The 115,343-nt window shown below is 45.0% G+C and carries 88 protein-coding genes, 4 tRNA genes, 1 other RNA gene and 1 pseudogene (2 of these 94 cut by a window edge); 35 read left to right on the top strand and 59 right to left on the bottom strand.

Going from position 1 to position 115,343, the window contains the following annotated elements; all coding sequences use genetic code 11:
• The 9 genes in view from EXU30_RS20495 to EXU30_RS04115 are tightly spaced (at most 15 nt apart) and all read right to left on the bottom strand, a layout consistent with a single transcriptional unit that may run on beyond the window.
• Positions 1-353, bottom strand: the 5' end (the start) of a protein-coding gene (locus EXU30_RS20495) for an LpxL/LpxP family acyltransferase (protein ID WP_165398958.1). 673 nt of this gene lie to the left of the window's left edge; the window shows 353 of its 1,026 coding nt (coding positions 1-353); it begins with the start codon at positions 351-353; its stop codon lies beyond the left edge, outside the window.
• Positions 343-1,086: a glycosyltransferase family 2 protein gene (locus EXU30_RS20490; RefSeq protein ID WP_165398957.1), complete on the bottom strand. Its 744-nt coding sequence runs from the start codon at positions 1,084-1,086 to the stop codon at positions 343-345. Before EXU30_RS20490 ends, EXU30_RS20495 begins: the two co-directional genes overlap by 11 nt.
• Entirely contained in the window at positions 1,076-1,435 is a 360-nt protein-coding gene (locus EXU30_RS04145; RefSeq protein WP_130597952.1) for an ApeI family dehydratase, read from the bottom strand. Before EXU30_RS04145 ends, EXU30_RS20490 begins: the two co-directional genes overlap by 11 nt.
• On the bottom strand, positions 1,432-2,892 hold the full coding sequence (locus EXU30_RS04140; protein ID WP_130597951.1) for an AMP-binding protein: 1,461 nt from the start codon (positions 2,890-2,892) through the stop codon (positions 1,432-1,434). The genes EXU30_RS04145 and EXU30_RS04140 overlap by 4 nt, the downstream gene beginning before the upstream one ends.
• Entirely contained in the window at positions 2,882-3,436 is a 555-nt protein-coding gene (locus tag EXU30_RS04135) for a COG4648 family protein (protein ID WP_130597950.1), read from the bottom strand. Before EXU30_RS04135 ends, EXU30_RS04140 begins: the two co-directional genes overlap by 11 nt.
• Positions 3,433-3,693 (bottom strand): acyl carrier protein, encoded by a 261-nt coding sequence (locus EXU30_RS04130; protein ID WP_207234099.1) that lies wholly within the window; start codon positions 3,691-3,693, stop codon positions 3,433-3,435. The genes EXU30_RS04135 and EXU30_RS04130 overlap by 4 nt, the downstream gene beginning before the upstream one ends.
• Before the next feature lies 1 nt (position 3,694).
• Positions 3,695-3,967, bottom strand: coding sequence for a phosphopantetheine-binding protein (locus tag EXU30_RS04125; protein WP_130597949.1), 273 nt, complete (start codon positions 3,965-3,967; stop codon positions 3,695-3,697).
• A gap of 15 nt (positions 3,968-3,982) precedes the next feature.
• Entirely contained in the window at positions 3,983-4,762 is a 780-nt protein-coding gene (locus EXU30_RS04120; protein WP_130597948.1) for a lysophospholipid acyltransferase family protein, read from the bottom strand.
• Positions 4,747-5,445 (bottom strand): beta-ketoacyl synthase chain length factor, encoded by a 699-nt coding sequence (locus EXU30_RS04115; protein WP_130597947.1) that lies wholly within the window; start codon positions 5,443-5,445, stop codon positions 4,747-4,749. The genes EXU30_RS04120 and EXU30_RS04115 overlap by 16 nt, the downstream gene beginning before the upstream one ends.
• A gap of 160 nt (positions 5,446-5,605) precedes the next feature.
• Between EXU30_RS04115 and EXU30_RS04110 the strand changes: the two genes are divergently transcribed.
• Together EXU30_RS04110 and EXU30_RS04105 are read left to right on the top strand one after the other, a co-directional pair.
• On the top strand, positions 5,606-5,983 hold the full coding sequence (locus EXU30_RS04110; RefSeq protein ID WP_130597946.1) for a hypothetical protein: 378 nt from the start codon (positions 5,606-5,608) through the stop codon (positions 5,981-5,983).
• Between the two features lie 24 nt (positions 5,984-6,007).
• On the top strand, positions 6,008-7,072 hold the full coding sequence (locus EXU30_RS04105) for a methyltransferase (RefSeq protein ID WP_130597945.1): 1,065 nt from the start codon (positions 6,008-6,010) through the stop codon (positions 7,070-7,072).
• 130 nt (positions 7,073-7,202) lie between these two features.
• On the opposite strand, the gene EXU30_RS04100 is transcribed toward EXU30_RS04105, so the two are convergent.
• The 19 genes from EXU30_RS04100 to smpB form a co-directional block, all read right to left on the bottom strand.
• Positions 7,203-12,356, bottom strand: coding sequence for a VCBS domain-containing protein (locus EXU30_RS04100; RefSeq protein ID WP_242620384.1), 5,154 nt, complete (start codon positions 12,354-12,356; stop codon positions 7,203-7,205).
• A 122-nt stretch (positions 12,357-12,478) separates the two neighbouring features.
• Positions 12,479-21,751: a VCBS domain-containing protein gene (locus EXU30_RS04095; RefSeq protein ID WP_130597943.1), complete on the bottom strand. Its 9,273-nt coding sequence runs from the start codon at positions 21,749-21,751 to the stop codon at positions 12,479-12,481.
• Between the two features lie 109 nt (positions 21,752-21,860).
• Positions 21,861-22,799, bottom strand: coding sequence for a hypothetical protein (locus EXU30_RS20355; RefSeq protein ID WP_207234097.1), 939 nt, complete (start codon positions 22,797-22,799; stop codon positions 21,861-21,863).
• A 12-nt stretch (positions 22,800-22,811) separates the two neighbouring features.
• Positions 22,812-23,534 carry an HlyD family type I secretion periplasmic adaptor subunit gene (locus tag EXU30_RS20485; RefSeq protein WP_242620317.1) on the bottom strand — a complete coding sequence of 241 codons (723 nt, stop codon included), beginning with the start codon at positions 23,532-23,534 and terminating at the stop codon, positions 22,812-22,814.
• Between the two features lie 35 nt (positions 23,535-23,569).
• On the bottom strand, positions 23,570-24,136 hold the full coding sequence (locus EXU30_RS20480) for a putative HlyD family type I secretion protein (protein WP_242620316.1): 567 nt from the start codon (positions 24,134-24,136) through the stop codon (positions 23,570-23,572).
• Positions 24,129-26,222, bottom strand: coding sequence for a peptidase domain-containing ABC transporter (locus EXU30_RS04080; RefSeq protein ID WP_242620315.1), 2,094 nt, complete (start codon positions 26,220-26,222; stop codon positions 24,129-24,131). Before EXU30_RS04080 ends, EXU30_RS20480 begins: the two co-directional genes overlap by 8 nt.
• Positions 26,219-27,871, bottom strand: a complete 1,653-nt coding sequence (locus EXU30_RS04075; RefSeq protein WP_130597942.1) for an ABC transporter transmembrane domain-containing protein — start codon at positions 27,869-27,871, stop codon at positions 26,219-26,221. The genes EXU30_RS04080 and EXU30_RS04075 overlap by 4 nt, the downstream gene beginning before the upstream one ends.
• A gap of 611 nt (positions 27,872-28,482) precedes the next feature.
• Positions 28,483-29,301 carry a hypothetical protein gene (locus EXU30_RS04070; RefSeq protein WP_130597941.1) on the bottom strand — a complete coding sequence of 273 codons (819 nt, stop codon included), beginning with the start codon at positions 29,299-29,301 and terminating at the stop codon, positions 28,483-28,485.
• Positions 29,298-29,492: a hypothetical protein gene (locus EXU30_RS04065; protein WP_130597940.1), complete on the bottom strand. Its 195-nt coding sequence runs from the start codon at positions 29,490-29,492 to the stop codon at positions 29,298-29,300. Before EXU30_RS04065 ends, EXU30_RS04070 begins: the two co-directional genes overlap by 4 nt.
• Positions 29,493-30,347: 855 nt before the next feature.
• Complete coding sequence (locus tag EXU30_RS04060) at positions 30,348-30,890, bottom strand: recombinase family protein (RefSeq protein WP_130597939.1); 543 nt, start codon at positions 30,888-30,890, stop codon at positions 30,348-30,350.
• Positions 30,891-31,035: 145 nt separating this feature from the next.
• Complete coding sequence (locus tag EXU30_RS04055; RefSeq protein ID WP_130597938.1) at positions 31,036-31,257, bottom strand: hypothetical protein; 222 nt, start codon at positions 31,255-31,257, stop codon at positions 31,036-31,038.
• A gap of 94 nt (positions 31,258-31,351) precedes the next feature.
• Positions 31,352-34,186, bottom strand: coding sequence for a DUF927 domain-containing protein (locus EXU30_RS04050; protein ID WP_130597937.1), 2,835 nt, complete (start codon positions 34,184-34,186; stop codon positions 31,352-31,354).
• Positions 34,187-34,231: 45 nt separating this feature from the next.
• Positions 34,232-34,558 carry a hypothetical protein gene (locus tag EXU30_RS04045; protein ID WP_130597936.1) on the bottom strand — a complete coding sequence of 109 codons (327 nt, stop codon included), beginning with the start codon at positions 34,556-34,558 and terminating at the stop codon, positions 34,232-34,234.
• 9 nt (positions 34,559-34,567) lie between these two features.
• On the bottom strand, positions 34,568-34,825 hold the full coding sequence (locus EXU30_RS04040) for a helix-turn-helix transcriptional regulator (protein WP_130597935.1): 258 nt from the start codon (positions 34,823-34,825) through the stop codon (positions 34,568-34,570).
• Between the two features lie 96 nt (positions 34,826-34,921).
• On the bottom strand, positions 34,922-35,635 hold the full coding sequence (locus EXU30_RS04035; RefSeq protein WP_130597934.1) for a hypothetical protein: 714 nt from the start codon (positions 35,633-35,635) through the stop codon (positions 34,922-34,924).
• A gap of 111 nt (positions 35,636-35,746) precedes the next feature.
• The gene (locus EXU30_RS04030; protein WP_130597933.1) at positions 35,747-36,166 is read right to left on the bottom strand and encodes a hypothetical protein; all 420 of its coding nucleotides are present in this window, start codon (positions 36,164-36,166) and stop codon (positions 35,747-35,749) included.
• 12 nt (positions 36,167-36,178) lie between these two features.
• Positions 36,179-37,429, bottom strand: coding sequence for an integrase domain-containing protein (locus EXU30_RS04025; protein ID WP_130597932.1), 1,251 nt, complete (start codon positions 37,427-37,429; stop codon positions 36,179-36,181).
• A gap of 166 nt (positions 37,430-37,595) precedes the next feature.
• Positions 37,596-37,951: a transfer-messenger RNA gene (gene ssrA, locus EXU30_RS04020) on the bottom strand.
• Positions 37,952-38,028: 77 nt separating this feature from the next.
• A complete protein-coding gene (smpB, locus tag EXU30_RS04015) occupies positions 38,029-38,523 on the bottom strand; it encodes an SsrA-binding protein SmpB (protein ID WP_130597931.1) in 495 nt (164 codons plus the stop codon).
• Between the two features lie 249 nt (positions 38,524-38,772).
• Between smpB and EXU30_RS04010 the strand changes: the two genes are divergently transcribed.
• Positions 38,773-39,207 carry an SRPBCC family protein gene (locus EXU30_RS04010; RefSeq protein ID WP_130597930.1) on the top strand — a complete coding sequence of 145 codons (435 nt, stop codon included), beginning with the start codon at positions 38,773-38,775 and terminating at the stop codon, positions 39,205-39,207.
• Positions 39,200-39,538, top strand: a complete 339-nt coding sequence (locus tag EXU30_RS04005; protein WP_130597929.1) for an RnfH family protein — start codon at positions 39,200-39,202, stop codon at positions 39,536-39,538. The genes EXU30_RS04010 and EXU30_RS04005 overlap by 8 nt, the downstream gene beginning before the upstream one ends.
• 110 nt (positions 39,539-39,648) lie before the next feature.
• On the opposite strand, the gene EXU30_RS04000 is transcribed toward EXU30_RS04005, so the two are convergent.
• Positions 39,649-40,158 carry an outer membrane protein assembly factor BamE gene (locus EXU30_RS04000; protein WP_130597928.1) on the bottom strand — a complete coding sequence of 170 codons (510 nt, stop codon included), beginning with the start codon at positions 40,156-40,158 and terminating at the stop codon, positions 39,649-39,651.
• Positions 40,159-40,449: 291 nt separating this feature from the next.
• Between EXU30_RS04000 and EXU30_RS03995 the strand changes: the two genes are divergently transcribed.
• The 6 genes from EXU30_RS03995 (at position 40,450) to EXU30_RS03970 (ending at position 50,094) form a co-directional block, all read left to right on the top strand.
• On the top strand, positions 40,450-41,241 hold the full coding sequence (locus tag EXU30_RS03995; RefSeq protein WP_207234114.1) for an SAM-dependent methyltransferase: 792 nt from the start codon (positions 40,450-40,452) through the stop codon (positions 41,239-41,241).
• Between the two features lie 55 nt (positions 41,242-41,296).
• Positions 41,297-41,509, top strand: coding sequence for a hypothetical protein (locus EXU30_RS03990; protein WP_130597926.1), 213 nt, complete (start codon positions 41,297-41,299; stop codon positions 41,507-41,509).
• Positions 41,510-41,513: 4 nt separating this feature from the next.
• Positions 41,514-43,292: a tetratricopeptide repeat-containing diguanylate cyclase gene (locus tag EXU30_RS03985; RefSeq protein ID WP_130597925.1), complete on the top strand. Its 1,779-nt coding sequence runs from the start codon at positions 41,514-41,516 to the stop codon at positions 43,290-43,292.
• Positions 43,293-45,005: 1,713 nt separating this feature from the next.
• On the top strand, positions 45,006-46,649 hold the full coding sequence (gene aceB, locus EXU30_RS03980) for a malate synthase A (protein WP_130597924.1): 1,644 nt from the start codon (positions 45,006-45,008) through the stop codon (positions 46,647-46,649).
• Positions 46,650-46,783: 134 nt separating this feature from the next.
• A complete protein-coding gene (gene aceA / locus EXU30_RS03975; protein ID WP_130597923.1) occupies positions 46,784-48,103 on the top strand; it encodes an isocitrate lyase in 1,320 nt (439 codons plus the stop codon).
• A 503-nt stretch (positions 48,104-48,606) separates the two neighbouring features.
• On the top strand, positions 48,607-50,094 hold the full coding sequence (locus EXU30_RS03970) for an HDOD domain-containing protein (RefSeq protein WP_423213357.1): 1,488 nt from the start codon (positions 48,607-48,609) through the stop codon (positions 50,092-50,094).
• 180 nt (positions 50,095-50,274) lie between these two features.
• On the opposite strand, the gene EXU30_RS03965 is transcribed toward EXU30_RS03970, so the two are convergent.
• The 4 genes from EXU30_RS03965 to EXU30_RS03950 all read right to left on the bottom strand — a co-directional run bounded on the left by EXU30_RS03965 (position 50,275) and on the right by EXU30_RS03950 (position 53,628).
• A complete protein-coding gene (locus tag EXU30_RS03965) occupies positions 50,275-50,907 on the bottom strand; it encodes a nuclear transport factor 2 family protein (protein WP_130597921.1) in 633 nt (210 codons plus the stop codon).
• A gap of 153 nt (positions 50,908-51,060) precedes the next feature.
• Entirely contained in the window at positions 51,061-51,885 is an 825-nt protein-coding gene (locus tag EXU30_RS03960) for a M90 family metallopeptidase (protein ID WP_130597920.1), read from the bottom strand.
• A gap of 500 nt (positions 51,886-52,385) precedes the next feature.
• Positions 52,386-52,928 carry a hypothetical protein gene (locus EXU30_RS03955; protein ID WP_130597919.1) on the bottom strand — a complete coding sequence of 181 codons (543 nt, stop codon included), beginning with the start codon at positions 52,926-52,928 and terminating at the stop codon, positions 52,386-52,388.
• Positions 52,888-53,628, bottom strand: coding sequence for a division plane positioning ATPase MipZ (locus tag EXU30_RS03950; protein ID WP_130597918.1), 741 nt, complete (start codon positions 53,626-53,628; stop codon positions 52,888-52,890). The genes EXU30_RS03955 and EXU30_RS03950 overlap by 41 nt, the downstream gene beginning before the upstream one ends.
• A 563-nt stretch (positions 53,629-54,191) precedes the next feature.
• Here EXU30_RS03950 and EXU30_RS03945 point away from each other — a divergent pair.
• The gene (locus tag EXU30_RS03945; protein ID WP_130597917.1) at positions 54,192-54,404 is read left to right on the top strand and encodes a DUF3820 family protein; all 213 of its coding nucleotides are present in this window, start codon (positions 54,192-54,194) and stop codon (positions 54,402-54,404) included.
• Positions 54,405-54,416: 12 nt separating this feature from the next.
• On the opposite strand, the gene EXU30_RS03940 is transcribed toward EXU30_RS03945, so the two are convergent.
• From EXU30_RS03940 to EXU30_RS03925, 4 genes are all read right to left on the bottom strand, one after another.
• The gene (locus EXU30_RS03940) at positions 54,417-54,932 is read right to left on the bottom strand and encodes a GNAT family N-acetyltransferase (protein WP_242620314.1); all 516 of its coding nucleotides are present in this window, start codon (positions 54,930-54,932) and stop codon (positions 54,417-54,419) included.
• A 245-nt stretch (positions 54,933-55,177) separates the two neighbouring features.
• Entirely contained in the window at positions 55,178-55,480 is a 303-nt protein-coding gene (locus EXU30_RS03935) for an NrfJ (protein ID WP_130597915.1), read from the bottom strand.
• Between the two features lie 325 nt (positions 55,481-55,805).
• A complete protein-coding gene (locus EXU30_RS03930) occupies positions 55,806-57,617 on the bottom strand; it encodes a bifunctional metallophosphatase/5'-nucleotidase (RefSeq protein ID WP_130597914.1) in 1,812 nt (603 codons plus the stop codon).
• Positions 57,618-57,766: 149 nt separating this feature from the next.
• Positions 57,767-58,864: a CNNM domain-containing protein gene (locus tag EXU30_RS03925; RefSeq protein WP_130597913.1), complete on the bottom strand. Its 1,098-nt coding sequence runs from the start codon at positions 58,862-58,864 to the stop codon at positions 57,767-57,769.
• 230 nt (positions 58,865-59,094) lie between these two features.
• On the opposite strand from EXU30_RS03925, the gene rlmN reads away from it, so the two are divergent.
• The 8 genes from rlmN (at position 59,095) to der (ending at position 67,992) form a co-directional block, all read left to right on the top strand.
• Positions 59,095-60,216, top strand: a complete 1,122-nt coding sequence (gene rlmN, locus EXU30_RS03920; protein ID WP_130597912.1) for a dual-specificity RNA methyltransferase RlmN — start codon at positions 59,095-59,097, stop codon at positions 60,214-60,216.
• Positions 60,217-60,247: 31 nt separating this feature from the next.
• The gene (pilW, locus tag EXU30_RS03915) at positions 60,248-61,033 is read left to right on the top strand and encodes a type IV pilus biogenesis/stability protein PilW (protein WP_130597911.1); all 786 of its coding nucleotides are present in this window, start codon (positions 60,248-60,250) and stop codon (positions 61,031-61,033) included.
• On the top strand, positions 61,033-62,067 hold the full coding sequence (locus EXU30_RS03910; RefSeq protein ID WP_130597910.1) for a RodZ domain-containing protein: 1,035 nt from the start codon (positions 61,033-61,035) through the stop codon (positions 62,065-62,067). Before pilW ends, EXU30_RS03910 begins: the two co-directional genes overlap by 1 nt.
• Before the next feature lie 101 nt (positions 62,068-62,168).
• On the top strand, positions 62,169-63,287 hold the full coding sequence (gene ispG, locus EXU30_RS03905; protein ID WP_130597909.1) for a flavodoxin-dependent (E)-4-hydroxy-3-methylbut-2-enyl-diphosphate synthase: 1,119 nt from the start codon (positions 62,169-62,171) through the stop codon (positions 63,285-63,287).
• A 34-nt stretch (positions 63,288-63,321) separates the two neighbouring features.
• Complete coding sequence (gene hisS, locus EXU30_RS03900) at positions 63,322-64,596, top strand: histidine--tRNA ligase (protein ID WP_130597908.1); 1,275 nt, start codon at positions 63,322-63,324, stop codon at positions 64,594-64,596.
• 15 nt (positions 64,597-64,611) lie between these two features.
• Entirely contained in the window at positions 64,612-65,232 is a 621-nt protein-coding gene (locus EXU30_RS03895; RefSeq protein WP_130597907.1) for a YfgM family protein, read from the top strand.
• Positions 65,233-65,243: 11 nt separating this feature from the next.
• Positions 65,244-66,431 (top strand): outer membrane protein assembly factor BamB, encoded by a 1,188-nt coding sequence (bamB, locus tag EXU30_RS03890; protein WP_130597906.1) that lies wholly within the window; start codon positions 65,244-65,246, stop codon positions 66,429-66,431.
• An 82-nt stretch (positions 66,432-66,513) separates the two neighbouring features.
• Positions 66,514-67,992, top strand: coding sequence for a ribosome biogenesis GTPase Der (gene der / locus EXU30_RS03885; RefSeq protein ID WP_130597905.1), 1,479 nt, complete (start codon positions 66,514-66,516; stop codon positions 67,990-67,992).
• 107 nt (positions 67,993-68,099) lie between these two features.
• Here the strand turns inward: der and EXU30_RS03880 are convergent, their stop codons facing one another.
• The 4 genes from EXU30_RS03880 to EXU30_RS03865 form a co-directional block, all read right to left on the bottom strand.
• The gene (locus EXU30_RS03880; RefSeq protein ID WP_130597904.1) at positions 68,100-69,722 is read right to left on the bottom strand and encodes a DUF3300 domain-containing protein; all 1,623 of its coding nucleotides are present in this window, start codon (positions 69,720-69,722) and stop codon (positions 68,100-68,102) included.
• 273 nt (positions 69,723-69,995) lie between these two features.
• Positions 69,996-71,339: an ATP-binding protein gene (locus tag EXU30_RS03875; protein WP_130597903.1), complete on the bottom strand. Its 1,344-nt coding sequence runs from the start codon at positions 71,337-71,339 to the stop codon at positions 69,996-69,998.
• A 6-nt stretch (positions 71,340-71,345) separates the two neighbouring features.
• Positions 71,346-72,020, bottom strand: coding sequence for a response regulator transcription factor (locus EXU30_RS03870; RefSeq protein ID WP_130597902.1), 675 nt, complete (start codon positions 72,018-72,020; stop codon positions 71,346-71,348).
• 2 nt (positions 72,021-72,022) lie between these two features.
• The gene (locus tag EXU30_RS03865; RefSeq protein WP_242620313.1) at positions 72,023-72,376 is read right to left on the bottom strand and encodes a PepSY domain-containing protein; all 354 of its coding nucleotides are present in this window, start codon (positions 72,374-72,376) and stop codon (positions 72,023-72,025) included.
• Positions 72,377-72,728: 352 nt separating this feature from the next.
• On the opposite strand from EXU30_RS03865, the gene EXU30_RS20350 reads away from it, so the two are divergent.
• Positions 72,729-73,805, top strand: a complete 1,077-nt coding sequence (locus EXU30_RS20350) for a choice-of-anchor H family protein (protein WP_242620312.1) — start codon at positions 72,729-72,731, stop codon at positions 73,803-73,805.
• A 105-nt stretch (positions 73,806-73,910) separates the two neighbouring features.
• Here EXU30_RS20350 and EXU30_RS03855 read toward each other — a convergent pair whose 3' ends face one another.
• The 3 genes from EXU30_RS03855 to xseA all read right to left on the bottom strand — a co-directional run bounded on the left by EXU30_RS03855 (position 73,911) and on the right by xseA (position 76,718).
• Positions 73,911-74,456, bottom strand: coding sequence for a histidine phosphatase family protein (locus EXU30_RS03855; RefSeq protein WP_130597901.1), 546 nt, complete (start codon positions 74,454-74,456; stop codon positions 73,911-73,913).
• A 176-nt stretch (positions 74,457-74,632) separates the two neighbouring features.
• Complete coding sequence (locus tag EXU30_RS03850; protein WP_130597900.1) at positions 74,633-75,112, bottom strand: WbuC family cupin fold metalloprotein; 480 nt, start codon at positions 75,110-75,112, stop codon at positions 74,633-74,635.
• Between the two features lie 277 nt (positions 75,113-75,389).
• Positions 75,390-76,718, bottom strand: a complete 1,329-nt coding sequence (xseA, locus tag EXU30_RS03845; RefSeq protein WP_130597899.1) for an exodeoxyribonuclease VII large subunit — start codon at positions 76,716-76,718, stop codon at positions 75,390-75,392.
• 122 nt (positions 76,719-76,840) lie between these two features.
• Here xseA and guaB point away from each other — a divergent pair, with 122 nt between their 5' ends.
• The 3 genes from guaB (at position 76,841) to tadA (ending at position 80,709) form a co-directional block, all read left to right on the top strand.
• Complete coding sequence (gene guaB / locus EXU30_RS03840; protein WP_130597898.1) at positions 76,841-78,313, top strand: IMP dehydrogenase; 1,473 nt, start codon at positions 76,841-76,843, stop codon at positions 78,311-78,313.
• Between the two features lie 108 nt (positions 78,314-78,421).
• Positions 78,422-79,999 carry a glutamine-hydrolyzing GMP synthase gene (guaA, locus tag EXU30_RS03835; RefSeq protein WP_130597897.1) on the top strand — a complete coding sequence of 526 codons (1,578 nt, stop codon included), beginning with the start codon at positions 78,422-78,424 and terminating at the stop codon, positions 79,997-79,999.
• Positions 80,000-80,229: 230 nt separating this feature from the next.
• Positions 80,230-80,709 carry a tRNA adenosine(34) deaminase TadA gene (gene tadA, locus EXU30_RS03830; RefSeq protein WP_242620383.1) on the top strand — a complete coding sequence of 160 codons (480 nt, stop codon included), beginning with the start codon at positions 80,230-80,232 and terminating at the stop codon, positions 80,707-80,709.
• 406 nt (positions 80,710-81,115) lie between these two features.
• On the opposite strand, the gene mltF is transcribed toward tadA, so the two are convergent.
• Complete coding sequence (gene mltF / locus EXU30_RS03825; RefSeq protein ID WP_130597896.1) at positions 81,116-82,546, bottom strand: membrane-bound lytic murein transglycosylase MltF; 1,431 nt, start codon at positions 82,544-82,546, stop codon at positions 81,116-81,118.
• 383 nt (positions 82,547-82,929) lie between these two features.
• Here mltF and purL point away from each other — a divergent pair, with 383 nt between their 5' ends.
• Together purL and EXU30_RS03815 are read left to right on the top strand one after the other, a co-directional pair.
• A complete protein-coding gene (gene purL / locus EXU30_RS03820; RefSeq protein ID WP_130597895.1) occupies positions 82,930-86,811 on the top strand; it encodes a phosphoribosylformylglycinamidine synthase in 3,882 nt (1,293 codons plus the stop codon).
• Positions 86,812-87,162: 351 nt separating this feature from the next.
• Entirely contained in the window at positions 87,163-87,921 is a 759-nt protein-coding gene (locus EXU30_RS03815; protein WP_130597894.1) for a hypothetical protein, read from the top strand.
• Positions 87,922-87,937: 16 nt separating this feature from the next.
• Here the strand turns inward: EXU30_RS03815 and EXU30_RS03810 are convergent, their stop codons facing one another.
• The 3 genes from EXU30_RS03810 to EXU30_RS03800 form a co-directional block, all read right to left on the bottom strand.
• The gene (locus EXU30_RS03810) at positions 87,938-89,005 is read right to left on the bottom strand and encodes a sensor domain-containing diguanylate cyclase (RefSeq protein ID WP_130597893.1); all 1,068 of its coding nucleotides are present in this window, start codon (positions 89,003-89,005) and stop codon (positions 87,938-87,940) included.
• Between the two features lie 275 nt (positions 89,006-89,280).
• Positions 89,281-89,356, bottom strand: a tRNA-Thr gene (locus EXU30_RS03805).
• A gap of 7 nt (positions 89,357-89,363) precedes the next feature.
• Positions 89,364-89,439, bottom strand: a tRNA-Phe gene (locus tag EXU30_RS03800).
• 289 nt (positions 89,440-89,728) lie between these two features.
• Here EXU30_RS03800 and EXU30_RS03795 point away from each other — a divergent pair.
• Positions 89,729-90,457 (top strand): outer membrane protein, encoded by a 729-nt coding sequence (locus EXU30_RS03795; protein ID WP_130597892.1) that lies wholly within the window; start codon positions 89,729-89,731, stop codon positions 90,455-90,457.
• 121 nt (positions 90,458-90,578) lie between these two features.
• On the opposite strand, the gene iadA is transcribed toward EXU30_RS03795, so the two are convergent.
• The 3 genes from iadA to EXU30_RS03780 form a co-directional block, all read right to left on the bottom strand.
• Positions 90,579-91,709: a beta-aspartyl-peptidase gene (iadA, locus tag EXU30_RS03790; protein ID WP_130597891.1), complete on the bottom strand. Its 1,131-nt coding sequence runs from the start codon at positions 91,707-91,709 to the stop codon at positions 90,579-90,581.
• A 21-nt stretch (positions 91,710-91,730) separates the two neighbouring features.
• Positions 91,731-93,233, bottom strand: a complete 1,503-nt coding sequence (gene yfcC / locus EXU30_RS03785; RefSeq protein WP_130597890.1) for a putative basic amino acid antiporter YfcC — start codon at positions 93,231-93,233, stop codon at positions 91,731-91,733.
• Positions 93,234-93,378: 145 nt separating this feature from the next.
• Entirely contained in the window at positions 93,379-96,294 is a 2,916-nt protein-coding gene (locus EXU30_RS03780) for a TonB-dependent receptor domain-containing protein (RefSeq protein ID WP_130597889.1), read from the bottom strand.
• A 394-nt stretch (positions 96,295-96,688) separates the two neighbouring features.
• Here EXU30_RS03780 and EXU30_RS03775 point away from each other — a divergent pair, with 394 nt between their 5' ends.
• Together EXU30_RS03775 and EXU30_RS03770 are read left to right on the top strand one after the other, a co-directional pair.
• Positions 96,689-97,090 (top strand): hypothetical protein, encoded by a 402-nt coding sequence (locus EXU30_RS03775; protein WP_130597888.1) that lies wholly within the window; start codon positions 96,689-96,691, stop codon positions 97,088-97,090.
• Positions 97,024-98,508 (top strand): cyanophycinase, encoded by a 1,485-nt coding sequence (locus EXU30_RS03770; RefSeq protein WP_130597887.1) that lies wholly within the window; start codon positions 97,024-97,026, stop codon positions 98,506-98,508. The genes EXU30_RS03775 and EXU30_RS03770 overlap by 67 nt, the downstream gene beginning before the upstream one ends.
• Positions 98,509-98,757: 249 nt before the next feature.
• On the opposite strand, the gene EXU30_RS03765 is transcribed toward EXU30_RS03770, so the two are convergent.
• Both EXU30_RS03765 and EXU30_RS03760 read right to left on the bottom strand, forming a co-directional pair.
• A tRNA-Thr gene (locus tag EXU30_RS03765) sits at positions 98,758-98,833 on the bottom strand.
• 7 nt (positions 98,834-98,840) lie between these two features.
• Positions 98,841-98,916 (bottom strand) — tRNA-Phe (locus EXU30_RS03760).
• Positions 98,917-99,375: 459 nt separating this feature from the next.
• Here EXU30_RS03760 and EXU30_RS03755 point away from each other — a divergent pair.
• Together EXU30_RS03755 and EXU30_RS03750 are read left to right on the top strand one after the other, a co-directional pair.
• A complete protein-coding gene (locus EXU30_RS03755) occupies positions 99,376-99,942 on the top strand; it encodes a cytochrome b (RefSeq protein ID WP_130597886.1) in 567 nt (188 codons plus the stop codon).
• A 118-nt stretch (positions 99,943-100,060) separates the two neighbouring features.
• Complete coding sequence (locus tag EXU30_RS03750) at positions 100,061-100,597, top strand: YceI family protein (RefSeq protein ID WP_130597885.1); 537 nt, start codon at positions 100,061-100,063, stop codon at positions 100,595-100,597.
• A 152-nt stretch (positions 100,598-100,749) separates the two neighbouring features.
• Here EXU30_RS03750 and EXU30_RS03745 read toward each other — a convergent pair whose 3' ends face one another.
• The 4 genes and pseudogenes from EXU30_RS03745 to mutY all read right to left on the bottom strand — a co-directional run bounded on the left by EXU30_RS03745 (position 100,750) and on the right by mutY (position 106,400).
• The gene (locus EXU30_RS03745) at positions 100,750-103,161 is read right to left on the bottom strand and encodes a GH36-type glycosyl hydrolase domain-containing protein (RefSeq protein WP_207234096.1); all 2,412 of its coding nucleotides are present in this window, start codon (positions 103,159-103,161) and stop codon (positions 100,750-100,752) included.
• A gap of 61 nt (positions 103,162-103,222) precedes the next feature.
• A pseudogene (locus EXU30_RS03740) lies at positions 103,223-104,520 on the bottom strand (MFS transporter).
• 317 nt (positions 104,521-104,837) lie between these two features.
• Positions 104,838-105,116 carry an oxidative damage protection protein gene (locus EXU30_RS03735; protein WP_130597884.1) on the bottom strand — a complete coding sequence of 93 codons (279 nt, stop codon included), beginning with the start codon at positions 105,114-105,116 and terminating at the stop codon, positions 104,838-104,840.
• A gap of 186 nt (positions 105,117-105,302) precedes the next feature.
• The gene (gene mutY / locus EXU30_RS03730) at positions 105,303-106,400 is read right to left on the bottom strand and encodes an A/G-specific adenine glycosylase (RefSeq protein ID WP_130597883.1); all 1,098 of its coding nucleotides are present in this window, start codon (positions 106,398-106,400) and stop codon (positions 105,303-105,305) included.
• A 281-nt stretch (positions 106,401-106,681) separates the two neighbouring features.
• Here mutY and trmB point away from each other — a divergent pair, with 281 nt between their 5' ends.
• The 5 genes from trmB (at position 106,682) to EXU30_RS03705 (ending at position 111,393) form a co-directional block, all read left to right on the top strand.
• Complete coding sequence (trmB, locus tag EXU30_RS03725) at positions 106,682-107,398, top strand: tRNA (guanosine(46)-N7)-methyltransferase TrmB (protein WP_130597882.1); 717 nt, start codon at positions 106,682-106,684, stop codon at positions 107,396-107,398.
• A gap of 35 nt (positions 107,399-107,433) precedes the next feature.
• Positions 107,434-107,760, top strand: coding sequence for a 50S ribosome-binding protein YggL (locus tag EXU30_RS03720; protein WP_130597881.1), 327 nt, complete (start codon positions 107,434-107,436; stop codon positions 107,758-107,760).
• Positions 107,761-107,766: 6 nt separating this feature from the next.
• Entirely contained in the window at positions 107,767-108,681 is a 915-nt protein-coding gene (glsB, locus tag EXU30_RS03715) for a glutaminase B (protein WP_130597880.1), read from the top strand.
• A 440-nt stretch (positions 108,682-109,121) separates the two neighbouring features.
• Positions 109,122-109,943: a YggN family protein gene (locus EXU30_RS03710; RefSeq protein WP_130597879.1), complete on the top strand. Its 822-nt coding sequence runs from the start codon at positions 109,122-109,124 to the stop codon at positions 109,941-109,943.
• A 508-nt stretch (positions 109,944-110,451) separates the two neighbouring features.
• Complete coding sequence (locus tag EXU30_RS03705; protein ID WP_130597878.1) at positions 110,452-111,393, top strand: LysR family transcriptional regulator; 942 nt, start codon at positions 110,452-110,454, stop codon at positions 111,391-111,393.
• Positions 111,394-111,976: 583 nt separating this feature from the next.
• Here the strand turns inward: EXU30_RS03705 and EXU30_RS03700 are convergent.
• Both EXU30_RS03700 and hemW read right to left on the bottom strand, forming a co-directional pair.
• Complete coding sequence (locus EXU30_RS03700) at positions 111,977-113,824, bottom strand: DUF885 domain-containing protein (RefSeq protein WP_130597877.1); 1,848 nt, start codon at positions 113,822-113,824, stop codon at positions 111,977-111,979.
• Positions 113,825-114,265: 441 nt separating this feature from the next.
• A protein-coding gene (gene hemW, locus EXU30_RS03695; RefSeq protein ID WP_130597876.1) for a radical SAM family heme chaperone HemW crosses the window boundary here: on the bottom strand, positions 114,266-115,343 show its 3' portion. 59 nt of this gene lie beyond the right edge of the window; 1,078 of the gene's 1,137 nt are visible here — the last part of the coding sequence; its start codon lies beyond the right edge, outside the window — the gene reads right to left on this strand; its stop codon occupies positions 114,266-114,268.

Below are 115,343 nucleotides of genomic sequence, written 5' to 3'. Positions count from 1 at the left end.
AGAATGCTTTGACCAAAGGCATAAATGTGTTTGAAACTTGATAGCTTTTTCGGCGCTTTGCCTTGAGCAATTAGATGCTGGTCAAGCTGGTTTAAAAACTGCTTAGATGCATTGCGGCTCACTTTATCCATTAAGTAGAAGTAGCCAATAATTGGGTACAAGAATAGCGAGAACACCTTGCGACCAAACAGGCGATAGGTGATCAGCATAAACTTAATACCCAGCACGCTGCCGCGCTCTTTAGAGCTAGACCAGTGCTGCTTGCTTGATTGCGCCTCTGCTGGCTCTGGCGAAGTATCTGGCGAATTACTTGGCTTTGGCGAATTACTTGGCTTTCGCGAATTAGTCTTCATTGGCAAATTTTCGCAGTAGCAGTTTTGGAATACGCGGCAGCATGCCGCAGATTAAGCGGGTATGTAGCCAGGATATTTTGACGTTATCGCTTACGGCGTTGAAGTGACTTAAGCCATCTTCTGGGTAACTCACCGGCGTATCGACATGACGAATGCTTAAGCCCTGCCAGTACAGGCGCACCAGAATTTCGATATCAAAATCCATACGGGTACCAAGCTGCTTACGGCTTAGCAGTTGCTCGACTGGTGCTAGCGGGTAGACGCGAAAGCCGCACATGGAGTCTTGAATTTGCAGTGACAGGGTTTCAATCCACACGCTCACATGGGTCAAGTAGCGTCCGTAAAGCCTGCCTTTTGGCACATCATCACCGTAAACTGGCTTACCAGAAATCACATCTTGCGGATGGGCTTTTGCGCTATCAATTAGCTCGCTGAGTTTAGAAAGATCGTGCTGTCCGTCTGCGTCAACCTGCACCGCATGGCTATAACCTAGTTGATGTAGGTGGCGTAAACCTGCCATCACCGCGCCGCCTTTGCCTGAGTTTTGCTCAAGCTCCAATAGATGAATGCCGCGACTTGCTTTTATCGCCCGCAATGTGTCTGTGGTTGGCTGATTACTGCCGTCATTGACGATGAGTACATCTAAACCTTTGGCTTGCAAGGCAACGACCACAGCGTCAGCCGTGTTACCGTGGTTGTAACATGGAATAATCGCTGCCAGCTTAAAGCTCATGAGGTAACACCTTAATTTTACCCGAGGCGTGATTGCCAGACGCTGAGCTGTATTTAAACTCAAGCTTGCTACGCTCGCTCTTCCATACCATGGTGAGCGTGACCTGCATATTTGGCAAAATTGGCTGCTGATATTTGATCACATCACAGCCTTTAAATTGAAAGTCATTGATTAAATGCGCTTTGAAAAAGTGTAATACCCAGTCAAGCTGCACTACACCTGGTAGAAGCGGGTGTCCGTCAAAATGGCCTTTGAAGTACTCAATGTCTTCGCCAACAAACAGCTCAACGATTGCTGTGTTGTCTTGGATTTGAGCGCTGATGACCCGAGGGAGTTTATTTACTGTCATTGAAATAGTTTCTCTAATTCCACATAGTTGCGCTTGCCTTGTTGATTAACGGCAATCGCTTCAACAACGCGAACCTGCCTTGGCAGTGCAACTGGCTCAACTAACCCTTTTAGCTGAGCGCGAATATTTTTCCATAACCAAGCCTGACCATTATCAACGACTTGTTGCTGCCAGTCAGTATTCAAGGTGACGACCGCGCCAATGCGTGTTTGCTCGGCATTTTTAAGGGCTATGATGGCGCAGTGTTCAATGCCCTGACAAGAGGAGAGTGTTTTTTCTAGCTCATCAAGGGAGATACGCTTTTCTGCGATTTTCACAATACGGTCAGCGCGGCCTTTTAGGCGAAAGTGCTGCTGGTCAATCAGCTCAACTAAGTCTTGGGTTTGAAACTGTCCTTCGCCGATATAATCTGAACTAACGTGCAAGCAGCCATCATTAAGGGCAAGTTTTACCAAACTAAACTTTTGCCATGGCGTGCTTGGCTTATCTTGTCTGCGCCAGCCTATGCCGCCCGTTTCTGTGCTGCCATATACTTCAATCGGCAATGCACCAAGTTGTACCTTCGCCTGTTGTGCACTGGCAAAATCTAATGGGCCACCAGAGCTAAAACTGATTTGCTGCTCTTGTCCTCCCGACTTGGCCTGCACACCTGGCATCGCTTGCAATCGTGATAAAAACGCAGGGCTGGAGATAAAGGCTAATGGCTTTGTTAGCTTAGGTAACAGCTGCTCTTCAGTCTGGATTAGTGCGCAATCGAACATTCGTTGACTTAGTAGTGGCCAACATAAGCGAAACAGCATGCCATAGATGTGATAATGCGCCACAGTGCCAACAAATACACTGCCTTTTGTAAGCTCAGTCCCAAAATCACGCTCTAGCGTTTGCGCTTCAAGCTCAAGCTGGGCAAGGTTTTTGGCAATTGCCGCTGGCTCACCTGTGCTGCCAGATGTGTACAGGGTGAGTTTGGCTTGTTCGCTGTTAACAGCCTTGAGCAGCTCTGAATGAGTAGCCTTGAGATCAGTTGCGGCAGCTTGCTGCACCTCGGTGTTCAACACCTGCTTGATAGCTAGGGTGTTGGCGTTACCTGCAAGCGAATCTTTATCCGTAATACACAACCATTGCTGGCAATATTCAGCCGCTTGACGGTCTTGGATATTGGAAAATACCAGTGGCTGCTTACCTAATTGCTGCACAGCTAGCAATGCAACCAAGAAAGTCCACGGCTGCTGGCAAATAATCCCTATGTTTTCGGCAGCGTGAGTAGCGTCGTTGCTATTTGTCATACTGTCGTTTGCATCAGAGGTGGATAACAGCTCCAAGCGTGCACTTAAGCTTGCCATTAATGCGGCTACATCACGTTGTAAGTCAGCAATGGTGAGTTGTTGCTGGCCATTGATTGCAATAGTGCGCTCAAGCTCGTTTGAGAGTAGCAGTTGATGAAGAAGACTAGCTTTCACGGCGCATTACTCTTAGGCGGTACAGGTATTCAAGCAGCATAAATGTGCCGATTAACAAATAGCTGATAAGACCGTTATATAAGGTCCAAATATCGATAGACATTGTGGTTGTAATAGCTGCAACAACGGCGTTAAGGGCGCAAAATACTGCCCATACACACGTCAGTTTTCGGGTGTAGACTATGCCAGATTCAGGCAGATTAGGGTCACGCCACTTAGCAATCGCGGTGATAATAGGCTGCTTTAGCCACACGCTGCCGGCAAACATCAAACTTAGGCTGACGTTGATTACTACAGGGTAAAACAATAACCAGCTGGATTGCGGCATTAAGCTGCTGGCTGACACCAAAGCAAGGCCAATGGTACTGGTAACATAGGTCATCAGTTTGAGTGGCTTGTTGCTCGGCGCAAAAATAAAACGCGCAATAAACACAGCACCAAGAAGCAACAGTAAGGCTGTTGTTTGTTGGTGCTGTACTGCGAGATAAACCAGAAAGGGATACAAAGCCAGCAGAGCTGCTGGTATCAAGCTCCCTAGCTTCATGCGATTTCGCTAGATTCTGCTTCTAATTTTACTACTGCGTCGACAACATCTTGCACGGTACGCACTGACTTAAACATTTCTGCTTCAAAGTTAGTGTCAGTTTTGTTTTGCAAGAAAACCACTAGGTCAACCGCGTCTATGCTGTCTAGATCTAAGTCTTCAAACAGGTTGGCTTCTGCTGTTACTTCTTCTGGCTCAAGCTCAAATAGCTCGACCATGGCATCTTTAATAAGATCGAAAATCTGTTGGCGGGTCACTTTACACCTCAGCGGTTTGTTGCGATTCAATGAAACGAGTTAGGGTGTCAACACTAGTAAAGTGCTCACGTACGCTTGGGTCGTCGCCATTGATAAGCACATTGAATTGTTTCTTGATGGCTAAGCCAAGCTCTAGCGCATCAATTGAGTCAAGGTTTAAACCATCGCCGTCACCAAAAAGTGGCTCAGCAGACTCAATGTCATCAGTGGTTAAATCTTCTAAGTTCAATGTATCGATAATTAGTTGTTTTAGTTGTAATTCTAAGTCTTTCACTTTTGGGTCCTTAAATCATTTGTCAGCTACATTCGGCTGCAAGTGGCTATTCAAATAGCGTGTTAGTCGTCGTGCCGCGGTAGCTGGTGCCGGCGAGCCTTCAATAATTGGCATTATCGAAATCGGCTGGTCGACCTCTATGGTAAATTTCATTGGTGACGCGGGCATTTGATACCAAGCACTGCCTTTGTATAGCGCGATTGGCGAGCAATGAATTCTCACTGTTTGGATATCTGTATCGCATCGCACTGCAAGATGAGCTGCACCTCGCTGGCATTTTACACTTTCTCCAGGGACTGTGCGACTGCCTTCAGGGAAAATCAGCAATTTGCGCTTTTGTGAGAGCTTTTGCTGGCATAAGTTAATGAGATCTTCTGATTGGTTAGGAATAAAACCTGCCAAGTTAACAATATGACGCACAAAAGGATTGTGGAACAACTCACTTTTAACGATGCAATCACACTGGTCCATGTAACCCATTAAAATGACCACATCGATTAAGGTCGGGTGATTGGCCACCACAATACAACCGTGACGCTGCGATAATCTCTCCTGGTTCTTTACATCGAGATCTAAAATCCGCAACCAGTGCATAAACAAGGTAAAAAAACGAAAGCTTTTACAAATGCTCTTTTGACAGGCTAGCTCTCGTTTTTTCTTGTCGCGATGAACTACGCAAAGTAGGGGAAACCACACGTAAGATAGGATTAAGCCACCAATCCCAAAAAACGTAAATGAGATTGCCGATGCACATGCTCTAAGAGACTTACTTAGGCTATTTACAACTTTTTCCATGACCAACGCGTGTTCGTAAAATCGAAATCAAAACTGGTGTTATCAGCAAGTTTGTCTGCAAATCGTGTTCGTGCTGATGTTTCAGCAGGTTCTGCTTCACCTGCTGAGTGCTCACCGTTATTGGCAGAGTTACATTCAATTTGCCAGGATTGACCCTGGGTAAAATAAAGCGCTAACAGGTTTTGCTGGTGCTGTTCAGCACTGTGATGTTGATAAATCTCTGGTAGGGCTTCATCAGTTACTATCAATAAAATATTACTTTGTGGCTGCTGATAAAATCGCATTGCCACTTCAATTAAACCTGCTTGCAGGGTATTTTTACCGCCAGAAACCGTAGTAAATGCAATCGGTTGCTTACTAGCAATAGTTAATAAGCCGGGTGCAGTGCTGGTAACCGATTGGGCGAATGCAGTTGGTGACAACTCTTCTTCGCTGGCTAAATCCGTTAGCAAATTAAGCGTGCGATGAATTTCACCGTGTTGAGTGGCGAAAACAACATAGTCAACTGAGCGCTCCGCAATAATAGGCAAACAGGTATTGATCACAAGTTTACTTAACTGACTAGCACGGCGTTTTATACCTGCTGGTACCTTACTTTGCGTTGGCGGAAGTGGGTGTCCGGTTAGTTCTGAAACATGCTCTGGGCAAGCATGCCAGGCCTGGATGTCACAGCGAAACTGCATACGAATTTGGGGTATCTCTTTATTAACGAATGGAGTATGCTACCACCTTTCAAAGCGATAACAAAAACGCTGTAAAATAAATTTTAAAAACAAGAGTTTAATCCTGTTTTTTAGATCGATTTTGGTGAGTTAAATCAACGGAATGTTACATGGAGTAAGTATGAAGAAATTAATTGCACTTATATTCACACTTGTATTAGTTGGCTGTAAAACAATTCCTGTGCCTGAGCTTAAAAGTGAGCCCGTGGGATACAACTTGACTCAAGAGCAAGTAAAAAATGCGATTGTTGACGCTGGCTATGTTCGTAATTGGCAAATTACTCCAGTAAACGACAATTTATTGCGCGGTACGTTAAATGTTCGCTCACACATGTTGGAAGTGGATATTCCATATAGCGCTGAAGATTATTCAATTCTTTATTACGGTTCTGAAAACCTGAAATATAAAGACGGCAAAATTCATAAGAAAGTAGCGACCTGGGTTAGAAACCTTAATTTAGACATTAAGAAATCGATCCGAGAAGCAGCTGCTAAATAGTAGACCCTCGATAGAAAGAAGTTAATGAAGTTTTATAATGAAGATAATCGCACCGCATTAAGTGCGAAAGAAGAGGCGCAAAGGCTTGCTTTTGCGCCGATTGCGTTTCAGGCAAGTAAGAGCTTGCGCGACTTAGGTATTCTGGCCGCTTTAGGTAATGCACCAAAAGCAGGTGCGAGCGCAAAAGAGCTCGCAGAACACACTCAAGTTACTGAATACGGCGTAGCTGTGCTACTCGATATGGGTTTATCCGCAGGCCTTGTGACCTGGAATGACGGCAAGTACCAAATTACTAAGCTGGGCCAGTTTGTCGACTTTGATCCTATGACTATTGCTAACATGGATTTTGTCGCAGACATTTGCTACCAGGGCATGGGTGAGTTAACGGAAGCGATCAAAGATACTAAGCCTGCAGGATTAAAGCACTTAGGCGAGTGGGACACTTTATACCAAGGTTTGTCTAAGCTTACTCAACGTGAAAAAGACAGCTGGTTTGGTTTTGACCACTATTACTCCGATCGCAGCTTTCCAACGCTGTTAAAAGAAGTGTTTGCCAAACCTACTGCCACACTGTGTGATATTGGTGCCAATACCGGTAAATGGACCAAGCAATGCTGTAATCATAACAGTGATGTTCAGGTCACTATGGTTGACTTGCCGCAGCAGCTAGCCGTTGCAACGGTGAATATGGAAGAAGCTGGTTATAGCGAGCGTGTTGAAGCCTTCCCATGTGATTTGCTTGCACCTAAAAATGCTCTGCCAAAAGGTAAAGATGTTTACTGGATGAGCCAGTTCCTTGATTGCTTCTCAAAAGAAGAAATCGTTAGCATCTTGATGCGCGTGAAAGAAGCCATGCGCCCAGACTCGCGTATCTTTATTCTTGAGCTGTTTCCTGATTGTCAGGAATTTGAATCAGCAAGCTACTCACTTAACGCGACTAGCTTGTATTTCACTGCCATTGCCAACGGTAATAGCCGCTTTTACATGAGCCACGAGTTCTTACCGCTTATTGAACTTGCAGGGTTATCTATTATCAAGCAAACCGACAATATTGGTTTAGGTCACTCTTTAATCGAGGTTGGCTTGTAAGCTGAGTTAGTGATTAAACAAAAACGCCGATAGTGAAAACTAGCGGCGTTTTTTTATGGGTATAGCAAGGTTGAATATTTTGCCTATAAAAGCAAAAAGCTCACCCGAAGGTGAGCTTTTTAATGTTTGGCTACATTTGGTTGTGCATATCGTTTAATGCCTGACTCAACAGATCATCATCGCTAACAATATGATCGGTTTGGTCTCCAGGTATCCCATCTACGTCTTCTGATTGAGAATGAGGTAAAAGGTCGTCGTGATCAGCCAGCGGATTTTCAAATCCATCTGTTAGAGTCACGTCTAGCATATCTGCGTCAGCACCCGATTGAACTGTACGGGTAAACTCGGCTACCGGTTCTGTTGGTGAATTAGCGGGTGTAACCGTATCCTCTGTCGGGGTGATCCCTATCATCTGGAAGTAATGATCAACTGGTGAGCTAGGCTCAATGGTGGAACTTACCTCTTCAACAACGTTGGCCTGACTGTCCTCGATCGGCTCGTCGGCAGCAGAGGTTTGTGCGACAACCGCGACAGTTGGAAGCACATCGACACCAAGTGTCTGACGACTGCTTGCCGTTGAATTACCATCGTGGGCTGTAGCAACAACTTGAATATCAAAATGACCACTAAAGTCTGTTTCAGGCAGCAGTTTCAGGTTGGTTAACTCATTTTGTAGTAGGGTCCATACACCATTATGTTCTGTACCAGCAGATAAGCTCGCACCTGAGGGAAGGCCACTTATCTCTACAGTAAGCGTTTCATTGTTGTCAGGGCTGGAGACGTTGATGTTTAGTGCAAGCTCAGTATTTTGATTACCTTGAATAGCAAAACTATCCAATGGCGCTGATAAGTCTCCGACATGTTTAGTGAATATCATGGCGGGCGTGTCAGCATCAGGTGACACATGGATAGCCATACTATTGTCGACTGATGTGTGGCCATCTGAGACTTTGTAAGCCAGCCTTAATTCACCACTAAAATTAATGCCTGGATTGACGACCCAGTGATCACCTTTCTGGGTAATACTCCCATCACCTTCAAGGCGTAATTGGCTAATATTAAAATGATCAAGTAAATCAACGTCATGAACGTTAGCGAGTAAATCTGCTTTAGTGAGTGTAAGTAGATGATCTTCGACCACGGTACCTGAAAGCGCATGGCCGACAACGGGTATATCATTGGTGCCAATGATCACTAACTTCATGGCTTGATCAACGCTGTGACCAAGAGAGTCTGTAGCTGTCACCATGACAGTTTCTTCAAGTCGCTCACCCTGAGCTAGGGCTTGCACTCGAGCCGAATCGTTATGAGCCTGATATTGCCAACTTCCATCGCTATTTAAGGTTAGGTCACCATATTGCGGACGTGTTCCGGCTTGCAATGTCCAGGTGACTCCGCTGGCGACTTTGACATCACCGACTAATAAATCGAGTAAACCGTGCGAGCGTGTGACCTTATCTTCCGTGACTACAGACTCAGAAGCGCCGAAAATTTGCGGTCCGGTTTTACCATCACCAATATGCACGGTCAGATGCTCTTCTCGGCTCTCACCGCTGCTATCTGTTACTCTGAGAGTAACGCTTTCGGTATGAATTTTACCTGCAGCAACCTCTTGAGTGAGTTTGTCTCGCTCTGAGCCACTATGGCTAAAGGTAAAGTCCCAGCGCCCGTCTGCATCAATATTAAAGTGGCCAATACCCTGTACATCAATTTTATTACTGCTACCGGGAGTGAAATCCAATTGATGATGAGCGCCTTGTTTATCTATGTACTCGACGCTGAGGTTGTCAGTGTTATCAATATCATCGATATTGATATAGCCATATGAGTGAGTATTGGTCATTGTGCCCGTGGTAATCGAACGGGATATCTCAAAGGTGCCTGTTAGTAGTGGCGCGTCGTTGGTGCCATGAATACCTATATTAACTACGGCATGCTTGGTGTCGCCGTGGTTATTGGTGTAACTAATGAAAAAATTGTCTGCATGGCTATCGGTTTGCCCCATTTGCTGAATAGTGGCTGAGTTATTGTCCAATGTGTATTGGTAACTACCATCTGCATTCATCTGTAACGTGCCGTAGTTACCTTGTAATAAGCCCGTAGTGGTAACTGTTTCACTGGCGCCCACGGCAAATAACGTTCCCGTTGCATTAGTCTTAGTGTCTTCCTCAACACCTCTAGTTTGTACCAGTGTGCTGAGATCTGCTGAAACCACCAGTTGTCGCTGTTCATGAGCACTATCGCCAGTAGCTGTAGCGATAACTTCAGCATGGACTAGGTATGCGTTATCGCCAATATTGGCAACTTGATTTGCCGGAATGACCAGTTGCCAATGATCGTTACTTACGCTGGCGCTATAGTGTGTACCAGCCACAATCACCTCAACTGAATTACCATCAGCCACATGGGTAGTGGTGCCCGTAATCGTTAAATCTTGCTGGTGGTCATGATGATTCACCCAATCGTCGTCGGAAATTGGGTCGATAGACAAGGTTGGTTTGGCTGTATCGATAGTGACTCGATGATGTGCTTGTGCATAGCTACCGTCTGTTTTGAGTGCATATACAGCCAGCGTATAGGTGCCATCGGCTCGATCTGTTGCGCTAACATCTAATTTCCAGTGTCCATTGTCATCGACAATCGTTTTAGGGCCTGTGAGAATCCCTGTTCCCATGATTGTGGCACCCGGCTCACCAGTTCCGTATAAGATTATGCGACCGTCACTAGTAACAAAATCACTATCACTGGTACCTGTATCATGTTCTAATCGGGTGATCGCTAAAGGCGGAGTAACATCGATTATTGCATTGGCATCAACAGTATTATGACCATCGCTGATTTTGAAACTAATGGCTAAATCGTTACCAACAAAACCTGGACTTGCAGTAAAGCTATAGCTGCCATCAGGATTGGTTACTACAGTTCCATGGGGGGAGGATAGCGAGCCTGCCACAATCGATAATCCCGCTGCACTGGTATCGACATCGGTAACATTAGCAAGCAAATCTGTTGCCTGGAAGTCGTGGGAGTGGCCAGACTCAACCTTGCCTAAATCCGTGGTGACGGTGGTTGGGGCGGTATCGCTACCGATGAGTGTTACACTCAATTGTTGCTCTGTTCCATCAATGGTTTTTACGGTAACGATGTCAGTGGCGTTATGGTTTAGAGTCAAGGTTTCAGCCAATTTACTAGGGGTGAATTCCCAACTTCCGTCAGATTTTATTATAAATTGACCATGAGCACTTGGTATCACTTCAGCAATAAAGTGTGCTTGCGATGGATCTGTATCTGTAATAATTAGTTGGCCAGAAACAGTAGAGGTTTCATCTGTTACTAGGTGTTCATCTCCGGTAATAACAGCATCAGGAACCGGGGAATTAACATCTAATATTATTGGCAGTTTTGCACTATCGGTTGCACTTACTCCATCTGGCCCTGTTGTGGTAGCGATTAATTGCATTAACATGTTCTGATCGCCATGAGCAGGTAATGTTGCGGTCACTTTATCTAAATCCCAACCGGTAACATCCGCATGTTGCACCGCTGAGCCAATCGTTAAACTATGATGGCCATCGGTAAGAATCGTGCCTTTCGCAAGTCCCAATACCTCTATTTTGCTGAGAACATCGTCATGATCTATAGGAGCGGCTACTGACAGGTGCATATGTAATACATCGCCTGATGCTAAAGCCGTTGAGCCAATATTGACCATTTCACCTGTAAACGTATGTAAGTCAGCAATATCAAGCTGATGGTGACCTGTTTGGTCAGATATAACCCCATGACTGTCGGATCGAATGTCGATTAATAGGCCATTATTTTTACTAACAGACTCATAGACTGGGCCATGTTGAATTTGTTCTGGTGTAAGTGCTTGCGAGGCAAAACTAGTTGAGAGCAATCGTCCTGGAAATTTATCTTGTCCTGCAAAATGCCCTGGCACGTATTTACTGCCTACGTTAAGAAATGGGTTGGCAGCAATGTGATCGCTTCCAGCGAAACCAGAAACGGTAACTTTTAAAACGCCGTTATCGTAAAGTCTTGCGGTATCTGTTTTACCATCCCATGTCATGGTTATACGATGGTCTTGCCCATCGTTAAAATTGACTCCAGGGTTGCCGTTATCACCACTGATATGTGAACTGGTAAACTTCAAATTACCGCCAAAGGTCCACATGCCGAAATTAACGCCATCCATATCAGGCGTGCCATCAGGTTTAACCCCATGAAACATAACAAAATCCTGATAAGTACCAATGGTGATTTTTGGATCGTGGATATAAGTGAATTCAGCCGTAAAAGCGTGTAAGTCACCTCCCGAATTAATTTGATCGCCTTGTGGTTTGATATATCCATGGTCGGATGATGAGGTTAAACCAAATGCTGTACGTTGAACTTCTGCAGACAAGGAAGTCGTTGCTGCATCGGTAACTGAGCTCACACTTAAATGAGCCGTTTGGGCGTACTCGGTCGTTCCGTCACTGACTTTATAATCAATTTCAGCTGGTCCATGGTAATTTGCATTCGGGGTAAAGTCATACCCTCCTGTTGCATTCGCTGTTACTGTGCCTTGAGTTGATGTCGGCACGCCGCTTACATGTAAGACACCATCGGCATCTGATAAGTTTGCGAGTAATTGCGCGTCTGTAAAATGTGTGGTGGTATCTTCATCCGCTGTACCTAAATCACGCATACCGCTATCAACTAATGGATCATCAACAGAAGCGATATGAATTGATGTTTTAGCTGGTGCGGAATCAACGTGACCGTCATTAACTGTGAAGGTGAACTGCACATCTCCGTTAAAGTCTTTGGCCGGAATAAATTGCAGCTTGCTGATATCCGCAGTCGTAATACTTTGGCCTGCGGTAATAGTTTGTCCGTCAAAGACAAACTTACCTTGTGATGCTGGTGGTAGGTCGGTGATGGCAATAGATTGTAAGGTGTCGCCAGTATCGATATCTGTAAAGCCAAATTGACTCGCTTGCATCTGATAATGAGTATCTTCAGTGCCATTGGATAAAGTGACAATATTGGCCACCGGGGCATCATTTGTACCTTCAACTTGGATATGGAGTTCATATGCCGTGCCATCTTGGCTATGAACTCGATAAACCACTTCTTCAGTTTGGCCGGCAGCTAAATGTTGTAATTTGCTATTGTCAACGCTGTATCCCCAGTTGCCAGCACTATCTATTCGAAGCTGACCATTGAATTGATCTTTTATGGCTGTTTCACCGAATTGGCTATATCTAAATTTATTTTCGCCGCTATCAGGGTCAATAACTTGTAAACTACCTGAGGCAAGCTCTGTGATATGTCCAAGGTTCTGTCTGTTATGAGAACCATCTTCGATAACTGTTTCTGTGGTGACTTCACTAATGATAGCCGTATCCCTAACAGCGCTTAAGGTGGTAGTAGCGCCAGTATGCGTGAGCCCCCATGGGCATCTTTTACGTCATAACTGAAATGGACTTGACCGTTGTAGTCTCTGTCTGGGGTAAAGGTAAAGGTGCCATCTTGGTTATCTTTGAGTGAGCCATGATTGACGCTGATATTGGCAATGGTTAGTTTGCCGGCGTCATTGGCATCCACGTCGACGGTGTTTGCTAAAAGATCCGTAACAGAGATGGTTTGAGCTAGATCTTCTTTACCACTGGCAAGTTGCACTTCTGAAGAGCAGTATGGGCGGTCATTATCGCCATGAATGGTGATAACAATATCGTGAGATGTGCCATCTTTGGAGTATACGGTAATGGTATCAGTTAACGTTTGATGCTCACCTAATTGATCAATGGTTGTGCCAATTGTTGTTTTGCGGTTTCCTACCCAATCGACATTCCCAACGGTGACATGGTAATGCCACGTTCCATCTGGGTTTAAAAGTAAGTGTCCATATTGTCCATGGTAAGAGTTATTCCAGGCACCGCCTTTAGGATCAAAAAGGGATTCACCAGTGTCAGGGTCAATAATGTCTAACTTGCCATCAGCCGTTAATGCGGCTTGACCTAGCTTAGCCATGCCTGGCTGGGCATAGTCTGGAGACATATCTGCGTAACTGCCTTGGCCCTCATTGACATCACCTGTATCAACCCCACTTATAGTCGCGCCATTATTTATGCCCTTAATGGTGATCGTCAGGTTTTGAGTTGCGCTGGTGTTATGCTCATCAGTCACGGTAACTGGAATCGTTAGCGTTTTTGTTGCCCCTGCGACCAGTGGTTGATAACTTGCATGACTTGGGTCAAAGCTGTAGCTACCATCGGTATTTAAGGTGAATCCATCTATTTGTGGGGCTGAATAGCTCAGGATAGCACCGTGATCAATATCTTGACCTAGCATCTGTCCATGCAACAATGTGCCACCTTCGACTACCGATTGCGACTGTGCAGCAATGGTTGGCCTATCATTGGTGCCATGAACGGTAAGCTCTATGGTATGCGTTGTGCCATCAGCGGTTCTGATCACCGCGGAGTCTTTTTGAGTTTCTCCCTCAGCGAGGTTTTGAATGTTGCGATTATCTAAGGTGTAGGTATAACGGCCATCTCGCATTAATAATACATGGCCACCTAACTTGGTATCGTATCCAATGCCTTGATAGGTTTGTGGGCCGATATTGGGGTCAAAACTGCCTTCTCCTTTATCGGGGTCTTGAACGTTCAATTTGCCTTCATAATGAAGATCGTAATGGGTATCGGTATATCCTCGATCTTCGGTAACACCGCGTAAATTGATATCTGTTTGAGCATCTGTAATCACTGCTCTATCGTCTGTACCGTTAATGGTCACCGTGATCTGCTGCTCTGTGCCATCCACGGAGCGTACGATCAGAGTATCTGTTAGCGACTCGCCTGTTTTTAGGCTTTGAATCACTGTTTGTGAATTGTCAGCTGTGTAGATCCAATGGCCAGAGTTGCTGATACTCAGCTCACCATATTGCCCTTGCAGAGTTTCAGCGCTGAACTGGGCTTGGCCGTTGTCAGGATCTGTGATGTTAAGTGCACCATCGACGCGCAGTTGACCACTATGGACATCTTTGTCTTCGGTAAGAGTCGCAGTGCTCGTTCCTGCAATTACCGCTTTATCGTCCGTGCCGTTAATGGTGACAGTAATTTTCTGCTCAGTGCCATCAACCGAGTGTACCAGCAGGGTGTCGATGAGCGACTCACCTGTTTTCAGCCCTTGGATCGCGCTTTGTGCATTGTCAGCTGTGTAGATCCAATGACCCAAATTGTCGATATAAAGAGTACCGAATTGGCCTTGCAGGCTTTCAGCTGTGAACTGGGCTTGGCCGTTGTCAGCATCGGTCACACTGAGTGCACCATCGACGCGAAGCTGGCCTGAATGCACCTCTTTGTCTTCGGTAAGAGTCGCAGTGCTGGTTCCTGTTATAGCTGCCTTATCATCAGTACCGTTAATGGTGACGGTAATTTGCTGCTCAGTGCCATCTACGGTGCGAACCTTCAGTGTATCGGTGAGTGACTCACCGGTTTTGAGCCCCTGAATCGCAGCTTGTGAATTATCCGCAGTATAGGTCCAGTGACCGAGGTCATTGATACTCAGCGTACCAAATTGGCCTTGTAGGCTTTCAGCAGTGAACTGTTGCTGACCTGCATCGGGATCGGTGATGCTTAAATTGCCGTCTGCTCGAAGCAACCCTTGATGAACATCTTTATCTTCGGTGAGGCTTGCAATGCTAGTTCCGCCAATCACCGCCTTATCATCAGTACCGTTAATAGTGACGGTAATTTGCTGCTCAGTACCATCAATGGAGTGAACAACCAGCGTATCGGTCAGTGACTCACCCGTTTTCAGGCCTTGAATCACCGTTTGTGAATTGTCAGCTGTGTAGATCCAGTGGCCTAAATTATTGATAGAAAGCGTGCCGAACTGGCCTTGCAGGCTTTCAGCTGTGAACTGGGCTTGGCCGTTGTCAGCATCGGTCACACTGAGTGCACCATCGACGCGAAGCTGGCCTGAATGCACCTCTTTGTCTTCGGTAAGAGTCGCAGTGCTGGTTCCTGTTATAGCTGCCTTATCATCAGTACCGTTAATGGTGACGGTAATTTGCTTCTCAGTGCCATCTACGGTGCGAACCTTCAGTGTATCGGTGAGTGACTCACCGGTTTTGAGCCCCTGAATCGCAGCTTGTGAATTATCCGCAGTATAGGTCCAGTGACCGAGGTCATTGATACTCAGCGTACCAAGTTGGCCTTGTAGGCTTTCAGCAGTGAACTGTTGCTGACCTGCATCGGGATCGGTGATGCTTAAATTGCCGTCTGCTCTAAGCAACCCTTGATGAACATCTTTATCTTCGGTGAGGTTTGCAGTACTAGTTCCGCCAATCACGGCCTTATCATCAGTACCGTTAATGGTGACGGTAATTTTCTGCTCAGTGCCATCAACCGAGTGTACCAGCAGGGTGTCGGTGAGCGACTCACCTGTTTTCAGCCCTTGAATCACCGTTTGTGCATTGTCAGCTGTGTAGATCCAATGACCCAAATTGTCGATATAAAGGGTACCGAATTGGCCTTGCAGGCTTTCGGCTGTGAACTGGACTTGGCCGTTGTCAGGATCTGTGATGTTAAGTGCACCATCGACGCGCAGTTGACCACTATGGACATCTTTGTCTTCGGTAAGCGTCGCAGTGCTCGTTCCTGCAATTACTGCTTTATCGTCAGTGCCGTTAATGGTGATGGTGATCTTCTGCTCAGTGCCATCTACCGAGTGCACCAGCAGGATGTCGGTGAGTGAGTCGCCAGTTTTCAGCCCTTGAATTGACGTTTGCGGGTTGTCGGCGGTGTAAGTCCAGTGACCGAGATTATCGATGCTTAGCTCACCGTATTGCCCTTGTAGAGTTTCGGCAGTGAACTGGGCTTGGCCGTTGTCAGCATCGGTAACGCTAAGCGCCCCATCGACGCGCAGTTGACCACTATGGACATCTTTGTCTTCGGTAAGCGTCGCAGTGCTCGTTCCTGCAATTACTGCTTTATCGTCAGTACCGTTGATGGTGACGGTGATCTTCTGCTCGGTACCATCTACCGAGTGTACCAGCAGGGTATCGGTGAACGACTCGCCAGTTTTAAGTCCTTGAATCGCGCTTTGTGAGTTATCCGCGGTATAAATCCAGTGGCCGAGATCGTCGATGCTTAGCGTACCGAATTGGCCTTGCAGAGTTTCAGCAGTGAACTGGGCTTGGCTGTTGTCGGCATCGGTCACACTTAGCGCCCCATCGATGCGAAGTTGGCCTGAATGAACATCTTTGTCTTCGGTAAGAGTCGCAGTGCTCGTTCCTGCAATTACCGCTTTATCGTCCGTACCGTTAATGGTGACAGTAATTTTCTGCTCAGTGCCATCAACCGAGTGTACCAGCAGGGTGTCGGTGAGTGACTCACCTGTTTTCAGCCCTTGGATCGCGCTTTGTGCATTGTCAGCTGTGTAGATCCAATGACCCAAATTGTCGATATAAAGGGTACCGAATTGGCCTTGCAGGCTTTCAGCTGTGAACTGGGCTTGGCCGTTGTCAGCATCGGTCACACTGAGTGCACCATCGACGCGAAGCTGGCCTGAGTGCACACCTTTATCTTCGGTGAGGCTTGCAATGCTAGTTCCGCCAATCACCGCCTTATCATCAGTACCGTTAATAGTGACGGTAATTTTCTGCTCAGTGCCATCAATGGAGTGGACAACCAGCGTATCGGTGAGTGACTCACCCGTTTTCAGGCCTTTAATCACCGTTTGTGAATTGTCAGCTGTGTAGATCCAGTGGCCTAAATTATTGATAGAAAGCGTGCCGAACTGCCCTTGTAAGCTTTCTGCTTGGAATTGCTGTTGACCCGCATCGAGATCGGTGATGCTTAAATTGCCGTCTGCTCGAAGCAACCCTTGACGAACATCTTTATCTTCGGTGAGGTTTGCGGTGCTAGTACCGCCAATAACCGCCTTATCATCAGTACCGTTAATAGTGACGGTAATTTGCTGCTCAGTGCCATCAATGGAGTGAACAACCAGCGTATCGGTGAACGACTCGCCAGTTTTAAGTCCTTGAATCGCGCTTTGTGAGTTATCCGCGGTATAAATCCAGTGGCCGAGATCGTCGATGCTTAGCGTACCGAATTGGCCTTGCAGAGTTTCAGCAGTGAACTGGGCTTGGCTGTTGTCGGCATCGGTCACACTTAGCGCCCCATCGATGCGAAGTTGGCCTGAATGAACATCTTTGTCTTCGGTAAGAGTCGCAGTGCTCGTTCCTGCAATTACTGCTCTATCGTCCGTACCGTTGATGGTGACAGTAATTTTCTGCTCAGTGCCATCTACGGTGCGAACCTTCAGTGTATCGGTGAGTGACTCACCGGTTTTGAGCCCCTGAATCGCAGCTTGTGAATTATCCGCAGTATAGGTCCAGTGACCGAGGTCATTGATACTCAGCGTACCAAATTGGCCTTGTAGGCTTTCAGCAGTGAACTGTTGCTGACCCGCATCGGGATCGGTGATGCTTAAATTGCCGTCTGCTCGAAGCAACCCTTGATGAACATCTTTATCTTCGGTGAGGTTTGCAGTACTAGTTCCGCCAATCACGGCCTTATTATCAGTACCGTTAATGGTGACGGTAATTTTCTGCTCAGTACCATCAATGGAGTGGACAACCAGCGTATCGGTGAGTGACTCACCCGTTTTCAGGCCTTGAATCACCGTTTGTGAATTGTCAGCTGTGTAGATCCAGTGGCCTAAATTATTGATAGAAAGCGTGCCGAACTGCCCTTGTAAGCTTTCTGCTTGGAATTGCTGTTGACCCGCATCGAGATCGGTGATGCTTAAATTGCCGTCTGCTCGAAGCAACCCTTGACGAACATCTTTATCTTCGGTGAGGTTTGCGGTGCTAGTACCGCCAATAACCGCCTTATCATCAGTACCGTTAATAGTGACGGTAATTTGCTGCTCAGTGCCATCAATGGAGTGAACAACCAGCGTATCGGTGAACGACTCGCCAGTTTTAAGTCCTTGAATCGCGCTTTGTGAGTTATCCGCGGTATAAATCCAGTGGCCGAGATCGTCGATGCTTAGCGTACCGAATTGGCCTTGCAGAGTTTCAGCAGTGAACTGGGCTTGGCTGTTGTCGGCATCGGTCACACTTAGCGCCCCATCGATGCGAAGTTGGCCTGAATGAACATCTTTGTCTTCGGTAAGAGTCGCAGTGCTCGTTCCTGCAATTACTGCTCTATCGTCCGTACCGTTGATGGTGACAGTAATTTTCTGCTCAGTGCCATCTACGGTGCGAACCTTCAGTGTATCGGTGAGTGACTCACCGGTTTTGAGCCCCTGAATCGCAGCTTGTGAATTATCCGCAGTATAGGTCCAGTGACCGAGGTCATTGATACTCAGCGTACCAAATTGGCCTTGTAGGCTTTCAGCAGTGAACTGTTGCTGACCCGCATCGGGATCGGTGATGCTTAAATTGCCGTCTGCTCGAAGCAACCCTTGATGAACATCTTTATCTTCGGTGAGGTTTGCAGTACTAGTTCCGCCAATCACGGCCTTATTATCAGTACCGTTAATGGTGACGGTAATTTTCTGCTCAGTACCATCAATGGAGTGGACAACCAGCGTATCGGTGAGTGACTCACCCGTTTTCAGGCCTTGAATCACCGTTTGTGAATTGTCAGCTGTGTAGATCCAGTGGCCTAAATTATTGATAGAAAGCGTGCCGAACTGCCCTTGTAAGCTTTCTGCTTGGAATTGCTGTTGACCCGCATCGAGATCGGTGATGCTTAAATTGCCGTCTGCTCGAAGCAACCCTTGACGAACATCTTTATCTTCGGTGAGGTTTGCGGTGCTAGTACCGCCAATAACCGCCTTATCATCAGTACCGTTAATAGTGACGGTAATTTGCTGCTCAGTACCATCAATGGAGTGAACAACCAGCGTATCGGTGAACGACTCGCCAGTTTTAAGTCCTTGAATCGCGCTTTGTGAGTTATCCGCGGTATAAATCCAGTGGCCGAGATCGTCGATGCTTAGCGTACCGAATTGGCCTTGCAGAGTTTCAGCAGTGAACTGGGCTTGGCTGTTGTCGGCATCGGTCACACTTAGCGCCCCATCGATGCGAAGTTGGCCTGAATGAACATCTTTGTCTTCGGTAAGAGTCGCAGTGCTCGTTCCTGCAATTACTGCTCTATCGTCCGTACCGTTGATGGTGACAGTAATTTTCTGCTCAGTGCCATCTACGGTGCGAACCTTCAGTGTATCGGTGAGTGACTCACCGGTTTTGAGCCCCTGAATCGCAGCTTGTGAATTATCCGCAGTATAGGTCCAGTGACCGAGGTCATTGATACTCAGCGTACCAAATTGGCCTTGTAGACTTTCAGCAGTGAACTGTTGCTGACCTGCATCGGGATCGGTGATGCTTAAATTGCCGTCTGCTCGAAGCAACCCTTGATGAACATCTTTATCTTCGGTGAGGTTTGCAGTACTAGTTCCGCCAATCACGGCCTTATCATCAGTACCGTTAACGGTGACGGTAATTTTCTGCTCAGTACCATCAATGGAGTGAACAACCAGCGTATCGGTCAGTGACTCACCCGTTTTCAGGCCTTGAAACACCGTTTGTGAATTGTCAGCTGTGTAGATCCAGTGGCCTAAATTATTGATAGAAAGCGTGCCGAACTGGCCTTGCAGGCTTTCAGCAGTGAACTGGGCTTGGCCGTTATCAGCATCGGTAACACTTAGCGCCCCATCGACGCGTAGTTGGCCTGCGTGTACGTCTTTATCTTCAGTGAGGCTGGCCGTTGAAGTGCCTGCAATCACTGCTCTATCGTCAGTGCCGTTGATGGTGACAGTAATTTTCTGCTCAGTGCCATCGACTGAGTGCACCAGCAGGGTATCGGTGAGTGACTCGCCTGTTTTCAGCCCTTGAATTGCCGTTTGCGAGTTGTCGGCTGTGTAGATCCAATGACCCAAATTGTCGATAGAAAGGATACCGAATTGACCTTGCAGGCTTTCGGCAGTGAACTGGGCTTGGCCGTTATCAGCATCAGTCACACTGAGTGCTCCATCGATGCGAAGTTGGCCAGCGTGTACGTCTTTATCTTCAGTGAGGCTGGCCGTTGAAGTGCCTGCAATCACTGCTCTATCGTCAGTGCCGTTAATGGTGACGGTGATTTTCTGCTCAGTGCCATCCACTGAGTGCACCAGCAGGGTGTCGGTGAGTGACTCGCCGGTTTTCAGCCCTTGAATTGCCGTTTGCGAGTTGTCGGCTGTGTAGATCCAATGGCCCAAGTTGTCGATAGAAAGGGTACCAAATTGCCCTTGCAGACTTTCGGCAGTGAACTGGGCTTGGCCGTTATCAGCATCAGTAACGCTAAGCGCCCCATCTATGCGAAGTTGGCCAGCGTGTACGTCTTTATCTTCAGTGAGGCTGGCCGTTGAAGTGCCTGCAATCACTGCTCTATCGTCAGTGCCGTTAATGGTGACGGTGATCTTCTGCTCAGTGCCATCCACTGAGTGCACCAGCAGGGTGTCGGTGAGTGACTCGCCGGTTTTCAGCCCTTGAATTGCCGTTTGTGAATTGTCAGCTTTGTAGATCCAATGGCCACTCACGTCAATCGATAAACTGCCGAACTGACCTTGCAACGTGCTGCTGACGAAGTGGGCTTGGTTTTTATCTGCATCCGTCACCGAAAGCAGACCTTCGGCATGCAAGTTTCCTTGACTGACATTGTAATCTTCTTTGACGAAGGCGTATGTATCTCCACCAGGTGTTGGTGCGGTTAATAGAGTGGGATTACCAGTTGATGAGATGACATTGGCAATTACCGCTTTGTCATCAGTACCATGGATAGTGACAGTTATTTTTTGTTCAGTCCCATCCACGGTGCGCACTAATACGCTGTCTGTTATTGACTCGCCAGTTTTTAGCTCCTGAATCGCGGTTTGTAAATTGTCCGTGGTATAGGTCCAATGGCCATCAGTATCGATACTAAGCTGACCAAATTGTCCCTGTAGATTGCTCGCGATAAATTGACTTTCACCTAAATCAGGATCGACAACGGATAGTTGTCCCTGTGTATGCAGCATGCCATGGCTGTCGATGTGAAGATCTTCAGTGACACTGGAATGATTGATTCCTTGTATTTGCGCAATCTGGTTTTGACCATGGATGTCGACTGTTATCTGTTGGCTAACGCTATTACCCGAACTATCAGTAACCTGCACAATGAAGCGTTCGCTGGCGATGTCGCCCTGCTTTAACGCTAGGGTTTCGGCAGATTGATTATCCAAATGGTATTGCCACATTCCAGTTTGTGGGTCGATTTGTATGTGGCCAAAATGACCTTGTCTATTAACAACCGACCAAGTAGCACTATCGCCATGGTCGACATCGGTTGCAATGAGTTGGCCGATTGCGGTATCAACGCTGCCTTGCTCATTTAATGCAGCATGATGAACACCTGAAATGGTGGGAAGATCATTACTACCTTCTACGTTGACAATGACTAGGCTGTTAACTTGGTTACCTTGGTTATCTGTCGCGGTGATCACAAACTGCTCTTGATGTAACTCACCTTCATTTAAAGCATTTGTTGCGGATAGACTATTATCCAAATGGTATTGCCACTGACCTGTGGCGCTATCGATCTGTAGATGACCATATTGTCCTTGTTGTTGATTGGTCGCCCATGTCACATGTTGGCTGTTTTCACCATGAGCAGTTAAAGTGCCATGAACTGAATTAACACTGCTATCTTCCTTAACTTGTTGATTTTTATGTTGACCTTCAATTGTTAACGGCTTTTCATGGCTGCCAGTGCCAGTGCCAGTGCCAGTGCCAGTGCCAGTGCCAGTGCCAGTGCCAGTGCCAGTGCCAGTGCCAGTGCCAGTGCCAGTGCCAGTGCCAGTGCCAGTGCCAGTGCCAGTGCCAGTGCCAGTGCAGTGCCAGTGCCAGTGCCAGTGCCAGTGCCAGTGCCAGTGCCAGTGCCAGTGCCAGTGCCAGTGCAGTGCCAGTGCCAGTGCCAGTGCCAGTGCCAGTGCCAGTGCCAGTGCCAGTGCCAGTGCCAGTGCCAGTGCCAGTGCCAGTGCCAGTGCCAGTGCCAGTGCCAGTGCCAGTGCCAGTGCCAGTGCCAGTGCCAGTGGTCACTTCTGTAAATGGCACAGCAGTCACTTGGGCGGGTTTTGGGGTCACATTAAAAGCGATGGTAAAATTGGCAGGGTTTTCGCTGTTGTGGTTTGCAGACAAGGCTTGTGCAATTGTTGAAAGGCCAGGGACTTGGGCGTGTGAAATGCTGATATGCTGCTGTTCAATCCCTGTGGTCTCACTACTACCATGTTCGATTATCGGTTGAGCATGGGACGCTTTGCTTGCTGTTGTCTTTATATCGGTTGGTGTTAATTCTGATGTTGATTGACTGGCAATTTGCGCTGAAGCATCTGCATCACCATCTGTGGTTGGCGCGCTGTTGGATTTGTCAGCGAGGGGCGTCTCATCAGTGTGTTGTGGATGGGGAATGGCAGCAGTTTGACCGACTTGCCAAGGCTTATCTGCAACAAGATCTTTGTTACCTATTTGGCTGGTTTTGCCGTCACGAAGCTCTTTTGCTTTGAGCTTTTCAACATCAGCATCCACTTTTTTCGCTTTGGATTGGGCGATTTGTTCCCGTTTTAATTGCTGCTTAGATTTACTTGCTTGCTCGCCATGCTGAGTTTTGTTGTGTGGGCGATTTTCATCGTGTGACATCGTAATTGACTCCTATCGCTCACCAAAAGCTTCAGTAACATTAGTAAATACAGGCTTCCAAAGGTATTGAAATACGCTTTTCTCACCAGTAACAATATCGGCTTCACCGGTCATCCCTGGAAGCAGATCAAATTGACCCGGGTGTTCGCCAAAATAGGGTTTATCAATGCTTATCTGTACCTTATAAAAAACGCCACCTTTCTCATCTTTGTCTGTACTGGGAGAGATGCGAGTGACAGTGCCGTCGAGCGCACCGTAACGACTATAATCAAACGCATCTATCTTGATTCTGGCAGGCTGATTTTCACGAACAAAGCCAATATCTCTCGGTGATAACTTCACTTCCATCAAGCCTGTTTTTGTCATGGGTACAATGACGGCTACCGTGCCTCCGGGTTGAATAACGCTGCCGCTAGATGTAGAGGGAATTGATTGAATAATGCCATCAACAGGTGCGGTCACCGTGTTTTGCGACACTAAAGAGCCAGATGATTTTAGTTGCGCCAGAATGCCCAGTAGTTGGGCCTGAGTTTCAGTGCGTTTTTCTTCAACTTCTTTAAGTTGAGTGGCTTGTTTCTGTTTAAGTTGTTGCTCGAGATTGATCAGGTTTTTGGCCAAAACTTGCTGTTTACTTTGCATGCTTTTTAGTTCGCGCATATAGGCATCAAGCTTTTGTTGCGACTCTAAAATACGCAATTTTGATACCGCTTGCTCGGCGGTAACCGAGAGCATCATTTTTAGGGTTTGTTGGGCGGTATTAATTTGATCTTCTAAAGGGGGATTTCCGTTTCTAGCCCATCAAGTTCCGCTTGAGATTTTGCGATTTCAGACGCCGACAGTTGCTGCATGGCTTCGCGTTCTTGATTCATGCGCAGCAATGATGCCGTGTGGAGTTTGACCAGTTGTGGGTAGGTGCTATTAAACTCATCAAAGTTGGCTGAGCGTTGTTGAATAAACGCATCGTATCGTTCAATTCTCAGTAGCAGGTTAGCGCGTTTACTCTCTAATTCCTCTTCTGCAGATTGACTATCAATGGCGACAAAACTGGCTAGCACATCACCTTTTTTGACCTGATCACCTTCTTCTACCACCACAGAGGCTATGGTACCGCCGGTGAGGCTCTGAATCACTTGCCGATGTCCTAGCGGTACAACCTGGCCTTTGGATTTTGATATCTCTTCTACTTGGGTCAATATCGACCACAGTAGCATGACCAAAACGGAACTGGCGATGAGGATGATAATCCGCGTGATGAGTTTCTTCTCTGTAGGGGCTTCTATTGCTTCTGTAAACTCATGAGCAGGCCAAGTTCGATTGGCAAGCTGTCGATTATCCATGGCTGCTCTCCTGAGGTAGTTGGCTGTTTTCGCTGTTTTCGCTGTTGGGGGCGCTTGGGTCGGGGACTGGCCCTGCATAGACCACAGTGCCTTTATCTAAAATGATCACTTTGTCAGCCTGTTGAATTAAGTCGGCGTCGTGGCTGGTAAATAACACGGTTGTATTGCCCTTCAACTTAGCAAAGGTTTCGAGTAACTGCGCTTTGGCATGGGGGTTTTGATTGGCAATCGGTTCGTCAAGTAAGATCAACTGGGACTGTTTCAATAGTGCTCTTGCTAAGCTGATATAGCCACTTTCCACGGGAGACAGCAGACTATGGCCGTTTTTAAACAGTTCACAATGGATGTTATTGTCGAGTGCATCAAATAGGGCGGCACCACCGGCTGCGTATAGCGCGTTAATCAGTTCTTCATCGCTAGCACTAGGCATAGATATGCGGATATTGTCAGCTAAGGTACCTGGTAGTAAATCAGCTTGAGCTGGGCTATAAGCTGCCCATTGCCTGAGCGCTTGCGGGTCATATTGTTTTAAGTTTTTGCCGTTAATCGTGACAAAGCCCGCCTGAGATTCAACCACGCCAATCGCCGCTAACAGCAGCGAGGTTTTGCCACAAGCATTGGGGCCAATAATCGCCACATTTTCACCGGCATCTATGTCTACCGAGATGCCTGATAATGCGGGCTCAGCATCTGCACTATAACGTAAGGTCAGATGTTGGAAGCTCAGCTGCGGAGCTTGGCTAGTATCAGGTAAATCCAGCCGGAGTTCATTATGTTCAGTAGAAGCGGTCATGAAGCGGTCAAACTGCTCGGCAGCACTTTTAACCATAGTGATCTTTTGGCTCGATGAAAATGCCAGTTGTGCAGGGCCTGTGATACGCCAAATCAACATCACACAGGCGATGAGCGCCCCAGGGCTGATACTCTGATTCAGCACTAAAAAAATGCCCGTAAATACGGTGACTAACGCGGTGAATAAACTCATCGCATGGGCAACCGCGGCATTGAGCCCACTGCGTTTCGCGTAGATAAAGTTTTGTCGGCAATGTTCACGACATTGACGACAAAACTTAACGTACCACCCTTCATTGTGGCCGCTGGTTTTGACTTGAAGTAGGTTCTTGGCTAACTCGTTCAACGATTGTTGATAGTCGCTGCTAATTGTCGGCGAGGCCGATTGAGTGAATTTGTTGGTCAGCTTCATAACCCAATAAAAAAGCGCCAACATACTCAGCGGCACTACGACTAACCAGCCACTCAATAGCGCGATGGTAACCAGTGCAATTAAGGTAAAAGGAACATCGACTAAACCGGTGCCTGCGGGACCAGATAGTAGTACTCGCATTTTTTCAGCATTGCGCATTCTGGAGATATGATTAGACAGTCCGACGCGAGAGAGTACGGTCAATGGCATGCTCAGCAAACGATCGAAGGTCAAATTAGACAGATCGCGAGCAAATCGATTGCTGGTATTGGCGAGTACCTTGGCACGCACTAATCTGCTTGAGACCAAAATACTGATTGCTAACGCGGCTCCTAAAGCAATGGTTGGCAATACCGATGGGCTCTGGCCACCAATCACCCGGTCATATACCGCCATTGTAAACAGCGGTACCGCAAGGCCGGTGATACTGGCCAGAAGGCTTAACCAGAAAACCGGTCGATACCACTTGGTCTTTTTACTTAGCTCATGGGCAAAGGCTTTGGTGTTTTGCTTATCCGTCGGCAAGCTATCAACAATCAGAATGTGACCGCCTGTCTTGGCTGTAAGAGGTTGCCACTGATCGTTATTACCAAGTTGTTCAAGGTGTTCATGGCGCCGGCGGATAACCTGGGCTGGTGAGTTATCTGGAATAAACAAACACGGGTGACTCGTTTGTGCCATCATCTGCGGACTAAACTGCAACACGCGAAAGCTCAGCTTGTGTTTTTTTAACAGCTGATTTAACGATAACGTATCGAAAGGTTGTGATTGTTGATCATTGAGCAAATGGCTGGCTTGCGCGTATAACCCAAGTTGTTGTAACAGCGAAATTGTGGCCTGTTTCAGGTCATTATTTTGTGACATATGAACGACGGAATTCATGCTGACACCTCCTTCGCTTGCTGCTGGCAGTGTCCTTGGGTATCAATATGTAGATGTATGTCGCTCAATGCTCTAATACTAGTAAAATAACTGGCGAATATGATGGTCATGTCGCCGCGATAGCTAGCTAATAATTTCAGCAACCTTTGTTGTGAGTCTGCATCCAATGAGATCATCGGTTCATCAAGCAGTAAAATTGAGGGCGATTGGACTAATGCCCGCACTAAGCCAATGAGCTTAATCGCACCTTTATTCAACATTTGGCTGTCGTTATTGCCCACAAGTGTTTGATAGCCCGCAGGCAGTTGCGCGATGGTTTCTGTTAACCCTAAGGTTTCCGCTATGGCCATAGCTTGCGGTTCTTTGTCAGCAGCAAATAAGGTCATGTTTTCCATCAGCGTGCCAGCCATCAAGGTTGGCCAAGGGGATACGTGCAGTACCGACTGACGATATTCACTGCGTTTATGTTGGCTTTGCTCGACACCAGCAATCAATATTTTTCCGCTTTCTACCCGATGAAACGCGCCAATACTACTTAGTAGCAGACTAGCGTGAGTGAGCGGGTTAGAGGTCACTGTCACAAAGCTCCCTGCTGGAATTTCAATATTGACATCAACGAGCTTGGCCCCGGTTTGTTGCAAGCTAACTTGGTGCAGCTGTATTGGGCCTAGAGGAAGTTTTTGTTGGTATTGGGTTGTGCCATCAAAAACCTCCCCTGGCAGCTGGCTCAACTGCTCAACCTGTGACATAGCCGTTTTCGCCACAGCCAACCGTGAACGTAAGCTGATGATGGCACTTAATGGGGCGATTGCCCGGCCGGCCAAAATAGAGCAAGCAGCGAGTCCCCCTGTGGTTAAATCACCGTTGAGCACCGCCAAGCAACCTATGAGGACGATAAGCAAGGTGGTGGCTTGCGAAGCACCTTGAATAAGTTCCTGTAATTTGGACGACAACCAGTCGACTTGTTGCTGCTGGGCGAGTCGTTGGTAATTGATCTCGTTGTACATACCACTGAGTTTGGTTTCCATTCCCAGAGCTTTGGCGGTAGTGAGTCCCGATAGCACCTGGATAAGCAAGCGTGAGCGCTCACCCTCGGTAAGCCCTAAAGCTTGGGTGGCTTGATTGAGTTGTTTACCAATCAGGTAAACAAGTACGCCAATTACCGCCCATACCGCGATGGGGATGAGCACCAGTGGGCCGCCAATATACGCCACTAAAGCCAAGAAAATCAGCACGAAGGGAAAATCCATCAATGCAACAAGCGCTTGGCCTGAATAGATTTCTCGCATAGTGGCAATGCTGTTTAACCCGTTGGCAATCACCCCAGTGCCTAAAGACTCAATCCGCTTATAATCAGATTGCAATAACGCGCCTACGGTATGGGTAGTTGTTTGAAGTTCAAAATTTGCCGCGCTGGAAGCAAGTACCCAACTGCGTGCATAGCGCAGAACCAGTTCTAATAAAATGGCAACGGCCACGGCAGAAACCAGCACGCTGGCAGTGCCATACCCTTGATTCGGCAGAATTCGGTCGTAAATTTGCAGCATAGTGAAAGGCAGTGCCAATGACAGCAAGTTAATCAAGGTAGACGAAAGCAATAGCTCGACCCAAGCACGGTTTTTGATTAGCAGGCTAAAGTTGTCTGTCATTGCTTACTTCCTTGTTGTGGGGGAGATACGTCATTACGGAACGATTTTTGAGCGGTTACTATTACCAGATTAGTAGTAATTTTAGTGAAAAGACTATGTTTTGTGGAATTTTTGTGACTAAAACCGTATGTGTAGTCCAAATGAGTGGGTTTTAAAAATGAGGGCTTTAGATGAGCATATCATTAGACCTGAATTTAAATTCTTAGCGTCCATTTTGTTGCTGAAAACTTAGTTTACATTGAGCGGTTATTATCAAGCTTGTTTTACAGATAGCTAATGGATGCATTGTCGTGCAGTTTTTTCACCTCAATTAATTTGAGTTCAAAGGCGGAGGGGAGTACGCAATACAGTGTTAATTGTAATAAACCAACGTACAGAGATTATGCTAGATAAATCGCGTAGAACAACGTAGAAATTGCAGCTAGTTATTCTACTTGTGAAATTTTTCGTAGAAAGCAAAAAGCTCACCCGAAGGTGAGCTTTTTAATGTTTGGTGGGGCGGCGGGACTTGAATTTGTTTTTTAACTTGATGTTATATATGGAATAATAGGTTTTCATCTCTTTGTTGTGTTACCTTTGGTGTTTCTTTAGGTTTACACTCATTGGGTAGATTATTTTTCACGTAGAAGATGTTTAACTTTTTTATCAAGTTTACTCAAGCGGTCATTGTTCACAATCGTCTGTAGCGATTTTATATGTCCGAGCAACCGTAGTAAGTATGTTTCGCTCACTCTAGTTAATCTGCCTTCGGGGAGCATACTTTCTACAGTGTATTCGTCCAGCAGATGGAAAATAAACTCTAAGTTATTGATGCTTTGATGCCATATTGTTTCAATTTCACTATCAAGCTGTTGCTTTGCAATAACTTTAAACTGCATAAACTCAGGGAATGGAAACCCAAAACGCATTCCATCAATTAAAGATGATACGGTTTTATATTCTACCCATGGGTTTTGGCTTTGATCCACATAAGTGTCTAAATCAGTGCTTGGAGAATTGATTAAGGTCTCATAGACTTTGAACTGTTCGTTTAATGAGCGAGTTATTTCTCGTACTCTAAAATCTTTTTCACTCATCGCTACTTGGGCTGCAAGTGCTGAGGCACTCTTTTCGGCTTCAATTCTAGTAAGTTGGAGTTCTATTTTGCTGTTTTCTAAAGCTTCTGTAGAGGCTCGTAATTCTTTGAGCTGAATTCGAATTGACCATACCAGCAGGCCAATAGTTGCGAAGCTTAAAATTGGGTTGAGTGTGCCCCCTACGTAATCACCAAATTGTGCGAACGATTCTTGGGAGAAAATACCACTAGACCCGAATGATATGAAATAAAAGCCCAGAATAAACACTGTAATCACAATCACAGCAAATCCACCACGTATTAATGGCCTAGGGAGAAAAGAGCTTTTACCTTCAACCTTTGTTTCTTGATTCATTTTCGCCTCATGATAATGAAGAAAATTGTAATGGTGATAGCTGCTAGGGCTATATGGGTTGGTTCAAATAGATAACCGTCTACTTTCGTAACCGTTTGTGAGTTTAAAGCGATAGTTTGGGCTGCGCCCTCTTGTTCTGGAACAGGCTCTAGCTCATGTTTTTTGGGTTCTTCACCGCCGCCACCAGGCATAACAACTCCTTGTTTTGATTTACTAATATGAGTTAACCGGACGGCGATAGCATAACGTAGGTTTAAAGGCGTTTAAATCTAATTGGCGCCTTTTATGGCTTAGTTCATATAAATAGCCGTAGCTGCCACTGGTGAGTTTAGTCACTGCAGAATTCCCACTTCTTAGCTGGTGGGAACAGCGTAGCTTGTTAGTGGAAGTAGTTATTCCCCCACAAAATCAACATATAAGCAGTCTTGTTCCCAGTTTCCCACAGTTACCACAGGGTAAGTGTCACTGCTTAATCTCGGGCTCTAGATTCCGTTTAGCAAATGCGGCTCGCAGAGGGGAAAGGGCTTGTAATCGTTACCTTATATGTATTCTCCACCTAATAAATAGGGCTAAAAAAACAGTTTGAGTTTTGGCATGCATAAAAATCTGTCTGGGGCGGCGGTACACTAGCCAAAGGCCATAGAGATTCTAATACCCCCTACTATGAATATAGGTGCATATATATGCATCAAAGGGCTTTTTGTTTTCATTTTAATGCCACATAAAAATCTGTCTGGGGCGGCGGTGTACAAACTGAATAACTAGACTTTTATAACCCCCCTTGCTGGAATTAGTAGCTGTTTAAATATCGCGAGAATCGCTTCGCATACTAGGGCAAGTTCAAAGTACCTTGAGGTTATTAGGAGGGCTTTGGAGTGACGTTGAGGCTGTGTTCTGAGCGCATGACTAGGTAGGCAAGGGGAGCGGGGTGGTAACAGTGGGAAAGTGGGAATAACTAGCGTCAAAGCCTTGAGTGGTAAGCTTTCCAGTTGTTCCCGTTGTTTGGTTTTATTGTTCCCAGTGTTCTTCCAGTGGGAACAAATCAATTAGCTGGCTAGTGCTCTTTGTACTGTCGATAGAGCGCAACCACACTCATTAGCAATCTTGCGTAGTGAAAGCCCTTCAGCTTTTAAAGCTCTGATCTTGTCGTGTAGATTGTTATCGGTTGGGCGACCTTTGTACTTGCCTTGTGCTTTAGCTTGTTGAATACCTTCTAATTGGCGTTCTCTGATCATTGAGCGTTCAAACTGGTAAACGCTACCTAGCATACTTAACATAAGCTCTTGCATTGGGTTTGACTCACCAGTAAAGGTTAAGCTCTCTTTATGAAAGCAAACTGATATACCTTTATTAGTTAGGTCTTTTACTAGAGTCAGCAAATCCTCAAGGTTACGAGCTAAGCGGCTAATGTCGTGTACGTGGATTTCATCACCTTCACGAACATACTCAAGCATTGATTCAAGGCCAGGTCGATTTGTGTCTTTACCAGAGCACTTATCTTCAAATACTTTATCGAATTCAATGTTGGCCAATTGGCGGTCTAAGTTTTGCTCTACTGTGCTTACTCTAATGTATCCAACTTTTGACATAGTATTACCTGTACCGTTTTAAGTCTTAGATGTATTCATAATAATGTACCGATATATAAAATCAAGCTTATATCGGTACATATAACTAAACAATCTGTACTCGTTTGCGTTGTACTCTTTTGGGTATAATCAAAGCGGTACAGGACTATAACGGTTCAACGTATTCGAGAAAGTGTTCATTACTTTCAGCCCTTTCAACCTCTCCATCAATGTTTGAAATCATTCCTTCGATTTTTTGACTACCGTTTTCGTATTCGACAAGAGCCCAACAAGCCAAAGGCTCCAAGTCTAAACATTCGTTATATCTAACTTTCCAACCAGTGGCGGAGGAAATAGAAATAACTTTGCATTGTAATGGTTGTTCCATTGTTTAATATCCTCATTTTTGAATGTTGTAACTCGAGTAAGCTTAGCTAGCTGCATTGTTATGCCTCCTGTACTTGTTCCCTGTTGGTGGTTTGTTAAGCTGCAAATAAAACGCTGCCTTTGACCTTATATATTGGCCTAGCACTTTTACCTGAGCCTGGTAATCTTTCTTTCGTCTTTAATCGGTTCTCCTTTAGTTCACTGTCTCTTAGAATCAAAGCGCCTCTATCTCTCAACAATCTGGCAGCTCTGAGGTGGTCATTGCCTTTGCAAATTCGTGTTTCAAATGCGTTGGGATATATGTAGTAAATGACTTCTTGTGTATCTCCCTCGGTAGCATTTTTATCTTCAAGATAATATCTGAATCCCCACATCTCAGCTGGTGAGGGGACGTGGGTATCTGTAATCGTGCTTTGATGGTCAGCAAAGCCTTTGGCTTTCTTATCCCATCGTTTAAACTTGGATTCACCGTATAGCTCTAGTTGAGTTTTGATTTCTTCCAATAGCTGTTTATCTTCCATGTTGCCTTCGCCGCCTCGGGTCTTTAACCAAGATTTAAAGCACTCTCTAGCAGCTGAATAAGCCTCACCTTTATTCCAGCCTGTGATATTCCACTTTGTTGCGAGTTCACCGGCTAACCCGACTAATGCAAACTTGGCAGCAGCTCGTTGCACTTGTCCACCAGCTTCAGGAGTAAGGTTACTTGAAACAAACTTGTCGACTTCTTTTACTAGCCAAGTTGTTAGTTCTTTTAGATCTTGAGATACAAGCGTGTCGATAAAGGCGGGGAACGCTAGGCCGTGATACTGTTGCATGTTTCGCTTTAAGTGATTTGAAAGATCAGCACCACCAGCAAATTCATGGCAATGGTCAAAAACGCCTTTATGCTTTTTATCTTGTTCTGACTCTTGGAAAGTAGCCTTAATACCTAGAAAGCGCATTTCCATGCCTCCCGTCACTTTCTTGCCACCCTCAAGCAAATATTGCTCTAGTGTTTTCTCGCCATTGGTTAAGTAGGTGAGTTTCCATTTATGCTGTGACTCTCTCGCTTGGCCTCGGTCATTTGCCCGGTGCTTTCCTTGGCCGTTGCCTAACATGTAAATAATGTCGCCAATAATACGAGCATCTACTTGGTTAATTTCATCAAGTGCTAACAACATGTCGGAATGAGCGGAGGCTAGGCTTTCTAGGGCGTTGTCTGTTGCTCTAAATGTACATTTGTAGCTTTCTGGGTCGCCATATACAGAGCAAGCAACATTAAGTAACGTGGATTTACCCCAAGAGCTATCACCAAAGAAATGAAAGCCCATTGACTCATAGCCCATTAACTCGACTAATGGGGCTGAAAGTGCCGCACTCACTGAAAATAGAGCTAGGGAGTTTCCCTTGCAATAGTGGCTAACATTAGCTTTCCAATCATCAAGTGAACCAGTTTCACCAAGTTTGCATAGTGTCGGGCTCTCGCTGTAAAACATTACTTGTTCATTGGTGCCAGCTACGGATTCAGGGAATACAAATGCCTTGTTATGCCACCCCATTTTGTAAACTAAGGAAACTCGCTGCTCTGTTTCATATTCTTGAAGGTACTCAAGGATTTTGCGCTTAGCTTCACGGTGGGAGCTAATATCTAACCCACGTTCTAACAAGCCACGAATGACCTCGGAACCTCCATCAGTTGCAAAGGCTTGCATTGGTATATTCCAAACCTTTTCTTGTTGGTCGAAATCTTCAAACTTGAGCAATATTCCCCAGTTCCTGCCATCACCATGACCACTTCTTGAACGGGCTACAAACTCTAAAGGGGCGCAAAGTCGCTTGCTGTTTCCTTTGTCATCTGTGTACCAAATCCCGTTTTTATCAAGTCTGTAACCGTGAGGGATACCGTCTTGTAATGCGAGTTGTTTTACTTCGGCTTTAGTAAATAACTTATTGAGTTCAGTGGCTTTAGCTATATGTTGAGCTGTCCAACCAAGTTCTATAGCTTCATAAGCATCGGCCTTATCCGGCCAGTGACCACCAGCAATCAATTCACCGTTTTTAGAAGGGGCGTTTTGGACGAAACATTGAGTATCAATGACTCTGAAATTCTCTATACCTATGTTTTTTAGTTGTTTGTGTAATACGGCTACAGACTCTTTACCAGCTTGATCATTGTCAGGCCAAAAGATAACTTGTTTACCTTTGAGTGGGGTAAAGTCGGTTTTGCTTATTGCTTTAGATCCACCAGCCCAACACGTAACAAAGCTGTCAGGGAATAACCCTGTTGCTGCATCTGCGGCTTTTTCTCCTTCACATATAACCGCAGTTGAGTGTGTCTTTATGCGGTTAAGGCGATAAAGAGGGCGCCCAATAGGTAGTTGTCGCCAATGCCACCTTGGTTCTTGCTCTCCATAAACACCATAAGCTAACGGCCTATAGTCCTTTTTCCGTTGTCCAGCTTTGTTTGAATCAAAACGCATGATCCTCATTAGCAGCACATTGTCTTGTGAATAGTAGTCCCAAACTTGAGATGGTTTACCGTTCTTAGGGTGTCGAGTTGGGCAATTGTCTCTAACATTAGCTGGTGGCGGATAGATGGCCTCGAATACTTCCTGTTTCTTAGTTGGTGTTTTTGCCTTTGATTCATTAGTGCGAATTGAAACGATACCTAAGTATTCGCTGAGCAATTTAGCCGCATCACCTTGTTTTATCCCTTCAACATAGGCAACTAGGCTGATAAGGTCTGCCCCACCGTCATTTGTAGCAAAGTCTTTCCAAACACCTGTGTTCAGGTTGATTGAAAATGAGCCCTTGCTACTGTCATTTCTAGTTGGGTTTAGAGCAATCCATTCATGGCTTTGCTTTGAACCATCAGGCACCCAGTTTTGAACCACATTTAATGCAGAGTTTAAGGCGCTGTCGTTTATTGTTTTAAAGTCGATTTTTTGCATTGTGATCCTTGCTCATACATGTAATTGATGGGCTAGTGCAATGAGCTAGGCCGCTGGTCGGTATTCAGGTTTGTAGCTAAATTGGTGAACAAGTACCTGGTAAACTAAATCAAAGTTAGCGCAACAATTATTTAGCCAATAGCGTTGAACAATTGTGTCTTGGCCGCATTTACCAACTACTGATTCACAGTGGTTATTGAACGTAATTTGATAATTGTTACTAAGGGTAAAAACAAGTACATTTAGGTTCTCACAGTTAAAATAGCTATTCGCTTCAAGCTGATTTAATGAGCCCCCTTGGTAACAGTGGTAAAGCACTTGCGCTATCTGTGGTGGCACTGTTGCTGGTGGAGTTAGGGTAATTGTTTGCATAGCACCCCCCTATATCTCTTGCTTACGTGAGGCTACTAGTCGCTGAACAATTGCGATTATTTCATTCTCTGTTTTAGCCGCCGCTCGTGCTTTAATTACTGACGTTAGTTCATGCTCATACCAGCCTACAGCTCTGCAACCTAGACTAAACGATGGTGGGAAAGTCCCAGCTTTGATTTGGCGGTGAAGTGAGGTTTCGGAAAGCCCTAAAAGTGCTAAAACCTCTGGTTTACGAAGTATTTTTAAGTGATTTGAATAAGTGTTCATAGCCAGTCCCGAATGTTTATGGAGATTACTGGCTGTTAATTATTCACATGAGTTTATAAGTGTGGATGGGGTATTTTTAAAAATAAATTTTATGTTTTATCCCGTTTGTTCTTTAGAAGCTTGAATGTCGAGTTGATTATGCCAAGCTATGGCTTCATTGATATAGTTAGATGGGTCTTGAAGGAGTAAGCCAGCAGATTCTAAAACGAGTTTTACAAGTAGCCATAAAGATATTTCAGGGCTTTGCTTTCCTCTTTCGTGATCACGCCATGCTAAAGTTACATCAGTAATAACACGGCCATTCGCAACATAATTTCTCCATAATCCCACGATGCGGCCAACTAAATATCTCGGGGTCTCTTTTCTTGCATGTTTCTGTTTTGATATTTCTTCAAGATGATTGTTCGCACTGTCTAGTAGTATCTCTAGTTCAAGTGTTGGGTCACTTTTCCAGTGAGATAAAGGGACTGAGCCTTTTATGTCTTTTTCCGCTAAATATGCATGTTGACTAAACTCAGCTTGAGCATAAGGGTCAAGAGACTGAAGAGCTGTAATGGCTTTTGATAATCCATTTGATACTTTTTTCAATTGAGCGATATTGAAAGCGCGATCATTCATTTCACTTCTAGTGTCTATAGACACCGAGTTAACCTCTATAGCTCGTTCAAGACCATTGATAAAGCTATCAGTGCTTTCAGAGGTTGGAAAATATCCATTCAACAACTCGAACAGGGTGTTATGTTCTTCATCATTAAATTGAAATGGCTCTACCCATGCCCCCTCAATAAGCGCCCACTCTCTATCTTCCATTAATATCGCCCCCGCGATCCCAAGTTAAGGACAAAGCCAGGGGCGGTTGGGTGGCCGCCCTTTTCGGGAGCTAACCTAGGCTTTGTAAATACATACAGCTGCTTTGACTTATCAAGCAGCCTGTTTTGCTGGTGGGTTTTCTAGTAAGTCGTTCGCTAACTCTGTTGCGCTGTGCAGTAAATCAAATATAGCCCAAGCTGCGTTTACTATGTGCAGATAAAGTTTGTTACCATTGAGTGACGCAGGGTTGATGAGATCAATACCATCGTGCAAATCTTCCTTGGCTTCATAGAATAGTTTGTAAGCCTTGAACTGTTCACTGGTGGATGGTATCGCCTTTTCTTCGCCAAATTCTTTAGCTACATCGGTAGCTTGCTCTAAGCTAGCTATAACCTTATCAAGTGCCAATTTTATATCCTGGATTACTGGGTGATTAACGTCTTTGCAAAGCAATAATAGGCAATGGCTTAGCCCCAGTGCTTGTTCATGCTTCAGAAATAGATCTACCCCTCTGTTATCATGTGCATTCATATTTAATCTTCCTTAGTTTTGATTGACGACTCTTAGACCTTTATATCCACCAGCAAGGCTATTAGAGCCGCTAGCAGCTTGTTCTATGTATTCAGACCACCAAGCCATAATTGGCTTTCTACGCTCTAGGTAGTCAGCTCGGTTATAGGCTCTGCGAACATCATTTTTATCAACGTGAGCTAGTGATGCCTCGATTAAATCAGGGTCAAAGCCTTGCTCGTTTAGTGTGGTACTAGCTAATGCTCTAAGACCATGAGAAACGAGCTTACCACCATATCCCATACGTTTTAGCGCCATGTTTGCTGTTTGCGAATTCGCGTGCGATTTGGGATCTCTATCAGCGGGAAAGATATGTTCCCTATGGCCGCTAATAGGCTTTAATGCTTCCAGTAAGCTAAGGACTTGGTCGCTTAGCGGTACAATGTGTTCACGCTTCATCTTCATGCGAGCTGGTGGAACTGTCCAAAGCTTGTTATCAAAGTCAATCTCACTCCACTTTGCACCAGCAGCTTCATTAGGGCGCACCATAGTATGTAATTGCCACTCAATTAAAAAACGAGTAACCAACTTAATACTTGCAGTGTTTAGAGCTTGCATTAATTCGGGTAATTCATCGGGTCTAATGGTTGCCATCAATTGCTTTTTGGGAGCTTCAAAAGCGTGGCTAATGCCCGACAACGGATTACTAAAAATCACGCCAGTATTTACGGCATAGATCATAATTTCATTTAGCCGTTGGCAAAGTCGTCTAACCGTTTCCAAGCTACCTTTAGCAGCAATCGGTTTTAATACTTCTATGGTGCTGGTGGCGGTGAGTTTACTAATAGGGTATTTGCCTAACCTTGGGAATAAGTGATTTTCTAAAGAACGCCACAAGCTGGTGGCATAATCATTAGTTACTTTGGTTTTCTTAATTAAGAACCAATCATTGGCTACTTTTTCAAGAGTGTTGAGTTGTTCTTGCTCGGCAGCTTTTTGTACCGTGTCTCTGTGTTCTTTAGGGTCAATGTTAGCGGCCACCAGCTTTCTAGCATCTAATCTAGATTGCCTAGCTTGGGCTAAAGATATTTCTGGATAGGTTCCAAGTCCAAGGTTTTTTCGTTTTTTGGTGTACGGGTGGTAGTAATTGAACAGCCATAGTTTAGAGCCGTTAGGTTTTACTCTAAGTATTAGTCCATCACCATCAGTAAGGTTGTATTCCTTCGCCCTTGGCTTAGCCTGGGCAATTTCCGTATTTGTCAGGGGCTTAACTATCTTCGCCATCGTAGTAACACCATTTTGGTAACATTGATTGAAGTGTTACCAAAAAGGTTACTATAAAACTGGGGTGTTACGAAACCCCTAGAAAGCTACAGAAAGACAAAACCCCTTTAAAGCCTAGGCTATAAAGGGGTTTTAGTATTTCTAGGTTACCCTAGAATGCTTAATTTGGTGGAGGCGGCGGGACTTGAACCCGCGTCCAGAAAGCCTACATCCAAGGCGCTACATGTTTAGTCTCTCTTTTGGTTAACCCGATAAGCTCCGAAAGACAGGATATTACCAGGCGAGTCCGGTACTGTTTCGCGGTTCACCCCCGAACAAGGTTCCCTCGCTAGCACTATGTAAGATGACCATCAAAATCCACTGCCCATGTGCGAAACGTGTGGCTGATGGCTAGCGAGCCTAAGCTGCTAGAGCGTAGTTATCGTCGTTTGCAACTATAACTGTGCGGCTTTTTACGAGGCCAACCGCCCCTCGACATGCTCCCAGGGTTTCGTGAATCCTGTCGAATCCAGAATCGCCCCCAAAGTTTGTTAATTGTATCGAGTATTTAGCTAAACGCCTAGCGACATTTTCGCAAAACATCACTGTTTGGTTATTTATCAGCCCAAACGAGACTTTTTCATCACGCGTGATTGCTCAACCTTCCACTCGCGCTCTTTCGTATCTTGGCGCTTGTCGTGATCTTTCTTACCTTTACCTAAGCCAATTTCAACTTTTACCCATGCGCCTTTGCGCCAGTATAGTGACAGCGGCACCAATGTGTAGCCTTGGCGTTCAATCAAGCCTTCTAGCTTGTCGATCTCGCTGCGTTTTAGTAGTAGCTTTTTGGTGCGAATTGGGTCACATACAACATGAGTTGATGCTGTGTTTAATGGTTGTACGGTACAGCCGTGCATAAATGCTTCGCCATGTTTAATGTAAACATAACAATCAGCTAGGGTAACTTTACCCATACGCAGAGATTTTACTTCCCAGCCTTGTAGCTCTAATCCGGCTTCAATTTTGTCTTCGATTTTAAATTCAAAGGTCGCGCGTTTGTTGCGGGTAATTGTTGCTGGTGGATTCTTTGCTTTTTTGGAATTCTTTTTTGCCATAATTGCGTGGTTAACTCGCAGTTGCCCATCTATTTTTCTGCTCTTAAAGGCAGATATGGGGGAGAGAATAATCTAATTCAAGGGATTATACCCCAACAGCTTGAAGATGCGAGGATTAACTTGTTTGCCCAGTACCTAGGTTTGTGAGTTAGATCGTCTGAGCTTTATAACGGCTGATAACTGTAGGGATGCCTTTTTTTACCAACGTGCTAAAATCCCGTGCAAATTACAGTATTCCAATGAGCAACAATGCCAAAAATCTCTAAAAGTGTGCTGGTCCGGTTTAGCGCATTAGAAATGTATAACCTAGTGAATGATGTTGAGTCTTACCATGAGTTTTTACCCGGCTGTGTCGGTGGTAAGGTGCTTGAGTTTGATGGCAAAACCATGGTGGCATCGGTTGATGTCAGTAAAGCAGGTATTAAGAAAACCTTTACGACGCGAAATCAAGTCGTTGAAGGCAAGTCGATAGCGTTAGAGTTAGAAAATGGCCCGTTTAAGTTCTTACATGGCAATTGGAAGTTTACTGAGCTAACGGAAGAGGCCTGCAAGGTTGAGTTTGACTTGGACTTTGAATTTTCAAACCCGTTAACTGATATCGCTTTTGGGCGAGTTTTTAAAGAGTTAGTCGGTTCGATGGTAACCGCATTCACAGACAGAGCTAAGGTGATTTATCGTGACTAAAGAAGTTGAGTCATTTCCCGTTGATGTCATTTATGCCTTACCTGAGCAGCAAAAGGTAATTACGGTGAATGTTGCGCCGGGCACTAGCTGTATTGAAGCGGTTGAGCAGTCAAACATTGTTGCGTTTTTCCCTGAAATTGACCTAGCAAAAGTAAAGCTGGGTATTTTTAGTCGTCAGGTGAAGCATCAAGAGGTATTGCAACCAGGTCAGCGAGTGGAGATATACCGACCGTTAATCGCCGACCCTAAAGATGTTCGTCGCCGCCGCGCTGAAAAAGCCAAAGAAGAAGGGCGAATTAATAAGACCACTGGCGCGAAGGTGAGCGCTTAACTTGCGTTTGCCTATGGTTTTCAGACCATGTTAAAACTAAAAAAGCAGAACGGGTTACCGTTCTGCTTTTTTATTGCCAACTTAAGGTAGGTTGTCGCTTTGGGTTCAATCTATTCAGCGTCGTCGTTTTGCTGTTTTAAACCTTCTTGCAGTTCAACCACCTTCTCTTGAACTAGCGGTTTTGCATCTGGACGCGACTCAGGTACAAGTGGCTCATCTTTTGATGGCCCTGAGATACTTGGTAATTCGCCTTGGCCTAGTGGCGTATTAAAGTCTTCACTGAGTTCGTAATCACCCTCAACGCGGGCGATTTTGTCATCTTCAAAATGAATGATTAACTCTTTGTGGATGATGCTCGCATCACGACCACTCTTAAAGTGATAAACATAGTACCAGGTGTTGTCAGAAAAACTGTCGCGTAGTACAGGGCGCCCCAGGATGTACTCAGCTTGCTCCTTAGTCATATCAACACGCAACTGCTCTACTTGTTGCGCTTCCATATAGTTACCCTGTGGGATGTCAGGCTTGTAAATCAGCCAGTCAAATACACCACAACCAGACAGCGAAAGGCTAAGTACTGCAGCACTCAAAAAGGTAAAACGTTGTTTTTTGTTAATCATTATTTGTAATACTTCCTAAATTCTGTCGGCCATGATACCCAAGGGCGACCTAAAATGACAAGGGTTCAGGCTTATGTTTGTGTGTTTGAGTGCTTAGGGCGCTTTAAGTTCAGCTTTAAACAAAACATATCGATAAAAGCCAAACTTGCTCGATTTAACTTGAGAGGGTAAAACGGGCTTGCTAAATTTGTGTGGTCAATAAAAGTATGTCAAGTTTAGAGTGTTGCACACTAATTAGTGTTCGCTAATATAAGGTCGCGTACGACGATTATGGAAAATAAGCAGAATAAACTGGGGAGTTTGGTTTTTGTTGGCACCGGATTGCAGTTAGCTGCTCATATCGGTGCACTAAGCAAAAGCCATATTGAACACGCTGATATTGTGTTTTCATTAGTGCCAGATGTTTTTTGCGAGCAATGGCTCGTTGGCTTAAACCCAAAACATGCTTCTTTACAGCCGTATTATGCCCAAGAGGGCGAGGTAAAAAGTCGCCGCGATACTTATGCGCAAATGGTTGAAGCTATTTTGCAGCAAGTCCGCCAAGGTTTAGATGTAGTTGTAGCCTTATATGGCCACCCAGGGATCTTTGCTTGTGTGTCACACCTTGCAATTAAGCAAGCTAAAGTCGAAGGGTTTGAAGCACAAATGCTGCCTGGCGTTTCTGCAGAAGCTTGTCTTTGGGCAGATCTTGGTATCGACCCAGGCCAAGCTGGCCATCAAAGTTATGAAGCCACGCAATTTATGCTTTATAACCACCAAATTAACCCCTATACCCATGTTTTGCTGTGGCAAATAGCCTTAGCTGGTGAGCATTCATTAACTCAGTTTGCTACCACTAAAGATAGGTTGCAGATATTGGTTGAACATTTAAATCAATGGTATCCGTTAGATCATCAGGTTGTCATTTACGAAGCGCCTAATCTACCTTTAATGTCGCCGCGCATCGATTGGCTTGCACTAAAGGATTTGCCAGATGCTGATTTAACTATGATTAGCACCCTGATGATCCCGCCAGTAGGCAAATTAAAATTGAACCAACAAATGTTGGCAAAATTAGGAATTTCCGAGAGCGATCTCGGTTAGTCGTGACGCAATAGCGTGTTAAACTCTCCCTTGAAACATCAAATAAGGAAATAGTATGTCTAAATTGACCGATTTTTTTACAGAATTAAATCAGGATGTAAAGCTGCAACAAGCCTACAAAAAGGACCCTCGTGGCGTGATGCAGCAGTATGGTCTAACCGATGAAGAAGCCGAAGCTGTGATGTCAGGTGACATGAGCAAAGTCCAATCATTGTCGGGTGACAAGAATATGAAGTTGTTTATGCTAATTGCTAATCACTCGGAATAAGCTCTTGTTATCTCGTCTGCTGATTTCAGCTTTACTTACCTTGATGTTGAGTGTCAACGTCAAGGCGAGTGATATTGATAGCCAGTTAGGCGAGCTAGACTCATTGTTGCAATCTGACCTTCCTAAAGCCGTTTCTGTTATTAAAAGTCTTGAACCTAGAACCGGCAATTTTACTTCGCAGCAATTAGCAAAATTTAAAACCTTGAAAAGCATTAACCACCTTTATACCGGTAACTTTATTGCTGCAAAACGCGTGTTAGATGAAGCTGAGGGGCTAAATCCCAATCAAGAACTACTCACTCAGATTTATCTTTACAAGGTAACAGTAAGTATTGGATTAGGTGAATACCAGCAAGCATTTCAACAGCTAGAGCAGAATTTAAGACGTATTGAGCAGGGCGATGATACTCATGTTAAGGTGCAGTCCTATTTACGTTTGTTGAATGTGTACCTTGATTTGGAAGCCTACAAAGAGATGCTGTTGGTGGTTAATCGGGTATTGGCATTCAATAAGGGTAGAGATACTAAAAGTGAATGTTATGGCATGCTCTACTTAGCGGTAGCGAATCTTGAACTGGATAAGCACGAAGCTGCGGCTGAGTATTTCAGGCGTAGTGGTGATTATTGTCAAAAGCATGGTTACCCTCTAATCGTGGCGATGTCAGTTAAAGGTCAAGCTCGGGCTTTATTTGAGCAACAAAAGTACCCTAACGCACTACCTGGTTTTTTATCTTCTTTAGAAGCCTACGAAAAGTTTAACTTTAACATTGAGATATACAGTAACTGGGCTTTTTTAGCTGAAACTTATTATCACCTAGGGATGTTTGCTGAGGCTAGAGACTATGCCCAGCGAGTAGCTGATCTGGCGCAAGTGCAAATGAATATTCGCCCGAAACAGCGCGCCCACGGCATACTCGCTTTATTAGCCAGAGACGCTGAGCAATATCAGCAGGCGTATGAGCATCAAGTAAGATCGCAGATGTTAAGCGAGACGTTGCTTAATGAGCAGCGATTAAAACAAAACGCTTATCAAATGGCACAATTTGAAATTGCCGAGAAAACCCGTGAGCTTGATAAAATTGTTCAGGATTACGATATTTTTGGTGAGCAGCGCAAAGTGTTGAATCAGCAACGCAGTTACTCATATATGTTTTCAACCATTTTCGCTGGAGCCAGTATTTGCTTATTCCTGATGCTCGTAGCGGTTTGGTCTCAACGTAGCAACTACAAACGCCAGGCCCAGCGTGACCAACTTACCGGCGTTTATAGCCGTTTTATTGGGCAAAACATGGCTGAAAATCAGCTTATTCAATGTCAAACTCGCCATTCGGATTATTCGGTAATCTTGTTTGATCTCGATTCGCTTAAGCAAATTAATGAACAATACGGTAATGCTAATGGTGACTGGGCATTGCAGCAGGTAGTCAATGTGCTAAATGAGCTTATTGATAAAAAACATATTTTGTTGCGGATGAGCAGCGAAGAATTTGGACTATTCATGCCGCAAACTCATATTGAGCAAGCATATGAGCTGACAACGCAATTTCTCGAACAAGTAGCCAGCATTGAAACTAAACTGACCGGCCATCAATTTGCCATTACGGTGAGTGCAGGCTTAAGCTGCTGGACAGAGCAAGACTTAAGCCTTGACCCGATAATCAGCCGTGCAGCCCTAGGGCTTAAACAGGCAAAAGAGCAAGGTAAGAACCAGGCTGTGGTTTATAACCCTGTAAAAGTGAAACAAAGCCAAGCCGATGCAGATATGGCAGTAGCGGAAAGCTAGCTAAGCCCTGTTGTCGTCAAATGTTGGTGTGCGGCCTGTTAGCTGTACTAGCTCAGCCTTGGTCTTTCACCTCTCGTTAGTATTGTCACCTTTTTAATCTCGCCTTTGTTCTCAGGTATCTATTTTGTCGTCTTTAGCCCGTCGTTATTAGTTGGTCGCTCCCGCAAGGCTGCTAACACAGTCATTCCAACAACGCTACCAACAGTGTCATTCCCGCAACGCTGCTACCATCGTCATTCCCGCAAGGCTTTTGAGCGGGAATCTAGTTATCGATTGCAAGAGTAAAGCGAGACCCTCGATTAAAAGCATCTCGAGGGTGACCGTTTGGTTGCCATTCCCGCAAGGCTGCTACCATCGTCATTCCAACAACGCTACAAACAGTGTCATTCCCGCAACGCTTTTAAGCGGGAATCTAGTTCTCGACTGCAAGAGTAAAAGCGAGACCCTCGATTAACAGCATCTCGAGGGTGACCGTTTGGTTGCCATTCCCGCAAGGCTGCTAACACAGTCATTCCAACAACGCTACCAACAGTGTCATTCCCGCAACGCTTTTAAGCGGGAATCTAGTTCTCGATTGCAAGAGTAAAGCGAGACCCTCGATTAAAAGTATCTCGAGGGTGACCGTTTGGTTGCCATTCCCGCAACGCTTTTAAGCGGGAATCTAGCCCTCGACTTCAAGAACAGGAATAAGACCCTAGCTTGTGCTTAAACAAAACCAAGGTGTGAATACTGTATCTTTGACATTGAACTGCAAGTCGATCAGCAGTCGCGCTATAGATAACAGTTCGTCGTTAACACTTCCCCTTGAGGCTATCACTTGTAATTTTTGCGCCATCCAAATCTCTCCACCATTTTGGTGCGCTTTCAGAAAGCTCCATTCATCATGAGCAAGTTAATTCAGCAAACTTGCACCAAATTGGCTCTTTTGAACTTTTTATGCACTTTTTTTGAAAAAATTTAAAAAAAATTGAATATTTTTCGCGGACAAATCGAGTGTTGTTCGGTTAATACGTAGCCACGCCTAACAATAAATTAACCTTATTTCGGTTACCTTTACGTTAACGTAAGATTAAAACGGTCGTTTAAGTTGGCTTGTCTAGGTTTGTTATCTAAATGTATGAAATATATGCTCTTTCACTATTTCCGCTAGCGGCAGCTCAAAACGCAGAGTTGATTCCTATTGTTACTAATTCGACTAAAGTTGCGTAACAATATTTGTACGATGCGTGCTTTATGGTTGTAATTTTACTACATTGCGTTTGTTAGGGTTATTGGTCTGACAAATTATTCTATTGCTGGTGTTTTGCTGTTAATCTCTCTGGATGGGTCTTGGTTAATTATCTGAATTTTAATGAAAAATCCTTGTATTGTAAGTCTTGGTATTACCAATTTTATGATGGTTTTTAAGTCTATTTTTGCTCGTTTTTTCTGCGTTTAGATTGTTGCAATTACAAATGTTTGTGGTTAGTTTTTAGTTCAACGCAAACATTTGAAAGTTTTTGCTTACGGTTTTTAAAGAGTGAATGCTCTAAATTGGCAGGGCACCTCTGATGAAGGATTCGACTAGCAAAAGCTAAAGTTACTCAATAACAGTTACTCAATAACAGTTACTCAATATTTATCGGGTCAGTTTTATTAAGACCGCTGGTTGCCAAAACAGAAATATGGCGGCACCCAACACAGTCTCAATAATCTAAGCACAAGGATGCAATTATGACGGCAGATCAATTAGTCGCTAAATATTCAGCGCAAACCGAAACCCAGTCGAGCTCAAAGCTGGCAATTTTGGGTAGCCATGTTGAAGGCCAAGAGAAGATCCTTAACTCAGGTGCTTTAGCATTACTGGAAACACTATGTGAGCAGTTCGCTGCCGAAGTGCCACAGCTATTAGAGAAGCGCTGCCATAAGCAACAGCGAATTGATGCGGGCGAGCTGCCTGATTACTTACCTGAGACACGTGCAATTCGCGATGGTAACTGGTCTATTCGTGGTATTCCGGCAGATTTGCAAGACCGCCGCGTGGAGATCACAGGTCCTGTTGATCGCAAAATGATTATTAATGCACTAAACGCTAACGTAAAAGTGTTTATGGCAGACTTTGAAGACTCACTCGCACCTAGCTGGGAGAAAGTGGTTCAAGGACAAATTAACCTACATGATGCGGTTAACGGTGACATTGAATTTACCGCGCCTAATACAGGCAAACATTATTCATTAAACCCAGATCCTGCTGTATTGATTGCTCGCGTACGTGGTCTGCATTTAAAAGAAAAGCATATTGAGTTTGAAGGCGAAGCCATTCCTGGTGGATTAGCTGACTTTGCTTTGTACTTTTACCATAACTACCGTCAGTTATTGGCGAAAAACTCTGGGCCTTACTTCTACATTCCTAAGCTTGAAAGTCACCATGAAGCGCGCTGGTGGGCAAAAGTATTCGCCTTTGTTGAAGAGCGTTTCTGCCTGCAACCAGGCACCATCAAGTGTACTTGCTTGATTGAAACCCTGCCGGCTGTGTTTGAGATGGACGAGATTTTATATGAGCTTCGTTCAAACATTGTGGCGCTGAATTGTGGTCGTTGGGACTACATCTTTAGTTACATCAAAACCCTTAAAAACCATCCCGACCGAGTGTTGCCAGACCGTCAAGCTGTGACCATGGACAAGCCTTTCTTAAGTGCTTATTCACGTCTGCTGATTAAGACCTGTCATAAACGTGGTGCACTGGCGATGGGCGGTATGGCGGCGTTCATTCCAGCAAAAGACGAAGCAACCAATCAGCAAGTATTGCAAAAAGTTCGCGGTGACAAAGAACTAGAAGCTCGCAACGGCCATGACGGCACCTGGGTTGCTCATCCTGGTCTTGCTGATACTGCCATGGGCATTTTCAACGACTACATTGGCGGTGATAACACCAACCAATTGCATATTACCCGTGATGTTGATGCGCCAATTCCAGCTGCTGAGTTGCTTGAACCTTGCGATGGTGAGCGCACCGAGACTGGCATGCGTTTGAACATTCGTATTGCGGTGCAATACATCGAAGCCTGGATCCAGGGTAACGGCTGCGTACCTATATACGGTTTGATGGAAGATGCGGCAACGGCAGAGATTTCACGTACTTCGATTTGGCAGTGGATCCAACATGAAAAGAGCTTATCTAACGGCAAGCTGGTGACTAAAGACTTGTTCCGCCAGATGCTAGCTGAAGAGTTGAAAAATGTTGAGCAAGAGCTAGGTACGGAACGTTATCAAGCGGGCAAGTTTACCCAAGCGGCACAATTGTTTGAGCAGATTACTACCTCAGATGAGTTGGTCGACTTTTTAACTCTGCCTGGTTATGAGCTGCTAACAGCCTAAGCCGATTACCCAGCTCTAATTAACAAACACTGAATTACAGATTTACAAAAACAACGGAAATTAGGCAAGTGGCGAGTGAGTTATCTCATAATGCCGCACACTTGCCAGCCCTACACACAGGAAGGAGAAGCACTATGTCTACTGAAACACTGACTCGCGAGCAGCAGATTGAAGCGATTAAAAAGGATTGGGCTGAAAACCCACGTTGGAAAGGCGTGAAGCGTCCGTACACTGCTGAAGAAGTGGTAAAGCTACGTGGCTCTGTTGTACCAGAGAACACAATAGCTAAACGTGGTGCAGCCAAGCTTTGGGAATTAGTAAACGGTGGTGCTAAAAAAGGTTATGTGAACTCACTAGGTGCACTAACCGGTGGTCAAGCGGTTCAACAAGCTAAAGCGGGTATTGAAGCGATTTACCTTTCAGGTTGGCAGGTTGCGGCTGACGCTAACTTAGCGGGCACCATGTACCCAGACCAATCACTATACCCAGCGAACTCAGTTCCAGCGGTAGTTGGTCGCATCAATAACTCTTTCCGCCGCGCTGACCAAATCCAATGGGGTAAAGAAATTAACCCAGGTGATGAAGGTTACACTGATTATTTCCTACCAATCGTTGCTGATGCTGAAGCTGGTTTTGGCGGCGTACTAAACGCATTCGAGCTTATGAAAGGCATGATTGATGCTGGTGCGGCTGGCGTTCACTTTGAAGACCAATTAGCGTCAGTGAAAAAATGTGGTCACATGGGCGGTAAAGTACTTGTACCTACTCAAGAAGCGGTACAAAAGCTTGTAGCTGCGCGCCTTGCGGCTGATGTGAGCGGCGTTGAAACCTTAGTGATTGCCCGTACCGATGCTAACGCAGCTGACCTAATGACATCTGATTGCGACCCATATGACCGTGACTTTGTCACTGGCGACCGCACTGAAGAAGGTTTCTACCGCGTGAAAAATGGTATTGACCAAGCAATTTCGCGCGGCTTAGCTTACGCTCCGTATGCTGACCTTATCTGGTGTGAAACGGCAACGCCTTGTCTAGAAGAAGCGAAGAAGTTTGCGGATGCGATTCATGCTAAATACCCTGATCAGCTACTTGCTTATAACTGCTCGCCATCGTTCAACTGGAGAAAGAACCTCGACGACGAAACGATTGCACGCTTCCAACAAGCGCTGTCAGACATGGGCTACAAGTACCAGTTCATCACCTTAGCGGGTATTCATAACATGTGGTACAACATGTTCGACCTAGCGTATGACTATGCGCGCGGTGAAGGCATGAAACACTATGTTGAGAAGGTGCAAGAAGTTGAGTTTGCTGCGGCAGAAAAAGGCTACACCTTCGTATCGCACCAGCAAGAAGTGGGTACAGGTTACTTCGACCAAGTTACCACTTGCATTCAAGGCGGTAAGTCTTCGGTTACAGCCCTAACAGGTTCTACTGAAGAAGAGCAGTTCTAAGGCAGCTTTAGCAGTAACGAGCTGTATCGGTAAGGCTGGAGTACCAGCTTTACCATTGTTTTACTTTCACTTTTTGTTGTTACGCATTGCCATGTTTAACAACCTTGTTATTCAAATCAGTTTATTACGAGCACTCATAAGCTGATTTGAGTAAACCCTGTGCGGTTCACCTACAGGCCACACAGGATTTTTGTCCAATTCAATTAGCTATGCTTATGTTTTTATAAATGGTTATGTTCAGAGACTGTTTATAAAAGAGTGAACTAGGTAGTGGTTAGTTTCTTGGTTTGGATCTTTCCTACCCGTGAGGTTTTCAACCACATTGTTTGTGTTGCGGCTCTTAGGAGCCGTTTTTTTCGCCTTTTATTTCTAGTTGGTCACGTTTTAGTTTGTTGAGTTTCGTCCGTTTAGCGTAAGGTCTGCACCAATAAGCAATTTCAACCGCATAGAGTTATGCCTATACTGTTAAAACGCGAGTCAGCTTTTCATGTAAAGGAATGCAATTGAATTCACCGTCTAATTCAAAACAAAATCAAAATCAGCCACGTGGGGCTGATTACTGGACAAAGCGGATCAGCAATCAAGAAATTCCCGCATTATGCTCAACGGTGCGAGAGTTAGAAAAGCTCGCCAAGGATGATGTGTCGTCGCTTGCCAAGCTCGGGCAGAGCGTAATGCACGACAATGCGCTTACCTCGCGCATCTTACGGGTCGCCAATAGCGCGATTTACAACAAAGGTAATAATCAGGTCTCGACGGTAAGCCGCGCAGCTGTAGTGCTTGGCTTTGATACGATTCGCAATATCTGCATTACAGCTAAGATGCTGTCGAGTTTGCTAGAAACCAAAAACCTCACTGAAGATGTGTACCAACGCTTGCTAAAGCTAATGGCGCAATCGTTTCAGGCGGCTATGTTTGCCCGCATGATGCTTGATGATCATGATGAATCCTTGCGTGAGGAAGCCTTTATCGCATCGCTACTGTATCGCATTGGCGAAGTTGGCTTTTGGAGTGTTGGGGATATTCAGTCAGAGCGCTTAGACAAGCAGCTAAAAATGGCGGATGCTGAGTCGGTAAGGGCTACCATCAATGCTGAGCTTGGCACATCGTTCAATCAGTTATCGCAGGGGATTGCTCGTAACTGGGGCTTAGGTGAGCTGTTAGTGAAGTCTCTGACACGCCCTGATGAGCGTACCCCAGAAATACGCAGTATTTACATGGCAGATCAACTCGCTGATGTGATTATGGCTGATCGTTTAGATTTGCCTAAGTTTAAAAAAGTGATGCAGCAGTCGGGTGAGTTGGTTGGTGTATCAAGCGAAGAGTTCGCGCAGAAGGTATTGCAATGTAGCGAGCAAACCCAAAAGCTCGCCCATGCCTACGGTGCTGGGGATTTAGCCGAGTTCTTACCCAATGCGCAGGCTAGAATTGAAGCCTTTGCTGCTGATGATGCTGAGTATTTCCAACAAGGGAATTTGCCTAATCTCACGATTCAATTAGCGCAAATTCGTTTGCTTACCGAAGCCATTATTACTAAAACGGACTTTAATACCGTCACTATGCAGACGCTTGAGGGGATCCTTAATGGCGTTGGTATGGATCGCTGTGGTTTGTTGTTGCTATCACCTAATCGTAAGCAGCTAGAACCAAGAGTTATGTACGGAGAGGATAAGGAACTACTCAAGCGATCATTGGTTATTTTGCTGGATGAAAGCGGCGCGGTGTTCACTCAGTCAGTGAGGTTAAAGCAAGCTCAGCTAGTTGATAAGTTAGCATTAGAGAGCTGCTTAACCTTGTTGCCAGAGGCGGTTGCAGAGTTAATCGACAAGCAAGGTTTCATGATTGCGCCTTTGGTCGTGGAAGATAAAGTACTAGGTGTGTTTTATGCTGACCGCATTGTTAGTCAACAGATGTTAACCGAGCAAGACTTTCAGGGTTTTTGTCATTTAGTGCAACTGGCTGGTTTGAGCTTTGCTACTTCGATGAAGTAACTCTGGTTCTATGAAGTAACTCTGGTTCTATGAGGTGCCTCTGGCTAATCCTAAAGCTGCCATTACTCCTGCCTAAGGCGAATTTGAGACATAAGTTTGAGTTGTAGGTTTGAGGTTTGAATAAGTCCACCAGTTGGTGGACTTATTTTTTGTAGCAGAATTCGTTTTTTTGGGGGGAGCTTACTGCTTTATCAAGCTAGTGATGCGTTTAGCTTTGTCATTAGGGATAGGGAAGCTTAAGTGATATTGCAATACCTTCCAGCCTTGTGGTGTCCATACCATGGCGCCAGTTCCTCTGCTAACACCATAAGACTCGCTGTATAGCTGCTCATCAAATACCACAGTGTCGCCAACCTTGATTAATTTGCGTGATTGCAATTCATAGCGCCAACCTTGGGTCTTTTCGGCGTATTGCCTAAATAGCTTCATGTCCCAACGTTCGGTGGCGTCTGTGCCAATGAATACCGCCTGGTCATGATACAGCGAAAAGTAGAGATGCCAGTCAGCGGTTTCTGCACTCTCATGCAACTGGTTAAGTAGGCTATTAATTAATTGGCGATCTTTTTCATCTAATTGCTGTGGATCGTTAAGCTTTATTGCATCGTTGAGATCTGTGATAACCCCTGCGCTCTCTTTACTGACTTGCTCGCTTTGTGTGTTCAGCTCAGTATCTATAGTAAGGCTAGAGGTTGTGGTTTGCTCTAGCGGTTTGTCGTCGGTTTCTACTTTGGTATCGTTCGCTAGACAGTCGAATGCGGTGACTGTGGTAACTAGCATGGCGATAAGGCCAAGTTTGTTGATGCTAAGTGTCATGTTTATCCTTGAGCGTTGGTTTAACTGTGCTTTGCAGTTGTGAGTTGCTGCTTAGCTATTAACTATTGCTGCGTAGCTAAGTAGGCTTTTGTTAGTTTGTATTGGTACTCTCGTTCCCGCCTACTTGTTTTATTGAGGAGCGAGTTAACTAAATTAGTGCCAGTGTATCGGGTTTAACTGATAGAAACGACTGAGTTCTTGATACAAATCTGGATGTTGTTGGTGAAACTGTTGCGGTTTTTCAAAAAATGTCTCGCTGATCACTGCAAAAAACTCTGCTGGGTTAGTCGCACCATAATAATCAAACAATGAAGGTATATGGTTGCGAGCGCAATGGCGCAGTTGCTCAAATTCGCGACTTAGCACTTGAGTCCAGGTCGGGTAGTCATCAATTTTGCCTAGAAAAGGGGCGCCGTTGGCTGTTCCTGTTTCCTGATCCAATTGGTGGGCAAACTCATGGATCACCACATTGCTGCCATCAAATGGGTCATCTGCACCAGCTTTGGCGCTGTGCCAGGATAAAATGACCTTGCCATTTTCCCAAGACTCACCCAAATGAACCTGGCGTTGACTAGCATGTACACCGTTACCATCGACGCTTTGACTTTGCACAACGAATGCGTGCGGGTAAACCAGTATTTGTTTCAGCTTTGGATAATAATGATTGGGGCGATTAAGTAGCAGCAGGCACGCTTGCGCTGCAATGGTTACTTTTACTTCATCATCAATCTCAAGACCCGCGCAGCCGACGAATTTCTTCTCAGCGACGAACACCTGAATGTGTTTTTTCAGCTGTAATTGCAGGTCGGTTGGCATGGACTGAAAGTAGGGGAAACGGCGTTTAAGGATCTGCCGCCAGGCCTTTGGAAACGGCTGAGCGGTAATTTTCACGCGTCTGCGTTTGGCTCGGCCATTGCTACTGGCAAGATAGTAAATCGCGCCGCTGGCGGCAATGAGTAACACAATGATTGCTAACATAGCTTCTCCCTGTTGTTGATACCAATCAGCACAAGTACTTGAGCATTCTTACTGGCTAAAATCACATATAACTTCGTTAGAAATTTTGAAGCTAGAACAACTAGCTCGCTGCAATTTCTACCTTGTTCTAAGCAATTTTTTCTGCGTAACCTCTGCTCAGTTATTCATCCCGATTGGTATGATTTAGACATGGGGGAGCACCGTGGATTATTCAAGGGGAAATGTTAATCGGTTGTTCGTCAACATATTTAGATGAGGTTAGCTGGCCTGACTTGTTGGGGTGAGTTGTGGGTTAGGTCAATTGATTACGCTGTATCTTTGAATAGCGCCGCTGCGCGGAAAAAAAACGCTAACTAGTCGGCTTGGGTAACTAGTTAGCGTGACTTTGAGGATAGTCCAAATATCCCGAAAATGAGCCCTATGTAGGGAGTGGCATAAGACCCCTTCGGTACCACAACTATGACGCTGATGATTCTCCTATTGACGAATGATGACTGGTATTAATCAATATTTAACGATGCTTCAATTTCTGCTCTTTGCGCTGGCGTCAGTGAAAAGTGATGATCCACTAACTGCCGAATTAACTTAGATTTTGCCGTTTTGCTACTTTGACTGAGGGTGGTTAGCTGGGTAATGGCTAACTCGCTTAATGTAAAGGTGGCACGTTTAAAGGGCTTTTTGTTTACTTTGCTTGCTTTAACGGTTTGCGTTGGCTGCTCTACCATGCGGCTTATCTCAAGCTGCGACAACAGCGCTAACGTTTGTTTATTCAACTGATTTTTAGGTGCTACTTTTGACGGGTGTACCGTCGCCATCAAACGTTTTTCAATGCGTTTGGGATGGCTATCAATTGAGGTGATGTTTGTAGCCTCAATCAACTCATTTGATGTTAGTTCACTACCTTGTTGTTCGTTTGCTTGAAACTCTACGGTTTTACCTGCAGCGTACAAATTAGCCGTTTCGATAAACTCATCGACAGACATCTGTTTTTTAAAAGCGGGTTTACATGACGAAGCGTTTTTCTTGAGATCGGCTAGACCCATAGTTTCCTCCCATGTTGGTGACATTTGCATGCGCGGTGCGAACCAGCTCTTTCGCATTGCTCACCTCAAACAACTCACAGGCAATTTGACGCATTTCATTGGCCGCTTTACCGTTTGGCTCGATTTCAAAAACTGACAAGCCTGACTCTTCACTGTCGTCATAAATGTTGCGGCTATAGTTGACAGCATCAAGCACGTTAATGTCATAGGTTCGGCAAACGTCTTTTGCCTCGATAATGCGGTTAGCTTGATTGGGTAGGCTTGGGCATTGGGTGATCACAAATGAGGCTTTCATTTTGGGGTTTATCATCATGCAAGTGGCAACGATGTCGTCCATGTGGCTAACGGTTTTTAGATCGCGGCGTTTTGGTCTTAGTGGCATTAACGCATGAGAGCACACAGAGAGGCTTGCACGCAGCGCAAGGTTATCCTGGCCTCCACAATCGACAATTACATAGTCGTAGTGCTGTTCAAGACTTAATAAGTCATTGCGAATTTTGCCGTAAAGTTGAACGCAGTTAATTGCGGCGAGGCCTGTATTATTGTTGCGAGCTTGAATCCAGTCTGAGGTGGTGCGCTGGGGATCGCAGTCAACCATAATGACTGAAGCTTTTGCCTCTGTGGTGAGAAATACGGCGATGTTTTGAGCTAGGCAACTTTTACCACTGCCGCCTTTTTCTCCGCCTACTAACAAAATCATAATGCCGTCCTTAAGACTGTAAACTTGTCTGCCCTAAAATTCGTCTAACGTGAAAGCTCATTTGCCATCGTCCACTTAAGCTGTATGCTTGCCGATGAAACTATTACGTAGTATCTATTTACTTAGTTTTCATACATGGTGAAAGCGCTCAAAGTTAAAGCTTAAAAGTCAGCTTGTGATACGTCAATTGGTTGAATTTTGACGATTTTTTCTATTTGTCGTGATGATATTTTATTGACGTGCAACTTAGGTTTGGCGGTTTTTTGACTTTAGTTTGTCGGTTTAGCAGGCGCAAAGTGTGAAGCGCTGGTTGTGACTGGCTTTGCACTAATGTCAAATTTTTGCAGCTCGGGTTTTGTGCGTATATTGTGCGCTAAACTAGTCGCAATGTTATATTTTTAATAACTAAAATGATTGGTTAATTTGCTGGTTAATTTCAATTTGATATAAAAATAAAACGCCGCAAAGTGCTTTTGTTTCAAGCGAACTGCGGTCTTGGCTATTTGACACATGCGGTCTACACATGTTTTTTGAAGAACCAGTTAGGTTTTGGAGAGTAGGTTATGCAGCAGCAACAGCTTATTGAAGCGGTGAATCAGGTGATGCCTTTTGGCAAGTATGCTGGGCGTAAACTATTACAGTTGCCTGAACCCTACTTAGTTTGGTTTCATGCTAACGGTTTCCCTGAAGGGAAACTTGGTGAGCAGTTAGCTTTGATATATGAAGTTAAACTCAATGGGCTGGAGGCAATGTTACAGCCTTTGCTTCGGGACTAGCGTGTAGGGGAATTACAGCCCTTTTTCGACAAAAAAGCCATTGAAGGTGCAGTTTTGCTTGCGCTGAAAACTGGTGTGTAGCGAGTTAAACCCATGTTTTTCAAACAGCGCTTTTGATAGATATGACGCGTCCGCGCTTAGCTTAGCATAACCTATGGTTTCAGCCCATTGTTGAGCCTGATATAGAAGCTGCGATGCTATGCCTTGCCCGGCATACTCAGGTAAAACATAGAGGTGATTTATATAGCCCGCCTGATGGAACCCAACCGCCATATTGATAAACCCTACAACTTGTTGGTTATGAGTTTGCGCAACCCAGGTTATGCCGCAATGCTTGTGTGGTTTATGATTGGATTTATTCATATACGCTTTGCTGCGCAGATGCCAATACTTTGCAGAGCGCGGTGAGCAGCTCCAAGCATTTAGTTTGGCTTTTGAATACCTCGGGTGCTCAATGGCTTGTACAGCTTGGTGAAACACTTGACTGATGGCCTTAGCATGATGTGGTTGGTATCGAACTATCTGCATGGTAATACCAATTAGCATAAGAATGTGATCATTCTTACTGGTTACTTCTTATCGGTAAAAATGGCCTATAACTTCGTTAGAAATTTTGTAGGTAGAACGACTAGCTAGCTGCAATTTCCGCCTTGTTCTAAACGATTTTCCCTGTGTAATATCTGAACACTCATTTATCCCAATTGGTATAATAAGCGCGTATACAAAATAGGCTAATCGTTTGATTAGCCTATTATTCAATCTGAATGTAAGTGTTATTGTTTGTTGATGTGACCAACAAACATAATTTTGTCAAAAGTGCGGTTTAGGCTTGAGCTTTTGAAATCAGTCATCCACATTTGCTCAGACACTTGTACTTTGTCGCCTTTAACAACTTGTACTTGTGGACCTGCAGCCCAGTAAGTTTTTTCTGTGTCTTTAATTTGAACATAGGTGTAGCCGCCACCATTCATAGTGTCTACAACTTCACCTTCATGGATCACACCTTGTGCCCACGCTGAAGAGAAACCTAAAGCCAAAGTTGCTGCAGCGGCAAGTTTAATCAGTTTTGCTTTCATGGAAATGTGTCCTATCTCATCTATTGCGCTAACGATTTACGCGATTAAATATATACGAATCTTCTGTTAAATCGATTGAATTCAGTAACAAACTCGCACATTTAAATGTATTTGATTCTATTTTCTTTCATGCTAGGAGCAGCATGCTGAGTCTAGTTAAGCACGTAAAATCTTGATAGTCATGTAAATCACTAATGTTCTGTGATCCAACACCAATTAACCGACCTCTTGACTCAGGCTTACGCTACTAAAGCGGTTCAAATGTGAGGCGGCTCGATTGTGAGCCGCTAAAATTAAAGTCTGAGTTCGCGATTGGGGAGATGGGCTAATTGTGTCGGGCAAAGTCAACGTTGCGCATGAGTGGCTCAGTGATCTTGTCTGAGTATTGACTGACATAATCCACAAACGCTTCTTGCAGGGTTTGCTGCTGTAACTCTTTTTGCCATTGCGCTTTAAGTAACGGCCCATAGCCTTCTTTTCCTGAGGCAGTGTAGGCGGTTGAAACACCTATGTAGAAGCTATCAAGCTCAAGCGCTTGCCATAGCTTGTTGCGATAAACTAGCACCTCTGATACCCGCTCGCCGGGACGTTTCTTGCCATCGTAGCTAAACCTTAAGCCGTATGGGTAAGGGAAACTGCCGGTGCCTGTTCCTGCAATGCCATTATTGGTCGCAGCGTCAATTGCAGACTCTAGTGCTGTTTTAAGGTGCACGCCTTGAATTTGGTATAACGTCAGCGGCAGCTCAAATGGCAAAATACGCCCAACAACGTCAGCCATAGACAAGCGACCTTTTGTTAAGTTTTGTCTTACGCCGCCAGCATTGTGCAGGGCAAAGTCGAGATCTTGCTCGGTCTTTTTTGCCGCCTTGTACATGCTTCGACTGACCCAAGGTGCTAACTCACTGCCATGAGGGAAGTCTTTGCTTGGCAGACGAGTATGAATAAAGTCGCGAGGAATATAGGCGAGGGTTTCATCTTCTAGCTTATCGAGTGCAGGGCGGTAGTCGCTATGAATCACATCATCTATAGCCTGGTTTGCTGTATCGCCAAGATCTGCCGAGTGGGTTTTCAATGTTTGTTTAATGCGCTCAAGAGTAATCGTGCTTAACGATTGTGGGTCAAGACTACTTGTTTCATCTGAGTTTTCACTTGGCTGCGGCCTAATATCCACCTGTTGAGACAACATAAAGTGATTGCCGCCTTCAAGTGCGATAACTTTACCGTGTTTGTCGAATTCAATTTGTGCAAGCCCTAAGGTCTCGGCATATTTGCCTGCCTGAACGATGGGTGTGTTATTAATCCGCTCGCCATATTCAAGTTTACCCAGTCCTAGCTCGCTAAAATCACCTTGCAGAGAGTGTGAGTGCCCACCAATGATTAAACTAATGCCATCAACTGCTTGAGCAAGCTCACGGTCTTGCTCTAGCCCTAAATGGCTCAGAATCAAAATGTGGTGAATACCTTGAGCTTTTAGCGCTTGTACTGTGCGTCTGGTGCAGTCAATGGCGTGAACAAAGTGCGTGTCAGCGTCGGGTCTCGCGATCAGCTTCATTTGATCTAGGGTGATACCGACAATGGCAATTTTTTGATCGTAAAATGGTTTTAGTAGCACCTTGGCTGTCGCGCTGTCGTTATCATAGTCATACAGCATTGGGTGGCCGCTTAACTTGGCGTCTTTGGTTTTATCTTCCTGACTCAAATCCATATTGCCAGCTAGCAGCGGAAATTCGATGCGATTAAGGAAAGCTTTAACTGGGCTGTTACCTGCATCAATTTCATGATTGCCAAGTACCATAGCATCTGGCTTTAGCAAGTTGAGTAAGTGGGCATTAGCTGCGCCTTTAAATTCACGAAAGTATAAGGTGCCCTGAAAACTGTCGCCGCCGTGTAAGAATAAAAACTCGCTATCACTTTGTAGCGCTTTCGCTCTGGCTTGCTCAATTTGATAGCCTAGACGAGCATAACCGCCGGAAAACGTGGCGACTTGATACTGGGGATGCGATATACCTTGATTGCCGTTTTGGTTTGGGTCTTGGGTGTGCTCTTTGTCTGTGATGGTAAAGCGTACATTACATGGCTCAAAGTTGGAGTGAGTATCGTTAATATGTGCCAGGTGTAAGCGGTAGCTTTGTTGCATATGATGTCCTGCTTGTTGTTTCCTGATCAGGAAAGATGGAAATGAAAAGCGCTACTTAAAGTAGCGCTTTTTCTATTATATCCGAGAATACAGAGTTATATCTGTCAATAGAGAGTTATATCCTATAAATATTGATAGTTCCCTAAGTATTACTGAGCTGGCGGGCTTTGAGTTGCATCTGCATTAGCAAATTCACCGTCATCGGCAGAAAGTACAATGCCTTTGTTCTTCATGCGGCGCTGCCATTGTTCTCGGGCAAGCTGTTGCATGTCGATAGCCGGGTCATTTTGGTCAACGATTTCAAGTCCAAGTAGTGATTCGACGATATCTTCAATGGTGATGATACCTTCGCTTGAGCCGTATTCATCGACAATAATTGCCATTTTAGACTTGCGCTGGGTCATTAGCTGAAACAGTGGTAGTACTTTTGCAGTTTCAGGGATAACCAGTAAGTTCTTTTTGTGAATCCCAATGCTTTCTTGTGGTGTACGAGCGGCGTTTGCCAATATATCGTTACGGTTAATGTAACCCACAATGTTGTCACGGTCGTCATCAGCAAACACAGGTAAACGCGTAAATGGTACGCCAAGATGTTGCTGCAAAAACTCCTGATGAGTGGTACTTGCGGCTAATTTATAAATAACCGTGCGCGGCGTCATAATCGCTTTTACCGGCATATCTTTGACCGACAACATCTGGGTTAAAATGCCCGATTCTTGTTCGTCTAACTCACCAGACTCACGGCCAATTGCAGCCATTGCGCTCATTTCCTGACGAATGTATTGACCTTCATCGCCTTTACCCATCAGCTTGGTCACTTTTTGTGACATCCAGATAAGTGGCATAGTGAGCTTTTCGAGCCACATTAAAATAAATGAAACCATAGGTGCTAGGCGTCGCCAGTAGTTGGCACCTAAGGTTTTAGGAATAATTTCTGAGAAAAACAGGATAAGGAATGTCAGTACGCCCGAAAAAATACCAAGCATTTCATCGCCAAATACCTTTGCTGCCTGAGCACCTGCTACCGCTGCGCCTACAGTATGGGCGACCGTGTTTAAGGTAAGGATAGACACTAGAGGTGACTCAACATTTTCTTTTTGCGCCTCAAGTCGTTTAGCCGCTTTTGGATCGCTACTGGCGAGCGAGGCGATATAACTTGGGGTAACAGACAATAGAACAGCTTCGAATATACTGCACAAAAATGATACGCCGATTGAGACGATCACTATAATGATAAGGGTTATCATATGGGGTTTTTAAAGTCTTTAAGTGGCGCGTTAACATTAACGCCAAGGAATTTTAGCATAGTCTTTGATAAATCCTATCTGTTTATATTTAAAATCAACATTCCAGATGCTGCACATTTAAGCATGGTTATTGTGGCTTAGCTGGCTTACACAAGTGCTGGCTAATAAATGCCATTATCTGTATAATTCGCCGCCCTGTGGCTGTCTTTGGTGTTCGAGGTTAAACAAAAATGAGTGAGAAAAAGATCAATTTATTAGATTTAGATCGTAAGGCGCTACGTGCCTTATTTGTCGAAATGGGCGAAAAGCCGTTTCGCGCTGATCAGCTAATGAAGTGGATTTATCATTTTGGTGTTAGCGACTTCGAAGAAATGAACAACATCAACAAAAAGCTACGTGCTAAATTAGCTGCGCGCTGTGAGATTGTTGCCCCAGAGATTTCGAGCTACCAAAAGTCTTCAGATGGCACTATTAAGTTTGCCATCAATGTGGGTCAAGGTCAGGAAGTTGAAACCGTTTATATTCCTGAAGATGACCGCGCCACCTTATGTGTGTCTTCACAAGTAGGTTGCGCGCTTGAATGCACTTTCTGCTCGACAGCGCAGCAAGGTTTTAACCGTAACCTAACCGTTGGTGAAATTGTTGGTCAAATTTGGCGAGTGTCGCAATTCTTAGGTTTCCAAAAAGAAACTGGTGAGCGCCCAATTACTAACGTAGTAATGATGGGTATGGGTGAACCTCTACTTAACTTGGCTAACGTTATTCCTGCCATTGACATCATGCTTGATGACTTTGGCTTTAGTTTGTCAAAACGTCGCGTGACCTTATCAACCTCAGGTGTCGTGCCAGCGCTTGATAAGTTTGGTGATGCGTTAGATGTTGCCTTAGCGGTAAGTATCCACGCCCCAAATGACGAGTTGCGTGACGTGCTTGTGCCTGTGAATAAGAAGTATCCGTTAGAGGACTTTCTGGCAGCAATTCGCCGCTACCTTGCTAAATCAAATGCTAACCGCGGCAAGGTGACTGTGGAGTATGTGATGCTCGATCATATCAACGACAGCACAGATCAGGCCCATGAACTTGCGAAAGTCATGAAAGATACTCCATGTAAGGTTAACTTAATTCCGTTTAACCCTTATCCTGGCTCTCCATATGGTCGCTCGTCTAACTCACGCATTGACCGTTTCTCGAAAGTGTTGATGGAATATGGGCTAACCGTCATTGTGCGTAAAACGCGTGGTGATGATATTGACGCCGCTTGTGGTCAGCTTGCTGGTGATATTCGTGACCGGACTAAGCGTTTGGCAAAAAAACAAATGCAACAAAATCAGATTTCGGTCACAATGGACTAACTCTTTGTTTGTACGATAAATAGGTTATTCAATGAAGCACGGACTGCCACATCTATTGGGTGTAACGCTACTGTCTTTAACCGTTACTGGTTGCGTAACTGAGCGCACCTATTCTGGCACAGATGTGCCAGTGTCTGAACGAGCAATGGATAAAGAGGCCGCTGCCCGTGAAAGAATGCAGTTAGGATTAACCTATTTACAGCGCGGTAATAGCGAACAAGCCAAGTTTAATCTTGATAAAGCGGTGTCTTACGCGCCGCATTTAAGTGAAGTGCACGTGGCACTAGCTTATTACTATCAAACCGTAGGCGACTTAGTTCGTACTGAAGACGCCTATGAAGATGCGATTAATTCGGGCAATGCCACTGGTGATGCCCGTAATAATTTTGGTGTGTTCTTGTGCCAGCAAGAGAAGTACGAGCGCGCTGAAAAGCAGTTTTTGGCAGCCATTAATATGCCAAAATACACGCGTACCGCCTCAAGTTATGAAAACCTAGGGGTATGTAGCCGCAAAGCAGGTGATAACGCTAAAGCACGTGAGTACTTTGAAATGGCGTTGAAGTACGATCCAAGAAGAACGGCAAGCGTAAATGATTTAATTGAGTTAGCAATGGAAGATGCTGACTATAGTGGTGCTCAGAAATACCTGTCTTATTACCACAAACTATCGGGTGAGACAGCTGAGAGTTTAGCTTTAGGGATAAAGATCGAGCGGGAATTAAATAATATCGAGGCGGCGAAACGCCTGGGTATTTTACTTATTGCCAAGTTCCCACAGTCTAAGCAGGCAAAAGAATACAGAGCTAACATGCACTAATGAATGACCAGAAAGAATTAGAACAAGATCAACAAACTGAATTACTTGAAGAAGTTGCCACCGCGGGCGCCATTTTACGTAATGCGCGTGAAAATAAAGGCTTAAGCATTGATGCGGTAGCAATTGCGCTAAATCTACGTCCTCAAGTACTAGAAAATATTGAGAACGACAACTTTGGTGATGACTCGTCGACTACCTATATGCGTGGTTATATTCGTAACTATGCCAAGCATATTGAAGCTGACCTAGCGGCGATTACCAGCTGTTTAGATCAGCAGTTACCAGAGTCAACCCCGCCAACTATGCAAAGCTTCTCGCGCAAAACTAAACGTCAGGCTCGCGATAGCCAGGTTAAATGGTTTGGTTATGTGATTGCCTTGGTATTACTCGGGTTAATGGTGACCTGGTGGGTGCAAAAAGATGATAAGTTTGCAGTCAATGATTTCTCACAGCCAAGTATTGAAGAGATTGAAGCAGAGAAAACCGCAATTAGGCAGTCGCCAGAGCAAGAACTCGTTGCGCAAATTGTTGCAGAGCAGGCGGATACGCCTGTCGAAGTTGACTCGGGCGACACGCTAGCGATGAGCGCTGAACAAGCTGAGTCAATGCAACTTACTACATCAACAACAGAGCGAGCAGCATCGAGTGCTGAGCCGCTATCAACGTCAAATGACGTTGCCAGTACAGATGCAGCTAGGCGCGATACTGCAAGTCGTGATACTGATGATGCTAACAATGCGGTGGCAGAAGTTACTCAAGCAGCAGTTGTTGACCAAAATGTTGTGGGCGCAGCAAGTATCGGTTTTACACTTACAGGTGACAGTTGGATTAATGTTACCGATGCCAATGGTAAGGTGATTGTGGATGGCGTAAAATCATCGGCTCGTGAGGTTAAGGCAAATGGCGTTAGCCCACTTAAAGTGATTATCGGTGCGCCGCAATTTGTCACAATGACGTTTAATGACCAAGCTGTTGACTTATCTGGATACCGTGAAGGTCAGGTAGCACGACTAACCTTGCCGCAGTCGCGCTAGCGCTCTAGCGTTAACGAATAAGCGCAGTGTTAGCAAACGCAAGCGTGGCCGATAGCTAGCTATACCCAAATACAGAAGTAATCAAATTAGAGCAAATTTGCATGTATAACGAATCTCCTATTATTCGCCGTCCTTCTACTCGTATTTATGTAGGTGACGTACCGATTGGTGATGGTGCGCCGATTGCCGTGCAATCAATGACCAACACCAAAACGACTGATGTGGAAGCCACAGTTGCACAAATTCGTTCATTAGAAAAAGTCGGTGCCGACATTGTACGTGTGTCTGTGCCAACTATGGATGCCGCAGAGGCATTTAAAGTCATTAAGCAGTCTGTTGATGTGCCACTGGTTGCCGATATTCATTTTGATTACCGCATTGCACTTAAAGTTGCTGAATACGGCGTAGATTGCTTGCGCATCAATCCTGGCAACATTGGTAATGAAGAGCGCATTCGCAGCGTAGTAGAATGTGCGCGCGACAAGAATATCCCAATTCGCATTGGTGTAAACGGCGGTTCATTAGAAAAAGACCTAATGGACAAGTACAAAGAGCCGACACCAGAAGCGCTGCTTGAATCAGCGATGCGCCATGTTGATATTCTTGACCGTTTGAACTTCGACCAATTTAAAGTCAGCGTTAAGGCGTCAGATGTGTTTCTAGCTGTTGAGTCATACCGCTTGCTAGCAAAACAAATTCAACAGCCTCTGCATCTAGGTATTACTGAGGCTGGCGGTTTCCGCTCAGGCTCAGTTAAATCAGCAGTTGGCCTAGGCATGCTATTAGCTGAAGGTATTGGTGATACGCTGCGTATTTCACTAGCAGCAGATCCAGTAGAAGAAATTAAAGTCGGTTTTGATATCTTAAAGTCGCTACGCATTCGTAGCCGCGGCATTAACTTTATTGCCTGCCCATCATGCTCGCGCCAAGAGTTTGATGTAATTGGCACTGTTAATGAGTTAGAGCGTCGCCTAGAAGATGTGACCACCGCAATGGATGTATCAATCATTGGCTGTGTGGTTAACGGCCCAGGTGAAGCGCTAGTGTCTGATATCGGCCTAACTGGCGGTCACAATAAGAGTGGTTACTACGATGATGGCGTGCGCCAAAAAGAGCGCTTTGACAACAACAATCTTGTTGATGCGTTAGAGACCAAAATCCGCGCCAAGGTTAGCACTATGGCTAATCGTATTGACGTAACTGACACCACTGAAAAGTAATTTTTAGATAAAAGTAAATTAAGACGAGTTAAACGTGGCAAAACAAATTCAAGCAATTCGCGGAATGAACGACATTCTGCCAAGCCAAAGCCCAATCTGGCAAAAAGTTGAAGCCGTGATCCGCGCTTCAGTTAGCGCCTACGGTTATAGCGAGATCCGCACACCAATCGTTGAGAGCACAGACTTATTTAAACGCTCTATTGGTGAAGTGACCGATATCGTCGAAAAAGAAATGTATACCTTTGCTGACCGTAATGGTGATAGCTTAACGCTGCGCCCTGAAGGTACGGCATCAACAGTGCGTGCCGGTAACGAGCATGGCTTGCTGTATAACCAAGAGCAGCGCCTATGGTACACAGGTCCTATGTTCCGCCACGAGCGTCCGCAAAAAGGCCGTTACCGCCAGTTCCACCAATTTGGTGTTGAAGTGTATGGCATTGCGAGTGCTGACATTGATGCCGAAGTATTAATGCTATCTAACCGTTTGTGGGAAGAGCTAGGCATTAAAGAGCATGTTGAGCTTGAGCTAAATACTCTAGGTGATGCTGAGGAGCGCGCTAAATATCGTGATGCACTGATTGCCTTTTTAGAGCAGCATAAAGACAAGCTTGATGAAGATTCACAGCGCCGCATGTATTCAAATCCGCTACGTGTATTAGATACTAAGAACCCTGAAATTCAGGCAATTCTAGTTGATGCACCTGAATTAATGGACTACCTGGGCGAAGAGTCAAAAGCACACTTTAATACTTTGTGTGAACTATTAGACGCAGTTGGCATCCAATACAAGGTTAATCCTCGTCTGGTACGTGGTTTAGATTACTATAACCGCACTGTGTTTGAGTGGGTCACCACAAGCCTTGGCTCGCAAGGCACGGTACTTGCGGGTGGTCGCTATGATGGTCTAGTAGGCCAACTCGGTGGCAAAGACAGCCCAGCTGTTGGTTTTGCTATGGGCCTAGAGCGCATTGTGTTGCTGCTTGAAACCTTAGAGCTAACCAAAGATATTGCGCCAGAGGTTGATGTATACGTCACCGCAATGGGCGAGCAATGTGTTGCTGAAGCATTTAAGATTGCACAAGAGTTGCGTCAAGCGCATCCAAGCCTTAAAGTCATGTCTCACTGTGGTGGTGGTAACTTTAAGAAACAAATGAAACGTGCCGACAAGAGCGGTGCTAAGTTCGCGCTTATTATTGGCGAGAACGAATTAAATAATAACCAGGTAGCGATTAAACCGCTGCGTGAAAAAACTGAACAACAATTGGTTGCCCGCGAAGCATTGGCAAGCCAAATTGCAGAACTGATTTAGAAAGGGGAAGTTGGCGTGGAAGTCTATAGCACAGAAGAACAACAAGTAGATGCTATTAAGCAGTTCTGGAAAGACAATGGTACTGCGATTATGATCGGCGCAGTAGTCGGCCTAGGTGGCCTATATGGTTGGAACAAATATTCGGAAGTTCAATTAGCATCAGCTGAAAATGCATCAGCAGCGTTCCAAACTATCACAGACAAAGCTGCGCAGCCGCAAGCGGTTATCGACGCTGCGCCTGAGTTTGCAAAAAATCACTCGGAAGCGGGTTACCAAGCACTATTAGACATGATGGTAGCTAAGTCTGCAGTTGAAGTGGGTGACCTTCCTAAAGCTGAGCAAACCTTTAAGCAAATTATTGCCGCTAAGCCTGGTGCCGGTATCGAAAGCGTTGCCACGCTGCGTTTAGCTCGCGTTCAAGCAGAGCAAGGCAACGTAGGTATTGCTTTAGAAACGCTTGAGCAAGTAACTGACGCAGCTTTTGCTGCACAACGTGACGAATTAAAAGGCGATTACTTAGTCCGTCAAGGTGACATTGATAACGCACGTGTTGCTTACCAAGCGGCAATCGACAAGGGCGGTGTTACTTCAAGCCCAGCGTTAACGATGAAACTAGACAACTTAAACAAGGCATAAGGAAAGCGCCGATGAAGTCGTGGTGTAAAAACTTGTTGGCCATTGGCCTTGGGGTGTCACTTATCTCAGCTTGTTCTTCTAACGATGTTGAAGATGAGCCGATTAGTGAACTAACTGAAATTCAAGCAACGGTTTTCCCAGAAGTTAGCTGGCAAACCAGTGTGGGTGATGGGGTAGGTGACTTCTACTCTCAGCTGCGTCCAACAGTGCGCTACGATAAAATCTTTGTTGCTGATCGCTCAGGTGAAGTGGTTGCTTTTGACCAAACGTCTGGCGACAAGCTTTGGAGTGTTAACCTTGAGCGCGAACTAAGCGACCAACTCGCAACCAAAACCAAAGGTGTTCGCATTGCTGCAGGTGTAACCGCGGCGCGTAACAAAGTGTTTGTTGGCGGTGAGTCAGGTTTGCTAGTGGCGCTTGAGCAAGACACAGGTAAAGTTGTTTGGTCAGTTTTTGCAGATGGTGAATTATTGTCTGCGCCAACCGTCGCTGAAGATGTGGTTGCGGTAAGCACGAGTAAAGGCGCCTTTACTGCATACAATGTTGATACAGGTGAGCAGCTGTGGACTAACGAAATGCAACTACCTACGCTAACTTTGCGTGGTACAGGCTCTGCCGCATACGAGGCTGGTGGTTTCTTCCTCGGCACCGCTGATGGCAAGGTCATGGTTGTTGTAAAGAACAATGGTCAAACTGCCTGGGAGCAAACCGTTTACAATCCGAAAGGGGGTAACGAGTTTACGCGTATGGCTGACGTTGATATGACGCCAATCATTTCAGGCGAGAATTTATACGCAGTCAGTTATAATGGCAACTTGGTATCAATGGAGCTGCGTACAGGTCGTGTTGTTTGGACCCGTAAATATTCAAGCTTCAACGAGTTAGCTGAAGCTGGTTTAAACCTGTTCGTGGTTGACGATTTCAGCCGCATTTACGCAGTAGATAAGCGTAATGGTCTGGAGCTATGGAGCAACAGCGAGTTAAAGAATCGCACCTTGACCTCACCAGCAGTCATTGGTCCATATATTGTTGTTGGCGACTTTGAAGGCTACTTGCACTTTATTACCCGTGATACAGGTGAGCTGGCTGGTCGTATCCAAATCGACTCAGACGGTTTATACGCGCAACCATTAGTTTCTGGTGGTAAAATTTACCTACAAGGACGCAGTGGTAAAGTTGCCACGGTTACGCTTCCTTAGGCGTTAAAGAATTTTAAGCTCTAGAGCCCCTGGAAGCTTTCCGGGGGCTTTTTATTGAAAGTTATTTTTTTGAGGCAAAATCATGATCCCTGTAGTGGCCCTTGTGGGGCGACCAAATGTCGGTAAATCGACTTTATTTAATCGTCTTACACGTACTCGTGATGCATTGGTTGCAGACTTTCCGGGGTTAACCCGTGACCGTAAATATGGTCGTGCGTTCCTTGCGGGTTACGAGTTTATCGTTGTTGATACAGGCGGCATCGATGGCACCGAAGAAGGCATTGAAACTAAAATGGCTGAGCAGTCGCTAGCAGCGATTGAAGAAGCCGATGTTGTACTGTTTATGACCGATGCGCGCGCTGGTTTAACCGCAGCTGATCAGGCTATTGCCCAGCATTTACGTAGCCGTGACAAGGTGACCTTTGTGGTTGCAAACAAGGTTGACGGTATTGATGGCGATTCAGCCTGTGCTGAGTTTTGGTCACTTGGCTTAGGTGAAGTTTATCAAATGGCAGCGGCGCAAGGGCGCGGCGTAACCAACATGATTGACTACGCACTAACGCCGTTCGCTGAAGCCATGGGTATCAGCAAGCAAGGTGAAGATGACGAGCAAGAAGAAGTTCGTGAATACACCGAAGAAGAAGCAGAAGCCGAGCAAAATCGCCTGCAAAGCCTGCCTATTAAGCTGGCAATTATCGGTAAGCCAAACGTAGGTAAGTCTACGCTAACTAACCGTATACTCGGTGAGGAGCGCGTCGTGGTATATGATGCGCCAGGTACCACGCGTGACAGTATTTACATCCCAATGGAGCGCGATGGTCGTGAGTATATTCTTATCGACACTGCAGGTGTGCGCCGCCGCTCTAAAGTCCATGAAATGGTTGAGAAGTACTCGGTCATTAAAACCCTAAAAGCGGTTGAAGATTCAAACGTAGTGCTACTGATCATCGATGCCCGTGAAGGTATTGCTGAGCAAGATCTTGGCTTGTTAGGCTTTGCATTAAACGCTGGTCGTGCGCTAGTGATTGCGGTGAATAAGTGGGATGGCATTGATCAGGAAGTGAAAGATCGCGTTAAGAGCGAGCTTGACCGCCGTCTGGGCTTCATCGACTTTGCGCGTGTTCACTTTATTTCGGCACTGCACGGCACAGGTGTTGGTCACTTATATGAATCAATTGAAGAAGCTTATGACAGTGCAACGCGCCGCGTAAGTACCTCAATGTTGACGCGTATTATGCAAATGTCGCAAGACGATCACCAGCCGCCGCTAGTGAACGGTCGCCGCGTTAAGCTTAAGTATGCGCATGCAGGTGGTTACAACCCACCAATCGTGGTAGTACACGGTAACCAGGTTAGTAAACTGCCTGATTCATACAAGCGTTACATGATGAACTACTTCCGCCGCTCGTTAAACGTAGTGGGCACACCAATTCAAATTCGTTTCCACGAAGGTGCAAACCCATTTGAAGGCAAAAAAGAGAAGTTAACTTTAAGCCAGGAACGTCGCCGTAAACGCGCAATGAGTCACTTGCAAAGTCGCAATAAGAAGCAAGCGGACTAGCTCTTAACAGCACGATTGAGCTGCACTACTTGGCGGCAGTTGAACGCTAGAGCAAATACCAAGAGCCTGACATTGATGTCAGGCTCTTTTGCGTTTAGGGCTATCCGCTATTGATTGCGGTTAGCGCGACTTTTGTTGCCTTTGTTACTAGGAGAAGGATTACTTCGTGAAGGACTGCTTCGAGAAGGCTGGCTTCTAGATTGACTGCTGCGATTTGCACTGCTTCGCGAATAGTAGCTTTTTGAGTTAGTGCTATATGAAGACGAGCTGCGTGCTTGTGATTTGTTCATATTGCTACCTCTATAACTGCTTGTTGCTTGCTTTTGTGTCGATGGAGACTTTGCCCTTTGGTTGTATGACTTAGTCTGGCTATTCGACTTCGCGCTGTGCTGGGAATAGCTTGAGTTATTATTGCTGCGATGCAAAGACTGTGAAGAGGCTTGTTTTGCACTCTTGTCATAGCTTTGGCGCGATGTTGTTGACCTTTGCTGTTGCAACTTCTGGGTTAAATTCCGCGCTTTTTGCTCATGACTGCTCTTGTTTCTTGATAACTGTTGGGCGTGGGTCTGCTTGCTATTGCTACTTGGTTTGTACTGCTTATCTCTGTATTGCGTAGAGAGTTGTTTAGTACTCGCCTTGTAGTTAGCTGGTTTATTGGTGACTTTTGCCACGCTTTTTCTATCTAGGCTCGTTCTATCTAGATTCGCTCTATCTAGACCACGATGAACCTTGGTCACTTGCGCTTTGTGATGATTAATTGCCACAGCAGGCTTAGCACGCACATGTGGCTTAGCATAGCTGCCTTGATAACGCTTGCTCACAGAAACTGAGCGGTAGGCGACACCCTTGCGATGCTGCGGTTTATGCCTCCAGCGTTGTGCTCCTGAGCTGTAGGCAATTTTTCTCGCAGGGCGATAGATGTGTGAGTGACGATGGTTAATTACAACTACCCGGCGATAGCTCCAACGAAACGCCGAGAAATAATAGTTAAAACTAATATGAATCCCAGGCCCCCAATAAATTGGCCTATGTGACACATACACAGGCGGCCTCCAGTAAACCGGTGGATGCCAATATACCGGTGGGTAGTGCGCCCAGTACCAGTTACCGTAAACCACGCGGGTGTCATAATACGGTACGTAAACTATCTCTTTTTGTACCGGTTCGATAATGATTTGCTTCTCGGTTTTAGTTACGGTGACATTTTCCATATCATCGAGACTGTTAGCCTGATCTGCTTGATGGCGCAGTGTTTGAATCGCATCTAGTACTCGGCCTTCATCTTGCAAAAAGGCATCGCCGAGGTTTTGCGTCCACTGCAAATCATCACTGAGGCGTTCAAGTACAGTTGGGAAAGCAGCTAATGCCTTAACACTTGGCTCCCAACTTTGTTGCTCAACATCTTGCATTACCCGAGCTGTGTCATCGCTCTGGTTTTTACGCCACCTGTGTGCCTGAACTATCTCTAACGGATAGGTCGAAGCAATGAGGATATGAGTTAATAAGCTGTCAGGGTACAGAGCTATTGGCGCTAAAACCTGCGCTAGTTGCGCATCTGAAAAATGACTATCTTCATCGGCTAACTTATTTGTTTGAGAGCTGCTATTTGTTTGAGAGCTGCTATTAGTTTGAGAGATGGCAGTAGCTTGAGTATAGTCAGATTGCTGAGCCAAGTTTTCATATTGCCCCTGAGTAAGATCCTGCTGCGATGCCTGAGCAATGTTAGCCATTGGCGAGGTTACCCCTATAAGCAAGATGCCTATAAGACTTTTAAAGCGCAGCTTGGTATTCCTTGAATTGAATTTAGCTGTGTTCATCATTTCTCCCGGTCAATAACTGACTTTTATTGATGTTGATAACAGGATATCTGAGTGAAGATGAACATAAGCTGAAAGTGATTTTAGGCAGATTTGCCAATCAAGAGTGCTGTTTGAACAGGGGATTGTTTGAGAAGGGGATTGTTTGAGCAGAGTAGGGTTAGCTCAGCGTATGATTGGTATAGCTTATTGCTGAGGGCTATTTGCCCCAAAGGTAAATGTGAACTTTGCTCCGCCAAGTGTATCAGAGCGAGTGACTGTTAATGCACCTTGATAGCTTTGCACCAAATCTTGGGTAATCGCGAGTCCAATACCATGGCCTTTTTGGTAAGTGTCGGCGCGCACGCCACGTTGAAAAATTAACTGCTGCTGAGACTGGCTAATACCTTGGCCGTCATCTTCAACAATGATGCGACAGTTGTCTTGATCGCCAGCGACCGAGACAATGACCTGAGATTTCGCCGCTTTACAGGCGTTATCTAACACATTGCCGACCATTTCACTAAAATCAGTTTTATCGCCTTTAAACATCACATTCGCAGCGCTGTGATATTGGATATCAATAGCATCAGCAATATGAAGTTTTGCCATAGTGCGCACTAATTTACTCAGCACGTCATCAACATCAAAGCCCACATGCCATGCTTGACCAGCGCCGCTTTGTGCGCGTTTGAGTTGGTAGGCAATAATATTGTTGATGTTAGCAACTTGCTCTTTTGATGATGGCGTTAAATCTGTTTGGCTTTGAATAATCGCTAGCGGCGTTTTTAAGCTATGGGCTAAGTCAGCCAACGCATTGCGGTATCTACTACGTTGATTTTTCTCAGAGGTGAGAAGGGTATTGATTTGTTTAGCCAACACCTTAAGCTCAACTGGATAGCGGCTACTGAGCTGCTGTGTTTGACCTTGCTCTACCTGTTTAATTTCACGCACAAAAGCAGCCATAGGCTTTAGCGTCCACCATAGCCAGCTTAACTGCACTACTAATAGCACTAACATCAAACTGATCAGCCAGCTCCATAGCGTTTGGCTAAACTCGTCAAGCTGTTGTTGATACTCGGTTTGGGTTTTAATGATATGCAGCGTGATAGGGTAAACGTTGCCCGCCTTTTCAAAACTCACGGTAAAGCTGAATATCCAATACGGAATTTCATCAATGTTTAAGGGCGCGAAGGTTTGTTGGCCTGTCTTAGGTGTTGGGTAGTTGGATGGCAGCTTAATGCCGATTGATGAATTTGAGCGCCAGGCTATGGTAGAAGGGTTAATGCCAGTTTGATAGGTAATAACCGCATATAAGCCTGATTGAGTTAGGTTAAATTGATTTTCCATTAAGTGAGGCGGCATTTGCGGCTCACCATTATCCACCTCAGCCACAGCGAGCACAGAGTATACATAAGCCTGCAGTTGCTCTTTGGTTGAGTCCGTTAATTGTTGTTCAAACGCTTTGTGTAAGGCAATACCAATCGTTGGCACCAATACTAATACCAGTAGCAATGCACTAACGATGATCCTTGCCTTTAACGAGCGCATCAAAATTTATTCCACCTTGTTCATGCGATAGCCTTGACCGCGTAGGGTTTCAATCAGTTTGTACTGACCATCTGGGTCAAGTTTTTTACGTAAGCGGCGGATAAAGACTTCAATCACGTTTGAGTCTAAGTCGAAATCTTGATCATAAATATGTTCGATTAACTCTGATTTGGATAGCACTGCTTCTACATGATGCATCATGTATTCAAACAGTTTGTATTCAGAGCTACTTAAATTGATTGTCTGTCCTGCTTTAAACACTTCAAGGCTGCGGGTATTGATGGTAATTGGCCCGTTGCTGACTAACGGGCTGGCTTTACCTGCTGAGCGGCGAATTAACGCGTTGATTCGCGCAACTAGCTCTTCTGGTTGAAAGGGTTTAGTTAAGTAATCATCTGCGCCAGCATCTAGCCCAGTGACCTTGTCTTGCCAGCTATCTCGTGCAGTTAAAATCAACACCGGATAATCAATACCTTGACTGCGCAGCTGGGTAATTAAGCTAATGCCGTCCATTTTAGGCAAGCCTACGTCGATGATTGCGGCATCATATTGGTATTCTTGGGCTTGAAATAACCCATCTTCACCATCGCTGCTCACATCGACCTGATAATTGGCGTCTTGTAAATGTTGCTTCAGGTTAGCTTGTAATGCTTGATCGTCTTCGACAAGTAATAATCTCATTGCTAGTTCCTTCTCACTGCACCCGTTCTGGCATCAACTGTTACGTAAAACACTCGGCCATCACTACTTAGCATCTTCACTTGGTAACTATTGCCAGAGCGATTGCTCTGCACTCTCAGCACCTTGCCTTGATATTGCTGCTGGACTCTGGCGATAGCTTGCTGACTACTTTTGATGGCTAAAGTGGGCTTATTTTTTCTAGGCGTGGAGTTAGGAGAATATTGCTGGGTAATACCTGGAGTGAGAAAGCGTGACTGACTATTGCTTGCACTTAACTTATCCATGTGCGCCTGGCTTAGTGGTGTCACTAGCAATAGGCTCAATAGGCAAGGTTTAACGTGTTTGGCAATTGTCATCTTGGTTACTCATTTCATCGTCGTTTTATCAGTGTAAAAGATTAACCGTATTGAAGAAATAGTGATAAACAGTTAACGCCTTATAAATTCAGTGAGTTAGTTGTAAAGCATGAACTCGGTTGACTATTCACTAGCGCTTACTGTTATTTCTAAGCGATGCCTTTCCTTGGCGATACCTTTCCTTTTGTAAGTTTTACTTTTCTCATTCTCAACACACCATTAGAAAAGGTCAGCATATAGGTCGTAAGATGAACATAAGATGAATGAATAAGGTGCTGTTTTTGTTCAGCTTATGTTCATATTACCTTGGTTTAAATACAGAGACTGCTTAATAAAATTGTCGAGGAAGGTTATGAAAAAGTCTCGTTATCAAGTCAGCAAGCACAAAAAGTATCGTCAGTTAACTTCGCTGCCAATCATGCTTTTGGCTGTGTTTGCCTGGCTAAGTTGTCATGCAGCGTTTGCGCAAACTCAGCAATCAGAGCAGGTTAATAGCGATGATGGCATTACCGCTACTAATGCTGCACCTGCTAAGCAGGTAATTAGTGTTGGCATGCAGCACTCCACGCCCGTTGCGCGCATAGAGTCAAAAGCGTCTGAGATGCAGGCTACAGCGTCAGTAAGCTCGGAAGATGCCGATACGAATATAGAGAAAGATGCTAGTGACGAGTTGCTAGTCCATTTGCAGCACAAGCTGCAGCTAGCGTTACAAAAAAGGTTAGAGCAAAAGCAGGTTGTACAATCAAACCAGCATCAAGTAGACACTCCGTCATATCAGGGCTTACTGCGCGAGTGGATTATTGTGCAAAAGAAAGCACAAAAGAAAGAGCAGGCAAAAGAAGATAGTCAATCTGCTCAATCAGCTGACTTTGCGCAGTCCCAGTCTCTGTTGAGCGTGAAGGTGAGTCAACCCACTGATGCCGCTTTGTATTATGACTTTAGTATTTACGATGCATATAGCCGCTTGTTTGATGACTTCAATTACAACGGTTTTTATCAAACATTTAGCGTGACCTTTGACGCCGATATTCTTGGTCCTACGGGTTATGAAATTGCCAATGTGTACGCTGAAATGTACCTAAGTCGAAACGGTGGGCCGTGGGAGCATTATTACACCACAGATATTTTCACTATTGAAGGTGATAGAACTGACGATGATTATGAAGTGCTTACCACCCTTGCCAGTGGCTACCCCACTGATCACTATGATGTGTTGATTGATTTATATGAGGTTGGCTACAGCGATATTGTCGCAACGATTAGCAGTGAAGATGTCGATAGCCTGTATGCCTTGCCTCTGGAAAGCCGAGATTGGGACTCGGGCAGCAGTGAGGTTGTGATTGTTGAAGAATATTCCGCAGGTAGTTTAGGTGCTTTTGGTTTGTTTGTGATGCTCATTGTCGCAGTTAGGCGTAAAGCGATTCATTGAGAAGCCTTTGGCTAGTATCGAATCGAGTAACCTTTTGTTGGAATAACAAAACAGCCTGACAATAATGCCAGGCTGTTGCTTCATCTGGGAGAGCTTCAAGCTCCATTAGTCCAATATCAGTGTATTTTTACCCCAGTAATTGTTGTCTTTCTCTTTTACCTGCCAACCTTTTCTTGCGAGCTCGCGGCGAATATGAAGGTTCATAAAGCCGTGGCCAAATGCCATTACTTTTTTATGTTGCTTGGCGAGGGCTATCAATTCATCGGCTGCAACTATCGCGCGCTGTTTTGCATCATTATAAGACTCAAAGTTGCCTCTTTTACCCAACATCCACAATGCGCGGTTGAGGTAAACCCAGGTCCAAGCATTTAATGTAAACGGTAGTTTGTAGCGCGGAATGTCCATCTCGCGTAGAGAGGGAAGTTGCTGCTGAGGTGTTTTACCTGAATATATTTCGCTAGAGTGAATAGCTCTTTTTAAGTCGCTTGAGACTAGGTAATGGCTATTATCAAATACTTGATGATTGGCGCGGCTTGTGTAGCACACCTTAGCGTGATGATAGTGCCTAACCCATTGAGTAAAACCGCTGGCGGATACTTTGGGGTTGCCGGCCGTAGTGGGGCGTCCATGACGGATAAGTATAATTTCCATATTGCTTATTATTTGATGAGTTTCTAAGTGATGGGTTTCTAAGTGATTTCTTGCGATAAGAGCCGACAGCCTAAAGCAGAAAGCAAATGACTGTCAGCTAATATTAACGACATTTAAATGAAGATAGTGCTATCTCAATATGAGTTTTTCTATTTTAATTGCTTATTTCTAAGCTCTTAGTTTTTGTCGCCAACTTGTGCGCTGCGCATCCAGTCGCGGTATTCATCTGCGCCAGATTCACCTTCAGCTGCCGTCCATGGTGCAAAGTCCTCGGCGGGCGTTGGCACGTAAGCACCTTGTTTAATTTCTAAGCCAACGGTGCCCGATTGCATGCAAGCATAGCCGTGCCAAGTGCCTGGTGGAATTTCGATAGCGCGGTTGGTCTCTGGCGACAAGCTGTGACGCTCGGTGACAGTGCCTTCATCATCGAAGATAAGTAGGTCAAGCTGACCTTTCAATACCAGAAACAGCTCCCACTTGTGCGATTCGCTGTGACGATGTGGTCGCATATAGGTATCAGGCTCAGTCGAGATAAATAAGCGCTGTACACCCGCATCTAGGCTCTCATGCAGATTATGATGACTGCGCTGACGCGGTGCATCTTTAGCGTTTTGAGAAAATTGTTCAAAATCTTGGTTCGAAATAATTTTTAGCATAGTTATCTTTATTGCTCATATAAGGCAGCGCGTGCTGCAAGAATTCACTTAATTGCTGTATTAAGGTTTTTTGCCGTAGGCTAAATTGGTTTAACACTGTAGCTCGTCATATTGGTAAGGAATGCTCACGTTATCAACAAACCCTGAGAGCTATTTACGCAAGGCGCCGTGAAATCATCCATGATGGCTATACTACGGCATCCATGCCGTAGAATCTTGCTCCAATAGCTCCCAGGACTTTTACACAAACCCATAGGGCTGTATCCAAAAAAGCCTGCTACTCAACAACAGACAGCACTTCACCATTATTTAATTGGGTTATTAGCTTATCACCGCTATTCAGCTTAGTTGCATCTTGTACGACTTTACCGCTGGCGTCTTTGGTAATCGAGTAGCCACGGCTTAACGTTGATAGTGGGCTGACGGTTTCCAGCTGATGAGCGGCATTGGCGATACGAGCTTTGGCTTTGTCCATTTGTAGCTCCAACGCTTTATTTAATCTAGTGTCTAGAAATGACAGTTTGTTGGCTTCCATGGCAATATGCTGCGCTGGTGAGTTTTGCGCGAGTCTGTGCTGCAGTTGCTGCTTGATCAATTGTGCATTGGTTAACTTGCGTGTTAACGCAGTTTCAAGGCGCATTTGTAGTTCATCAAAGCGCTGCTCAAATTGTTGTAGTTGTCGCTGCGGGTCTTGGCGCTGCAGTTGATGGTTAAGGTTATCTAATACCGATTGCTGATTAAGCTGATAGTGACGCATGCTTTGTTTTAAGCGGTTAAGCACTAACTGTAATTTGTCCTGCTTATTACCTTTATCTTTTGACAATAGCTCTGCTGCGGCAGATGGCGTTGGCGCGCGCAAATCGGCAACATAATCACTAATAGTAGTATCAACCTCATGACCAACCGCGCTAACAACGGGTAGGGCGCTGTTGTATATCGCATGGGCCAGCTGCTCGTCATTAAAGCACCATAAGTCTTCTAGTGAACCACCGCCTCGGGTAACTAGTAGTACGTCGACTTCTAGGCGGGCATTTGCTGTGGCAATTGCCTGACATATTTGTTGGCTCGCCGCTGCGCCTTGTACTTGCGTTGGGTAAACCACGACTTCTAATGACGCGTCACGACGTTTTAGCACGTGAAGAATATCTCGAAGCGCCGCGCCTGTTGCCGAGGTGACAACTCCAATGCGCTGAATATTATCTGGCAATTGTCGTTTGGTATCGGTAGCAAACAAGCCCTCTGCTGCCAGCTTCATTTTCAATGCATCATATTGCTGAGCTAGCAAGCCGTCGCCAGCAGGCAGCATGGATTCGAGTAATAGCTGGTAGTCGCCCCGTGGCTCATACACGCTAATGTTGCCTTTAACTAAAACTTGCTGACCATTGGTTGGGGTAAAGCGCACTTGTTGATTGCGACCTTTAAACATGGCGCAGCGAATTTGCGAGCGACTATCTTTTAAGGTGAGGTACCAATGCCCTGAGTGCGGTGCAGAAAAGTTGGAAATTTCACCTTCCAGCCAGACTCTGCCGAGCTGTCCTTCGAGCAAATTTCGCACTTCTCCGTTTAATCGAGAAACTGTGTAAACATTGTTTTTCGTAGTTAGCATAATAAAACGCTTCGTAAGGGCTATTTTGAAGCATTTTCCCATTTACCGACCAATATATGCAAGGTATAATCCCGCCGCAATATTTACCCTTTCCTACCCTACAATTTACTGGGAGATGTTGCATGTTAAGATTAAGAAATGACGCACTAACCTTCGATGATGTCCTACTGGTTCCTGCTCACTCAACCGTTCTCCCAAACACCGCTGTTCTAAAAACTCGTCTGACTAAAAAGATTGAACTGAACACCCCAATTGTTTCTGCCGCAATGGACACTGTGACTGAAGCACGTCTTGCTATCGCAATGGCGCAAGAAGGTGGTCTAGGTTTTATTCATAAGAATATGACCATTGAACAGCAGGCTGAAGAAGTACGTAAAGTTAAAATCTATGAAGCGGGTATTGTTCAACAGCCGGTAACGGTTAAGCCGTCTACTACGCTGGCTGAAGTTAAGCAGCTAACCGAGCGTAATGGCTTTGCAGGTTACCCTGTAATTAACGACGCTAACGAGCTAGTGGGTATTATCACTGGCCGTGATGTTCGCTTTGTAACAGATTGGAACCTAACTGTTGAAAAGGTGATGACTCCTAAAGATCGCCTGGTAACCGTTATTGAAGGTACGCCGCTAGACGAAGTGCAAACCCTAATGCACTCACACCGTGTTGAAAAGGTGTTAGTGGTTGACGATAACTTCAAGCTTAAGGGCCTTATCACTGTAAAAGACTTCCAAAAAGCTGAGCGTAAGCCAAACGCATGTAAAGACGAATTAGGTCGTCTACGTGTTGGCGCAGCAGTTGGCGCTGGTGCAGGCAACGAAGAACGTGTTGCTGCATTGGTTAAAGCCGGTGTTGACGTGCTGCTTATCGACTCATCACACGGTCACTCTGAAGGTGTATTACAACGTATTCGCGACACTCGCGCAGCGTACCCTGACTTACAAATCGTTGGCGGTAACGTCGCAACAGCTGAAGGTGCACTAGCACTGGTCGAAGCGGGCGTTGATGCAGTTAAAGTTGGTATTGGCCCTGGTTCTATCTGTACTACTCGTATCGTAACAGGTGTAGGTGTACCGCAAATTACCGCAGTGTCTGATGCAGCCGCTGCAGTTAAGCACTTAGACATACCTGTTATTGCTGATGGCGGTATTCGCTTCTCAGGTGACCTAGCTAAAGCACTAGCCGCTGGCGCATCATGCATCATGGCTGGCTCTATGTTTGCGGGTACTGACGAAGCGCCAGGCGAAACTGAGCTATACAATGGCCGTGCGTACAAGTCATACCGCGGTATGGGCTCACTAGGTGCGATGACTCAAACTCAAGGTTCATCTGACCGTTACTTCCAAAGTGACAACGCTGCAGACAAGCTAGTTCCAGAAGGTATTGAAGGTCGCGTTGCCTACAAAGGTAAGCTTAAAGAAATTATTCACCAGCACATGGGCGGCCTACGCTCATGCATGGGCTTAACCGGTTGTGCAACCATTAAAGAATTAAACGAAAAAGCAGAGTTTGTGAAGATCACTTCTGCTGGTATGGGCGAGTCTCACGTACATGACGTGACCATTAGTAAAGAAGCGCCTAACTACCGTAGCGGTTCTTAATATCGACCCATGGGCGGCAAATCAATTGCCGCCTTTTTTCAATCAACTTGATTGAAGTTAAGCGTTAAACAAGATTTCGACTTAAATATCCCAGATATAAGGTATCCCATGAGCAACATTCATGACCATAAAATCCTGATCCTAGACTTTGGATCGCAATACACTCAGCTGATCGCACGCCGTATCCGTGAAATCGGTGTTTATTGTGAGCTTTGGGCTTGGGACGTATCTGAAGAGCAAATTAAAGAGTTTGCTCCAAACGGTATTATTCTAGCGGGTGGCCCAGAAAGCGTAACAGCTGAAGGCTCACCACGTGCACCTGAATATGTATTTAATGCTGGCGTACCAGTTCTAGGTATCTGTTACGGCATGCAGACCATGTCTGAGCAGCTTGGCGGCAAAGTTATCCAGGGTGTTGGCGAAGGTGAATTTGGTTACGCGCAAGTAGAAGTACAAACTGAATCAGCGCTATTCAAGAGCATTGAAGATGCAATCAGCAGCGATGGTAAACCACTACTAGACGTGTGGATGAGCCATGGTGACAAGGTATCTGAAATTCCAGCTGGTTTTGTTGCCGTTGCTAACACTGAAACTTGTCCATTTGCTGCGATGGCAAATGAGGACAAGCAATTCTACGGCGTGCAGTTCCACCCTGAAGTGACTCACACTCGTCAAGGTAAGCGTATGCTTGAGCATTTCGCACTTGATATCTGTCAGTGTGAAGCCAACTGGAAACCATCTTCAATCATTGAAGATGCTGTTGAACGTTTGAAAAAACAAATCGGTGATGATGAAGTTATCCTAGGTCTCTCTGGTGGTGTTGATTCATCAGTAGTGGCTATGCTGCTGCACCGCGCCATTGGCGACAAGCTAACTTGTGTGTTTGTTGACAACGGCCTACTGCGTTTAAACGAAGCCCAACAAGTAATGGATATGTTTGGCGATCACTTTGGTCTGAACATTGTTCACGTTGATGCTGAAAACCGCTTCTTAGATGCACTAAAAGGCGAAGCTGACCCAGAAGCGAAGCGTAAAATCATTGGCCACGTATTTGTTGATATCTTCGATGAAGAGTCGAAAAAATGCGTTAACGCTAAGTGGTTAGCCCAAGGCACTATCTACCCAGATGTGATTGAGTCTGCAGGCAGTGCAACTGGTAAAGCACACGTGATCAAGTCTCACCACAATGTGGGCGGCTTACCTGATGATATGGAGCTAGGCCTTGTTGAGCCGCTACGTGAGCTGTTTAAAGACGAAGTACGTAAGATTGGTCTAGAGCTTGGCCTACCTTACGACATGCTATATCGCCACCCATTCCCAGGCCCTGGTTTAGGCGTTCGTGTACTAGGTGAAATCAAGAAAGAATACTGTGATCTGCTGCGCCGTGCTGATGCTATCTTCATTGATGAGCTGCACAAGGCAGAGCTTTACCACAAGGTGAGCCAGGCATTTACTGTATTCCTACCTGTACGCTCGGTTGGCGTAATGGGGGATGGCCGTAAGTACGATTGGGTTGTATCGCTACGTGCGGTTGAAACTATCGACTTTATGACTGCGCACTGGGCACACTTGCCATATGACTTCCTAGGCCGTGTATCTAACCGCATTATTAACGAAATCGATGGTATTTCTCGTGTGGTATACGATATTTCTGGTAAGCCACCGGCAACTATTGAGTGGGAATAATCTGGTAGACTAGCTTCTAACTTTGAAAAAGGCGCATTTTGCGCCTTTTTTGTTTTACACTAGCGGCATAAGTTTTATCAAGTTTTGAGAGTCTTATGCCTTCGCAAGAAATGTCCTCTAAGCAAGTTACTTTAACTCAAGTTGCCATAACGACAGTCAGCATCAATCATCTTGGTCAGCAAGTTGTGAGTGAGCTTAGTTCGGAACAACAAGCCATTGACGAAAAGTGGATGCGAGTTGCCATGGATCAAGCCAAGCTCGCTGAGGCTAAAGGAGAGGTGCCTGTTGGCGCTGTGCTGGTGAAAGACGGTGAGCTGATCGCCACTGGCTACAACCTAAGCATTTGCGAGCACAACCCAACAGCCCATGCTGAAATTGAATGTATTCAAGCTGCGGGTAAGGTACTAGAAAACTACCGTATGCTGGGTACCACCTTGTATGTGACTCTTGAGCCTTGCTCGATGTGCGCGGGCGCCATGGTGCATAGTCGAATCGAGCGAGTGGTGTATGGCGCCGATGATTTAAAAACAGGTGCTGCGGGAAGTGTGGTTAATCTATTGCAGCATGAGCAATTTAATCATCATGTAGCGATAACTAAAGGTATTTTGGCTGATGAATGTGCTGCCCAGCTAAGTAACTTTTTTAAACGTCGCCGCGCAGAGAAAAAAGCGCTGAAAAAGCAGCAACAACTGCAAGCTAGTCAGCCTTAAGCTAGCTGTTTTAGCATGCCTTCCTTTGTGTCTGAGTAGGCAACTAGCTTTTAGTTTCAGTAGAGTTTGGGATCCAAAACATAAAGTGGGTGCGTTGGCGTTCATGAGTACGGCGGCGTTGCTGTTTTAACATGATCCTACGACGCGATGCCGACGAGTTATTGAGTGCTTTATTACGCATTGGGATGGCCAGAGTTATTTTACAGGCTAAAAGGACTCGCTAAGTGTAATCAGTTATCTGCTAACAACCAAGGGCAAATGTCGAATAATTGTTATTACAAAATCAACCTTTAAAATATAACTTGTGTTTATTGAGAAAGGGTTAGGCGCTGTTGGTTTGTAGCGCAGGCGTTATTGGTCAAGGGTTTTGGCGTAAACGCTATAGCGTTAAGTAGCTTTGGGCAAGCTATCGCGCAGACTCTTGAACCTGCTGAGTTGTATCTTCCGCAATCACTTCCACTTCAGACTCCAGTTCAGCATCTTTTAATTGCTTAGTTTGGTTGTCTACCCACACTAGCGTGTCGTAGTAACGGCGAATATTGTCAACGTAATGCACAGCTTCACCGCCGCGAGCATAGCCATAGCGGGTTTGCTTGTAGTATTTAGACTGCTGCAATAGCGGCAATACTTTTTTGACATCACGCCACGCACTTGGATCTAACCCCATGGATTGCGCCATTTTGCGCGCATCCTCCACATGACCCAGGCCGACATTGTAAGAGGCGAGGGCAAACCAAATTCTTTGATTATCTGGTATTGACTCCGGTAGGCGGTCAATCATGTTTTGTAAGTACTTAGCGCCGCCGCGGATCGATTGCTCGGCATCAAGTCGGTTTTTTACCCCAACATAAGATGCGGTAGGGCGGGTTAACATCATCATGCCGCGCACACCGGTCGGTGAGCGGGCACTTGGGTTCCAGTGTGATTCTTGATAGCTGGTAGCAGCCAATTTACGCCAGTCTAGCTCGCCAGCGTATTTCTCGAACATGGCCTGATACTCAGGCAGCACATTATCGATAGCACGAATGAACGCGCGAGTGTCGACATAATCAAAGCGTTTCACATGGCCGAAGTACTTTTCATCCAGGTACTCAAAGGTACCAGCACGTTTTTCTTGATGCCAAAAATCCAGCAGTTGGCTAAGCAAGTAGTCGTCTTGCTGAGGATGCAATAACCAGGTGACTTCAACTTTTTCTTCAAGCGTTAATGCTTCGCGCAGTTCTGGTAAAAAACGCTGTGAAATCAGCAGGCTATTAGAGTCTAACACTGTGTAGTCAAGTTCATCATTGACCACCATTGCCAAAATTTCTTCGTACTCTTTGTCTTTGGCGGTGATCCAATTGAGATCGGGGTAATCGTTTTGCAGTTTGATTAAGGCATTTTCAGCGGCTGAGTCAGGCAAAATCATCATGCGGCCATTAATCTGATTTAGCTCTCTGGGTTTTGGTTTGCCTGCTTTGTAAACCAGTACTTGATTAACAAAGTAGAGGGTTGGCCCCAACTTAAATTGCTCGGTACGGGCAGGGGTTTTGGAAATACCCGCAGCGACAATATCTATCTCTTCAGCTTTAAGCGCGGCAAACAATTGTGGTCTATCGCTGAACGGCACCATTTGTAATTCGACGTCAAGGTAGTCTGCAAAACGCTTGGCCATTTCATAGTCAAATCCAGACTCACCTTGCTCTGAGTTTAAGTATATTTGCGGCCCATACAAGGTCCCCACCTTAAGCACAGTGCGCTTGGGCGGAGTTTGGTTGAGCTGGACCTCTTCAATCACTACCTTGCTACATGCACTAAGTAGGATACAGAAAAAGACAAATGTAAACTTGTTGAGCATAGGTTGCTTTGGGTGTGCCTTATAAGTTACTGAAACTATGAGGTTGTTCGGCTGTGTGTTTGTTAAATCAAAGGCGCAATTTTACTACTCTAGCCGCTGATTATTAAATTAATTATATGTCTTTAGTCGCCAATTGAGGTTGTTACTTTAACATTGGTTAACAGCTTTGGCGAAAATCGGCTAAAACAAATGCACAATTCACCATGGAATATCACCAGATTTTAAGGCTTTTTCACGGCGATTTTGGCTTTAAAAAAATGTGATATTTCCCATAACGGGAAACACTGTTTTCATATGCTGTTGCGGGTGATTTGTAGTAGTAAATTCCCTATAATTGCGCCCAATTCTGACCCTGCTATACAAATATAAGGTGAAAAGACGTGATGGAAATCTTTCGCGGAGCCCCTGCACTTTCTGCATTTAGAGTTCAAAAACTCATGGAGGCCTGCGATAGCGCGGCTCTTCCTGTGACAAATATCTATGCTGAATATGTTCATTTAGCGGATTTAACTGCAGCTCTTGATGACACTGAACGTCAGCAACTAGAACGTATCCTTACCTATGGCCCGGCGATTGAATCTCACGCCCCACAAGGTCAGCTAATTTTCGTAACGCCTCGCCCTGGCACCATTTCTCCATGGTCTTCAAAAGCAACCGACATCGCTAACAACTGTGGTCTTGATAAAGTCACACGTTTAGAACGTGGTATTGCTTATTATGTTGAGGCTGGTGAGCTAAGTAGCGAGCAGCAAAAACAATTAAACGCGCTACTACACGATCGTATGATGGAAGTAGTGCTAAGCGATTTTGAACAAGCGAGCATATTGTTCGAGCGCACTGAGCCAGCTAAATTCACTAGCGTGAACATTTTAGGTGAAGGCCGCCGCGCATTAGAAGTCGCTAACGTGCAGTTAGGTCTGGCTCTTGCTGAAGATGAAATCGACTACCTGGTTGAGAACTTCATCAAGCTTAACCGTAATCCAAACGACATTGAGCTTATGATGTTTGCTCAAGCAAACTCTGAGCACTGTCGTCATAAGATCTTTAACGCAGATTGGACAATCGATGGCGAAGTTCAGCCTAAGTCATTGTTCAAGATGATCAAGAACACCTTTGAAACCACACCTGAGCATGTACTGTCTGCCTACAAAGATAACGCAGCAGTAATGGAAGGTAGTGTTGCGGGTCGTTTCTTCCCAGACCCAGATGGTACATACAACTACCACACAGAGCCAATGCACGTATTGATGAAGGTGGAAACCCACAACCACCCGACAGCAATTAGCCCATACCCAGGTGCAGCAACTGGTTCTGGTGGTGAAATTCGCGACGAAGGTGCAACCGGCCGTGGTTCTAAGCCAAAAGCGGGCCTAACGGGTTTCACTGTATCTAACCTTAAAATTCCAGGTTTTGTACAACCATGGGAAGGTGACTACGGCAAGCCTGAGCGCATTGTTACTCCGCTAGATATTATGATTGAAGGCCCATTAGGCGGCGCGGCATTTAACAACGAGTTTGGTCGCCCTGCGCTAACCGGTTACTTCCGTACTTATGAGCAACAAGTTAACAGCCACAATGGCGTTGAAGTGCGTGGTTACCACAAGCCAATTATGATTGCTGGTGGTCTAGGTAACATCCGTGAAGAGCATGTTCAAAAAGGCGAAATTACCGTTGGCGCTAAGCTGATTGTACTTGGTGGCCCAGCAATGAACATCGGTCTTGGTGGCGGCGCAGCGTCTTCTATGGCGTCTGGTCAATCAAGCGAAGATTTAGATTTTGCTTCAGTACAGCGCGAAAACCCAGAAATGGAGCGTCGTTGTCAGGAAGTGATCGACCGTTGTTGGCAGCTAGGTGATGACAACCCAATTCAATTTATCCACGACGTGGGTGCGGGTGGGCTATCTAACGCATTCCCTGAGCTAGTTGATGATGGCGGCCGTGGTGGTGTGTTTGATCTACGTAACGTACCTTCTGACGAGCCAGGCATGAGCCCGTTAGAAATTTGGTGTAACGAGTCGCAAGAGCGCTATGTTATGTCAGTTGCGCCAGAAAACTTAGATAAGTTCGCAGAAATTTGTGCTCGTGAACGTGCACCATTTGCAGTAGTGGGTGAAGCGACTGAAGAGCGCCATCTAACACTGGACGACAGTCACTTCGATAACAAGCCTATCGACTTACCGCTTGAAGTATTACTTGGTAAGCCACCGAAAATGAGCCGTGACGTGGTATCAGCTAAGGCTGAGTCACCAGCGCTAGATCAAAGCAAAATCGCTCTGAAAGATGCCGTTAAGCGCATTCTTACTCTGCCAACGGTTGCCGACAAAACATTCCTTATCACCATTGGTGACCGCTCAGTAACCGGCCTTGTTAACCGTGACCAATTAGTTGGCCCATGGCAGGTACCTGTAGCCGATTGTGCGGTAACCGCATCAAGCTTTGACAGCTACACAGGTGAAGCTATGTCTATGGGTGAGCGCACGCCGCTTGCACTACTAGACTTTGACGCATCAGCGCGTATGGCTGTAGCTGAGTCAATCATGAACATTGCTGGTACTGATATTGGCTCGTTCAAGCGCATTAAGCTTTCTGCTAACTGGATGTCGCCAGCAGGTCACCCAGGTGAAGATGCTGGTCTTTATGAAGCAGTAAAAGCAATTGGTGAAGACTTATGTCCTGAGCTTGGTCTGACTATCCCTGTGGGTAAAGACTCAATGTCGATGAAGACGGCTTGGGAAGATAACGGCGAGAACAAAACAGTTACTTCACCTATGTCGCTAATCATCACAGCGTTTGGTGTTGTACAAGACATTCGTAAAACAGTGACTCCTGAGCTTCGCTCTGACAAAGGTGACACTGAGCTATTAATGCTTGATTTAAGCAATGGTCAAAACCGTTTAGGTGGTTCTTGTTTAGCGCAAGTTTACAGCGAGCTAGGCGATGTTGCGCCAACCCTTGATAACGCGCAATCACTTGCAGGCTTCTTTGAAGTGATGCAAAAACTTGTAAATGAGCAATCTGTTATTGCTTACCATGACCGCAGTGACGGCGGTTTATTTACTACCTTAGTTGAAATGGCGTTTGCTGGTAACACTGGCCTGAATATCGATATCGTAGCGCTTGCTGGTAGCGATCTTGAGCGTCTATTTAATGAAGAGTTAGGCGGAGTAATTCAAGTGGCTAAAGCCGATGTTGAAGCGGTTAAAGCACAATTCGCAGCTAAAGGCGTTGCATGTCATGCAATCGGCTCGCTAACAAGCGATAACCAAATCACCATTAAAGATGGCGAGCGTGAAGTATTTAGCGATACTCGCACAGCACTGCGCACCCTTTGGTCTGAAACCACTTATCGCATGCAGGCGCTACGTGATAACCCTGAGTGCGCTAAGCAAGAGTTTGAAGCTAAGCAAGATGCTGACGCGCCAGGCCTTAAAGTTAAGCTTGGTTTCGACCCAAGTGAAGATGTTGCTGCGCCGTACATTGCCAAAGGTGTCGCACCTAAAATGGCAATCTTGCGTGAGCAAGGTGTTAACTCACACATCGAAATGGCAGCAGCATTTGACCGTGCAGGCTTTGAGAGCCGCGACGTTCACATGTCAGACATTCTAGAAGGTCGCATTAGTCTTGAAGAGTTCCAAGGTCTAGTAGCTTGTGGTGGTTTCTCATACGGTGACGTACTGGGCGCTGGTGAAGGTTGGGCTAAGTCAATCTTATTCAACAGCCGTGCACGTGACGAGTTCAGCCGCTTCTTCGAGCGTGATGCAAGCATTGCACTGGGTGTGTGTAACGGTTGTCAGATGCTTTCTAACTTGAAAGAGATCATTCCTGGTAGTGACCACTGGCCACACTTTGTACGTAACCGCTCTGAGCGTTTTGAAGCACGCTTTAGCTTGGTTGAAGTGCAACAAAGTCCATCTGTGTTCTTTGAAGGTATGGCTGGCTCACGTATGCCAATCGCGGTATCACACGGTGAAGGTCTAGCTGAGTTTAAATCTGCTGATGCGTTAGCTAAAGCGGAAGCGACTGGCACAGTGGCACTACGCTATGTAGACGGCAACGGTCAAATCGCCACTCAATACCCACTTAACCCGAATGGCTCGCCAAATGGTATGACAGGTATTTGTACAACCGATGGCCGCGTAACCATTATGATGCCGCACCCTGAGCGTGTATTCAGAACGGTTGCTAACTCTTGGCACCCAGATGAGTGGGGCGAAGATAGCCCATGGATGCGTATGTTCCGCAACGCACGCGTTAAGTTAGGCTAAGCTAGCTTTCACGTAACAGCATTAGAATGCTAAAAGGCGAACCATCTGGTTCGCCTTTTTTGTGCCTGTTCCAATAAAAGTATGAATTTATAGGTTTGCCATTGAAGCCTCGTGTTTTACTGCTAGTTTGAGGTAATTGTCGCCTCTAACATTGGATGTTTAACCATGCGTTTCCTTAGCTTTATTTCGCCTGCCTATTGTATGCTGTGCGCACTTAGCCTTACCTTTTTTACGCAAAGTGCACTGGCAAAATGTGATACGCCAAGGGTGTTTAAGCCCTGGATTTCGCAAGGGGTCAATAGCGATGTTAAAAGTATATTCAAGATAAAGGGCATCGCAATTGGGGATGATATGAATCAGTCGATGGCGAAACTATGTGATAAGCAATTTACTATCAAAAGCATGCGTCAGGGGCGATTAGTGTCATTAGGGAGTAAAGTTAGCCAAAACGGTGTTGAGCTGACAGAAAGCATTAACCTGGGAGTGGCTGACTATAGCTCTGACGTTATTTACTCAAGCAATTATATTCTGTCTAGTCACAGACAAAAGTCTAGCTTAACCTCGTTTGAGTCTATGTATGAATTATTAACGCGCAAGTATGGTCAAAGTGCTAGTTATCAAAACATTGTAGAAGCATCATCGCGCTACTGGCAGCATCAACTGCAGGTGAAGCTTTCGCACCTTGAGCAGCGTTTAGCGAGTGATTTAGCTCAGTGCAAGTCAGAAAGTTGTACTCAAGGAGCGAATTATCAAGCTGATAAGAAAATGCAGCAATTGGAAAAGCAATATCAAGATAAGATAATGACTGAGCCAATGCTTTGCTACGACAAGTTACCGTTAAATGATGATAAGGATTACTGCTTTAAGCTGAGAAAAGGTGAAATGACAGAAGGCGAGCGGGGCATTTATGTTTCTTTAAGCGGCAGGCGTGGCACCAACAGCGATAGATGTGTGGTGTGGTTTAATGGTAGCGATATTATTGAGGCTTGCACCCAAACCAGTGCAAACCGTTTTATTGTGAGAGCTGAGAGTTTCGCTGTACGTCATTGGCTTAAACAGTATCAATTGCAGCAGCACGCATCACAGCCAAAGCTCGACATTGAGCTTTAGTTTGGATAAGAGGTTTTTAAAATTGGTGCTCAGTAGTAATCAAGCGGTTACGACCTTGAGCTTTGGCGTCATATAAGGCGTTATCGGCAATGGAAATCGCATCGTCAATAATCTTGTCTATATTTAATGATCTGGATGAATGGTGCAGCATTGCCTTAAAATCAAAGCTGCATGAGCCAATCGATACTGTGATTGGATTATTGGTCAGTTTGATTTGACCAATATCATTCATAATTCTTCGGCTAACTTTTTGACAGCCACTTTCCTGGGTGTCAGGTAACCACAATAAAAACTCCTCACCACCGAAGCGGGCGACTAAATCGTAATCTCTTAGCCCTGAGTTAATCACTTTAGCAACCTCTGTAAGCGCTTGATCACCCGTTTGATGGCCATAGGCGTCATTAAGCTGCTTGAAGTTGTCAATGTCAATAAGCGCTAGTGTGCCTTGGCCTTTGACTCTACTGAGCCTGTTGATGTCTTTTTGCAGCGTTTTGCGCATACCGCGACGGTTAGGGATTTCGGTTAGCGAATCAAAATCAGCGAGCTGACGCAGTTCTTCGTTTAATGCTTTTAATTGTTGTTCTTGCTCGCGGCGAATGAGCTCGACTTCAATCCAAGATGCCATTAACTGCAATGCGTCAATGTCGACCTCTTTAAAGTGGCGAGTGTATGGCTTTGGGCTGGAAAAGTTAAGCGTGCCATAAAGCTGACCATTAAGACGTAGTGGAATGCCAATGTACGACTCAAGCCCAAACGCCTTGTAGGCTGGATGACTGGCATACTTATCATCTTTTCCCATGTGCTCAATACTAATTGGTCCCTGCGCTTTGCAGGTGATATTGCAATAGCTCTCACCAAAATCGAAACAATCACCTGACTTGAGCGAAACATCATCGGGTGTGACACAGTGCTCGACTAGGTAGTTGTCTCCTTCAATATTGGAAAGAATACCAATATCTAGCTCAAAACGTTCAAGCCCCATTTTTAGCAACTCAGAAAGTTGCTGCTCAAACCCCTGATGATGGCTTTGAGTGATCTGATATAGTCTGCGGATAACTAATTCACTACTGGATTTATTTGTCATTATTATTGTCCGAGTCGGTTAGCCTAATTACTGTGCCGATTTTTAACTAAAGCACTTTGTCTCATAAAGAGTGGCTTGCAAAAGTAGGGCAAGCCAATATCAAAACATATTGTTACATAGTTGTTAAATATAAAGTAAGGTAATTGATTGTTCTAGCAATTACATAGAACAATTTGCCGGACGTTATTCCGCAAGACGCTAATTGATAGCTTTGAAGGCTGCTTTGCAGTTTCTTCAGGTGAAAAAAAACCACTCGATTGAGTGGTTTCTTTATATGGTGCCGGCACCAAGAGTCGAACTCGGGACCTACTGATTACAAGTCAGTTGCTCTACCAACTGAGCTATGCCGGCTAAATAGTGGTGCCCGAACCCGGAATCGAACCAGGGACACGAGGATTTTCAATCCTCTGCTCTACCAACTGAGCTATTCGGGCAACAAACGTCAGTGTTTGTCGTCTACTTCAAAGTTGAGCAACTCATTTTATGACGAGCACTGCACCTTCGAAGTGGGGCACATAATATAGATATGAATTTTATCCTGCAAGCGCTTTTTTTAGTTTTTTAAACTAAAAATGTTAACTGCTCAAAAAGCTAGCGCTTACTCGAATGGGGGAAGTGACACTGGCTTTGGATAAAACTCTCCTATCTATATGACTTAAGTGGTGAATTACCAAAGAGTGATGTAGGCTAGTGCTTTCAAGGAGCATTCTTATAAGGAAATATATGAACAATAAACTAGGTTTATTGGCCGCAGTATTGTTGCCTAGTGTTTTACATAGCGACAGTGTTTTTGCACAACAGGTTGAACCTTCAGCTGACATAGAGTTGGCGAGTAAACCGACCTCAAAAGCTCAAAACGAAACAACACAGCTTAGTTCTTCAATTCCCCCAAAATGGTTAGTCGAGTTTGGTGTTCAGTACTTTCAGTATCATGACTTTAGCTACCAAAACTTAGATTTTGGCTTAGAATCTATCTCGGTTCGACTCGCTTTAGGTTACCAGTTTACACCGAATTGGGGAGTAAAGTTTGCAGCCCACACTGGTGAAAGCTGCTGGTTAACGGATATGTTTGGAGCGTGCACGTCAAGTTCACTCAAAGACGATTCGTTACTCAGAGCTGATTACAGTTCAAAATTATATTCACTAGAGGCGACTTATAGCGCCAATATTTCTGGGAATTGGTATTTTGATGCTTCAATGGGCAGCGTTTATGGAGTTGAGAAATTTGACTTTAGGTCGTGTAAACCTGACGACGGAATAATTTTCAAAGGGTGCGATGAAAGCGAGCCTATCAATAATTACAGCAACACAGAAACCCAATTTAGTTATTTGGCAGGGGTTGCCATTCGATATGCCTTTAACAATTATGTCGGCCTTAAACTCGGTTATACCCATACAGGCATAAATGAGGGAACAAACTCAACTGGTATCTCTATACAAGCGAGATTCTAACTACTTGAGTGATTGAAAAGCTAACCAAAGTAGGATTAGAAACGCCGACTAACTCAATGAGCTAGTCGGCGTTTTGTTGTTTTACACTTTCAACATTCAGGCAGGGTTAGGCTAGATAAGGTTAGGCGAGCTGTTTACCTTTGGCATAAACGGCTTCAATTGTTAAGGTTTCAGCGCATAGCAAGTTAATGTCAGCATCCAGCCCAGGCTTAATTTGCCCTTTGTTTTTTAGCTTTAAGATATTCGCAGGTGATAAGCTAATGCTCGTAAGTGCGTCACTAAGCGGTACATTAAAACACTGTACAGCTTCGACCATGGCTTGATGCAGGCTTTTGACCTCGCCAATTTGCAAATCAGTTAAGTTACCAGCCTCATCAAATACCGGCAGGCTAGCATTGCCATCTGAGCTCATAGTGAGCTGCGATACAGGCACGCCTTGCTCAAGGGCAATGGCTAATGCTTGCGCAGCTTTTACTTCTCCCGATGCCAGAATTTGTTCATTGGTGCTGGTGGTGAAATCAATCACGCCGCCTGCTTTTGCTAACTTAATGCCTTGCTCAAGCAATGCTTGAGAGCGGTTGATATGAGTTGGGTAAAATTGCGATAGCGGAATGTCAGTCTGCTCAGCGACTTGATGCAAAAGGCTAACTCCAGACTCGCCATCACCCACATGGACGCTAACAATTCCCACCTTGTTAGATAGCATGCCGCCAACACGTGCTTCAGATGCTGCTTTTGCAAGTTCTTGCACAGTAAGCTGCGAGCCACGGTGGTCGGCAATGGCAACCTCGCCAATGCCAATAAACTTGTCGATAAGCATAATGTCTTTGGTGATTGAACCTGTTACAGTCACCGCAGGTAAGTGATATGAGCCTGTGTAGCTATAAACGCTGATCCCTTGCTCTTCAAGGGCGTAACTTTTTGCAAGCAAGTTTTCTAACGAGCGGGTGATTGAATCTGTTCCTAGCACACCAATGACAGTTGTTACGCCGCCTTCAATGGCTTCATTGATGGTCATCTCCGGGGTGCGAGTCCCATAGCCGCCTTCACCGCCGCCACCAGTAATATGTACTAAAGAGTCGACAAAACCCGGCGTTAAAATCTTGCCCTTTGCGTCGATGACTTCAACGCCATCGTGCTCAAACTGACTCAAGTCATCGGCGACTTCGATGATCTTGCCACCGGCAATCAATACATCTTTGACGCCAAGCTCTTTGGGGGCAAACACGCTTGCCTGCTTAAAAAGTTTCATAAAATAGTCCTAACTGCAGCGTTATGAGAAATTAATAAACACTGCGACGACAATAAATAGGGCGGCGCTAGTCATGATAAGTAACATGAACTTGCTGATAAACTTAGCCCATACCAACCAGTCAATACGAGCAACACCCAAACAGCCAATCAACGACGCCGATGTTGGAATGATAAGGTTAGTTAAGCCGTCACCAAGTTGAAATGCCAATACTGCCACTTGTCTGCTTACGCCAACGAGATCGCCTAGTGGTGCCATTAGTGGCATGGTCAGTGCAGCTTGCCCTGAGCCAGAGGCAATAAAGAAGTTAAATACTGACTGAAAAACAAACATTAACAGTGCAGATAAGGTTGTTGGTAGTTCGCCAATGACGTTGGCAGCGCCGTATAAAACCGTATTGAGTACCGATGCTTCATCGGCCTGATCGCCGCCTAAAATGATCACTATGCCTTTGGCCATACCCACTATCATAGCGGCAGGCAATAAGTCTTTAGCACCTTGTTTAAAGGCATCAGCAACTTCATTCACGCTTAGACGTTTAAAGACTACCGCAATCAAGCCAATGACCACGCCCATGGTGAAAAACTGACTGGCAATTTCTGGAATGTAATACCCTTTAGCTACTACGCCCCAAATCACCCAAATAATAGCTAAGAAAAAGCTCGCTAAAATGGCCGTGTCAGTTTTATCAAACGTGCTAGCAGTACTTGGCGTTTCGCTTTTATAGGTTTTGTCAACTAGATAGTTAGCTGAAAGCTCTGGCTTGGCCTTAATATTTGCCGCATAACGCATGGTGAATACAACACCGATTGCAGTTAATACAAACCACATGATGACGCGAAACTCCATACCAGACATTAAAGGTATATCTGCAATGCCTTGGGCAATTGCCACACTAAATGGGTTCATCCATGAGGCGGCAAAACCAATTTGGGTGGCAACGTAGGTGACCATGACAGTGGTGATAGAGTCATAGCCAATTGCCAGCATTAATGGCAATAGCACAATACAAAATGCGATGGCTTCTTCGCCCATTCCAAAAATCGCGCCGCCCAGTGAAAATAGGGTAAATAGTATGGGAATAAACAACACTTCGAGCTTTTGCGTTTTGCTGATAAGCGCTATCACCCCATTATTAATGGAGCCGGTTTTCATTACGATACCAAAGGCGCCGCCAGTGAGAATGATGAACATCATCACCCCGATTGCAGAGCCCCATTTATCGCCTGAAACCATGCCTTCAAAGGCAAAGTTTAAAAATCCTGCGTTGCCACCATCGGCAAATAGCGGTACGCCTTGAAAGTCTTCAACCACTTGATAGCTATCGGAGACTAACACTTTCTTGCCCGTATCCTGGTTAATTTCGGTGGCAAACTTACCTGCAGGGATAATGTGGGTCGCAATTGCCGCGACTAACACGACAAAGAATAAGATGATAAAGGCATCAGGCATCGACTTAGAGTTAACCGGCTCGGTATTAATCGACTTGGTTTTATCGCTGCCTTGGCTTTTTGGGTCTGTCATTGAGAGCACTCTTAATTATTTTTGTTGGCTATTCTAACGCAAACAGTCGCGTGTATATAACAGGTGCCTAGGGAAAGAGCTTGCCTAGGCAAATGAATTGCCCAGGCAAGTTGTGGTTAGGTTATTTAACCAGAGTTCAGATTATCTAAAAGAAATAGCTAAATGACACTTTATAGTTAGCACCTAGGGCGTTGTGATTAATGGAATCAAAACCGCGGCGCGAACCATAAGCTACAGATGGTTTCTCGTTAAATAGATTATTGATAGTGAGATTAATATTCATGTTATCAAAGTCATAGCCTAGGTTAGCGCGCACTGTTGTCCATGAATCTACATCTCGCTCGCCATTGGCATCTAACTCACCCAAATCTTCCAGCTCATCGATATTTCGTCCTCTTAACCCAGAAATGTCATCGGCATAGCTGTCAGTGTATTGCGCAGTTAAACTGGCGTAGAAGTCTTGCTGTACCCAACCAACTCTGAAATTGGCAATGTTTTGCGGGTAACGCCAGGTGCCAATTAACTCTTCAACTTCATCAGAGCCAGGCTTGTTACGCTCGAACTCAAGATAATGTGTCGCATCTAGCGATAATGACAAGCGGCCAAGTTCGAATTCAAAATCATGGCTCATTGCCAGATCTATGCCTCTTACGGTTTGTTTACCCGTGTTTTGCAATTGAATGATATGGTCGCGATATAGTGGCAGTTCAGCATCACGTGGGTTATCGAAATCGACCCATGCATCAAGGATCTCTGTTAAGTTTGCGCCAGCTTGCTCGATGGTTAAGCCTGAATTGTCCGTTACTAAGCATAGGTCTTCAACGTATGAAATCCCCATTTGTCCTTCAGGCACGATGCCGCAATGGCGCAGCGTATGGTCGGTAATTGCCGCATCAAGCACGGCTGTCATGTCAGTATCAACAAGGTCATCATGCTCAAATTGCCAATAATCAAGGGTCAGGTTAGTGTCTTGAGTTGGACTAAATGCGAGGCCAAAGCTAAGGGATTCAGACTCTTCTGCACGTAAGTTTTTGTTACCTAGTTCAAGTACATTCGGGCTAGACTCAAAGCTTTCACCACTGCAGTACAAGTCCGCAACCGCTTGATTGGCTCCGCAGTCATAGGTTGCCGTGGTGGTTCTAAGTTTTACACCAGCTTGTGTCAGCGATGGTGCTCTAAATGAGGTTGACCATGAACCACGTAACACCAAAGAGTCTACAGGGCGGTAACTAAAGCCGATTTTGGGATTAAAAGTATCGCCAAAATCATCATAGTTGTCGTAGCGTCCTGCGACCTGCATTTCTAGGCGGTCGGTAAGTGGAATGTGGAATTCGGCGAAAGCGGCAAACTGTTGACGCTTCGCTTCTGACAGACTTGAGCCAAAGCCAAATACATCAACAAGGTATTCATCTTCAGCGCGGGCACGGGAATTCTCAGAAGGAACGTCAGTGATTTCTTCTTTGCGTATTTCAGTGCCAAAAGCCGCCATGACATAGTTATCGCCGAGCTCAAATAACTCCCCTGAAATGCTCGCATCCCAGGCATAAACGGTACTCTTACCATCACGAGTTGGCTGTTCTTGCGTCATGGCAAGGACACTGTCATTGGAACTATCACCCGTTAAAAACGGGTTGTACATGGCAACTAAATCTCCACTGGCGCAGCTCAAATCGTTACCGTCAAAGCTTGCGATAGTGCCATCGCTACATAGCTCTCCTGCTAGCGCGGCGTGGTATTTATAGCGATTATAAATGCCAGCAATGGCTTGTTGCTCTGATTTTGATTGCGACAGGGTGATCCCGCTTTGCCAGTCCCAACCTTTGATTTGACCTTCTAAGCTGGAAACTAAGCGAAATGCGTTGGTTTCAACTTCAACCGTACGAGGTGATGCAAAGCGGGCATCAAATCGAAAACCGTATAGCTGCTGCCCTGCTTGCGTTAGCTCAGGGAAAGGGTCGATATACATTTGGTCGAGCAGGTCATTACGTGTTTGTTCATCAAACGCATCAAGAGCCGACTCATCTACCCATGGGCCTTCGCCATCATCGATATCGTTAATTGGTGCAGGGGAAGATACCGCTACAGATTTAGTGCGGCTGTAGAAAAAGTCTGTATTCCAGGTTATCTCTCCGATGTCTTTAGTAAAGATAAATCCTGTTGAAGCACTTTCAAGCTCGCTTATCAGCTCGTCATCTTGGTTGCTGTAATAAGCACAAATTTGTTCGCCATACTCGGTCGTGACTAGTTCAGTAGCACAGTTTGGTGCGCCGATTTCGTCGCCAGAAACGGCTGAATAATAATAAATATTTGGTGTGTTTTTTGGTAGATATGAATAGTTACTTACCAAGGCTGGATTGCGGGTAAAGTCACGGTCTTGGGCGTCAAAGCTATTACGGTCATAGTAGTCGCCAAACAGGGTTAACCTGCCTCCTAGTAGCTCTGTGCCCCATACCGCATTGAGGTTGTATCTGCCTTCGTCGCTACCGGCAAAGCTGTTCCCATAAGACAGATTGACTTCAGCGCCTTGGTAGTCTGTTTTTAGGATATAGTTGATTACCCCAGCAACCGCATCGGCGCCGTAAATTGCTGACGCGCCTGTTGCCAAGACTTCAATTCTTTCAATTGCGGCTAGCGGAATGCTATTTACGTCGACAAAGTTCTGCGTACCTGATGCAAATGAACTGGCAGCAACTCGGCGACCATTGATTAACGTTAATGTGGAGCTTGGGCCTAAGCCGCGAAGTGAGGCCGCAGCTTGCCCAGCAGGAGTTGAGGTAGATGTAGCGCCACTTTCTGATGTGGTAAACGAACCTTCACCGCCGCGAGTTTGGGTGATTTGGCTCATAAGCTCGGAAATGGTCGAAGCACCAGAGTCTTTAATATCTTGGCTTGAAATGACCACCATAGGCTGCATGCCTTCTAGATCGACACCTTTGATTTGACTACCAGTAACAGTGATTTTTTCGACCGGCTGGGTATCTTGCTCTGCAGCAAAGGTAAGGTTGGTACAGCAAAGGCTAGCTAGCGCAAGGGCAATAGTGTTGGGTTTGAACAGAGTCATGTTATCTACCTTCCTAAATTCCAGACGCACCTGTGATCTATTTTTGTGCCGTGCGCGGAAATAAAAAATGAATAATATTTTTTAGATAGTGAGCTACGAATGACAAAACGTCTTCGAAACAATAGCTTGCTTCAAATGTTTATTCGTCAAACCACTCCGAAAGGTAGTAGTTTTGATAAGAATATGTTGATAGCGAGAATGCTTTCTTGTACATATAAAAATATCTTATCTCAAACTTCGGGAGTCTATGACATCCCTAGATGGGTGAATAGGATGCTTGTTGGCGCAAGCAATTTTTCGTTCTCTTTTTTTAGAATTACCCCTGATAGAATTTGTTGTCAATAGCGTTTTTGCAAAATTCTATCAACATTATGTTTACACAAGGAATTGAAAAATGCTGCGCACGCCATCGATACTTCTTGCCGGTTTAGTTTTCTCGTTTTCCAGCTTTGCCGATGAGTTTGGTCAAAATGCCAAGCTGTTTTTGGTTGGTGGAGGGCTAAAAACTTGCTCATCTATGTCTCCAATCCAATGTTTATCCGATGATTTTATTCACGAGTCCGACAAATCCCGTCCCTTGTATCAAGTGTCAAAAGACAATATTGATTTCCTGTTTCAACATTGGGCACAAGGTCATCTTGAGCATCAAAAGCATTCGCTGAAGCGGTTGTTAATTGATATGCACCGTGACAATCCTGGCGTATTGACCAAGTCGCGGTTACGCAGTTTATGGCTTGCCAATGGGGCAAAAAGCTGGTTAATCAACTGGCCGATCGTGAGTTTTATTTGCTGTTAGATGCGCTAGAACTTGGTTTGGTTGATGACAAAGGTTTTCGTCGCCAAGAGCGGGTCTCTGTTGCTAATACTCGCAATCCATTTTCAAAGGAAGTGTTTAATCGCTTCACCCAACTTGCAGCTGTAAAAGCCAAAATAAAACAAAGAACTAAACCAAAAATTCTAGTGGTGACTGCTTCAGCGCGTGACCCATTTGAAGCGGTAGATTTTTATCAAAGTGTGTTCGCTGAAACTGGCGCCGAGGTCAGCTGGTTGCCAATAGATGCTGCGCTAAATACACTCTGGCAACAGCAAGGAACCGAGGTAGCTGGTTGTACGCAGTTGGAGCAATATCAAGCCGAGGTACTAGGCACAATAAAGCGCAAGTTTGTGTATCCCGATCATTATTTAAACCAGCAACAATGGTGCCGTGAGCCTGCAGCTTTTATCAATGCGATTGAACAAGCTGATGGCTTATTTATCAACGGCGGCGATCAGTCGCTTACATTACAAGCGTTTAAGAACAAAGATGGGACTGACAACGCGCTTCTGAAGGCCGTTCGTAAGCAGCTTGAGCAAAATCAGCTTATTGTTGGCGGCACTAGCGCAGGCACAGCTGTGATGTCTGGTGGCGTCTATCAACAAAAGCAGGTTCCTATGATCACTAACGGCCGCAGTGAAGTTGCACTACTTAGAGGGGCGAAAGCAGATGTGTTGCCAAGTGCTGGCTGCAATAAAGATAACCAATGTGGTGAGCTACTTAATGATGATTTAACCTATAACAGTCAAGGCGGAATGGGTCTGTTCAAGTGGGGCATTATGGACACCCATTTCTCTGAGCGCGGCAGGCAAGGGCGATTGGTAAAGTTGGTTACTGATACTCAGTCTAGATTTGCTTTTGGCGTTGATGAAGCCACTGCATTAGTGGTGTCGTGGCAGTCTAAAGAGCAGCTTGAAATGCAGGTTGTTGGTCAAACTGGTGTGTTTGTTGTTGAAAATAAACTTGCTGATGGCGGCAAGAAAAACCAAGTTTTGACTCATTTTGCTACCCGAGACGATCGCATGCGTTTGCAAGCTGATAAGTTAACTATTGATTTTGCCAGTTGGAAACAAGCATCCTCCGTGAGCGATGAGCAAGTAAAAGCTACCACCTCAGTCACTGAGTCCGTCACTTTGCCAGTAACGTTGTCAAGAAGCGCTGAAGTTGATGATATTTTTGCGGGTGAAAATTATCTAAAAGCGGCGCATAACCTATGTAACTCTGCTGACAAATCACTAATGTTTACTAGTCATTTTCAAGGTAAGCAAATAGAGTTAACACTAACAAAGGCGGAGCATTGGCAACAGGCAAGTGGCGTAATAGAGTCTGATAACACAAATAAAGATTACTGTAGCTATCAGAATATGGCGTTTGACTATCAACTACGTTATACCAATTAGCACAAGTATTTGATCATTCTTACTGGTTACTTTTTATTGGTAAAAATGGCTTATAACTTCGTTAGAAATTTTGTAGGTAGGGCAACTAGCTAGCTGCAATTTCCGCCTTGTTCTAAGCGATTTTCCCTGCGTAATCTCTGAACACTTATTTATCCCAATTGGTATTTAGTTGCAGTCAGTGGAACTACAAATAGTGCAATTAAGTGCAAAAAACAAAAAAGCCACTCGATTGAGTGGCTTCGTTGTATATGGTGCCGGCACCAAGAGTCGAACTCGGGACCTACTGATTACAAGTCAGTTGCTCTACCAACTGAGCTATGCCGGCTAAATAGTGGTGCCCGAACCCGGAATCGAACCAGGGACACGAGGATTTTCAATCCTCTGCTCTACCAACTGAGCTATTCGGGCAACAAACGTCAGTGTTTGTCGTCTACTTCAAACATTGACCGTGGCTTGTAAGCCCTGTCTCGTTTGGAGTGCGCACATATTATAGCGGTGGTTTTCATCGTGCAAGTGCTTTTTAATGGGTTTATTGTCGTTAGCCTAGTTAATGCGCAAATTGTTCAGTGTTTAACTGTTTTAAGGTTAGCTTAGCTTGCAGTTGCTAGTGTTGAGGCTTATTCACCGCATTTGAATCAATGTTACTCAGCCTTACTTGGTGTCGCCTATGACTGCTATTTTAGGGAGTACAAACCTTATGTTTGATTAACTGCATAGAGTTTAATTCTAAAAAATAGAATGTTAATGGCGAATTTTTGCGATTTAAATCTAAAAAATGGGTCTATAGAATGAGTTCAACAATTAAACAAGACACTAAATAAATGCACACAGCTATTAGCAGTAAGCGCAGGAGTTAAAGGGAGTTCAATGTTCAAGAATACAAATCAAGGTTATGGCTGGGTTGCCATAGGATTGCACTGGATGTCAGCTATTACGGTAATTGGCTTGTTTGCGGTTGGCTTTTGGATGGTCGAACTAACTTATTACAGTAAGTGGTATCAGGTAGCGCCTCATTGGCATAAAAGTATCGGCTTGATGCTGTTATTGGCAACAGTGATACGAATCGCTTGGAAACAGCTAAATCCTAAAGTCAGTAAAGCTGCAGAGCATAAAGCTTGGGAGCAAAAGGCGGCAAGCATTGCTCATGGTCTTATCTACATGCTGTTATTCACGATTATGGTGTCAGGTATTTTGATTTCGACAGCAGATGGCCGCGGAATTTTAGTTTTTGATTGGTTTGAGCTGCCATCACCGGGTTTACTGTTTGGTAAAGAGCAGCTGTTTGAAAATCAGGCCGATATTGCTGGGTTAATTCATCAGTACGCAGCTTATAGCTTAATTGCACTCGTTGTTGTCCATGGTGCAGGCGCGATTAAGCACCATTTTGTCGACAAAGATAACACCCTTAAACGTATGCTACGCCCAGAAAAGTAGGCGTAGCCCCACAACACAGTTTCATTAATTTAGATAAAGGAATAGCAATGAAAAAATCACTCTTTGGTAAATCACTCTTTGGTAAGTCAATAGTAGGCCTAGTTGCCGCAACCAGTTTATTAGGGCATCGTTTAGCGCTAATGCCGCTGACTACAAAATTGATACGCAAGGTGCCCATGCATTTATTCAATTCAAAGTGAGCCACTTGGGCTACAGCTTCGTGATGGGGCGTTTTAATGAGTTTTCTGGCGACTTTAGTTATGACAAGGACAATCTAGCTGCTGGTAAAATCAACGTAACGATTAATACCAAAAGCGTTGATTCAAACCATGCTGAGCGCGACAAGCATTTGCGCGGCTCTGATTTTTTAAATACCAGCAAGCACCCTCAAGCAAGCTTTGTATCGACATCAATTGAAGATAAAGGCAACGGTAAGCTGGTGGTTAATGGTGACTTTACCTTTAATGGAGTGACTAAGCCGTTGGCGATCGATGCTGTAATGGTGGGCGAGGGCAAAGATCCTTGGGGCGGCTACCGCGCGGGTTTTACCGGTACTACTCGCTTTAAGATGAAAGATTACGGTGTGAAGATGGATCTTGGCCCTGCATCTGCCTATGTGGATCTTGAGTTAGTAGTTGAGGGTATTAAGCAGTAATTTTGCTCGGGTAGCTAACGCTCGTAAAGCGGTAAACTATCAGGTTAAATTTGAGATAATCCAAGTAAAAGCACAAGCATATTAGCTTGTGCTTTTTTGTTCTGTCTCACCCTGAAAGTGCCTGTTTATTCGCCGTAACCTCGCTCACCAACTTAACTCAGCTCTACGTAAACCTTGTAGTGCTTACCCGCCTCGATATCGTCAATGATATTGCCAACAATCGGCTGTCCATTTAAGCGAACTTTAACTGTGCTGGTGGCTTCACTCGATTGGCTTTGCTTATAGTAAACCTCGAAGGTTGCGCCGCGAAAACGGCGTTTGACACTAGCCCTAGGCCAGTTACTCGGCAGCTGCGGCGCAATCTTTAAACCTCGCTCACAGCCTTGCAATCCAAACAGTTTTTCAATTAAACATCGGTAATACCAGGCGACTGTGCCTGTGTTAAATAACTGACTTGATTTACCTGCTACATCAGGGTGCTGAAAATAGGCGCCGCGGTAGTAATTTGGAATAAACACAGGGAGTTGCCCACGGGCAACTTGATCGCCTTGCTCGCTGCTAGGCAGCATTTTACTCATAACCTGCCAGGCAATGTCTTTACGCTTATTTGAGTGCTCATCATAAAGCGCGTAGGCATAAAAAATCGCGGCATGATTATAGACGGAGCCGTTTTCAGCGCTTCCTGGGTACTTTTGCGTTACCCTGCCAACATCTTCGCGCATTTGGGTATAACTTGGCGCCAGCATCATAAGCCCAAATGGCGTGAATAGTTGTTGCTGAACTTGATCAATCATAGATTGGCTTTGCTGTTCATCACTGGCATTTGCCAGCAGGGCAAAGCTTTGTGGGTTGGCATAGATACGGCCCTCAACATCATCACTAATGCCAAATTTTACCCCATCATCAGTAATGCCTCGAGCAAACCAATTGCCATCCCAACAATGTTGGTTGACGCTATCATTTATCTGCAGGGCCAATACAGATAGCTGCTCTGCAAGCTCATGTTCTTGAAGTGTTTCGGCAACAATACTCCATAACCTGAGGGCATAAGAGGTCGCCAAACTTAACCAGCTTGACACCCCTTTACCCTTGTAGCCCACCATGTTCATAGGATCGCACCAGTCGCCCTGGGCGATATAACTCAAGCCGTGATGGTCGCGCTGTTTAACTAACCACTCTAGAGCAAGATTGATGTGCTCAAATACACTTAGCTGTTCGCTACTGTCTTTGAACGGCAGCGTTTGCTGCAGGAATGAATAATCATTGGTTTCATCTAAATAGGCTTGTAAGCAGATCACTAACCATACGCAGTGGTCGGTGTGCGGCACTTGATTAATGTATTTAAGCTCAGCTTGTTCATTGAGTAAGATGCCATCTGGCATCGCCCCCGTTCTATGTTGCTGGCTAAGGGCGGTGATGAATGCATCTTTTGTTGCTTGTGGCTTGATGTACACCATGCCCATGGCATCTTGCAGGTAATTGCGAGTTTGCGGATCGGTAGATAAGCGATTGACATCGCCATGATAAAAAACTTGCCTTGCTAGCCAGTGATTAACAAAGTGATTAAGTTCATCATCAGGCGTGCTAATGTCGATGCAATTGACCGCCTGATCTATGTACTCTTTGAATGCAGTATTCCAACTATCATCGCTCGATAGCCCTGATGATTGCTTGTGCTTTGTCGGCAGATAGTTATCAGATAAGGCTTTTATTTGCGCTTTATTGGCAACTGGCGCAAACACAAACTCAAGCTCATCAGTGCTATGCGCATCAAGCGTCAGTGTAAAGTGCATACTGGCAACCGGTGTTTCATATTTAGCTTCACCGTTGTCTAGCCTCGTGTGCTGTATTGCCTGAGGGTTGGTTAGCCCAGATTCGCCCTCAAATATGGCTTGTCTGGTTTCAAAGCTATCTGGTCTGCGCTGACTGATGAGCACAGTATTGTCTTTATTGCCCTGATTTTTAAAGTAATCAGCGACCTTTTGGTATGGGGTAACGCTTTGGCAGACAATGGCATTAAGCTCGCTATCAAAGAGAGCAGACTGATTCATCCACGACATATAACCTACAGGGAAGTAGCTATAAAGATGCAGCTTGCGCTGTTTGCCTGATAAATCTTTGACGATAATACGCCAAAGCTCAGCGGCGTCATCAACGGGTAGAGTGACGCTCAAGTTTACTTCAAGTTGGTTGTGCTCGATGTGCCAACAAATCTCTGATTGACCTGCAATAAAGTTAAATTTGTCTAACGGCTTTTTGATAGGCGCATAAGGTACAGAAAATAGCTCATTATTGGCTTCATCTTTAATATAAAAAAAACGCCCTGGGTGATGGCTGTAGTAGGGATGCTCAGGTTGGATAAAAGTTGTTGCTTCAATATTGGGCCCTTTAGCGTATTTAGCCGGCTCTGGTTGCATAAACTGCCCAACAGCGTAACCACGGCAATTAAAGCTCACCATCATTTGTTTATTCCACAAAAAGCTTACTGCGTTAGGCATGTCCGTTGGGCTTGTTAGACGCACCTGACCATTTGATTGATAGTCAATCATGTTCAAAATACTCATATCTCTGGCTTAATTAGTTGTCGGGCTGTTTGTTGTTAGTTTTGGAATAAAACACAGCAAATTAGCTGCTTGGCGCACCATGAAGGCTTTGGTTCACCTTATACATGGTGGCTTCATCTAAGCTGTAGCGGCTAATTATCCATACCGAAATAACGGCAAACACAGCGGGAATGAGTGTGTTGAGCAATACAATGCCCATCTCTGAGCTGTCGGATTGAGTCTGATTGGCGACATAGCCCATGCTAGATAAAATCCAGCCCATCATGGCACCAGCAATGGCGCCGCCCAGTTTTTGCGAAAATGCGGCCGCTGAAAAGGTCATGGCTGTGGCGCGGCGACCATTTTGATATTGGCCAAAGTCGGCGGTATCGGCATACATAGAGAACACTAATGGTGATTTGGGGCCTAAACAAAACCCGATTAATGCCTGAGTGACAAATATCAATTCAATACTGGTGGCGGGATAAAATAAAAGCCGATGCAGAGTATGGCGACTGCTGACATTAGGTACATAAGCAGCGGCTTTTTATCAAGGTACTTAGTCATCAAAGGTGTGCTTGCCGCGCCTATAGCTAGCGCTAGCATGTAAGTGGCGGTAAAGCTGCCAATAAGATCTTCACGCCCCACATAATACTTAAAGTAGAAGGTACCTGTACTGGCTCGCAGGGTGATGGTTAACATGATGATAAGCGCGAGCGAGAATAGCACTAACCAGGGTTTATTGCTGATTAAATCTTTAATGTCTTGCGTAATTGAAGAGCGCTGATTGACAGGTGGAGTGATGCGCTCTTTAGTAGCGGCAAAGCTGATATAAAAACACAATGCAGCGACAATACCATAACAAGCCATAGTCAACTGCCAGCCGAGTTTTTCATCGCCTGCGCCGAGCAAATTCACTAGCTCCGGCGTTAAAAAGGCGACTAAGGTACCGCCACTAAACGCGCCGATAAAGCGAAAGCTGGTTAGGGTGGTTCTTTGCTGACTATCAGCGGTAACCACACCTAACAGCGCGCCATAAGGTACATTTATAAAGGTGTACGCTAGCATCATGAAAATGTAAGTGGCATAAGCCCAAATGAGTTTGCCACTATCGCTAAAGTCTGGAACAGTGAAGGTGAGCACACCTGCAGCTGCAATTGGAATGATCCCAAGCAGTAAATAGGGCCTGAATTTACCAAATCGGGTTTGGGTGCGATCAGCTAAAGCGCCCATTAGCGGGTCAGAAAACGCGTCAATTAACCGGGTGACTAACATCATGGTGCCAACGGCAGCAGCAGATAAGCCAAATACGTCGGTGTAAAAGATGAATAGGAATACGTCAAACACGCGCCAATAAAAGTTAGACGCTACATCGCCCATGGCATAGCCTATTTTCTCTTTTAATGGCAATGCTTTTTGAGCATCGTTGGTGTTTGTCATAATGATCATCCATTTTCTATTTACGCTTATTTGTTGCGGCCAAGTCGTTTATATGTGTTGGCTAGACACATTTGACACACTCGACCAAAAAGAAATGAAAGCGCTTACATTTTTATTTTAATGTATGCCATTGATTAGATAATCACCAGTATTATTTTTAATAAAATGTTAATTGAGATGTTTTGAGGCATAAAAATAGCCCGCAGGATGCGGGCTATTTGATATCGGTTTAAGACGGCTTAGTTATCTTAACTATTTTACTCGTCTTCACTTGGTGGTACGTAGCCTTCAATTTCTACGTCTTTACCTTCAAATAAAAAGTTCACCATGTTTTCTTCAAGCATTTTACGGTCGTCAACATTCATCATGTTGAGTTTATGCTCATTGATTAGCATGGTTTGTTTCTTTTGCCATAGGCCCCAAGCTTCTTTACTAACATTGTCAAAAATACGCTTACCTAAATCACCTGGATAGAGTTGGAAGTCTAAGCCATCAGCTTCTTTTTTAAGGTAAACACAATTAACGGTACGAGCCATGATTACTCCTTTACTGGACGGTTGGCTATATGAGGCAATGATACCAATCAGCACAAGTATGTGATCATTCTTACTGGCTAAAATCGCTTATAACTTCGTTAGAAATTTTGAAGCTAGAACAACTAGCTCGCTACAATTTCTGTCTTGTTCTAAGCGATTTTTCCGGCGTAATCTCTGAACACTTATTTATCCTGATTGGTATAGCCCTGATAAATTTTCTAGTATGCGCTCTGTCGCCGCTGCTAAGCCGACTTTTGCTCTTTGGTTGATGTTATACCAAAGCTCTGGAGTTTGTTCCATGACCTTGGTCGCGTCATTGCTTTGATTGTCGCGTATCACCAACACTGGGGTTATGTCTAAATGAAAATGACTAAACGTATGCCTAAACCCGCTTAGCTCATGTTCGGCTAGTGTTAGCTGGTTGTCTGCGGCGAACTGTTCAAGCTGAGCTTGTGAATCAAATTGCGGGAAACACCAAAGTCCGCCCCAAATTCCACTTGGTGGCCTTTGCAGTAGTTTTACCTCAGGCGAATTACCCATTATACCCGTTGCTTTATCTAACTTTAGCTCAACTAGCATCCAGGCCTGCTTTGCAGGGATCGTTTTTTTCGGCTTTTTTCCAGGGTACTGGGTTTGCTTGCCCTGAAGCTGCGCTTCACAGTCGATAGCGATAGGGCATTGTTCGCACTTTGGTTTTGAGCGAGTACAAACATTGGCGCCCATATCCATCATTGCCTGATTAAATTTTTGAATATCTTTTTTGGGAGTAACCGTTTCAGTTTTCTGCCACAGACGTTGCTCAACGCTTTTCTTACCTGGCCAGCCATCAATAGCGTCGTGGCGAGCCAGTACGCGCTTAACATTACCGTCAAGAATAGGGTGGTGCTGACCAAGCGACAGAGACAAAATCGCCCCTGCTGTTGAGCGGCCGATGCCTGGCAGTGCTAACACTTGCTCAAACTCTGTTGGAAACTCGCCCTGGTGCATATCACGCACTTGCTGAGCCGCTTTATGAAGATTCCGCGCTCTTGCGTAGTAGCCAAGCCCTGTCCAAAGATGCAGTACTTCATCTTGTTCGGCATTGGCTAAATCCACCACTGTAGGGAAGCGGGTCATAAAGGTTTGATAGTAAGGAATTACGGTTGCGACCTGAGTTTGCTGCAACATGATCTCTGAAATCCATACGCTGTATGGGGTTTTATTTTGTTGCCAGGGTAAACTTTTACGCCCGTGTTGGTCGTACCAAGTAATAATGCGAGAGGAAAATGAGGCTTTTGATTTCATCGGGGCAGTGTATATAGGCAAGCCTTTAAGTACAAGACTGCAAGCACAAGCATGTATCGCAGAATTTCACCCGGTTGAATTTAGCGAGTTCATGTTGATTAGTTTAGTAGCCATATTTGGCGGCATTATTGGCTAATAACACTACCACTCCCGCAGCTTGATTGAGTATAATGACCGATTAGTAAAAATTAATTGACTATCATTAGCTAAGCGACTTAATCAAGCACTAAATGTAGGCTAGGTTTGAGTCTGAGATGTCTCTAATGATAAAAGAGGAAACAATGAGCGACGTAACCACAGCGGAATTCACCGAAGAAGGTAAGTACCTTCGCAAAGTCAGAAGCTTTGTTTTAAGAGAAGGACGTTTAACCAAGGGACAACAACAAGCAATTGACTCACATTGGGCGACTATGGGTTTAGACTACAGCCCTGAGCCACTTGATTTGACTCACGTGTTCGGCCGTGACGCAGACACAGTGCTTGAAATTGGCTTTGGTATGGGAGCGTCGTTAGTTGAAATGGCAGCTGACGCACCAGAATTAAACTTTATTGGTATCGAAGTACACAAGCCTGGTGTTGGCTCTTGTTTATCTGACGCTGGCGCAGCTGGTGTGAGCAACTTACGTGTTTACCATCATGATGCGATGGAAGTGCTAGAAAACGCGATTGCTGATGGCTCGCTTGCTCGCGTGCAGTTATTCTTCCCTGATCCATGGCATAAAAAGCGTCATCACAAACGTCGCATTGTACAGCCTGAATTTGCTCAGCTTATTCGCCGCAAGCTTAAAATTGGTGGTGTTTTCCATATGGCAACAGACTGGGAAAACTACAGTGAGCACATGCTAGAAGTGATGCATGATGCAGAAGGTTTTAAAAACCAGTCTAAAGATGGCACTGTTGTCGAGCGCCCAGATAGTCGCCCTTTAACTAAGTTTGAAGCTCGTGGCCACCGTCTTGGTCATGGTGTTTGGGATATTATGTTTGAGCGCACTGCTTAAACTCGCTGCTTTTTCGTCAATTAAGGAGAGATAACATGGCTAAGAATCGTAGCCGTCGTTTACGTAAGAAACTACGCGTTGATGAGTTCCAAGAGCTTGGATTCGACGTTAACTGGACTTTCGAAGATTCGGTGACAGAGTCACAGATTGACGAGATTGTTGATAAGTTTATCGATGATGTAATCGAGGCGCGCAAATTAGGTTTCCATGGTGGCGGCCATAAAGAGTGGGAGGGCATTATCGCTACTCAAACTCTAGGTAAGTGCACCGAGGAAGACATGGCAGCGGTTAAAGCCTTTTGGGCAGAGCAGCCTGCGAAAGATGTTGAAGTGAGTGCTTTATACGACCTTTACTGGGACTAATGAACATTGCCACAAGCAGATTTACTTAAACAAGCGGTCGACATAGTTCGGCCGCTTTTAGGTCAGGGCAAAGTCGCTGACTATATTCCCGCACTAGCGAATGTTAATCCTAATAAGCTAGCGATTGCGGTTACTAGCATTGACGGCACGACTATCGGTGCGGGTGACTATTTAGAGCCATTCTCGATTCAAAGTATCTCTAAGGTGTTTAGTCTAACTATGGCGCTTAATCTTTATCAAGAAGATGAGATTTGGAGCCGAGTTGGTAAAGAACCGTCAGGACAGTCGTTTAACTCACTGGTGCAAGTTGAGCTTGAGCGTGGTAAGCCGCGTAACCCGTTTATTAACGCTGGTGCGCTGGTAATTGCCGACCTTATTCAGTCTAGACTGAGTGCCCCTAAGCATAGAATGCTTGAGCGGGTACGGGAGATGGCGGGTAATCAGTCTATTTGCTACGACAAAACCGTGGCTCACTCTGAATATCAAGCCAGTGCCCGAAATGCCGCGATTGCCTACCTGATGAAGTCATTCGGCAACTTTCATGAAGATGTTGATACGGTTTTAAAAAGCTACTTCCATTACTGCGCACTGCGAATGAACTGCGCCGATCTATCAAGAGCGATGTTTTATCTTGCTAACAAAGGTAAGACGCTTGCAGGTAAGCAGCTTATTACCCCGGTACAAACCCGTCAGCTTAATGCCTTGCTTGCAACCTCTGGACTTTATGATGGCGCAGGAGAGTTTGCCTATCGTGTTGGTATGCCAGGTAAAAGCGGTGTTGGTGGTGGTATTATCGCAGTTATTCCCGGTGATATGTCGATTTGCGTATGGTCACCAGAGCTTGATGCTAACGGTAATTCGCTCGCTGGCACAGCCATGCTTGAGCATATTTGTCAGCAACTTGGGCGCTCAATTTTTTAACGCGAGTCACTTATCTAACAACAGCTCACAGCTTTAGCCAACATCTCTTTAAAGAGGTATTGGCTAAAGTGCATATTTCCAATCGCACCAGCGTTTGTTTACCGCTATTTGCGGCAAGTTACTTTTATCTCTCGTTTGCTGGTTCAATCACTTACAGCTTAAATCACTTGCAGCTTAAATCACTTGCAGCTTAAATCACTTAGTGCTTTGTGGCACAAACTTGGATTTCTATCATTTAACCTGTTATTCACTCATTGGTTAAATTCCTCAACTCTAGTTAAAAAGACCAACTTGTTAGTTATTTCGCTCATCAAGTCCAACTTGCTAAAGACATTGCCTTAACTTTAAGTTTATGAAAATTATTGGTTTTTAATATTTGGCACACCTCGTGCTTTATCCTAAACAAATTGGAAAGACTTAAACGACTAAGGATGATGACAATGACTAATCAACACTTGCTTAAAGCTGCTGCGGTAACAGGCTTAGTATTATCGACTACTTTTGCTATGCCGGCCCAAGCAAAGATTTCATTCAGCGATGACGAGTGCAACGTAGCGCTTAACTACGATATCACTGTTGAGCCAAAACGTTTGCAGGTAAGTGATCAAGGTAAAGAACAATATCGTATCGAAATGGGTGAGTTGTATGTCAATGGCAAGCAAGTTGAACTTGATGCCAAACAACAAGCGCTTGTTAATCAATACTCTGACGCCGTATCTAAACAAGTACCTGAAGTGATTGACCTAGTTGGTGACGTTGTAGTGTTAGCCACTCAAGCTGTAAGCATGGCGCTGACACCAATCTTAGGTGATGCGGCAGGTAGCCAAATAGATGAGTTAATGGTTGGCATTCAAGATCGAGTTGACGAGTTAGCATACCAGCAGGGTGATCGTTTCTTCTTAGGCGCAACAGAAACCACAATGGAAAATGCGTTCAACGAAGAGTTCGAGAAAGAAATTGAAGAGGTGATGACTAACTCTATCGGCACCATGATGATGGCGCTAGGTGGTCAAATCATGTCTTCTGAAGGTGGCAGCTTTGAAGAGAAGATGGAAGCCTTTGGCCGTAAAATGGAAAACATTGGCGATGACATCGAAATGCAAATCGCTGAGCAGTCAAAAGACATCGAACATAGAGCTGAAAAAGTATGCGAGAACTTCCAGTCAGTTGTTGAACTAGAGCAGCAACTACGCCGAGAAGTACCAGAGCTTGCACCTTATGTACTGACGCAACCTAGCTCGTATGTGGCTAAATCTGAATAAGGTGTTAACTAGCTATCTAAATTAGCTAACCTGTGTTGTCAGTCCTAGAGTTTTGATTCTTCGAAGCTGTTGCTTTCGAAGTTGTTGAAGACGCAGCACGTAAAATCTTCCCTCGATATTTTAACAAATATCCTGACCTTCCCCTGTTACTTCATCCAAGGTAACAGGGGCTTTTTTTGCCTGTTCACGGGCTGGTCGCACAAATAGTTTCCTATCAGTTGCACAAAAAATATCAACTTTGTTCGGCTAAAAAAATTGTCAATTATAAATATAGAGCAATTGGACAATTTTTTGTTATACTCATAAAAATTATAAGAAAAATAACTTGGATTCCTGAAATAGTTGGCTATTTCGGATAATCGTTAACAAGATGTAGACGCCTTCTGAGGTGCATTGTTGCAACCGTTAGCACAATGGTTGAGTAATGTTAGCCGAATAAGTAGACCGCTTATGAACAGAAGGACTTCGCTTAATACTTTTGTGTCGTAATCAATTTAAGGCGACTTCCATGTTAGAACTGTTAGAACCCATTGCAATTTTTACCCATGTGGCTCGAGCAGGCAGTTTTAGTGCTGCTGCTAGACGTCTTGGGATTTCTAAATCCAAAGTGAGTACTCAAGTCGCTGACTTAGAACACAAACTTGGTGTGCAACTTATTCAACGTACGACACGTAGTTTAAGTTTAACTGAGGCGGGTAATCTGCTTTACCTTCAAGGTGAAGAGCTACTGCGTGATGCTGAGCAAGCTGTTGCCAGTGTGCATAACCTCAATGATGCAACTCGTGGTGTACTTAAGGTGGGTATTTCCCAGTCTTTCGGTACCATGCACATCATTCCGGCACTGCCAGAGTTTATGGCAAAGCACCCTGAGTTAGAACTGCAGGTGAGCTTGCTTGATCATAAGGTTGACGTAGTAAGTGAAGGCTTAGATCTACTGTTAACTATGTCTGAGCAGTTACCACTTGGCATGGTTGCCAGGCCACTAATGAAGTGTCAGTTCTTGTTAGCTGCGTCGCCTGATTATATTGCTAAGCACGGCACCTTAACTCGCCCTGAACAGCTAGTTGACCATAACTGCCTTGTTTACCAAGGTGAGTGGCATGAGCACAGCATGTGGCAGTTTAAGAAAGGTGACGATTATTGCGAGATAGGCGTTTCTGGTAATTTCCGTGTGGATAATGCACCAGCGCTTAAGTCTGCGGCAGTAAGTGGCTTGGGTGTGGTTTACCTTGCAAGCTACCTGCTTGAAGATGAGTTAGAGCAGGGTACCTTGGTTCCGTTGTTACCTGAGTGGCAGTTAACCAATAACTTACCACTGCAAGCTGTTTACCCACGCCGTAAGCACTTAGCGCCTAAGGTTAGTGCGTTTATCGACTTTATTAAAGAGCACATTGGTAGCCCGCCATATTGGGACGCGAAATGTGAGCATTTATATAAAATGCGCAAATAGTCACCAACCATACATGGTGAAAACATTGTTCGGAATTTAGTAAAAAGCCGCGAATTAGTTCGCGGTTTTTTGTTTTTGCAATTGAAACAGTTGCTTAGGTTGATCTTGATCACATTGGTAAAAAGTTAACTTCAATGGCTTAGGGTGATCTGGGCAAAAGTCCTATTGCACTCTGTTCTGAAATAAATACAATGACCTCATCTGATTCAAAATGATTTGAACCCTATATTTAAAAAAGAAATGACCCCTTCTTTTTTAAATATACAAATCAGCAACTTCGCAGTTTTGGATCTTAGCTGGCAGCTGTTTTATTTATCAAACAGTGCGAGCCTTCAAACCATCATCCTAATTTTGGTACCCCAGACTTTGTCTGGGGTTATTTTTTGCCTGTAATTCAGCTGACTTGCAGTGACACTCGCCTTATTTGTCTACGTGCTTCTACCTTAGCGATGTATCTAAGCACGCTTTATCCGATAGTTAATCACTCATACTAACCGTTGCGTGCTGTGATTGTGGCAACAAAAAAGGACAAGCGTTTGCTTGTCCTTTTTAGCGATTTTATGTCTATAAGCTAAGTATTAGCTTACTTAACACTCGCAACCCATTGGTCAACTTGCTGCTCTAAAACATCAAGCGGCAGAGGACCATTCTTTAAGATAAGTGTGTGGAAGTCGCGAATATCAAATTTGTCGCCAAGTTTAGCTTTGGCATCTTCACGTAATTCTAGAATTTTGATCATACCTACTTTATAAGCGGTAGCTTGAGATGGCATGACTACGTGGCGCTCAACCATCTTGATAGCATCAGACTCAGCGTTTGGCGTGTTATCAACGTAATATGCGATACCTTGCTCACGAGTCCACTTTTTGGTGTGAATACCCGTATCAACCACTAAACGACACGCGCGCCATAACTCCATTGCTAGACGACCAAAGTCAGAATAAGGGTCTTGGTATAAGCCCATCTCTTTCGGGAAGTACTCGGTATAGAGTCCCCAGCCTTCAGTGTAAGCTGTGTAGCGGCCAAACTTGCGGAACATAGGAATGCCCTCAAGCTCTTGTGAAATAGCGATTTGCATATGGTGGCCTGGAATACCTTCATGGTAGGCAAGCGCTTCCATTTGGTATTTAGGCATGGCCTTCATGTCGTAAAGGTTCGCATAGTAAATGCCTGGTAGTGAACCATCAGGCGCTGGCTGGCTATAGAACGCCTTACCCGCAGATTTTTCACGGAATGCCTCGACCTGACGCACGACAAGTGGCGCTTTAGGTTTAATTTTAAATACTTCATCTAAGCGTGACTCCATGACGTCAATCATGGCTTTTGCTTCTTTTAAGTAAGCCGCTTTACCTTCATCTGTTTCTGGGTAATAGAATTGCTCGTCATCACGCATAAAGGTGAAGAATTCTTGCAGGTTACCTTTGAAGCCAACTTTCGCCATGATTTGCTTCATCTCACCGTGAATGCGGGCGACTTCACTCAGTCCTAGCTGGTGGATTTGCTCAGATGTCATGTCTGTTGTGGTGGTTCGCTTAAGTGCGTTATTGAAAAATACATCACCTTCAGGCAGCTTCCACACACCATCACGGGTATCGGCTTGTTGCTCTAACTTGTTTAAGTAGCTAACTAGGCTCTTATATGCCGGTTGTAAGTTGTTAATGAGCGCAGCTTTTGCTTCATCTAACAGTGCTTGCTTGCTGTCTGCATCTAACTCTAACTTATCAATTTTGCGGTTAAAGTCTGCCCACAGTGTGCTGTCTGCGCCGCTGTTATCAAATGGGGCACCGGTGATAATGTTCTGACTGTCTGAAATAACGTATGGGAACACAAATTTCGGCGCGATAATGCCTTTGTCTGCACGCAATTGCAGCTCAGTTTCAAGTTGTTTGAGCATTGGCTTAGTGCCGTTTAAGCGGCTAATGTAGGCTTTAGCATCACTAACATCGGCAATTTGATGTTGGTTAATCAAAAATGATGCAACCATAGAGTGCAGGCCATACATTTGGTTAACTGGATAGTTGTGGTGACGCCACTTATCATCAGCAATTTGGTTTTCTAGATTAGCAACCAATAACTTTTGGCTAAGTGCGGTTTGCTCATCTAACTGAGTTACGTCAATTTTAGCAAGTTGGGCAAGGTGTTTTTTAGCTCGAGCTAGATTTTCATCAGTGTTTTTATCGCTAATGTCGTCCCATTTACCATAGTCCTTCTTGATACCAAGATAAGTTTGGTACACAGGGCTCGCCATCACATTTTCCATAAAGATGGCTTGGTAAAGCTCATTGGCTTTTTGCGATTCAGTTTTAGCCTCTACTTGTTCTGCTACAGGTTGCGTAGCTGAACTTGAAGAGTTGACGTTAGTACAAGCTGTGCCTGCAAATACGGTTGCTATAGCGAGAGCGATGAGGGTTGTTTTGGTTTTTATTGCCATCGTTAACTTCCATTAGTGATGAGTAAATCTAGCTTAAATAATTACTGAATTTGACGTTGCTATTTGTTGTGACAGGCACCGTGATATAGCTTGGTTCAGCAGTTGATGTTTAAGTAAATTGCGAATTATCCAGCGCACATCCTAATAAAGGAAAAGTCGTTTGTGTTAACAAAAATGTTAGCAAGTGTGTTGCATTGTTAACGGCAGGGCGTATTAGCAAGGTTAGAGTGTGTGGTAGAAGCTTTGGAATTGACGCAGATAATTCTGCATCAGCATATCAAATGAGCGCAATCTGCTATTTTAGTATGAGCGGCAAGTTGATCGGCTTGGAGTGTTAATTGCCATTTGCTGGGTATTTTTATGCAACTAATGCTTATGGCAGCAAGGTTGCCATAAGCACAGGTTTGATTGCTCCTCGTTTGTGCCTCGAGGTGCTACTAATTACAAGAATAGCGATAGTACTTCGTTGACAAACATCTGTCCTTTAGCTGTGAGCTGCCAATGGTGTTCGGTTTCTTTTATTAGCCCACGTTCTTTGGCTTGCTTCATTCCTTCATCAAGTGAGTTTGCAGCAAGGCCGGTTCTTTGCTCAAACTCTGATTTTAGAATTGGCTCAATCAAACGCAAACGGTTCATCAAGTATTCAATTGCCAGCTCATCTTTGTCGACGTATTGAGTGTCAAAGGTATAGTCGTTAGTTTTTAAGTAGCCTTTTGGGTGCTTAATTTTGACTGTGCGGATGATGCGATGGTTTTCAACATCGGTAATTTTACCGTGTGCGCCACAACCAACACCTAAATAGTCACCAAAGCGCCAATAGTTGAGATTGTGGCGACATTGAAAGCCAGGTTTGGCATAAGCTGATATTTCGTATTGCTGATAACCGAGTTCGGCTAGGCGCTTTTGTCCTTGCTCATAAATTTGCCACAGGTTTTCATCATCTGGCAACTGTGGCGGCTTTGAATGAAACAGAGTGTTGGGCTCAATGGTGAGCTGATACCAGGATAGGTGAGGTGGCTGCAACGCAGCAGCTTGCTCGATATCTTGCATGGCTTCATCAAAGCTTTGGCTTGGCAAACCATGCATAAGATCAAGGTTGAAGCTTTGATATTGCGCCTGTTTAGCGCTTGCTGCAGCGACTACCGCTTCGTTGTCGTCGTGGATACGCCCGAGTAAGTTGAGCTTGTCTTTTGAAAAGCTTTGAATACCAATAGATAACCTGGTTACACCAGCTTGTCGATAAGCGCTAAAATCATCATGCTCTAAGGTGCCAGGGTTCGCTTCCATGGTGATTTCGATATCATCTTCAAAACCAATCATTTGCTTAGCACCATCGAGGATGCGCTTGATTGCAGCAGCACTAAATAATGATGGCGTTCCGCCGCCAATGAAGATGGTATGGATACGTCTGCCATGGACGTATTTTAAATCCTGCTTTAGATCTTCCAGCAGGGCATCGACATATTGCTGCTGTGGTAGCTCGCCGTTTTGTCCGTGGGAGTTGAAGTCACAATAGGGG

The sequence above is a fragment of the Shewanella maritima genome (assembly GCF_004295345.1).
Lineage (GTDB): Bacteria > Pseudomonadota > Gammaproteobacteria > Enterobacterales > Shewanellaceae > Shewanella > Shewanella maritima.
This window is presented reverse-complemented; position numbering and strand designations above follow the sequence as displayed.

Excerpts from the sequence above, each read along its gene's own strand:
- EXU30_RS20490 (WP_165398957.1), bottom strand. The coding sequence starts at position 1,086 with ATGAGCTTTAAGCTGGCAGCGATTATTCCATGTTACAACCACGGTAAC.
- EXU30_RS04145 (WP_130597952.1), bottom strand. The coding sequence starts at position 1,435 with ATGACAGTAAATAAACTCCCTCGGGTCATCAGCGCTCAAATCCAAGAC.
- EXU30_RS04135 (WP_130597950.1), bottom strand. The coding sequence starts at position 3,436 with ATGAAGCTAGGGAGCTTGATACCAGCAGCTCTGCTGGCTTTGTATCCC.
- EXU30_RS04120 (WP_130597948.1), bottom strand. The coding sequence starts at position 4,762 with ATGGAAAAAGTTGTAAATAGCCTAAGTAAGTCTCTTAGAGCATGTGCA.
- EXU30_RS04115 (WP_130597947.1), bottom strand. The coding sequence starts at position 5,445 with ATGCAGTTTCGCTGTGACATCCAGGCCTGGCATGCTTGCCCAGAGCAT.
- EXU30_RS04110 (WP_130597946.1), top strand. The coding sequence starts at position 5,606 with ATGAAGAAATTAATTGCACTTATATTCACACTTGTATTAGTTGGCTGT.
- EXU30_RS04105 (WP_130597945.1), top strand. The coding sequence starts at position 6,008 with ATGAAGTTTTATAATGAAGATAATCGCACCGCATTAAGTGCGAAAGAA.
- EXU30_RS20355 (WP_207234097.1), bottom strand. The coding sequence starts at position 22,799 with ATGTCACACGATGAAAATCGCCCACACAACAAAACTCAGCATGGCGAG.
- EXU30_RS20485 (WP_242620317.1), bottom strand. The coding sequence starts at position 23,534 with ATGATGCTCTCGGTTACCGCCGAGCAAGCGGTATCAAAATTGCGTATT.
- EXU30_RS20480 (WP_242620316.1), bottom strand. The coding sequence starts at position 24,136 with ATGGATAATCGACAGCTTGCCAATCGAACTTGGCCTGCTCATGAGTTT.
- EXU30_RS04080 (WP_242620315.1), bottom strand. The coding sequence starts at position 26,222 with ATGAATTCCGTCGTTCATATGTCACAAAATAATGACCTGAAACAGGCC.
- EXU30_RS04075 (WP_130597942.1), bottom strand. The coding sequence starts at position 27,871 with ATGACAGACAACTTTAGCCTGCTAATCAAAAACCGTGCTTGGGTCGAG.
- EXU30_RS04070 (WP_130597941.1), bottom strand. The coding sequence starts at position 29,301 with ATGAATCAAGAAACAAAGGTTGAAGGTAAAAGCTCTTTTCTCCCTAGG.
- EXU30_RS04065 (WP_130597940.1), bottom strand. The coding sequence starts at position 29,492 with ATGCCTGGTGGCGGCGGTGAAGAACCCAAAAAACATGAGCTAGAGCCT.
- EXU30_RS04060 (WP_130597939.1), bottom strand. The coding sequence starts at position 30,890 with ATGTCAAAAGTTGGATACATTAGAGTAAGCACAGTAGAGCAAAACTTA.
- EXU30_RS04055 (WP_130597938.1), bottom strand. The coding sequence starts at position 31,257 with ATGGAACAACCATTACAATGCAAAGTTATTTCTATTTCCTCCGCCACT.
- EXU30_RS04050 (WP_130597937.1), bottom strand. The coding sequence starts at position 34,186 with ATGCAAAAAATCGACTTTAAAACAATAAACGACAGCGCCTTAAACTCT.
- EXU30_RS04045 (WP_130597936.1), bottom strand. The coding sequence starts at position 34,558 with ATGCAAACAATTACCCTAACTCCACCAGCAACAGTGCCACCACAGATA.
- EXU30_RS04040 (WP_130597935.1), bottom strand. The coding sequence starts at position 34,825 with ATGAACACTTATTCAAATCACTTAAAAATACTTCGTAAACCAGAGGTT.
- EXU30_RS04035 (WP_130597934.1), bottom strand. The coding sequence starts at position 35,635 with ATGGAAGATAGAGAGTGGGCGCTTATTGAGGGGGCATGGGTAGAGCCA.
- EXU30_RS04030 (WP_130597933.1), bottom strand. The coding sequence starts at position 36,166 with ATGAATGCACATGATAACAGAGGGGTAGATCTATTTCTGAAGCATGAA.
- EXU30_RS04025 (WP_130597932.1), bottom strand. The coding sequence starts at position 37,429 with ATGGCGAAGATAGTTAAGCCCCTGACAAATACGGAAATTGCCCAGGCT.
- smpB (WP_130597931.1), bottom strand. The coding sequence starts at position 38,523 with ATGGCAAAAAAGAATTCCAAAAAAGCAAAGAATCCACCAGCAACAATT.
- EXU30_RS04010 (WP_130597930.1), top strand. The coding sequence starts at position 38,773 with ATGCCAAAAATCTCTAAAAGTGTGCTGGTCCGGTTTAGCGCATTAGAA.
- EXU30_RS04000 (WP_130597928.1), bottom strand. The coding sequence starts at position 40,158 with ATGATTAACAAAAAACAACGTTTTACCTTTTTGAGTGCTGCAGTACTT.
- EXU30_RS03990 (WP_130597926.1), top strand. The coding sequence starts at position 41,297 with ATGTCTAAATTGACCGATTTTTTTACAGAATTAAATCAGGATGTAAAG.
- aceB (WP_130597924.1), top strand. The coding sequence starts at position 45,006 with ATGACGGCAGATCAATTAGTCGCTAAATATTCAGCGCAAACCGAAACC.
- aceA (WP_130597923.1), top strand. The coding sequence starts at position 46,784 with ATGTCTACTGAAACACTGACTCGCGAGCAGCAGATTGAAGCGATTAAA.
- EXU30_RS03965 (WP_130597921.1), bottom strand. The coding sequence starts at position 50,907 with ATGACACTTAGCATCAACAAACTTGGCCTTATCGCCATGCTAGTTACC.
- EXU30_RS03960 (WP_130597920.1), bottom strand. The coding sequence starts at position 51,885 with ATGTTAGCAATCATTGTGTTACTCATTGCCGCCAGCGGCGCGATTTAC.
- EXU30_RS03955 (WP_130597919.1), bottom strand. The coding sequence starts at position 52,928 with ATGGGTCTAGCCGATCTCAAGAAAAACGCTTCGTCATGTAAACCCGCT.
- EXU30_RS03950 (WP_130597918.1), bottom strand. The coding sequence starts at position 53,628 with ATGATTTTGTTAGTAGGCGGAGAAAAAGGCGGCAGTGGTAAAAGTTGC.
- EXU30_RS03945 (WP_130597917.1), top strand. The coding sequence starts at position 54,192 with ATGCAGCAGCAACAGCTTATTGAAGCGGTGAATCAGGTGATGCCTTTT.
- EXU30_RS03940 (WP_242620314.1), bottom strand. The coding sequence starts at position 54,932 with ATGCAGATAGTTCGATACCAACCACATCATGCTAAGGCCATCAGTCAA.
- EXU30_RS03935 (WP_130597915.1), bottom strand. The coding sequence starts at position 55,480 with ATGAAAGCAAAACTGATTAAACTTGCCGCTGCAGCAACTTTGGCTTTA.
- EXU30_RS03930 (WP_130597914.1), bottom strand. The coding sequence starts at position 57,617 with ATGCAACAAAGCTACCGCTTACACCTGGCACATATTAACGATACTCAC.
- EXU30_RS03925 (WP_130597913.1), bottom strand. The coding sequence starts at position 58,864 with ATGATAACCCTTATCATTATAGTGATCGTCTCAATCGGCGTATCATTT.
- rlmN (WP_130597912.1), top strand. The coding sequence starts at position 59,095 with ATGAGTGAGAAAAAGATCAATTTATTAGATTTAGATCGTAAGGCGCTA.
- pilW (WP_130597911.1), top strand. The coding sequence starts at position 60,248 with ATGAAGCACGGACTGCCACATCTATTGGGTGTAACGCTACTGTCTTTA.
- EXU30_RS03910 (WP_130597910.1), top strand. The coding sequence starts at position 61,033 with ATGAATGACCAGAAAGAATTAGAACAAGATCAACAAACTGAATTACTT.
- ispG (WP_130597909.1), top strand. The coding sequence starts at position 62,169 with ATGTATAACGAATCTCCTATTATTCGCCGTCCTTCTACTCGTATTTAT.
- bamB (WP_130597906.1), top strand. The coding sequence starts at position 65,244 with ATGAAGTCGTGGTGTAAAAACTTGTTGGCCATTGGCCTTGGGGTGTCA.
- der (WP_130597905.1), top strand. The coding sequence starts at position 66,514 with ATGATCCCTGTAGTGGCCCTTGTGGGGCGACCAAATGTCGGTAAATCG.
- EXU30_RS03880 (WP_130597904.1), bottom strand. The coding sequence starts at position 69,722 with ATGGCTAACATTGCTCAGGCATCGCAGCAGGATCTTACTCAGGGGCAA.
- EXU30_RS03875 (WP_130597903.1), bottom strand. The coding sequence starts at position 71,339 with ATGCGCTCGTTAAAGGCAAGGATCATCGTTAGTGCATTGCTACTGGTA.
- EXU30_RS03870 (WP_130597902.1), bottom strand. The coding sequence starts at position 72,020 with ATGAGATTATTACTTGTCGAAGACGATCAAGCATTACAAGCTAACCTG.
- EXU30_RS03865 (WP_242620313.1), bottom strand. The coding sequence starts at position 72,376 with ATGACAATTGCCAAACACGTTAAACCTTGCCTATTGAGCCTATTGCTA.
- EXU30_RS20350 (WP_242620312.1), top strand. The coding sequence starts at position 72,729 with ATGAAAAAGTCTCGTTATCAAGTCAGCAAGCACAAAAAGTATCGTCAG.
- EXU30_RS03855 (WP_130597901.1), bottom strand. The coding sequence starts at position 74,456 with ATGGAAATTATACTTATCCGTCATGGACGCCCCACTACGGCCGGCAAC.
- EXU30_RS03850 (WP_130597900.1), bottom strand. The coding sequence starts at position 75,112 with ATGCTAAAAATTATTTCGAACCAAGATTTTGAACAATTTTCTCAAAAC.
- xseA (WP_130597899.1), bottom strand. The coding sequence starts at position 76,718 with ATGCTAACTACGAAAAACAATGTTTACACAGTTTCTCGATTAAACGGA.
- guaB (WP_130597898.1), top strand. The coding sequence starts at position 76,841 with ATGTTAAGATTAAGAAATGACGCACTAACCTTCGATGATGTCCTACTG.
- guaA (WP_130597897.1), top strand. The coding sequence starts at position 78,422 with ATGAGCAACATTCATGACCATAAAATCCTGATCCTAGACTTTGGATCG.
- tadA (WP_242620383.1), top strand. The coding sequence starts at position 80,230 with ATGCGAGTTGCCATGGATCAAGCCAAGCTCGCTGAGGCTAAAGGAGAG.
- mltF (WP_130597896.1), bottom strand. The coding sequence starts at position 82,546 with ATGCTCAACAAGTTTACATTTGTCTTTTTCTGTATCCTACTTAGTGCA.
- purL (WP_130597895.1), top strand. The coding sequence starts at position 82,930 with ATGGAAATCTTTCGCGGAGCCCCTGCACTTTCTGCATTTAGAGTTCAA.
- EXU30_RS03815 (WP_130597894.1), top strand. The coding sequence starts at position 87,163 with ATGAATCAGTCGATGGCGAAACTATGTGATAAGCAATTTACTATCAAA.
- EXU30_RS03810 (WP_130597893.1), bottom strand. The coding sequence starts at position 89,005 with ATGACAAATAAATCCAGTAGTGAATTAGTTATCCGCAGACTATATCAG.
- EXU30_RS03795 (WP_130597892.1), top strand. The coding sequence starts at position 89,729 with ATGAACAATAAACTAGGTTTATTGGCCGCAGTATTGTTGCCTAGTGTT.
- iadA (WP_130597891.1), bottom strand. The coding sequence starts at position 91,709 with ATGAAACTTTTTAAGCAGGCAAGCGTGTTTGCCCCCAAAGAGCTTGGC.
- yfcC (WP_130597890.1), bottom strand. The coding sequence starts at position 93,233 with ATGACAGACCCAAAAAGCCAAGGCAGCGATAAAACCAAGTCGATTAAT.
- EXU30_RS03780 (WP_130597889.1), bottom strand. The coding sequence starts at position 96,294 with ATGACTCTGTTCAAACCCAACACTATTGCCCTTGCGCTAGCTAGCCTT.
- EXU30_RS03775 (WP_130597888.1), top strand. The coding sequence starts at position 96,689 with ATGCTGCGCACGCCATCGATACTTCTTGCCGGTTTAGTTTTCTCGTTT.
- EXU30_RS03770 (WP_130597887.1), top strand. The coding sequence starts at position 97,024 with ATGGCTTGCCAATGGGGCAAAAAGCTGGTTAATCAACTGGCCGATCGT.
- EXU30_RS03755 (WP_130597886.1), top strand. The coding sequence starts at position 99,376 with ATGTTCAAGAATACAAATCAAGGTTATGGCTGGGTTGCCATAGGATTG.
- EXU30_RS03745 (WP_207234096.1), bottom strand. The coding sequence starts at position 103,161 with ATGAGTATTTTGAACATGATTGACTATCAATCAAATGGTCAGGTGCGT.
- EXU30_RS03735 (WP_130597884.1), bottom strand. The coding sequence starts at position 105,116 with ATGGCTCGTACCGTTAATTGTGTTTACCTTAAAAAAGAAGCTGATGGC.
- mutY (WP_130597883.1), bottom strand. The coding sequence starts at position 106,400 with ATGAAATCAAAAGCCTCATTTTCCTCTCGCATTATTACTTGGTACGAC.
- trmB (WP_130597882.1), top strand. The coding sequence starts at position 106,682 with ATGAGCGACGTAACCACAGCGGAATTCACCGAAGAAGGTAAGTACCTT.
- EXU30_RS03720 (WP_130597881.1), top strand. The coding sequence starts at position 107,434 with ATGGCTAAGAATCGTAGCCGTCGTTTACGTAAGAAACTACGCGTTGAT.
- EXU30_RS03710 (WP_130597879.1), top strand. The coding sequence starts at position 109,122 with ATGACTAATCAACACTTGCTTAAAGCTGCTGCGGTAACAGGCTTAGTA.
- EXU30_RS03705 (WP_130597878.1), top strand. The coding sequence starts at position 110,452 with ATGTTAGAACTGTTAGAACCCATTGCAATTTTTACCCATGTGGCTCGA.
- EXU30_RS03700 (WP_130597877.1), bottom strand. The coding sequence starts at position 113,824 with ATGGCAATAAAAACCAAAACAACCCTCATCGCTCTCGCTATAGCAACC.